Below are 114,196 nucleotides of genomic sequence, written 5' to 3'. Positions count from 1 at the left end.
ACTACAACAACATCGCGCAGATGAGCCCGGAAGAACTGGCGCGGCGCCGCGCCGAGTTCGACAAGCAGAAAGAGATCGCGCGCGGCAACCGGGCGGCGTGATTTTGGCCACGGCCGCAAGGGTCGTCATTGCGAGCGAAGCGAAGCAATCCATAGCGCGGCACAAAGGAAGAATGGATTGCTTCGTCGCTTCACCCCTCGCAATGACGCCCGCAGGAGGAAACTGAATTGACCCGACCGTTCGAAGGCGTGAAGGTTCTCGACTTCACGCAAGTACTGGCTGGCCCCTATGCGAGCTACCAGCTCGCGCTGCTCGGCGCCGACGTCATCAAGGTGGAGCGTCGCGAAGGCGAGGACATGCGCCGCACGCCGCTAAGCCGCGAATGGGCCGAGCGCGGCCTCGCGCCGGGCTGGCAAGCCGTCAACGGCAACAAGCGCAGCCTGACGCTCGATCTGCAGAAGCCGGAGGCGATCGCCATCGTCAAGCAGCTCGCCGCTCAGGCTGACGTAGTGATGGAGAATTTCCGCCCCGGCGTGATGGACAAGCTCGGCATCGGCTATGCCGCGCTGTCGGCGATCAATCCGCGGCTGATCTATTGTGCGATTTCGGGTTTTGGCCAGACCGGCCCGGAACGATCCGGCGCCGGCTATGACGGCAAGATCCAGGCGCTGTCGGGCATCATGTCGATCACCGGCCACGCCGAGACCGGGCCGACGCGCGCGGGCTTTGCGGTCTGCGACGTCCTGTCGGGGGCCACCGCTGCCTTCGGCGTGTCGAGCGCGCTGTTCCAGCGCACGCATACCGGCAAGGGCCAGTTGGTCGACGTCTCCATGCTGGAGGCGACGTTGGCGTTCCTGTCCGGGCAAGTCGCGGACTACTCGGTTGCCGGCCATCGCCAGCAGCTTTCCGGCAATCAGGCCGTGAGCCGCCGGCCGACCGCCAACCTCTTCAAGGCCGGTGACGGTTATCTGCTGCTCGCGGTGAACAGCGAGAAACAATACATCGCCCTGATGACCGCACTCGGCCGCGCCGATGCGCTGGAGGACCCCCGCTTCGTCGACTGGTTCGCCCGGCAGGAAAACGAGAAGGCTTTGCGGGCCATCATCGAGGAGGCGCTGTCGAAGAAGGACCCGCGCGAGTGGGAGAAGGTCCTGGAGGCCGCGGGCGCGCCCTGCGCCAGCATCTGGAAGGTCGAGGAAGTGATCGATCACCCGCAGATATCAGCGCGCGGCGCGATTCAGGAGATCGATACGCCCCATGGCCGCCTGCGCTTTGCCGGCAGCGGGTTCCAGCTCGCCCATGGCGGCGGCAGGCTCGACCGCATGGCGCCCGCGCTCAGCGCCCATACCGAGGAGGTGCTGGCCTCGCTCGGCTACGACGCGAAGGCGATCGCGGAACTGCGGGCACGCGAGGTCATCTAGCGGTAGCCGGGGCAGGGGCATCTCACACCCTGTCCCGTTTTGGTGCGCCGGCGCATGGCGACCCTGCGCCAAGGTACTGTAATCGCCGCTTTAATCGATCCGGTTCACCGTCTAAAAGACGCCTTTCCCGCTTCCCAATAAGGACAGATCATGCCCGCCTACCGCTCCCGAACCACGACCCACGGCCGCAACATGGCGGGCGCCCGCGGCCTCTGGCGCGCCACCGGCATGAAGAACGAGGATTTTGGCAAGCCGATCATTGCCGTGGTCAATTCGTTCACCCAGTTCGTCCCCGGCCACGTGCATCTGAAAGATCTCGGCCAGCTTGTCGCGCGCGAGATCGAGAAGGCGGGAGGAGTCGCCAAGGAGTTCAATACCATCGCGGTCGATGACGGCATCGCCATGGGCCATGACGGCATGCTCTACAGCCTGCCGTCGCGCGAGATCATCGCCGACAGCGTCGAATACATGGTCAACGCGCATTGCGCCGACGCCATGGTCTGCATCTCGAACTGCGACAAGATCACCCCCGGCATGCTGATGGCGGCGCTGCGGATCAACATCCCGACCGTGTTCGTCTCGGGCGGGCCGATGGAATCCGGCAAGGTCAACATCAAGGGCAAGATCCGCGCGGTCGACCTGATCGACGCCATGGTTGCCGCCGCCGACAGCAATGTCAGTGACGCTGAGGTCGAAGTGATCGAGCGCTCGGCCTGTCCGACCTGCGGTTCGTGCTCCGGCATGTTCACGGCCAATTCGATGAACTGCCTCACCGAGGCGTTGGGGCTGGCGCTGCCGGGCAACGGCTCGGTGCTGGCGACGCACGCCGACCGCAAGGGCCTGTTCGTCGAGGCCGGGCATCTGATCGTCGATCTGGCGCGACGTTATTACGAGCAGGACGACGAGACCGCGTTGCCGCGCAACATCGCAAACTTCAAGGCATTCGAGAACGCGATGACGCTCGATATCGCCATGGGCGGATCGACCAACACGGTGCTGCATTTGCTGGCGGCGGCGTATGAAGGCCAGGTGCCGTTCACGATGCAGGATATCGATCGCCTCTCGCGGCGGGTGCCTGTGCTCTGCAAGGTGGCGCCGTCGGTCGCCGACGTGCATCTGGAAGACGTCCATCGCGCCGGTGGCGTGATGGCCATCCTCGGCGAACTCGATCGTGCCGGCCTGCTCAATCGCGGCCTGCCGATGGTTCACTCCAAGACACTGGAGGATGCGCTCAGCCGCTGGGATATCAAGCAGACCAAGAGCGAGAGCGTCCGCAAATTCTTCATGGCCGCCCCGGGCAACGTGCCGACCCAGGTCGCGTTCAGCCAGGAGCGCCGGTTCGAGGAGCTCGACACTGATCGCGCGACAGGCTGTGTCCGCGACGCCGAGCATGCCTATTCGAAGGACGGCGGTCTCGCCGTGCTGTCCGGTAACATCGCGCTCGATGGCTGCATCGTGAAGACCGCCGGCGTCGATGAGAGCATTTTGAAGTTCGAGGGGCCGGCACGGGTCTTCGAAAGCCAGGACGCCGCCGTCGAAGGCATCCTGGGCAACAAGATCAAGGCCGGCGACGTCGTCGTGGTCCGCTATGAAGGCCCGCGCGGTGGTCCCGGCATGCAGGAGATGCTCTATCCGACCAGCTACCTCAAATCGAAGGGCCTCGGAAAAGTCTGCGCGCTGGTCACCGATGGCCGCTTCTCCGGCGGCTCGTCAGGCCTGTCGATCGGGCATCTTTCGCCGGAAGCCGCCGAAGGCGGGTTGATCGGGCTGGTGGAAGAGGGTGACCTGATCAAGATCGACATCCCGACGCGTTCGATCAGCCTCGCGGTCGATGACGCCACGCTCGCCAAACGCCGCGAAGCCATGCTGGCCCGCGGCGCGGACGCCTGGAAGCCCGCCAGGAAGCGCAGCCGCAAGGTGACGATGGCGCTGAAGGCGTATGCGGCGCTGACGACCAGCGCGGCGCGCGGCGCGGTGCGCGTCGTTCCGGAGTAACGCTGCATAGCGCCTTGTTAGTGCGCCAATGCGACCTCTGCCGATGACTGCTCGCGCCGCACGTCAATGCGCAAGCTCATGACGACGGCGGCGCCAACGACGGCGCATCCGGCGAGCAGGAGCAGGCCGACCGTGAAGTTGCCCGTCAAATCCTTTAGATAGCCCATCGCAAAGGGACCGGCGAAGCCCGAGAGGTTGCCGAGCGAGTTGATTGCCGCGATGCCCGCAGCGGCCGAGGCTCCAGTAAGCATGCTCGCCGGCAGCGGCCAGAACATCGGCGGCACCGAAGAAACGCCGATCTGCGCGAAGCAGAGCAAAGCCATGACGATGATGGGATTGGAAACCAGTCCGGACAACCCGATCCCGATCGCCGCCATCAGCAGCGCTGCGGCGACGTGACCCTTTCGTTCCATGGTGCGGTCTGAATGGCGGCCGAGCAATACCATGCCGATGCCACCGAAAACAAAGGGCAGCGCAGCCAGCAATCCGGTCTGGGTATCGCTCACCCCGAAGTTCTTGATGATGGTCGGCAGGAAGAAGGCAACTCCGTAGCTCGCCGCATTCAAACAGAAGTAGACCAGTGCGCACAGCAGGATGCGGATATCGGTGAGTGATTGAAACAGAGAAAGGTGTTCGACTTTCTCCTTGTTGCTCTTCTCGGTTGCCTGCACGTTCTCCAGCCACGCAATCTCATCTTGTTGCAGCCAGTTGGCCTGGCGCGGAAAATCGGTGAGATAGAAGAACACGCCGAGCCCGACCAGAATCGATGGCAGCGCCTCAAGAACGAAAAGCCATTGCCAGCCTTCGAGGCCCCAGCCGGTCAGATTCAGCAACATTCCGGAAATCGGGGATCCAACAATGGACGAAATCGGGATTGCCAGCATGAAGTAGCTGACCACCCGCGCGCGATATACTGCAGGGAACCACAGGGTCAGATAAAAGATGATGCCGGGAAAGAAGCCCGCCTCGCATGCGCCGAGCAACAACCGAAGGGTATAGAAAACTGCTTCGTTCGAAACGCCGGTGGCTGCCGAAATCGACGGGATAAAGGCGAATGCGGCCGAGACGATCCCCCAGGAGATCATGATCCGGGCAATCCAGACCCGCGCACCGACCCGCTCCAGAAAGAGGTTCGAAGGCACCTCAAAAAGGAAATAGGCAATGAAGAAAAGTCCGGCGCCCAGTCCGAAGGCGGCCTCGCTGAAGCCAAGCGCCTGGTTCATATGCAGCTTGGCGAAGCTGACATTGACGCGATCCAGATACGCAACGAAATAGCACAGGATCAGAAACGGTATCAGCCGCCGCATCACCTTGCCGATGGCACGCCGTTCGACGTCTTCCATGGCGCGCTCCTCTCGTCTTGTACCGTTTGGCATATCCCGGAAAGTTTGCGCGGGTTTACATGGCACCCGTGGCCTGTCTAAACGCAAAGCCCAGATGGCGGTTCCCGATGCCGCTGCCAAAAAGCCGTATGGTGCGTTGCGGTTGAAGGCGGCGGCTACGTCAGCACCTTGACGCCGCCGAGCGCGGTCACCCGGCCGCGCTTGAGCATAACGATCTGCGTCGCCAGTTGACGCAGCTCGGCGGCGTCGTGGCTGACATAGACCATCGGAATACCTTCGTCGCGCAGCCGCACCAGGTAGGGCAGGATCTCCTCCTTGCGGCCTTCGTCGAGCGACCCCAGCGGCTCGTCCAGCAGCAGCAAACGCGGTTTCGACAGCAGCGCCCGGCCGAGGGCGACGCGCTGGCGCTCGCCGCCGGAGAGTTTTCCGGGCCGGCGGTCGAGCAGATGGCCGATGTCGAGCAGGTCGGTGACGCGCGCGTGCTGCGCCGGATCCACCGTGAGCCCGTTCATGCGCCGGCCATAGTCGAGGTTTTGCCGCACGTCGAAATGCGGAAACAGCCGCGCGTCCTGGAACACGTATCCGATGCGCCGACGATGCGGCGGCACATGAATGCCCTTCGACGTGTCGTCCAGCGTTTCGTCGTCGAGCGCGATGACGCCACGGTCCGGCCGCAGCAGGCCGGCGATCATGTTGATCAGCGAGGTCTTGCCGGCGCCGGACGCGCCGAACAGGCCGGTGACGCGGCCCTGGCTTTCGAACGAAGCTTCCAGCGAGAACTCGCCGAGCTGCTTGGTGACGTCGACGCGCAGCATGGTCAGTTCCCGTGCAGGCGTTTGGTGGCGCGCCGCGCGAACCATTCGGACGCGATCAGGGCGCCCATCGCGATCACGATGGAGATCAGCACCAGCCTTGCCGCCGCAGTGTCGCCGTCAGGGGTCTGGATCAGCGAATAGATCGCGGACGAGATGGTCTGGGTCTCGCCGGGAATGTTGGAGACGAAGGTGATGGTGGCGCCGAATTCGCCGATCGCCTTGGCAAAGCCGAGCACCATGCCGGCGAGCACGCCAGGCAACGCCAGCGGCAGGGTTACCGTCGCAAACACCTGCCACGGTGCGGCACCGAGCGTGCTCGACGCCTGTTCCAGCCGGCGGTCGATCGCCTCGATCGACAGCCGGATCGGCCGCACCAGGAGCGGAAACGACATGATGCCACAGGCGAGCGCGGCGCCGGTCCAGCGAAACGCGAACACGATGCCGAGGTTATCGGCGAGCCACGCGCCGACCAGGCCGCGGCGGCCGAAGGTCAGCAGCAGCAGATAACCCGTGACGACGGGGGGCAGTACCAGCGGCAGATGAACCAGCGCATCGAGGATGGACTTGCCCCAGAATTCACGCCGCGCCAGCAGCCACGCCAGTGCGATGCCGAACGGCGTCGCCACCAGCGTTGCAACGACGGCCACCCGCAGCGAAAGCAGGATGGCCGTCCATTCGGCAGGTGAAATCTCGAACATCAGGTGGAAGGGCTGACCAGGAACTTGAAGCCGTATTTTTCAAGGATGTTCTTCGCCGCGGTCGAGCGCAGGAAGGCGAGATAGTCCGTCGTCTCCGGTTTTGCGGTGGTCGTCGCCGCGACGGGATAGATGATCGCCGGATGGGAATCGGCCGGGAAGGTGCCGACGACCTTGACGCCCGGTTCGACCTTGGCGTCGGTCGAATAGACGATGCCGAGAACGGCCTCGCCGCGCGCCACCAGCGTCAGCGCGGCGCGCACGCTCTCGGCCATCGCGAATTTCGGCTCGGCTGCCTGCCACGCGCCAAGCTTCTCCAGCGCCGCCTTGGCATACTTGCCAACCGGCACCGACTTGACGTCGCCGGTCGCGATTTTGCCGTCGCCCGCGAGCTTGGCGAGGTCGAAACCGGCGCCGATGTTCACATTGTCGACCTTGGAATCCTTCGGCGCGATCAGCACGATGCTGTTGCCCAGCAGGTTGATGCGGGTGGGTTCATTGATGTTCTTCTTGCCAATCGCGTAATCCATCCAGTCGGTGTCGGCTGAGATGAAAACGTCGGCCGGCGCGCCCTGTTCGATCTGCTTTGCGAGCGCAGAACTGGCGGCGTAGCTGACGGTGATCTTGACCCCGGTCTTCGCGGTGTAGGCGGCGTCGATTTCGTCTAGCGCATTCTTCATCGAGGCGGCGGCGAAGACCGTCAGGGACTTGTCCTGCGCGGCGGCAGGTGAATGGGTGGCTCCCAGCAGGATGACGAAGGCGGCAAAAATTCCGGTAAGTCGAGACATGATAGCGCGCTCCGTGCGTGCTTGCCGGCGCGCGGTTCGCGCGCCGCAATCAGGCGTGGTTGAATTAAAGGAAGCGATCGGCGGAAGCGCTGTTCCGGCAATTCCGACGGCTTACGGCCAGCCAGAATATCGCCAATGGCCGACAATAGCAGGCTGGCGGTCGGGGTCAAAGTGGCCTTCGTCCAGATGCCAGCCGCTATTCCGTCGGCAGGATGGCAATCGAAACTGAATCCTCTTTCGTTCCGCTGACCTGCAGCACGAATGGGCTCGCCGAAAGCTCGTACTTCATGGTCTTGCGGATGCCGTCGCAGTCGGTAGCGCCGCTGAACGCCTTTGGTTTGAGGGAATGGCCGTCCTGCACGACATCGACCCATCCGCCCGCGGACAGGCTGATGGAGTAGAGACCGGCCTTGGGGGCAGTCTTGATGCTGGCGAAGCCGGCAAAAGTGCCGTCCTTGGGTGCGCGTTCGGGCGGCGTCGGCAGTTTGGCCTCCGCCGGGCTGCGCAGGGCGAGGGTCACGGCCTGCGGGGGCAGGGCCGCGAGCTCCGAGCCTGACGCCAGCTTGAGGCGATCTGGCGCCATCAGTGCCGCGCGCTCGCGCTCGATTCCCCATTTGAACTTGTCGCAGCCGCTCGGTTCTTCTGCCGCCCAGGCGGGCGCGGCGCCGAGCAACGCCAGCGCAACGAGAAGTGACGTGCGCATGTCAGTCGACCGCAATCATGACGTCGGAAGCTTTCACCACGACAGTCGCCTTGCCGCCGGCCTTGATGCCGAGGTCGTCGACCGCCTCGTTGGTGATGGAGGAGGTGATGATCTGGCCGCCTCCGATATCGACGCGGACATGGGACGTGGTTGCGCCCTTCTTCACTTCGACGACGGTACCCTTGATCTGGTTGCGTGCACTGATGCGCATGGCGGTCCTCACAATGTCAGGCGCACACGGGTCTGCCGTGCGCTGCTGGCTTCTGTATTCAATGGGAATTTTGGACCATCGTCCGTGTTGTGCCGCGCGCTTACGGCGCTGCGGTACCGCATGTTAGCGCATTTCGTCGGAGCGAGGAAAGCCCCAGCGGTAGGACGCTATTGTTTCGTATCCGGTGCGTTCAGCACCGCCTTGCAGGCCGGCGGCAGCCCCGCCATCGTCATCGGCGGCTTCGGCTTCGGCGGTACCGCGGGCGGCTTCGGATGCAGGACCGCATCGCTGAACCAGTAGGCGAGATCGCCGGTGCTGCAGCCTTCGCCTTCGTTCGGTTCGGGCTGGCTCTCGCACTCGCCGGCGCCGGGCGGGCATTTGATGCGGATGTGGAAGTGATAGTCGTGGCCGTACATCGGCCGCACCTTGTGGAGCCAGTAGCGGTCGCCTTTGGCCTCACGGCACAGTGCCTTCTTGATCGCGGCATTGACGAAGATGCGCTGCACGGTGGGCTCCAGCGCGGCGGCGCGGATGACGGCGAGATGCGTCGGCGTCCAGGCGTGCGGATCGATGTCGAGCCGGTCGGTGCGCACCATCATCACGGCCGACGTCTCCTCGCGCTCGTTGCGCGATAGTTGCCGGTTCGGCATCGGGGTCAGCCAGATGTCGGCGTCGAGCCCCACTTGATGGCTGGCGTGTCCGGTGAACATCGGCCCGCCGCGCGGCTGGGACATGTCGCCGACCAGGATGCCCGGCCAGCCAGCATCCTTGCGTGCTTTGGCAGCGAGCCGCTTGACCAGCGCGACCAGGTCGGGATGTCCCCAGTAACGATTGCGCGACAGCCGCATCACCTGCCAATTGTCGCCGTTGATCGGGAGCCCTTCCGCACCCGCGATGCAGCCATGGGCGTAGAAGCCGTGCACGCGCGTCGGCATCGCCGCCGGCAGTACCTTGCGGCCGAACAGCTCCTTGGCCGCGACCTTGGGATCGTTGGGATTGGCGAGCGGCGGCAGCGGCTTTGGATTGACCGTGCCCTTGTCCTGCGCCCAAGCGCCCGCGGCGTTGACGGCGGCCATTAAGGTGATCATCGGAATCAGAATCAGGCGGGGTGTCATCGGATCACTCTGTTCGCGCAAACGTAGCATGAAATCGGCGGCAAGGGGACCAGCACTGCGAACACCATCGCCTGATCCCGCGGCAACAGCCGCGCAACACTCGCATCGAGATCGCGGCTACTGCAGCTCGATATTGGCCGACTTGATCACCGCGGCCCACCGGTCGACTTCCTCGCGCATGTATTTGGACGTTTTGTCGACCGGGCCGCCGAAAATCCCGGCGGATAGCTTCTTGAGCTGGTCCTGCACCTCGGGCTGACGCAATGCCTCGTTCACATCGGCATTGATCTTGTCGATGATGCTTTTCGGCGTTTTGGGCGGCGCCACGATGCCGTACCAGGCGGCGGCTTCGAAACCCGGCAGCGTTTCGGCCATCGTCGGTACGTTCGGCAGCGCCGGCAGACGATCGGACGAGGCGACCGCGAGCAGTTTCAGCTTGCCGGCCTGAACCAGCGCCAGCGAGACGCCGAGATTGTCGAACATGACGTCGACGTCGCCGGCGACGAGGCCCTGCAGCGCCGGTGCCGAGCCGCGATACGGAATGTGCCGCAGCTTCACCTTTGCCATCAGTTGAAACAGCTCCGAGGTCAAATGCGAGGTCGTGCCGTTGCCTTGCGTGGCGCAAATGGTTCTGTCGGAATTGCCCTTCAGGAATTCGATCAGCTCGGGCACGCTCGATGCCTTGATGTTATCAGGATTGACGATCAGCGCATTCGGCACATGGGCCATGACGATGACAGGCTCGAACTTCGTCGGATCGAAGCCGAGCTTGGGGTACAGGTTGTGATTGATCACAAGCGGCGGCGGCGCTGACGAGAGCAGGGTGTAGCCGTCGGGCGCCGAATGGTAGACCTGCTCGGCGCCGATGTTTCCGGCAGCGCCGGTGCGGTTCTCGATGACGACCGGCTGGCTCCATTTGCGTGACAGCCAGTCGCCGACAATCCGCGGAATCGCGTCGGCCGTTCCTCCGGCCGGAAATGGAACGACGATTTTGACGGGGCGGTCCGGGTAGTCACCGGCCAGCGCCGGGGTGTGACCATGCGCGGCGAAGGCCAGGAGCAGCGTCAGGACGGCCAATTTACGGCGGACGGGAAGCAGAGCTGGCGCAGAGCCGGGCATTCAAACTCCTCCCGCTGCCGTGTACTCCGTCCAGTCCAGGCTGGCGGCGCTTGGTGTTCGCAGCAAGGAAGGATAGCTTGAACGCGCAAGCTTCCGAAGCAATTTTTGCGTGGGACGATGACGCAGCCGCAGCTCACTGTCGTGATCATTGGAGGCGGAATTGGCGGGCTGTTCGCCGCGAACGCGCTGATCGCCTGTGGCTTCGATGTTTCCGTTTATGAGCAGGCACCTGCGCTCGGAGAAGTCGGAGCGGGGGTATTCCTGACGCCGAACAGCGTGCGGCAATTGCAGCGGGTAGGCCTCGGACATCAGGTCGACCGATGGGGTGCCAGGGTCGGTCACGGTTCTCACTATTTTCGCCACGACGGCGTGCCAATCGCTCCGGTCCAGGTGACGGACTCCGCAGGCTGGAACGCCACCTTCGGCATGCATCGCGCCGACCTCGTCGAGATGCTGGCGAGCGCATTGCCATCAGGTGTGGTGCGCACGGGGCATCGCGGCACGGGCTTTGAGCAGGCCGGCGAGCTCGCGCGTGTGTCATTCGCCAACGGCGCGGTGGCCGAAGGCGACGTCGTCATCGCGGCGGATGGCATCCACTCGGAGCTCCGGCACTATGCCGCGCCGCCGTCGCGGCCGATCTTCCACGGGTCCGTTGCCTATCGCGGCGTGCTGCCGCATCGGCGCATTCCACATTGGCCGACCGATTGCTGGCAGATGTGGCTCGGCAAGGGAAAACATTTCCTCAGCTTTCCGCTACGATCGGGCGAACTGATCAACTATGTCGGCTTCGTGCCGGCCGATGCGGAAATGAAGGAATCATGGTCGGCGCCGGGAGATCCCGACGTGCTGCGCCGCGAGTTCGAAGGCTGGGATCCGCGCATCGGGACACTGCTGAGCCAGGTTGAAAAGACGTTCCGCTGGGCGTTGTACGACCGCGAGCCGCTGCCGGCCTGGACGCGCGGCCGCTTGACGCTGCTCGGCGATGCCGCTCACCCGATGCTGCCGCATCTCGGGCAGGGCGCCAACCAGTCGATCGAGGACGGCATGGCGCTGGCGACAATTCTGGCGCGTACCGGGCGCGCCAGTGTGCCGGCGGCGCTGCTGGCGTATGAGCGGCTGCGGCGCGAGCGGGTGGCGGCGGTCCAGCGCGGCGCGCGCGAGAACGGCATGCGCTACGATTCGTCCTACGCCGATCTCGGCGTTCGCGATGCCGAGATCGCAGCGCATGCGGCATTCCGCAGACGGCTTTACGATCACGATGTCGTGCCGGAAGCGCAAGCCGCGGCAGCTGCCTTGAGTTGAACGAGTGTTATATCACCACCGTCGTTAACCGGGCGGTAACCCTGCCGACCGTTGGCCTGTGTTCATGTGCGCGCCCCAAAATTCGCGCATTCCTTGTACATGCGGCACAGATGCGGCGATTTTGCCAAGTGAATTTGCGACTCTCCACCGATCCGGCCGATCGACGGTACACGCAACGCGTGCGGTATCCGCTCTTCTCAGGTGGCGTACGATCACGCACGAGGCGAGTTTCATCGACAAGAGATACTATTTTTTCAGACAACTTATCCGAAAACTTTGCACGCATAGTGCGAGCAGGGCGTAGCAATGCCGAAGAAGAAGCCAAGAACGACCAGGAAACCGAAGCAGGCGGCGATGGTCCGCTTTCCCGGCCGGCCGGCAAAGCCCGAGGTGAAGCTGCCTACCAGCCGCCGGCATGCAGTCGGCGAGATCGCGCGCAAGCACGCCGAGGTCGACGCCGCCCTTGCTGAGGCGCGCAAATCTCACGAGCGCTTGCGGGAGGCGATCGACATCCTGCCGCAGGGCGTCGTGTTTCTCGATGCCGAAGGCCGTTACATTCTCTGGAACAAGAAATATGCGGAGATGTACCGCCGCAGTTCGGACCTGTTCAAGCCGGGCGCACGGCTGGAGGATACCATCCGCGTCGGCGTTGCCCGCGGCGATTATCCGGAGGCCATCGGGCGCGAGGAAGAATGGATCGCCGCGCGGCTCGAGAAGCTGTACCAGCCCGGCGAGCGGCATGAGCAGACGCTGGCCGACGGCCGCGTCATCCTGGTCGATGAACGCCTGACCGAGGATGGCGGCATCATCGGCCTGCGCGTCGATATCACCGAGTTGAAACAACGGGAGGCCTCGTTCCGGCTGCTGTTCGACAGCAATCCGGTTCCGATGATCGTCTGCGCGCTGGGTGACGAAAAAATTCTCGCCGTCAACGACGCTGCGGTCCAGCACTATGGTTACAGCCGCAGCGAATTCGAGAAGCTGACGATCCGCGCCCTGCAGGCCTTCGACGCCGAACTGCCGTGGACCGGCGACGAGCGCGCGGCGCGCACCTGGAAGCATGTCCGGGCCGACGGTACGCTGATCGATCTGGCGATCTATTCGCGCCAGCTCGTCTACGGCGATCGGCCTGCGATCCTGCTGGCGCTGATGGACACCACCGAACGCAAGCGCGCCGAGGCGCGGCTGACTTTCATGGCCCAGCATGACGGCCTGACCGGGCTGCCGAACCGCAATTTGCTGCGCCAGCAGATGGACGACATCCTGCTGCGCACACGCCGCAACGCCGAGCAGGTGGCGGTGCTCGTGCTCGGCCTCGACCATTTCAAGGCGGTCAACGATACGCTCGGCCATGGCATTGGCGACAAGCTGCTGCGCGGCGTCGGCAAGCGACTGCGATCGATGCTGCGCGAGGACGATGCGCTGGCCCGGCTCAACTCCGACGAATTCGCCATCGTCCAGAGCGGGGTGACGCGGCCTGAGGATGCGGCGTTCCTGGCGCGGCGCCTGCAGGACGCCATCGGCGATCCCTTCCTTCTGGACGGGCATTCCGTCGTGATCGGCGCCAGCATCGGCATTGCGATGTCGCCCGGCGACGGCGATGAATCCGAAAAGCTGTTGAAGAACGCCGACCTCGCATTGTCGCGCGCCAAGAACGATTCGCGAGGCACGTTCTCGTTCTTCGAGGCCGGAATGGATGCGCGGGCGCAGACCCGCCGCAAGATCGAAACCGAGTTGCGCGAGGCCGTCCAGGGCGATGCGCTACGGCCCTATTACCAGCCGCTGGTCGATCTTTCGAACGGGCGCATCACCGGCTTCGAAGCGCTGGTGCGCTGGCCGCATCCCGAGCGCGGCATGATCTCGCCGGCCGAATTCATCCCCGTGGCGGAGGAGACCGGACTGATCAACGCCGTCGGCGGCTTGATGCTGCGCCGCGCCTGCACGGATGCGGCGCAATGGCCCGACGACGTCCACGTCGCGGTCAATCTTTCACCGCTGCAGTTCCGCCTTGGCAATCTGCTGTCGCTGGTGACGGATACGCTGAAGCAGTCCGGCCTGCCGGCGAAGCGCCTGGAACTCGAGATCACGGAGACGCTGCTTCTGGAAAAGAGCAGCGAGGTGCTGGCGACGCTGCATGCGCTGCGCGCGCTCGGTGTGCGCATCTCGATGGACGATTTCGGCACCGGCTATTCCAGCCTGAGCTATCTGCGCAGTTTTCCGTTCGACAAGATCAAGATCGACCAGTCCTTCGTGCGCGACCTCACCGCCAATCCCGACGCGCAGGCGATCGTGCGTTCGATCATCAGCCTCGGCAAGGGCCTGGGCGTCACGATCACGGCGGAGGGCGTCGAGACCGAGGCTGAAGTAAACTGTTTGCGCAAAGAGGGATGCCACGAGGCGCAGGGCTTTCTGTTCAGCCGCGCGCGGCCCAATGCGGATATCGTGGGCCTGTTGAAGACACAGGGCAACTGGAGCTCGCCGACGGGTGCGGCGCTGGTGGCGTGAGACTGGCGCAATTTTCGCAATGACGGTGGAGGTTATTCGGCCCGTCCCGTCTTCCGCTTCCTCGCATGATATGTCAGCGCCAGCGCGATGCAGTGGCGCAGCGCAGCCTCGGGCAGCTTGTCGCCGGCGTCGAGCAGAATGCTGCGGTTGCCGCCATAACGCAGTTCCGGATAAAGCTCGCGAAAAGTCTCGACCAGATCGGTCTGGCAGTGGAAATACACCGCGTACCGGCCGGCTTCCGCCTTCACCTGGTCGATCCGGATCGTGCTGCCGCTCTTGCTCTCGGTCGTGAGGTAGCTCGGCTGCCCCCATTTCAGGGCTTCGTGGAGGGCGCCGACGCCCTTGGTCGCCTTTGCGGTGTCGAAGATCAGCCGGCGCAGCGCCAGCAATTTTGCCTTCACGGGATTCGGATAGGCGCTAAAAACCGCGTTCACTGCGGAGTCCGAATTGCCTGTGCGTTTCTTCGCGGCGCTTTTCTCGACCGGCTTCCGCATCGCTGTCCGCATTCCCCGCAATTTCCGTTGCGGCGGATAGAGTAGAGCAGGTGCCCGCCCGGCGGAAGCCGGGCATGCACCGCAAATCCATGCCTACGCGGCGTCGCGCAGGCCTGCCAGGAACGTGTCGACGCTCTTGTAGAGCGCATCGGCTTGCTGGCTGAGCTGCTCGGTCGCGGTCGCCACATTGTCGGCCAGGGCGCGGGACTGGTCGGCGGACTGGCTGGCGCCGGTCACGTTGAGCGAGACTTCGCCGGTGCCGGTGGCCGCCTGCTGGACGCTGCGGGCGATTTCCCGGGTTGCCGAATCCTGCTCTTCCACGGCTGCGGCGATGGTGGTGGCGATGCCGCTGATTTCGCGGATGGTATCGCTGATGCCGCCAATCGCCGTCACGCAGTCACCGGTGGCGGACTGGATCGCAGCTACCTGCCCGGCGATTTCCTCGGTCGCCTTTGCGGTCTGGCTGGCGAGCCCCTTGACCTCCGATGCGACGACCGCAAACCCGCGGCCCGCCTCGCCGGCACGCGCGGCCTCGATGGTCGCGTTCAGCGCCAGCAAATTGGTCTGGCTTGCAATCGCTCCGATCAGGCGAAGCACATCGCCGATCCTTTCCGCCGCCGAGGCCAGACTGCTCACCATTTCGGTGGTCTGTCCGGCCTTGACCACGGCGTTTTCGGCGACCTGGCTGGAATGGGTGACCTGGCGGCCGATCTCAGCCACCGAAGACGCCAGTTGTTCGGTCGCGGCGGCAACCGCGTTGACGCTGCCGGACGCCTCGTCGGACGCGGCCGCCGCGGCGGCGGCCCGTTCCGAGGTGCCGTTCACGCTGGTCGCGATCTCGCCGGCCACGCGCTGCATGTCGGTGGTTGCCCGTGCAACCGCAGCGACGACGCTCTTGACGTCGGCCTCGAAGCGGTCGGCCATCTGGCGCTGCAGGGCCTTCTTCTCAAGTTCGGTCTGATGCTTGGTAGCCTCCTGCGCCTCGCGCATGCTGCGCGATTCGATCATGCTGCGGCGGAACACGTCGACCGCACCCGCCATGGTGCCGAGTTCGTCGCGGCGCTCGCTGCCGGGGATCGTGACGTCGATTTCGCCACCGGAAAGGCGGTTCATCACCGCGGTGATGGCGGCCAACGGGCGCGACAGGCCGCGACCGAGCAGGAACGCCAGCACGATCGCGCCGGCCAGGATGGCGATCGTGCCGAGGATCAGGTTGCGCTGCGAACTCGCCGCTGCCGCCTCGTACTCGGTCGTATCCTTGATGATTTCGAGAATGCCGACCGGCTGGCCGGCGTAATTCCTGATCTGTCCGAGATAGAGCGCGGCGGGCCGGCCGCCGATAGTGGCGTCGCGGCGCAACGGCTGGCCGTCGAACACGCCCTTCAACTCGCCTGATGTCGCCACCGCTTCGTCGCCGAAGGTCGAGGACAGCTTCTTGAAGTCCTTGCCGTCGAACGAATAGACCGCAAGGTCGATGCCGAAGCGCTTCTTGGCGCGTTCGACGAATTCCTTGCCGAAGGCGGCGCCGACGTCGGTCGTCGCCACGCTCTTTCCGTCGCGCATGATCGGCGTTATGCCGAAAATGCTGAGCGCCTCGCGGCCGGGTTCGACACCGACGATCTGCCTGCCGGTCCTGTTTGCCTCGACCACGGTGCTGCGGCGTGACGAGATATCTTCACCGAAGACCTTCGGCGCATGGAGCCGGTAGACCACCGTGGCCGGCGGCTTTTCGAAGGTGATCAGTGGGATGCCCTGGGCCGTCAACGCCTTCATGGCATCGCCGAGCAGCGCTGCCAGCGCGTCGCGGTCATCCCTGGCGACGGCGTCGACGACCGGCGGCAGCGCAGCAACCACCGAACTGACCGCCAGCGCGGCGCGGCCTTCATAGTCGATGGCGGCGATCACGCTGTCATATTGCAGCTTGAGTTGCTGATCGAGCGCGAGCTGCGTCAGCGAGCGTTGCTGGACGATCGAGAAGGTTCCGAGAATGCCGCAGGCGACGGCCACCGTCAGCGAAATGGCGAGGATCAGCCGAACGGCGATCGAACGAATTTTAAACATGAAAGGTACGGAAGCTCCAAGGGAGAGTCTCCCTCAGGCATTTCATGAATTGTTTAACAACCGGGGTCGCCGGCCGGTCCGTAGAACTACGGATTAAGAATTCATTACCGCATCGTCGGCGGTGTATCGAGATTGGCTGACAGGATCGCCTTGCCGGCATCCTCATAATGGGCGTCGCGGCCCTGGATCTGCTGCGCGATCGTGTGCATGTCGCGAAAACGGCGCTCGAAGCCCCTGGCGTTGAACACCGCCGTGGCGCCGGCCATGTGATAGGCGGTGTCGACCACGGCGGCCGATTGATGGATGGTCCAGGTGGTGGCGATGCGAAGGGCGATGCGATGCGCTTCGGTGGTGGCCTCGCCGCGCGCCAGATCGCGCCAGACTTCGGCCGCGGTCGCGTAAAGATAGGCGCGCGCGGCACGCAGGCTCGCCTCGGTGCGGCCGATTACACCCTGCACGGCATTGTTGTCGCGCATCGCCTTCTGCGCCTGGGGCGTCTTGGCGCGGGCAAGGTCGATCGCCGCGTCGAGCGTGGCGCGGGCGACGCCGAGCGAGGTTGCCGCAAAGCCCATTCCGAACACCATGTTGGTGGAGAGCTTGTACAGCGGCCCGCTTTCGCGCCGGGCCTGGGGCTCGTCGCGAAGCGCTGCAAATTTCTCCGGGATGAACAAATTATCGACCGAATAGGAATCGGTGCCGGTACCCCTCAAGCCGATCACGTCCCAGACGTCGTACATCGTGGCGCTGGTCACCGGAAACAGGATGGTGCGAATCTCCGGCGAACCATCCGGCTTGCGCCGCGGCGTGCCATCGGCCTCGACGACGCGGACATGGGCGCCCAGCCAGCTTGCCTGCCGCGAGCCGGAGGCGAAATCCCAGCGCGCGCTGGCCTTGTAGCCGCCAGGAACCGCCTGCACTTCATGGTTGATCGCGCCCCAGGCCAGAATGCCGGGCGCGACGTTGAAGATTTCGTTGGCGGCGTCGGGATCGAGATAAGCCGCGGTCATGGCGCAGACGCTGCACTGGCCAAGGCACCACGCGGTCGAGGCGTCTGCCTTGGCGATCTCCTCCTGCATCCGCATGAACGCTTCCAGCGAAGCCTCGATGCCGCCAAAACTCTGCGGCAACAGCGCGCGGTAAAGCCCGTTGTCGATCAGCGCCTGGGTCACCGCCGGCGTCAGCCGCCGCGTCCGCTCGATCTCGTCGGCGTCGCGCACGATCAAGGGCGCCAGCGCTTTCGCACGCTCCACCAGGTCGAGGCCGGGATGCCTGTTCATGCGCTTCCTCGCATTCTCTTGTTTTTTTGCGCGAGCGGAATGGTGGCCTATCCACGGCCGTCGATCAAGGCGGCGAGGGGACGCCTTGCTGCTTCACGCCGTCGCCCGCCCCAGATCGAGCGACGGTTGCGACGGCCGTCTGGCCGACGGGAAGCTCAGCGCCACGGCGACGGCCGCCAAGCCGATGGCGAAGGACCCGACGTAGAGCCAGCTATAGGCGTGGAAGGTGTCGAACACCCATCCGCCGGCGAGCGGGCCGAGCGCCATGCCGAGGCTGGCGAAGGCGGAGACGGCGCCGAACATGCTGCCCATGATGCGCACGCCGAAATATTCGCGCACCAGCACCGCGTAGAGCGGCATCACGCCGCCATAGGCAAGGCCGAAGATCACCGACAGCGCATAGAACTCGCCGAGCTGGCCGACCGCGAGATAGGTCGCGACCGACATGGCCTGCACGAACAGGCCGCCGACCAGAACATGCTTGGCGCCGAAGCGATCGGCCAGGACGCCCAGCAGCAGCCGGCCGCCGAGCCCGGAGAATCCGGCGAGGCTGTAGACGGTGACCGCGGTCAAAGGCGCGATGCCGCAGATCATGGCGTAGCTCACCATGTGGAAGATCGGCCCGGAATGCGCGGCGCAGCAGGCGAAATGCGCCAGCGCCAGCGTGATGAATTGCGGGGTTCTGAGCGCCTGTGCGACGGTCCACTGCACTTCAGGTGCGCTGGTTCCATTTGCGGCAGCAGGTGTCGACGGCTCTGGCGGCTGTCGCACCAGAAACGAGGCCGGTATTAAAAGCGCTAATGCGACAATGCCGATCACCAGCATCGCCGTGCGCCAGTCATAGGTCGTGATCAGCCAGCTCGCGAACGGGGCAACCGTCAGCGGTGACACCCCCATGCCGGCCGATACCAGCGCAACCGCAAGGCTGCGATGGTGTTCGATCCAGGCGCTCGCCGCGGCCACCATCGGCGCATAGAAACTGCCGGCCGCAACGCCAATCAAGATGCCGAACGTCAACTGGAACTGCCACAGGCTGGTGGCCTGGCTCGCCCCGATCAACCCGGCGCCGAGCAGCAGCGTGCCTGATAATACGACGATGCGGGTGCCGAACCGGTCGGACAGCGCACCCCAGAAAAATGCCGCCAGTCCCATCGCGAGAAAGTCGATCGTGGCCGCCGCCGAGACGCCGCTGCGCGACCAGCCCATGTCTTGTGAAATCGGCTGCAGGAACACCGCCAGCGACAGCATCGACCCGAACGCGACGCAGGTCATCAGCGCGCCCACGCCGACCACGACCCAGCCGTAGGAAAAACCGGAGGTCTTGCTCATGCGCTTCCCCGCTCTTTTTGTAGTTGTGATTTGAGCAGGAGGATGGTGGCTCATCGACCCTCGCGGAGCAAGGCGGGGAGGGGAATACCTCTCATTCTCCGGCGCGGGGACCGCAACTTTCGGCTAAATTGGCCGTATTTCGCGTCGTAATCCCCCGGGAGTACACGCCATGGCGCAACAGGGCTTTCTGCTCATTGCCGATATTACCGGCTACACCATGTTTCTCACGCGCTCGGAGCTCGAGCATGCGCAAGGAATTCTCGATGCGCTGTTCAAGAGCATTTTTGCCGAGATCAAGGCGCCAATCATCCTGTCCAACCTGCAGGGCGACGCGGCGCTGACCTATTTGCCCGACGCCAATCTGCCGCAGCGCCAATTTCCGCTCGATGCGATCGAGCGCATCTATTGCAGTTTTGCCAATACGCTCGGCGCCATGCGCCTGAATACGACGTGCACCTGCAACGCGTGCCGCAACATGAACCTGCTCGACCTGAAGTTCTTCCTGCATCACGGCACCTATGCCACGCAGGAGATGGCGGGACGCACCGAATTGCAGGGAGCGGAGGTGATCCGCCTGCACCGACTGATGAAGAATTCAGTGACGGCGGCGACCGGTATCAAGGCCTACGCGCTGGTGACGGAGCAGGCGGCAGACGCAATCGGCCTGCCGGATTTCTTCGCAGGCTCGATCCGTCACGTCGAGAACCTTGACGAGTTCGGCGAGACGGTTTGTTACGTTTACGATCTGGCCCCAATCTTTGCGCTATGGCGCGCGACGCGCCGCGTTGTGGTGCAGCACGACGAGCCCCTGGCTTTCGAATCGATGGAATGTGACCTGCCGGTGCCGCCGGCGATTGCCTGGGCCTATGTCACCGACATCGAGAAAAAGATCCGCTGGCAGCACGGCATCGACGGCATGACGATGACCGGACTTGCCGGGGGGCGGATCGGGCTGGGGGCCACGCAGCATTGCGCCCATGGCAAGGAATCGACGGTGCACGATATCGTCGACTGGCGGCCGTTCGACTACGTCACCTGGCATATCCGGCTTCCGATGGGCGCTGTTGTGAGGCAGATGGCGGAACTCACGCCGCTCAAAAACGGCGGCACACATCTGTCGTTGCGCTGCGCGAAGCCCGAAGGCCCCAATCTCGTGGCGACCGCGGTGGTGCGGACGATCACCCGGCTCGCTATGGCGAAGAAGCTGGTCAGCGACCAGCGGGCTTCGAAGGTCGCGCTGGAGCGGATGGTAGCGGAGGAGACCGCGACGTTCACTTAAGCCTCCCGCCCGTTTCAATCCGCCTCAGCTATCCACCTTCAGCGCGGCAATGAACGCTTCCTGCGGGATGTCGACCTTGCCGAACTGCCGCATCCTAGTGGGTGCCGAAGTTGATGTCTGCTTTGCTACCAAAGCGACGTGGTTGCTGCTTAGCAGCGATATGGCGCGATGGGCAAAGGGCGGACATTCGCAGCATCGCTGCGCGGCTGATGAACGAAAATGGATACGTGGACCAACTTTTCACTTAGAAATTGTCAATGCCTTTACGAATGCCTTGATAGCTACTTGGCTGCTCCAGCAAAAAGTTGGTCGCAGCCTTGAATTGATGTCAAAATGAAAGCGCTAGGATTGCTCTTTCTAATTTCCGCGGGCTTGATCGCGACGGGGGCGCGTTGCATCGATCAGGGCGCGTTCTTTATTCCTATTCCAGCCGCGTTTGCGCCTGCTACCAAGTTTGGTTGCCCAGATGTTGGAACGATTTTCACCTATAACGTTCCGGCATGGAATACCAATCGTCCCAACCGGATGGTCGCCATCGAACAAGATCAATTCAATTGCCGGATTAGGTCGGACGCTCAAGGAATCTACGACTGGTTCGGCGGCCTTGGTGCGCACCTCGACGACTACGATGTCGCCGAAAAACAATTGATCAGCGATCTATGGCCACTTCGCAGCGGCTCCATCGTGAGAACCAGCAAGTATGATCTTCCTCCATCCAGATACGGCGAAATAGATTACGTCGTTTCCTATGGACTCGCTCGCGTTCCGGCAGGTCTGTTTTGGGCCTACAAAATCAGGAAGGATTATTACTGGCAGAACAAGCTCTATCGCACCACCACGCTTTGGTGGTCTCCATCATTGAAGTGGACAATACTGCAATGGCCTGAGGAGCCCGGCAAGGTTTCGCAAGTCGGGGGATTTAATTGGGAGCTGTTGTCGGTATCCTCTGAATAAGACCAACTCGCGGGGCGAAGCGGGATTGCGTCTGTTTCGATGGTTCGGAACGGGCCCCACCGATCACACGCCCAGGCGATGATGGCATCGTGCCGGTGATTTGCCCGACACGTCAAATGACTTCGTAAAATACGAAGGGCGTCGCGCCGGCCGCCGGCTACTTTGCATGGGGTTGTTTTCGATATTTTTGTTGTCCGGTCGCGGACGCCTCAGGCCGGACCTGATCTCATCATGCTTTGGCGGTTTGAGCGCTAGCCTCAGCTATCGACCTTCAGCGCGGCAATGAACGCTTCCTGCGGGATGTCGACCTTGCCGAACTGCCGCATCTTCTTCTTGCCTTCCTTCTGCTTCTCCAGAAGTTTTCGTTTGCGCGTAATGTCGCCGCCGTAGCACTTCGCGGTGACGTCCTTGCGCAGCGCGCGGACGGTTTCGCGGGCGATCACCTTGCCGCCGATCGCGGCCTGGATCGGGATCTGGAACATGTGCGGCGGGATCAGTTCCTTCATCTTCTCGACCATGGCGCGGCCGCGGCCTTCCGCGCGGGTCCGGTGCACCAGCATCGACAGCGCATCGACCGGCTCGTTGTTGACGAGGATCTGCATCTTGACGAGATCCGCCACCTTGTAGTCGGTCAAATGATAGTCGAACGAGGCATAGCCCTTGGAGACCGATTTCAGCCGGTCGTAGAAATCGAACACGACTTCGTTGAGCGGCAGGTCGTACTTCACCATCGCGCGGGAGCCGACGTAAGTGAGCTCCTTCTGCGAACCGCGGCGGTCCTGGCACAGCTTTAATACGCTGCCGAGATATTCGTCGGGCGTGAGGATCGTGGCTTCGATCCACGGCTCTTCGATGTCGGCGATCTTGACGACATCAGGCATGTCGACGGGATTGTGGATCGAGATCTCCTGGCCGTCGGTCAGGTGCATCTTGTAGATCACGCTCGGCGCGGTCGCGATCAGATTGAGGTCGAACTCGCGCGACAGCCGCTCCTGGATGATTTCGAGATGCAAGAGGCCGAGGAAGCCGCAGCGGAAGCCGAAACCAAGGGCTGCCGAGGTTTCCATCTCGTAGGAGAAGCTTGCGTCGTTGAGGCGCAATTTGCCCATGGCTCCGCGCAGCGTCTCGAAATCGTTGGCGTCGGCCGGGAACAGGCCGCAGAACACCACCGGGATTGCCGGTTTGAAGCCTGGCAGCATCTCGCTGATCGGCTTGCGATCGTCGGTGATAGTGTCGCCGACGCGGGTGTCGGCGACTTCCTTGATCGCTGCGGTGATGAATCCGATCTCGCCGGGACCGAGCTCGTCGACCTGCTCCATCTTCGGTGTGAAGAAGCCGACGCGTTCGACATCATAGGCTGCGTTGGTGCCCATCATGCGGATGCGCTGGCCCTTTTTCATGGTGCCGTCGACCACGCGAATGAGCACGACGACGCCGAGATAGACGTCGTACCAGCTATCCACCAGCAGTGCCTTCAGCGTCGCATCGCGGTCGCCCTTCGGCGGCGGCAGGCGGGTGACGATGGCTTCCAGAACGTCGGGAACGCCAAGGCCGGTCTTGGCCGAGATCATCACCGCATCGGAAGCATCGATGCCGATCACGTCCTCGATCTGCTGCCGTATCTTCTCGGGTTCGGCCGCGGGCAGGTCGACCTTGTTGAGGACCGGCACGATTTCGAGATTGTTGTCGAGCGCCTGATAGACGTTGGCAAGCGTCTGCGCTTCCACACCCTGGCTGGCGTCGACCACCAGCAACGCCCCCTCGCAGGCCGCCAGCGACCGCGAGACTTCGTAGGCGAAGTCGACATGGCCGGGCGTGTCCATCAGGTTGAAGATGTAATCCTTGCCGTCCTTGGCGCGGTAGTTCAGCCGCACCGTCTGCGCCTTGATGGTGATACCGCGCTCGCGCTCGATATCCATCGAATCGAGCACCTGCTCCTTGCCCGCCATTTCGCGGTCCGTCAGCCCGCCCGTCATCTGGATCAGGCGGTCGGCCAGCGTCGATTTGCCATGGTCGATATGGGCGACGATGGAGAAGTTGCGGATGTTGGAAATGGGGGCAGTTGTCATGGGGCGCGGGATAGCATTCACATCCCCGTGCGGCAACCATATTGCTGTTTTTTAAGGGGGTTTCTTCACGCCAAGCTGATTCCACTTGAGCCCAAAACGCGCTACGCACGGGGCCATGTCGAGTACCTCCATTTCGTCAGCTGTTGCGCGCTCAAAACGCATTCCCTCCATCCGGCGGCTGGCGGCGCGGCTGGCCTCGCTCGCCAGCGATCCCAAGGCCAGCCTGTGGCTGGTCACCGGCTTTGCGGCGGTTCATGCGGTCCTGTGGACGCTGATTCTGGTCAATCTGAAGACCGGGCAGGACGTCCATATGGACGTCGCCGAAGCCTACGCCTGGGGGCAGAAGTTCCTGCTCGGCTATGGCAAGCACCCGCCGCTGTCGGGATGGCTCGCCGGCGTCTGGTTCATGCTCTTTCCGGTCACCGACTGGGCGACCTATGCGCTGGCGATGGCGACGCTGGCTTGCGGGCTGGTGGTCTGCTGGCTGGTGGCGCTGCGCGTGGTCGATCGCCGCCGCGCGTTCTTCGTCGTGGTGATGCTGGCGCTCTATCCGATCTTCAACTTCAAGGGCTTCAAGTACAATCCGGATCTCCTGCAACTTGTCACGCTGCCGCTCGTCGTGCTGGCCTATCTCGACGCGTTCGAGAAGCGCAGCATCAAATCCGGCGTGTGGCTCGGGCTCGCCGGTGCGCTGGCGCTGATGACCAAATACTGGGTGCTGACCATGATCGGCGCCATCGGCCTTGCCGCGCTGATCCATCCTGCGCGCCTGCAATTCCTGCGCTCGCCGGCGCCGTGGGTCGCGATTGCCACGCTTGTGGTGGCGATGCTGCCGCATCTGATGTGGCTGAAGCAGGTGGACTTCGTCCCGCTCACCTATGCCGGCGGTACCTACGCCCTCACTGACCGCGCGCAGATCGAAGATCTCGCACTCGGCTATGTCTTGCATAATCTCGCGCTGCTGGCCTTGCCGGTGGTGCTCGGCGCGATCGCGCTTGGCTGGCGGCCGTTCCGCTTGACGCCGTTCCCAGCCCTGGCGCGCGGCGCCAATGCGAGCGTGAACACGTCCCAGGCGCTCAATATCTGGATCATCCAGGCGGTGGTGGCGATCGGGCCGCCGCTCGGCGCCTTGATATTCCACGTCTACATCAAGACCGACTGGGGCATCCCGCTGTTCTTCCTGGTGCCGCTCGCGCTGATCGCGATCCCTGCGGTGCGGGTCCGGAAAGTCGCGTTGTTGAACCTGACGGCGACCTGGTTGGTGATTTCGCTCGTCGTGCTGGCGGTCTCGCCAAAGATCGTCGCCTATGAAATGGGTGAAAAGCGCACGGCGGGTGCGACCTACCGGGCGCGTTCCGAACTCGCCCGCGCACTGACGGAAGCTTGGCACACGCGGTTTTATTCGCGCTGGCCGGTGGTCGCGGCCTATACCGATACCGGCCAGCCCGTCACCTTCTACAGCCCCGATCATCCAGCGCCGCTGACCCCTGACGAACCATGGTCGTCGGGCCTGACCTCGCTCGACGACGCGAAGCGATCGGGCTTCATCGGCATCTGCGAAGTCGGCGACTGGAAGCTGGAGAAATGCGAGGCGTGGATGAAGACCCATGCGGCCAATGCCGAGCGCATGGTAATGACCACGCGGCGATACTTTCTGGGGATGCCCGGCCCTGCGACGGCCTGGAACATCTTCATCGTGCCGCCGGTCAAATAGAAGCGGCTAACCAAGAAAATCAAAAGGGGGGTGACGCATGGATATCGACCTGAAGGATAAGACAGCGCTCGTCACCGGTTCGACGCGCGGCATCGGGCTTGCGACCGCCATCGGGCTTGCGCAAATGGGCGCGGAGGTGATCGTCAACGGGCGCGACAAGGCGGCGGTTGGCGAGGCCGTGGCAAAAGTCCAACAGGCCGCGCCGTCGGCCAAAGTGCACGCGGCGACGTTCGATCTCGGCCATGCGGCGGGCTGTGCCGCGCTGGTGAAGCAGTTCCCTGACGTCGACATCCTCGTCAACAATCTCGGCATCTACGAGCCGAAGGGTTTCTTCGACATCGAGGACGCCGATTGGACAAAAATGTTCGAGGTCAACGTCATGAGCGGGGTCCGGCTGACGCGGCATTATTTGAAGCGGATGCTGGATAACAAGGACTGGGGCCGCGTCGTGTTCGTCTCCAGCGAGTCCGGCGTCTTCATTCCGAAGGAGATGGTGCATTACGGCTTCTCGAAGTCGGCGCAACTCGTCATCGCGCGCGGCGCGGCGGAGACGACCAAAGGCACCAACGTGACAGTCAATTCGGTGATGCCCGGTCCGACCTGGGTCGAGATGGCGCCGGTCCGTCTGGCCGCGCGCGCCGAGGCTGCCGGAACCACTGTCGACGATCTCGTCCAGCGCACCTTCACCGAACGCCGCCCGGCATCGCTGCTGCAGCGCTACGCCATGCCGGAAGAGGTCGCCAACCTGATCTGCTACGTCTGCTCCAAAGCCTCCAGCGCCACCAACGGCGCCGCGCTCCGCGTCGACGGCGGGATTGTTACGAACCCGTTTTGAGTCTCAGACCTCATCCTGAGGAGCCGCGTAGCGGCGTCTCGAAGGATGAATGGCACCAGCCGGGCCACATGGTTCGAGACGCCGCTTCGCGGCTCCTCACCATGAGGTCGCTACGGTCGCGAACGCGAGCGACTCACACGCCTTCTTCGTTGAACTTGTCGGCGACCAGGGCTGCGATGGCGTCGATCGCGGCCTGGGCTTCGGGGCCGGTCGCCGAAACCACGACCGAGGTTCCCGGTCCTGCCGCCAGCATCATCAGACCCATGATCGAGGTGCCGCCGACGGTCTCGCTGCCGCGGGTCACCCAGACCTCGGCATTGAAGCGTTCGACCATCTGGACGAACTTGGCCGAGGCCCGCGCATGCAGTCCGCGCTTGTTGATGATCAGAAGTTCCCGCGAGATGGCGCCTGCAGGCACGCTCGGCCCGAGTTCCTTTTCGGGCGCGGCTTCGTCGCTCATTTGCCGGCGAGCACGCGGCTGGCGATGGTGACGTATTTGCGGCCGGCTTCCTGGGCCATGGCGATGGCGTCGGGAAGCGAGCGCTCTTCGCGCACCTTGGCAAGCTTGACCAGCATGGGAAGGTTGATGCCTGCGAGCACTTCCACCTTTGGACGGCTCATGCAGGAAATCGCAAGGTTGGAAGGTGTGCCGCCGAACATGTCGGTGAGAATAGCGACACCATCGCCACTGTCGACGCGATTCACCGCTTCGATGATATCGCTTCGACACAGATCGGAGTCGTCCTCGGCCCCAATCGTGATGGCTTCAATTTGTTTTTGCGGACCCATGACATGTTCGAGCGCCGCCTTGAACTCGTCGGCAAGGCGCCCATGGGTCACAAGCACTAGACCAATCATCGGAAACTCCTCGCGGGTGCTTTTTGGTGCACCGCACGAACGCGCCACTTTGACCATCCAGAGGCCCCGCGCAAGAGGGCATCTTGGCTATTGTTCCATCACTTGGCGGTAAACAGTGAGGCCAGTGCCCGTTTAATCGGAGGCGATATTGGGGCTTATATGGTTACCAATCCCCTTCGAACAATCATCCAAAGGTTGGACGGAATCTGAACTAGCGGTTGTTGTCAGCGCAGCTGCAATCAGCGGGAGGGGCGCATAACCAATTCCAATAGGGATTCGCGGTAACAAGACACCATTTAGCTCGATAGTGAGCGCTTCTGGCGGCGGCAGCCGCTCCGCATCGTTGGCCGCGAGATCGACCACAATGCCGACAATAGCCTTAATGGCGAAGTCGCAACGGCGGATGCCGAGGCCCCGAACCTCGATCAAGCCGGCCAGTTCCCGGGTCGGTCGAACCCACAATTGTCCGTCGACTGTGTCGAGATGGACACGGTCATCGCCGACCAGAACGGCCGGCGGAAGCTGTCCGGCGCGTCCGGCGAGAATCAGATCGAAGGCCAGCCGGGACTTGCCCGCGCCTGACGGCCCGCGGATCAGCACCGCGCGGTCGCCCACCAGCACGGCGGAGGCGTGCACGCTCGCCCCCTGCGTCATCATGGCGCGGGCAGCCGGACCACGAACCGCGCACCGACCACGGTCGGCTTGCCGTCGGCATCGGCCGGGCCGTGGCGATTTTCCGCCCAGATCCGCCCGTTATGCGCTTCGATGATCTGCTTGGAGATCGACAGGCCCAGGCCCGAGTTCTGGCCAAAGCCCTGATGCGGCCGGTCGGTATAGAAGCGCTCGAAGATGCGCTCCAGCGCATCCTCGCCGATGCCCGGCCCGTCGTCATCGACGACGATTTCGACTTCCGAGCGCACACGGCGGCAGGTGACGCGCACCTTGCCGCCGGGCGTGGAGAACGACTGCGCGTTGGACAGCAGGTTGGAGACCACCTGCCCCAGCCGCGAATCATGGCCCGGCACCGAGAATGTCTCGCGACCCTCGAAGCGCGTCTCGACCGCGACATCGTGGCCGAGCCTGGTTTCGTTGGCGACCGAGGTCAGCGTCGTCAGCAGCCGCCGCAGATCGACCGGCGCCATGTCCTGGCGCTGCAATTCGGCATCGAGGCGGCTGGCGTCGGAAATATCCGAGATCAGCCGGTCGAGCCGCTTGACGTCATGCTCGATCACCTCGAGCAGGCGCGCGCGGCTGGTGTCGTTGCGCGCCAATGGCAGCGTTTCCACCGCCGACCGCAGCGAGGTCAGCGGGTTCTTCAATTCATGGGCGACGTCGGCGGCGAACATCTCGATCGCCTCGATGCGGCTGTAGAGCGCATTCGTCATGTCGCGCAGCGCGCCGGACAGATGGCCGATCTCGTCGCGGCGGCGGGTGAAATCCGGAATCTCGACGCGGGTCTGGATGCGCCGGCGGACGCGCTCGGCGCCGTCGGCCAGCCGCCGCACCGGACCCGCGATCGTGCTCGCCAGCAACAGCGACAGCACGATCATGACCGCGGAGGCGACGCCGCCGACCTTCAGAATCGCGAGCCGCTCGGCGGTCACCATCTGGTCGATGTCGTCGCCCTGCGTCGAAAGCATCAGCGCGCCATGCACGGCGCGGAACCGTTGCACGGGGACTGCGACCGAGACGATCACCTCGCCGCGGTCGTTGACCCGCACCATGCTGCTCTTGACGCCGTCGAGTGCCTGCACGATTTCCTGGTAGCCCTTGCCGTTCTCGGGGCCGAGTTCGCGATAGAGCGGCAGGTCGCCGCGATTGAGCCAGGTGCGGACCGAGATCGTGGCACGCTCGACGAAGCCCGGCTTCTCCGTCGAAGGCGGCGGCAGTTCGAAACGCAACACATCGCCGCGACCGTAAAGACTACGGCTGTCGAGGATCATGCCGCCGTCGCCGCCATAGATGCGCGCGCGGGTCTTGGTCGGCGAGATCAGCCGCCGCAGCACCGGCGCGACCCGCTCCGGATTGATCGGAAAATCAAGGCCTGACGATTCGTCCGGCGCGCCGTAGCTTTCGCCGGGCTTGAGGTCGAGCAGGCGGTCCGGATCGATGGTGATGGTGTTGGTTTCGACGGTGGCGGAGGCGGCAATCGCGCCGGCGATGATTTCCGCCTGTACCAGAAGGCTCTGCGCGCGCGCGTCGATCAGGCCGGCGCGGAACTGCGAGAGATAGAGAATGCTCGCCACCAGGGCCACGAGGCCCGCCAGATTGAGCGAAACGATTCGGCGCGTGAGGCTGGAGAAGGAGAGCGCGAAGAAGAATTGCCCGGCCCGGCGCAACCAGCCGAGCGGCCGCCGCCAGCCTTTTTCGCCCGCATTATCGTCGGCAACGCGATCCCGATCGGGGAGCTCAGAAGCATCCTCGTGGTTCAGGCTGGGATCGGGCTGCGTTCGATCTAGCAATGGTCGAGCTGCCGGTTGTGATGCGCCGTTTTGTAATTCTTACGCTTCTACGTCGAGCGGGCGGATGTGTCGGTCGGCACTTCCGCCCGGGGAACGCAGATCAGGCTTCCTTGAAACGATAGCCGACGCCGTACAGCGTCTCGATCATCTCGAAATCGTCGTCGACCACCTTGAACTTCTTGCGCAGGCGCTTGATGTGGCTGTCGATGGTGCGGTCGTCGACATAGACCTGATCGTCATAGGCCGCGTCCATCAGCGCGTTGCGGCTTTTCACCACACCCGGCCGGGTCGCCAGCGCCTGCAGGATCAGGAATTCGGTCACGGTGAGCGTCACCGGCTCATTCTTCCAGGTGCAGGTATGACGCTCCGGATCCATCCGCAGCAGGCCGCGGTCGAGAGCGCGCGCATCCGGCTCCTTCGGCACGGCGGTCGGATCCTTGGGCTGGCCGCGGCGGAGCACGGCCTTGACGCGTTCGACCAGAAGGCGCTGCGAGAACGGCTTGCGGATGAAATCGTCGGCACCCATCTTAAGGCCGAACAATTCGTCGATCTCTTCGTCCTTGGAAGTCAGGAAGATTACCGGCAGATCGGACTTCTGCCGCAGCCGACGTAGCGTTTCCATGCCGTCCATGCGCGGCATCTTGATGTCGAGGATCGCGAGGTCCGGCGGCGAAGTGCGGAAGCCGTCGAGCGCCGAAGCACCATCCGTGTAAGTCATGATGCGATAGCCTTCGGCTTCGAGCGCGATCGACACGGAAGTGAGAATGTTGCGGTCATCATCGACCAGGGCGATTGTGGGCATGAGCCTGCTTTCGAATAAGAGAGTGGCTTAAACGGCGGGCAATCGAGCCAGACGCCGCATAAATGGGCTTCGTACACGGTCAACGAGCAATGCAAGCTGGGCTGAAGTGTGACCGAGTTCCGCAAAACGCTCCGGCGGAGATGTGCCGCATCCCATATAGCACCCTGTCTGGCCAAAAAAAGGCCCTTTTTGCAATAACATGGCCGGAAAAGAACCATGCAGCCGACGACAGATTTTGATGCTTCCAAACTCACCCGTTCGCTGCTGCGCCGCAGCCGGCAGGGCGCGCTGGCTACCCTTCTGCCCGAAAGCGGCGATCCCTATTGCTCGTTGGTTAACGTCGCCAGCCATTTCGACGCATCCCCGATTCTGCTGATTTCCCGGCTCGCGCTGCATACAAAAAATATTCTCGGCGATAGCCGCGTATCGCTGATGCTGGACGAGCGCGCCGCCGGCGATCCCCTGGAGGGCGCGCGAATCATGCTGGCGGGCCGGGCCGAGGAGGCCACAGGGGAGGCCGCGAGAATCCTGCGCCGGCGCTACCTCAACGCCCATCCATCCGCGGAAGCCTTTGTGGATTTCAAGGATTTTTCGTTCTTTCGGATCGCCCCGTCGGGGCTGCATCTGGTCGCCGGTTTTGGCCGCATCATCGACCTCAAGCCGGAGCAGTTTCTGACCGGAATCGGCGATGCCGCCGAATTGCTGGAAGCCGAGCAGGGCGCGGTCGAGCATATGAATGAGGATCACCGCGAGGCGATGAACCTTTATGCGACCCAACTGCTGGGCGCCGAGCCCGCCGATTGGCGCTGCACCGGCTGCGACCCCGACGGTATGGACATGCAGGCCGGGAGCGCGACGCTGCGGCTCGATTTCCCGGAACGGGTCACCGGCGCCATGGCGTTGCGCAAGATGCTGGTGCGGCTGGCGGGCGAGGCGCGGGCCAAGGGCCAACAAGGCTAACAAGGGTTAACGCTGCTGTTACCGAGCGCGGATTTGAACGGGCGCGGGCGTTTGCGCGACCTAAGGCAAACCCGCGAAGGTGACCAGCGAAAGCCCGCATGAAATCCCGCCATCGATTGATATTTTCAGTGTGCCTCGCGCTGTTGTCGGGCACATGCCTCTCCGCGCCATCGCTGGCGCAAAAAGGCGAAGTCGCAGCCCTCAGCGCCAAAATCAACGAGCTTGGCCGCGCCGGGAAATATGCTGAAGCTACAGCCCTGGCGCAGGGACAGGTGGAAAGCCTCGAAAAAAGATTCGGTCCCGCGCATCGCGACGTTGGCGCTGCGCTGAACAATCTGGCGCAGGCCTACGGCAATCAGGGCAGGGATAGCGAGGCGGAGCCGCTGTTCAAGCGATCCATCGCGATCCTGGAGAAGTCGGCGGGTCTCGACTCGCCCGAGATCGCGGCCGTGTTGAACAATCTGGCGGCGCTGTACCAGCGGCAGCAGCGCTATGCCGACGCCGAGCCCCTGTTCAGGCGCGCGCTTTCCGTGCGCGAAAAATCACTGGGCAGCGGTCATCCGGACCTCGGGCAATCGCTGAACAATCTGGCGACGCATTACGAGAAGCTCGGCCGCCACAGCGATTCCGAGCCGTTGTTCAAGCGGGCGCTGGCGATCTACGAAAAGGCGGCAGGCCCTGAGCATCCCGCGGTGGCGACGCTTCTGAACAATCTCGGCCAGGTCGGGAAGGTTCAGCGCCGCTATGCCGAGGCCGAGCCGCTGATCAGGCGGTCGCTGGCGATCCGGGAAAAAGTGCTGGGCCGCGAGCATCCCGATGTCGCGCGCTCGCTGAACACTCTCGCCGATCTCTATGAACGGCAGGGCCGTTACGCCGAGGCACAGCCGCTGTTCGAGCGGGCGCTGGCGATCCGCGAGCGCGCCGTTGGCCCCGACCATCCGGATACGGCGACGTCGACGAACAATCTGGCGGCATTCTATCAGGCGTCGGGCCGCCCCGGCGACGCGCTGCCGCTGGTGCAGCGGCTGATCGCGAACGGACGTGCGCAGCCCCGCGCCGCCCTCCCGGTGCTGGCGGATGCCGAGCGCCAGCAACTGATGCCGCGGGAAAAAGCGGTCAACGATATGCTCAACGTGATCCAGCGCGGCACCCAGTCCTCGGTTGCCTCCGCCGTGAACAAGCTGGCGGTGCGGCTGGCTGCGGGTAGCGATCGCCTGGCCGAACTGGTGCGCCGCGATCAGGATCTCGCCACGGAGGCGGAAGCGCTGGACAAGTCGATCGTGGCGGCGGTCTCGAAGGAGCGCTCTAAGCGCGACGCGGCCGCCGAGCAGCGCGCCCGCGCCCGGCTTGCCGCTATCGCGACCGAGCGGGTGTCATTGCAAAAGACCTTGTCCGCCGAATTTTCCGACTACGCCGCGTTGTCGAATCCGTTGCCGCTAACGGTGAAGGAGCTTCAGCCGCTGTTGTCGGGTGACGAGGCGATGGTGCTGTTTGCGGTCACCGAGGTGGAAAGCTATGTGATCGCGATGACCCGCGAGAGCTTTGACTGGAAGCCGATCCCGCGGGGCGCGGAAACATTGTCGCAGAAGATCGCCGCGTTCCGTCGCGGGCTCGATCTCGGCAAGGCGAGCGATGCTTCCGGAAAGTCCGGTCTGTTCGATCTGGCGCTCGCCCATGAACTGCATGAGACGCTGCTTGCGCCGGTAGATGCGTTGATCAAGGACAAGCCGTCGCTTCTGGTCGTGGCGTCGGGCGCGCTGACGGCGCTGCCGTTCCATTTGCTGGTGACCGAAAAGCCGGGGGCGGCGATCCCGGAAAAATTCGAGGGCTATCGCGACGCGGCGTGGCTGTTGAAGCGTCAGGCGGTGTCGGTATTGCCGTCGGCCGCGAGCCTCAAAGCGCTGCGGGTGTTTGCAGCGCGAAGTGAGCACAGCACAAAGCCGATGACGGGCTTTGGCGATCCCATTTTCAATCCCGCGGTGAGGCCCGGTGACGGCACCCGTCCCACCCGGACCGCCGCGCGCAGCCTTGCGACCGGCGCGTACACGGATTTCTGGCAGGGCGCCGGCGTCGACCGCGCGCGGCTTTCAGACGCGCTCGCGCCATTGCCCGACACCGCCGACGAACTCAACGCGATTGCCAAGAACCTCGGCGTCGCGGCTGCCGATATTCACCTCGGCGAGGACGCCAGCGAAACCACGCTCAAGCGCACGCCGCTCGCCGATTACGGCATCGTCTATTTCGCCACCCATGGTCTCGTCGCCGGTGACGTGAAAGGCCTTGCCGAGCCGTCGCTGGTGCTGAGCATTCCAAAGCAGCCGTCGGAATTCGATGACGGCCTGCTCACGGCGAGCGAAGTCGCGCAGTTGAAGCTCAACGCCGATTGGGTGGTGCTATCAGCCTGCAACACGATTGCCGGCGACAAGCCCGGCGCCGAAGCGCTCTCGGGCCTTGCGCGATCGTTCTTCTATGCCGGTGCGCGGGCGCTGCTGGTGTCGCATTGGGCGGTCAATTCGGAGGCTGCGACGCGGCTCTCGATATCGACCTTCGATCGCCTGAAGGCCGATCCCAAGCTCGGCCGTGCCGAGGCGCTGCGGCAAGCCATGCTGGCCTATCTCAACGATGCGTCCTCGCCGCGCAATGCCTATCCGGCGTATTGGGGGCCGTTTGCGCTGATCGGAGAGGGCGCTACGAGGTAATTATGGGGTAATTATTTTTCGATTGTGCGGCGCAACAATCAACGTTGCGGCGGATGGTCGCGCAACCACGACGGCAAACCAACGAAAAGCGCCGCAGCAAGCGATTGATGCAAATCAACCGCGCTTGCTCGAATAAACCAAATCGCATGGATCGGCTTGGCAAGCCCAGCGTTCATCAGTATTAGGTCGCCGGACCGGGGCCGGAAGGCTATATTCAGGGGTCACCGCGACAGAGCGCGTCAAGCGACATGCGCGCGATTCGAGTAACGCGGGTTCGAGGAGGATTCTTCGTGCGAGAGACGGGTCTACGCAACGGTGCCTTCGGCGCCGACAAATTCGGCTTAAAAAATCTCAAGACGGTGCACTGGAATCTCGGTGCGCCGCAGCTCTATCAATATTCCCTTGCGGCGGGCGAGGCCGTGCTGTCGGCCGACGGCGCGCTGTGCGCGGACACCGGTGAGTTCACCGGCCGCAGCCCGAAGGACAAGTTCACGGTTCGCGATGCGACCACCGACAAGAACATGTGGTGGGCCGGCAACCAGTCGATCACATCAGATCAGTTCTCCGCGCTCTATGCCGACTTCCTCAAGCACGCCGAAGGAATGACGCTGTTCGCGCAGGATCTCTACGGCGGCGCCGATCCGAGCTTCCAGATCAAGACCCGCGTCTTCACCGAACTCGCCTGGCACTCGCTGTTCATCCGCACGCTCTTGATCCGCCCCGAGGCGTCGGCGCTCAAGGATTTCATGCCTGAGCTCACGATCATCGACCTGCCGAGCTTCCGCGCCGATCCAAAACGTCACGGTGTGCGTTCGGAGAACGTCGTCGCGATCGATTTCGCCCGCAAGATCGTCCTGATCGGCGGGTCTTATTATGCCGGCGAGATGAAGAAGTCGGTCTTCACCACGCTGAACTATTATCTGCCCGCCAGGGGCGTGATGCCGATGCACTGCTCGGCCAATGTCGGGCCCAAGGGCGACACCGCGATCTTCTTCGGCCTGTCCGGCACCGGCAAGACCACGCTGTCGGCTGATCCGAACCGTACGCTGATCGGCGACGACGAGCATGGCTGGGGCAATGACGGCGTCTTCAATTTCGAGGGCGGCTGCTACGCCAAGTGTATCAAACTGTCGAAGGAAGCCGAGCCGCAGATCTTCGCGGCGAGCAACCGCTTCGGCGCCGTGCTGGAGAACGTGGTGCTCGATGAAGACACCCGCGCGCCTGACTTCGACGACGGTTCCAAAACCGAAAATACCCGTTCGGCCTATCCGCTCGACTTCATCCCGAACGCCTCGCGCACCGGTCGCGCCGGCCAGCCCAAGAACGTGGTGATGCTGGCCGCCGACGCCTTCGGCGTCTTGCCGCCGATTGCAAAGCTCTCGCCGGCGCAGGCGATGTATCACTTCCTGTCCGGCTACACCGCCAAGGTCGCCGGCACCGAACGCGGTCTCGGCAACGAGCCCCAGCCGGAATTCTCCACCTGCTTCGGCTCGCCGTTCCTGCCGCTCGATCCTTCGGTCTACGGCAACATGCTTCGTGAGCTGATCGCCAAGCACAATGTCGATTGCTGGCTGGTCAACACCGGATGGACCGGCGGCAAATTCGGCACCGGCAGCCGGATGCCGATCAAGGTCACGCGCGCATTGCTCACCGCGGCGCTCGACGGTTCCTTGCGCAATGTCGAATTCCGCACCGACAAGTACTTTGGCTTCGCGGTGCCGACTGCGCTGCCGGGCGTGCCGAGCGAGATCCTCGATCCCGTCAACACCTGGAAGGACAAGGCTGAGTTCGACAAGACCGCCCGTGCGCTGGTCGGCATGTTCCAGAAGAACTTTGCCAAGTTCGAAGCCCAGGTCGATGCCGATGTTCGCGCCGCTGCGCCGGACCTCAAGCTCGCGGCGGAGTAGAGTTCAGCAATAGCGAGTGCATTTAGAAAGGGCGGCTTCATGAGCCGCCCTTTTCGTTTACGTGAAGCTGCTCACGCTCCGATCGCATGCATCCATTTCGGATCGTGGCGATCGACCGGCTTCATCTTGCGGATATGGCCGTCGAGTTCGATGTGCAGTTCGGTGAAGGCCGCATCGCGTTTGCCCAGCACCTCAAAGTGCTTCGGCTTGCGGCGCGGCTCGCCGAGCGTCGCGAATCCAGCAGCTCTGGCAGCGTTCAACGCCACCTTTGGATCGGCGTTGCCGAGATGGTCGTGGTGTTTTTCCTTGGGCGCGATTGTCACCGTGCGACCGTCGCGGGTGAAGAGCGTGACCTTCAGCTCCGACGGCTTCTGTTCGCCCGACAGTTCGACGCTGTCGCCGAGGCGCAGCTCAATCTGTTCCAGTCCTCTCGGTGTGATGTCGGCGAGTACCGGCTCGCGATCCGTCTGCACGACGAAGCGATGGCCGAAAATGTGTGTAACCTTGCCTGCGACCGTGACGGTCTGATGATCTGGCATGGAATGCTGTCCTTTCGAGAGTGATTTCAGAGTTTGGATTCGTTACCGCGCGGGCGGCGGCGGAGGGGCGTCGCCGTCCGGGCCGACGCGATCGGCCGCGGGCGGTGGTGGCGGCGGGCCGCGATCGGCGCGCGGTCCATCCTTCGGTCCCTTGGGCCCCTTCGGTCCTTCCTTGGGTCCACCTTTGGGGCCGTGCCCAAACGCCTCGTTACGGCCGTCGGGATGCGCGATCAGTTGTGCGCGGATGATGCCGCCGTCGAATCGTCCCTGGACGGTCACCGCTTCACCTTTGGTCACGATCCTGCGGTCTTCGCCGCGCGGACCGGTATCGACCAGCGCGCGGCCGGAAGCGTCCTGGATGACGAACTTGTTGCCGAAGACGTCGGTCACTTCGCCCTTGACCGCGACAGGAGTGTCTTCGCGCATGTCACCGATCGCAGCCGGCTGCAGCAACATCACGCGCGGCGGATCCCAGTTCTGCGCCAGCCTGGTGCCGCCGGCGCCGAGCGCTGCGCCCGCGGCCAGAATCGCAATCGCGCCGCCGATGCCCAGCGCCCGGGTGGATATTCGCCGGCGCTCGGGCGGCGGCAGTGCGTTGGGTTGGTTGTTGTCAATCGTTTCGGACATCGTTGGTCTCCCTTTTCAGTCGATGCCTGCAATCTAGCGATGCCACCCGTCGCCACGCTGAACCGATCCGTTCAGGCTGAGTTAAGCTAGGTTCCTTACTCACGGCACATGGGAAATCCCGGGAAAGCGCCATGAAAGTCCTGCTGGTGGAGGACGACGGACCGCTCGCGCAGGAGATCGCGGGCGCATTGCGGCGCGAGAATTTTGCCGTCGATATCGCGGCTGACGGCGAGAATGGCCATCACCTCGGCGATACCGAGGCTTACGATGTGGCCGTGCTCGATCTCGGGCTGCCGAAGATGCCGGGCGTAGCGGTGCTGCGGGCCTGGCGCAAGAGCGGGCGTCAGTTGCCCGTACTGATACTGACCGCGCGCGACGGCTGGACCGAGAAAGTCGATGGCTTCAAGGCCGGGGCCGACGATTATCTGACCAAGCCGTTCCGGATCGAGGAACTGATCATGCGCCTGCGGGCGCTGGTGCGGCGCGCGGCCGGCCACGCCGCGCCAGGCGTCACATGTGGGCCGCTCTCGCTCGACGCGCCGACCGGCGTGTTCGAGTTGAACGGATTGCCGCTCAAGCTCACCGCGCTGGAATGGCGCGTGCTGCAATGCCTGATCCTTCGCAAGGACGTGGTGGTCGATCGCCTCGAACTGATGGAAAAAGTATACGAAGGCGATGCCGGCACCGACTCCAACTCGCTGGAAGTGATCGTGGCCCGGCTGCGCCGCAAGATCGGGCATGATCTGATCGAGACAGTGCGTGGCCGTGGCTATCGCCTGGCGTCAGGCGGCGGCTGATGTTTCGCCATGCTTCCCTCAGCCGGCGGCTGCTGCTGGCGGCGATGGCGTTCATCGCAGTCGCGATCGTGGTCGCCGCCGTTGCCGTCGGCTTTGCGCTGCATCGCTTCGTGCAGGGCCAGATCGACCAACGGCTCGACACCCAGGTGACGTTCCTGTCGTCCCTGTTGCGCGCCGGCGATGACGGCAGATTGTCGTTGATGGGCAGCGCCGATGGGCCGCCGTTCGAGCGTCGGCGACGCGGCTGGTATTGGCAGGTGACGGGTCCAAAAAATACGCTGCGCTCGCAGTCGCTGGATGGCGCCGATCTCGACGTACCCGATGCCGCGGAGATGGCCGCCCGGCCGCCGCCACCGCCACGCGGCGATCGCCCGCCGAAAGACGGCCGTCCGAAGGATCGCCCGAAGGCGGCCGACGGCCCGGGACCGGACGACGATCAGCTGCATTACCGCATCCAGCAGATCACGATATCGGGGACGCCGGTCACTATCGTGGTCTCGGCACCGCGCGGTGCGGTGTGGGGGCCCCTGCGCGAGGCGATGACGACGCTCGCGATTTCCCTCGGTGCGCTCGGGATCGCGCTGGTGCTGGCGATCATGCTGCAGGTGAGGCTCGGCCTGCGGCCGCTGGAACGCTTGCGGCAGTCGGTGGCTGACGTGCGCGCCGGGCGCCGCGAGCGGGTGCCGTCGCGCCAGCCGCTCGAAGTTCAGCCGCTGGTGAACGAACTCAATGGCCTCCTGGACCAGAACGCCGCCAACCTCGATCGCGCGCGACGCCACGTCGCCAATCTGGCCCATGGTCTGAAAACCCCCTTGGCGACACTGGCGATCTCGCTCTCCAATCCGGACCGGACCAAGCCGGACCAGCTTGTCCCGATGGTCGATCTGATGGAGCGCCGCATCCGGCACCACCTCGGCCGTGCCCGCGCCGCGGTGTTGAGTGGTCCGGTGCGCACACAAACCATGGTCGCGCCCCGGATTCGCGATCTCGGCGACGTCCTCACCAAGGTTCATGCCGAACGGAAGATCGCACTGATGATCGCGATATCGGATGACGTGGTCGTGGCCTGCGAGCCGCAGGATTTCGACGAGATGGCGGGCAATCTGATGGAGAACGCGTTCAAATGGGCGAGTGGACAGGTCGCCATTCGCGCGATGCCGGATCTGGCCATGACGCGGCTGGTCATCGAGGACGACGGTTCCGGATTGCGGCCGGAACAGATCGAAAAAGTCTTGCGACCCGGCGAGCGCCTGGACGAAAGCGCGCCGGGCTTTGGCTTCGGTCTGTCGATTACGCGTGAGCTTGCCGAGCTCTATGGCGGCAGCGTCGAGTTCGGAACCTCAACGCTCGGCGGCCTGCTGGTGTCACTGCGTTTGCCCAGGACGGTCTAGGAAAATCGTGAAATCCGCCAAGGCGGACCGTGAATGGCCGCCTTGTGCGTATCGTCATGACCCTCGATCAGCGGTAGGATGTGATCTTACGAGCGTACCAGCCGGAGATTGAGATGGATGATCGAGCCGTGCGGGCGGCGTTGCAGCGCCACTGGGATGCTTCGGACGCCAACGATTTCGACGCCGAACATGAAATCTACCGCGAGGATGCGGTGCTTGATTATCCGCAATCGGGCGAGCGGATCCGCGGCCGGCACAACATTCAACAGAGCCGATTCCTCCAGCCAAACAAGAAGCGTTTTACGGTCCGGCGAATTATCGGCAGCGGCGATCTCTGGGTCACCGAATTCGTGCTTACCTATGACGGCATACCGTCTTACGCGGTGAGCATCATGGAGTTCCGCGAAGGACTGGTCGCCAACGAAACGCAATATTTCGCCGATCGGTTTGACCCTGCACCCTCGCGTGCGCATCTTGTGGAGCGCGCAGGCGGAAACACGCCCGTCTGAATGCGCCGCCGAAGCAGAGCCTCGACCAGCATTAGTCTCCGCTCCAGGGGTTGCCCGGCAACACCGCGTTGCTCGGCGTGCGGCGGTCGGTGATCTGCAGGCCGAACAGGCTGCTGACCAGTTCGACGGCAACGCGCGCGGTGCGGCCGCGTTCGTCGAGAAACGGGTTGAGCTCGACGATATCGACCGACCGCACCAGATCCGAATCGTGCAGCAACTCCATGATGAGATGCGCCTCGCGATAGGTCGCGCCGCCCGGCACCGTGGTGCCGACGCCGGGCGCGACGGTGGGATCGAGAAAATCGACATCGAAGCTGACGTGCAGCACGCCATTCCGCGCCCGCACACGCTCGATGATCTTTCGTATCAATACGCCGACACCGAATTCGTCGATGACGCGCATGTCGGCGATCGAAACGCGTCGCTCGAACACCAATTGCTTCTCCAGCGGATCGATCGAGCGAATGCCGAACAGGTCGAGCTGGTCGGGGCCGATCGAGGCGCGGGGGTGGTTGCCGAGCAGCCCGTCGAGGCCGCTTTCGCCGCACAGAAAGGCCGCCGACATGCCGTGCATGTTGCCGGTCTCCGTCGTCTGCGGCGTGTTGTAGTCGGCATGGGCGTCGAGCCACAGCACGAACAGCGGTCGGCCTTGCTCCTGCCAATAGCGCGCAACGCCGTTCACCGATCCCATCGAGAGCGAATGATCGCCGCCCATGAAGATCGGAACGGCGCCGGAGCTTGCCAGCGAATAGGAACGCTCGCTGAGCTCGCGGATCCAGCCCTTGATGGTGTCGTAATATTTGGCATTCGCCGGCGGCGGGCCGTCGGCAGGAGCAATTTCAGGCCTGGCCATGTTGCCGTGATCCTCGACGGCAAAGCCGAGCTGATCGAGGATGCGGCCAATGCCCGCGGTGCGCAGCGCGTCCGGCCCCATCAAGGTTCCGAGCTGCGAAGCCCCGATCTCGATGGGGACGCCGAGCAGGGCGATGCGGGCTGTGTTGGCTTCAGACATGAGGCCGCCTTTTGAAGAATCGTAGGGTGGGCAAAGCTTAGCGTGCCCACCATTCCAGGCAACGGTTGGATAGATGCTGGGCACGGCGCAGACGCGCCTTTGCCCACCCTACGCCACTACGCCTTGAAATAGGCGATCTGCGTCGTCGTCGCGAGCAACCGTCCCGACGGCGACCACAACTCGCCGTTCTGGTCGCCATAGCTCCTGTGGCAGATCTTGGCATCCGCCACGGCCAACACGCGCGTGATGTCCTCGGCCGCGAGTTCATCCGATGACGTGTGGAAGTAGGTCGTTAGCGAAACCGTGCCGAACGGGACCAATTCCCGGCGCGCCAGAAACACCCGGCCAAAGAACGCATCTGACATCGACATCAGCGACGGCATGTCGATCCTGCGCGGCACGTGGTCGCCGATCCACTGCTTGGAGTACGCGTCGAGCGGCGCCGCCGCCGGCGAGCCGTAGAAGCTCGGTTCACCCTCGACGAAGCGGAAATCATACTGGTGGGTCCACGTCATCGGCGTGTTCGGAAACCTGCGCGACTGTTCGAATGGTACAGCGCCGGGAAATTTTGCCTGCTGGTGCGACCAGGACGGGCGGCGCTCGGCGAATACCGCGGTCGCCAGCGTCGCGACGTCACCGCCGCCCTGCGTCATCTCCACGCACCAATGCTGGCTCGAGCGGTTGGCCTTGACCAGGCGCACGTCGAGATCGAAGGCGCCTTCGGCGATCGGCGCGCAGAAATTCACGGTTAGCGACAGCGGATCGCCCGAGCGCTGCGGATGGTCGATCAGCGCGCGCAGGATGGTGGCGGCCGTGCAGCCGCCGAACGGCCCGACAAACGCCCAGTAGTCCGGGCTGGTCTTGCCCTGCCAGCAGCTATCGCCGGCGGTGATCTGCGTGGCGTCGTCGAAAAGATGCGAGGCTTTGGTCAGCATAATGATCCATCAAACCTTTATAGGCGTCCCGTCCCAAAGCCGAAATTCAATCGTCTCTTCGGCCTGACCGTATTTTCTGCAATCTTGGAGGGCTCCCTCAGGGTCGTCCGTGACCCAGACACTTGTCAGTTCGCCCGAAATCCGCGTCAAAGCAATCACACTGACGTTGCCGATCAAATCAGCCAGGAAGCGTTCGACGGCAGGGACCTCATCCTGTCCTGACAATTCCGCGAGAATGCTTCCATGCGTATGCCAGGGAAATCCGTCGAAGCCGATCGTCCAATCACCATCGGGGCAGGTGACCAGGAATTTCAGCTGCCCATCTGGACTGACATACTCACCGATCGGCACGTCTATCTCCGGCCTTTGAACTGCGTACATGCAGTAACATTGCCGACGCCGCGAATTCAATGACGCCTGAGGTAATGGGTTCCTCGACCCGAAATTACCGCGTCGCCCCGCGCTGGGTGCCGGCCTCCGGCACCGGCGCGGCCGCGCGCACCGGCACGTTCCAGATCTCCTCGGCATATTCCCGGATGGTGCGGTCGGAGGAGAACCACGGCATCCGCGCCACGTTGAGGATCGAGGCGCGAGTCCAGGCCGGCACCACCTGCCAGCGGGCGTCGATGCCGCGTTGCGCTTCATAGTAAGAATCGAAATCGGCCGAGACCATGTAGTGGTCGAGATAGCGCAGCGCGTGGCCGATGGACGCAAAGCGGGCGGGATCGTCGGGCGAGAACGCGCCGCTCTCGATGGCAGCAATCGCCCGCGCCAGCCGCGGCGAGCGGCTGATCACGTCGGTCGCATCCAGGCCCTGCTTGCGCCGGACCATGACGTCGCCGGCCTCCATGCCGAAGATCGCGATGTTCTCCGCGCCGACATGGTCGCGGATTTCGATGTTGGCGCCGTCAAGCGTGCCGATGGTCAAGGCGCCGTTGAGCGCCAGCTTCATGTTGCCGGTGCCGGAGGCCTCCATGCCGGCGGTGGAGATTTGCTCGGAGAGATCGGCGGCCGGAATGATCACCTCGGCAAGGCTGACATTGTAGTCGGCCAGGAAGATGACCTTGAGCCTTCCTGCGACGTCAGGGTCGTTGTTGACGATTTCGGCGACATCGTTGATCAGCTTGATGATCAGTTTTGCGTAGCGATAGCTCGCCGCAGCCTTGCCGGCAAAGATCTTGACCCGCGGCACCCAGTCGCGCTGCGGCTCGTCCTTGATCGCCTGATACAGCGCGACGGTCTCGACGACGTTGAGCAATTGCCGCTTGTATTCGTGGATGCGCTTGATCTGTATATCGAACAGCGCCGACGGATCGGCCTTGATGCCGAGCCGCTCGTTGATCAGCCGCGCCAGCGCAACCTTGTTCTGATGCTTGATCTCGCGAAAACGCTGCTGGAATGCGTTGTCGCTGGCGCGGGCCTCGAGCCGCTCAAACAGGGAGAAGTCATCGAGCACGGCCTCGCCGCAGACCTCGCGCATCAGGCCGGTCAGCTTCGGGTTGGCGAGCATCAGCCAGCGGCGGAAGGTGATGCCGTTGGTCTTGTTGGTGATGCGGCCGGGATAGAGATGGTTGAGATCGTGGAACACGGTCTCCTTCATCAGGTCGGAATGCATCGCCGAGACGCCGTTGATGCGGTGCGAGCCGACGAAAGCGAGTTGTCCCATCCGCACCCGGCGGCCGGACGTCTCGTCGATCAGCGACACCGAGGCGCGGTAGTCGATGTCGCCCGGGCAACGCTGATCAGCCAGCGCCAGATGCGCGACATTGATGCGGTAGATGATTTCGAGATGCCGCGGCAGCAGCCGCTCGAACAGTTCGGTCGGCCAGGTCTCCAGCGCCTCGGGCAGCAGCGTGTGGTTGGTGTAGGACAGCGTCGCGACCGTGATCTTCCACGCTTCGTCCCAGCGGAAATTGTGCAGGTCGACCAGGATGCGCATCAGCTCGGCGACGGCCAGGCTCGGATGGGTGTCGTTGAGCTGCACCGCGACCTTGGAGGGGAGGTTGCGCAACTGCCCGTCGGAGCCAAGATGCCGCTTGATCAGGTCCTGCAGCGAGGCGGAAACGAAAAAATATTCCTGCCGCAGCCGCAGCTCGCGCCCCGCGGGACTCTCGTCGTTCGGATAGAGGAATTTGCAGATCGATTCCGCGCGCGCCTCCTCGGCGACGGCGCCGAGGTAATCGCCGGTGTTGAAGACGTCGAGCCGCAGCGGGTCGGGCGAGCGCGCCGACCACAGCCGCAGCGCGTTGACGTGCTGGCCGCGCCAGCCGACGATCGGGGTGTCGTAGGCGACAGCCTGCACGGTTTCTGCCGGACGCCAGGTGGCGCGGTCGCGGCCGCGGTCGTCGACGTGGTCGACGAAGCCGCCGAAATGGATGTGGTAGACGACCTCGGCCCGCTGGAATTCCCAGGGGTTGCCAAAACTCAGCCATTCGTCCGGATACTCGTGCTGCCAGCCCTGCGAAATGATCTGGCGGAACAGGCCGAAATCGTAGCGGATGCCGTAGCCGATGGCGGGAATGGCAAGCGTCGCCATGCTCTCCATGAAGCACGCCGCGAGCCGCCCCAAGCCGCCATTGCCGAGCGCCGCGTCCGGCTCGCACTTGCGCAGGTCGTCAAGCCCGACGCCGAGATCGCCGAGCGCGGCCTCGAACACCGGCAGCAGGCCCATATTGTTCAGCGCGTCGGTGAACAGGCGGCCGATCAGGAATTCGAGCGAGAGGTAATAGACCCGTTTGCTGCCGGCGTCGTAGCTCTCCTTTTCGGCCGTCAGCCAGCGGTGCACGATGCGGTCGCGCAGCGCCAGCGCCGCCGCCTTGTACCAGTCGCGCCTGGTCGCCATACCGGCATCCTTGCCGATCGCAAGCCGGAGCTTGGCGAGGATCGCACCCTTGATCTCGGCCAGCGCCAGTTCATCGATCGGCTGGCCAAGCGCCGGATAGTTGGCCGGATGGTTTCCTGGGATTTGTTCCTGCAACGCGTCGATTTCCTGCGATGGAGACTCACAACGAAGATACGCGCCTTGCCCGTCAATCGGAAACGCCTGACTATGTTGTGCACTGCGCTGGTATGATTTTATGCAAGGACCGGGCCGATTTCGCGGCACCGGCGGCCGGTTTTTCGTGATATAATCGAGGTGCAAAAGGCTGTGGGATCGCCGGAAACGCTTGCCGCCAGAACGGGAGGCTTGCCATGAGATTGACGATCGAGATCGCCGCCGCAGCACTGCTGGTAGTCTGCATCAGTGCGACCAGCGCAGCCTTTGCCGCCGGCAGGAGCGCCGACGGCCTGAGCTGTTCGTTCAGCGTCCCGCAAGGCGCTTCACCGGCCGCGCGCTGTGCGGCGATCAAGCGGCAGTGCGGCGGAAAGTTCTACGCCAATTATTGCGGCGACAAGCTGTTGTCGGCGATGTGAAGGATTGAGGTTCTCGTTCACATTCGCAGGCCGTGCCAGACTTGGCCTTCCTCTTCAAAGCCGGGGTAACTGAGGTAGAACTGCTGCAGCAGCTTGGCGTGTATGGCTAGCGATATCTCGTCGAGAGACGCGGAAAGCAAGACCTGATCGTCGCTGTGGAGGCTGGATACGATCGCATGCGCCCGCTCGATCGCGTCAGCCGCTTCCAGTATCAGCAAGCGGATTTGGGTGGCCTTTATCGCGTCCATCGTTCGATCGTTTGCGGCAAAATCGCCGAGAAGCAACCTTTGATAGCCGAAATCTTGAGATGCGCCTAGAACAAATTAAGAACAATTTAGCAAGTGTTTGATATATCATTGTGATTCGGCGCACCGCCGACACAACATTTATGGTCTATCCGAGTTTGTGAGGACTACATGTCCACCATCGCCTTCGATCAGTTCGCTCTCACCCGCATCGCCGACTTCGCGCGCTCGCTGTCGCGCCTGCATCAGGCCTCGCGCCGCCGGCTCGTCGACGACGACGCCATCGACCGCGAGTTCAATGCGGTCTGCATGTCGGTGTGGGGCTACACCACGGACGATTTCAGCGACGAGCTGTTTTCGGTCGAGGACCACGCCTTTCTCGACGCGCTCGATGAAGCGCAGGCGCGAATTTTCGCCGCTCAAGCGGGCTACGATCTCGTCGACGATCAGGGCATGCTGACCGACTGGTGGGGCTATTGCTGGATGATCCTGGCCGAAAAGCGCGGCTTGCTGACGCCGGAAAACCGCGCCGCGGCGCGTGCGGCGATCGAGGAAAAATATCTGTCGGCGCCCAACGTGATCGGCGTCATCGTCGGGCGGTGAAGCGCTGGCGTCGATCCGGGCTACGCTTTGGCGGCGGGCTGTTGCGGTAAAGAATTTGGCCTTATCGCGCTTCCGCGCGTTTCGCCGGCTTCGGCGCAACCGTCTTCGGTATCGATGCGGTCGGCAGTTCGACGTCGCGGCTCGCCTCGGGAAGCGGCGCATTGGCCGCGACCATCTCCGCGCTGACCGGCGCGACCTTCATTTCGCCGAGCCGGGCGCGGACATCGGCCGTGAGGCCGGGATAGGCGGCGACGGGGGTGAATTCCGCCGTCTGGTCGGCGCCTAGGCGAACGCCGGTGTAGGCCACCAAGCCGTCGGTGGTAGCGACAACGTCGCCGGAGCGCAGCGAGGTGTCGAGCGTGAGATCGACCGGCGCGAGCCCGGACGGGCTTCGGCCGTTGCAGGTGCAATCGGCGCGCAGCGCCTTGCGATAGGCGAAGGCGTTTTCGCTGTCGGCATAGCGCTCGCCATTGCCAGCGGCAGCGCTATCGATGTTGCTGCCGTAAAACACCTTGGTGGCGCTCGCCGGGCAGAAGGCCTGGCAGGTCTGAACCGGCGAGGCGTTGCCGCGCATGGTCAGCGGAAAATATTTGCCGTCGCAGCTTCGCACGCAGAAGGCAGGTCCGGAGCCTGCGACACGCGGCGCCGGCGCAGGTTGGGCTGGTTGATTGGTGCCGAACGGATCGGCGAAGAAGTTCGCCGGCGAGGGGCCTTGCCGCCCCTGCTGTTTCTGGATGCCGCCGAACAGGAAATCGAACAGACCCTCGGCGGAGACGCTGCCGGGCACAAGCACAAGCGCGCCAGCAATGGTCGCGGCGGTCACAAATGTCGCGCGGCGCCGCACGCGCGAAAAAGCAAACTCTGTACGCAACGCCAACTCCACCCAACAAACGCGCTGAAGCGCGACAGACTTCAGTCGGGAGTAACCTTAACGATGGATGGTAAAGGAGTGGTATTCGGGGACAAGGGGAGGGAGAAAAAGAAAAGAGGTTCCTCTGCCTGCAAACGGGAAGAGGAACAGAAGAAGCAACTTCACCCCTTCAGAAATTCACCCGCCTTGTAGAGCGAGCGAAACTCCAGCCCGGCCTCGGCGAAGGTTTCGGTCGCGCCTTCTTCGCGATCGACCATGGTCAGCACCAGCACGATCTCGCCGCCGGCCTCGCGCACGGCCTCGACGGCCTTCAGCGCCGAGCCGCCGGTGGTGGTGACGTCCTCGACGATGACGATGCGCTTGCCCTGCAGGGTTTCGCCCTTGGCGAGCCCCTCCACCGCGAGGCGGGCGCCGTGCTCCTTTGGCTTCTTGCGCACGAAGAACGCCGCGATCGGGTGCCCCTTGAGCCAGGAGAGCTGCGCGATCGCGCCGGCCAGCGGGACTGCGCCCATTTCCAGTCCGCCGACGAAATCGAGATTGTCGTCCTTCAGCGCCTCATAGGTCAGTTCGGCCAGCAGCGCCGCGCCTTCGGGGTCGAGCATGGTCGGCTTGAGGTTGAAGTAGAAGTCGCTCTTGCGGCCCGAGGCCAGCGTGATCTCGCCGCGGCCGAACGAGCGCTTGCGGATGATCTCGGCGAGGCGGGCGCGGGAGGCGGATTTGGACAAGGCGGTTTCCCCGGGGTTTCAGGCGGGGCGCAATCTATCGGCGCTTCCCCGGACATTCCAGCGCCGATCTCGTGTCGTCAACAGTGGCGCATGCGTCCTGCTTTCGCAGGGGCGCCCCGTGGAAAGCGCGGGTTGTACGGCCCGGAGGTTCCGGGGTACGGAGACCCCAGCCTTTGTTGGGAAAACCGTAAATGACAATCGAACTGCACACCTGGAATACGCCGAACGGCCGCAAGATCTCGGTCGCGCTGGAGGAAATGGGGCTGCCCTACAAGGTGGTCCCGGTGAACATCACCAAGGGCGAGCAGATGGCGCCCGGTTTCCTCAAGCTCAGCCCCAACAACAAGATTCCCGCGATCCTCGATCCCGACGGCCCCGGCGGCAAGCCGGTCGGCATCTTTGAATCCGGTGCGATCCTGCTTTATCTCGGCGAGAAGACCGGCAAGTTCCTGCCGAAACCGCTTGCTGAGCGTATCCCGGTCTATGAATGGCTGATGTGGCAGATGGGCGGTTTTGGGCCGATGCCCGGCCAGGTGCACCATTTCATCGCGCTGGAGAACGAAACCGACCGCGCCTACGGCCTGAAGCGCTACATGGCCGAGACCCGCCGGCTCTACGGCGTGCTGGACCGTCGGCTGGAGGGCCGCGAATTCGTCGCCGACGCCCTGTCGGTCGCCGACTTCGCCATCCTCGGCTGGGCCTGGCGCCACCCGCGCCACAAGGTCGAGCTGAAGGATTTTCCGAACGTCGAGCGCTGGTACAACGCGCTGATGGCCCGCCCGGCGACCAGGCGCGGCATGGAAGCGAAGCTCGATTGAACTCTCGATCCCACCCACTGCTGTCGTCGCCCGGCTTGACCGGGCGATCCAGTACGCCGCTGCCTTTCTAGTTAAGCGACGCAGTCAGTTGCGGCCACGTAGTGTGGATCAAGGCGACTGCTCTGGAATACTGGGTCGCCCGGTCAAGCCGGGCGACGACAGATGGGGTCACGCCCGCTTCGCCTCGAACGCCATCTTCACAGCAAGCCCCGCCAGCACCGTGCCCATCAGCCAGCGCTGCAGCAATAGCCAGCTCGGCCGCGTGCCGAGAAACCGCGCGATTGATCCCGCGGCAAGCGCGATCATCGCATTGATGCCGACGCTGATGACGATCTGGATCGCACCCAGCGCCAGCGACTGCGTCAGCACGCTGCCGACGGCCGGATCGATGAACTGCGGCAGCAGCGCCAGATACAGCATCGCAATCTTCGGATTCAGGAGATTGGTGACGAACCCCATCGCGAACAATTTGCGCGGGCCGTCGACTTGCAGCTTTTTCACCTGAAACGGCAAGCGCCCGTTCGGCTTGACCGCCTGCCACGCCAGCCACAGCAGATAGGCGGCGCCGGAAAAGCGCAGCGCGTCGTAGGCGTAGGGCACAGCGAACAACAGCGCCGTGATGCCGAACGCCGCGCACAGCATGTAGAACACGAACCCGAGCGCGACACCGCCGAGCGATACGATTCCCGCCGCCGGGCCTTGCGTGATCGAGCGCGATATCAGGTAGATCATGTTCGGCCCGGGCGTCAGCACGATGCCGAGCGAGACCAGGGCGAAACCGAGCAGCGTTGCAATGTGAGGCATGGGACACTCGCGGGAGGAATGCGCGTTTTCTAACGCGCGTCGAACCGCGGTGTCATTTCGAATATTGCTCCGAGGACATTTCTGCTGGCGATGACAGTATCTTTAATGCGCCTCGTCCCAATTGTTTGCCGCCCGCGCGTCGACCTGCAGCGGCAGCGACAGCAGCACCGCGGGGAACGGCGCGTCCTGCATGACGTGCTGCACCACCGGCAGCGTCGCCGCCACCTCGTTGTCGGGTACCTCGAAGATCAGTTCGTCGTGCACCTGCAGCAGCATCTGCGCGGAAAGCTTCTTCTCGGCCAGCGCGTCTTCCATCCGCACCATGGCGCGGCGGATGATGTCGGCGGCGGTGCCTTGCAGGCGCGCGTTGATCGCGGCGCGCTCGTTGAAGGAGCGGACCGAGGCGTTGGAGGCCTTGATGTCGGGGTAGTGGCATTTCCGGCCGAACAGCGTCGTGACATAGCCGTTGGTGCGGCAGAAATCCCGCGTCTCGTCCATATAGGCGCGGATGCCCGGGAAGCGCTCGAAATATTTCTTGATGTAGGCGGAGGCTTCCTCGCGGGCGATGCCGAGCTGGTTGGCGAGGCCGAACGCCGAGATGCCGTAGATGATGCCGAAATTGATCGCCTTCGCCCGGCGGCGCACTTCGCCCGGCATGTCCTTGATGGGAACGCCGAACATTTCGGACGCCGTCATGGCATGAATGTCGAGCCCGTCGCGGAACGCCTGCTTGAGCACGGGGATGTCGGCGATCTCGGCCAGCAGCCGCAGCTCGATCTGCGAATAATCCGCCGACACCAGCTTGTGGCCGGGCGTCGCGATAAAGGCGCGGCGGATTTTTCGGCCGTCCTCGGTCCGCACCGGAATGTTCTGCAGGTTCGGCTCGTTGGACGACAGCCGTCCCGTGGTGGTCGCGGCCAGCGCGTAAGTGGTGTGAACGCGGTGGGTCTGCGGGTGGACATATTCCGGCAGCGCGTCGGTGTAGGTCGATTTCAGTTTCGACACCTGGCGCCATTCCAAAATCTTCTTCGGGAACTCATGGCCCTGTTCGGCAAGCTCGTCGAGAATTTGCGCCGAGGTGGACCACGCGCCGGTCTTGGTCTTGGTGCCGCCGGTTAATCCCATCTTGCCGAAGATGATGTCGCCGATCTGCTTGGGGCTGCCGACATTGATCGGCTCGCCCGCGATCTCCTGAAGCTCGGCCTCGACGCGCGCCGCGGTCTGGGCGAAATCGCCCGACAGCCGCGACAACACCTGTCGATCGATCGAGATGCCGCGCCGTTCCATCCGCGCCAGCACGCTGACCAGCGGCCGCTCCAGGGTCTCGTAGACGGTCGTCATGTGCTCGGCGGCGAGCCGCGGCTTCAGCACGCGATGCAGCCTTAGGATCACGTCGGCGCTTTCGGCCGAATAGGCGGTCGCCTTGTCGATCGCGACCTGATCGAAGGTCAGCTTGTTCTTGCCGCTTCCGACCAGTTCGCCATGGTTGACCACAGCGTGGGCGAACCAGCGTTCGGCGAGCGACTCCAGCGCATGCGAATTCCGTCCGGCATCGAGCGCATACGACATCAACTGCGCATCGTCGGTATTGCGCAGGGTGATGCCGTGCTGCGCCAGCATCACGGCATTGTACTTGATGTTGAAGCCGATCTTGAGAACGCCTGAGGATTCCAATAGCGGTTTCAATGCCGCCAGCGCGTCGCCGGCCTTGATCTGGTCGGGCGCGAGCCCGGCGTCGAACAGGCCCGCACCGTCGCCGGATTGCCGGTGGGCGAGCGGCACGTAACAGGCGTCGTTCGGCGCCAGCGCCAGCGCAATGCCGCAGATGTCGGCCTGCATCGGATCGTCGGAATTCGCCTTGGCGTCGATCGCGAAAGTGCCGGCGTCGTAAGCGCGCGCGATCCACGCCTTGAGTTCACTTGGGTTGCGGATGGTCTGATACCTGCTGCGGTCGACCGGCAGCTTTCGCGCGGCTTCGGCGCGGGCGGCGGCGAGCGAGACCGGCGCTCCCTTGTGGCTGGCAGCCTTGTCCTGCTTGTCGGCGCCTTTGCTCTGTGCCGCTCCACCCTTGCTTGAGGGCGCGGAAGAAGAGTCGGGGGCATCGAACAGCGTCGCTCCCTCGGAATAGCCTTCCGGCTTCCTGCCTGATGGCGGCACGGCGAAAACGCTCGCGCCGCTCTTGTTGCCCGCATCGGCCTCCACGTCGGCCGGATCGATCTGCGAATATTCGGCGACGCGGCGGGTGAGGGTGGAGAATTCCATCGCCTTGAGGAAGGCGATCAGCTTGCGTGCGTCAGGCTCGTGCACGGCGAGGTCGTCCAGCGGCACTTCGAGGTCGACCTTGTCGTCGAGCAGCACCAGCTGCCGCGAGATCCGCGCCTTCTCGGCGTGCTCGATCAGGGCCTCGCGCCGCTTCGGCTGCTTGATCTCGCCAGCGCGGAACAGCAACTGCTCGAGGTCGCCATATTCAATGATCAGTTGCGCCGCGGTCTTGACGCCGATGCCGGGCACGCCGGGAACATTATCGGTGGAATCGCCAGCCAAGGCCTGCACCTCGACGACTTTCTCCGGCGGCACGCCGAATTTTTCGATCACTTCGGGAATGCCGATGCGGCGGTCCTTCATGGTGTCGTACATCACGACCTTGTCGGTCACGAGCTGCATCAGATCCTTGTCGGAGGAGACGATGGTGGCGGTCGCGCCGCGCTCGCCCGCGAGCCGCGCATAGGTCGCGATCAGATCGTCAGCCTCGAAGCCGACTTGCTCCAGGCAGGGCAGGTCGAACGCGCGCACCGCCTCGCGGATCAGCGCAAATTGCGGGATCAGATCGTCAGGCGCCGGTGGCCGGTGCGCCTTGTAATCGGGATAGAGCTTGTTGCGGAACGTGATCTCGGATTTGTCGAAGATAATCGCCAGATGCGTCGGCCGGTTATCCTCGGGCATATCGCGGAGCAGCTTCCACAGCATGTTGCAGAAACCGAGCACGGCATTGACCTGCAGCCCGTCCGATTTGCGGTTCAGCGGCGGCAGCGCGTGATAGGCGCGGAAAATGTAGGAGGAACCGTCGACCAGGAAGACATGGTCGCCCTTGGCGGGGGCTTTGGCGGCAACAGGTTTGGCGGCGGCTTTGGGGGCTGTTTTCGGCATGGCCGAAATTTAGGGATTTTTGCGCGGATTGACAGCCTTGGGAGGTGGATTTTGAGCCCAATACACACCCCTGTCGTCGCCCGCCCACATCCGTCATCACCCGCGAAAGCGGGTGATCCAGTACGCCGAGGCGGTCGTGTTCAACCGAGGAAGCCCGGCGTACTGGGTCGCCCGGTCCCAGTGCGCAATTGCGCACAAGGCCGGGCGATGACAGCCGGTATATGGAGCAATCTACTCCGCTGGCTGCAGCGTGGGCGCGGCCTTTTTAGGCGCGATCCAGAAGGCGGCCGGTCGCTCGAACAGGAAGTCCGCGCGCAGCAACAGCGCCAGCCGCCAGATCGCAATCGCGCCGGCAACCCCCGCAACGGTCACGATCAGCGAGATGGTTCCGATGTCCGTGATCAGGCCGGTCTTCAGCAAGAGCGTTCGGGTCACCGCCATCGGCAGGAAGAAGGCGAGATAGATGACGATGGAATGCTCGCCGCAATAGCGCAGGAAGTTCAGCCACTGCATGCGCGCCAGCAGCGTGCCCATCACGATGATGGCGCACGCTCCCGCAAACCCAAGCGCCAGCGAGATGAGCGGCCAATGGCTGAAGCCCGACATCACGAGGCCGCCATTGACCAGCGTCCACAGCGCCAATCCAACCAGCGCCAGCGCAGGTCTTGCCCGCGAACGATCCGACAGCGCGAACACGTAGGAAGCAAACAGGTAGCCGGAATAGAAGTAGACGAAGCGCGCGCAGAATTCGTCGATCACCGTCCAGCCGGTCACGACATGCGCCGTCTCCAGCGCCGCGGCGACGACCCAGACCGCCGCGGCGGGGATGCCGCGTGACAGTTTTGTGACGACGAAGAACATCGGCAGCAGATAAATGAACCACAGCGTGCCGAACGGCTCGATGAAGGATTCCAGATACAGCAAGCCGACGTGGCGCCAGCCTTGTTCGGCGGCGAAGCCCGGCGCCTTGAAGCCGAACTGGATCGTCATCCACAGCACGTAGAAGTAGGCGAAGTGGACGACCTTGCGGTCGAGATAGGTGCGCCAGTCGCGGTCGATCACGACAGCAAGAAAAAGCCCTGAAATCAGGAAGAAATCCGGCATCCGAAACGGCTGCGCGAACATCACGAACGCATGCATGAAACCGGTGTCGCCGGCCGCCTTTTCCACGCCGAGCACCGAATGCATCATCACCACCATGACGATGCAGATGCCTTTGGCGTAATCCACCCAGTCGATGCGGGTGGAACGCTCGGATCCGGCGGATGTGCCGTTTGAAGTCATCGGTGTCCCTTTTCGGCGCGACATGGCCGCATCTTCGGCCCGATACGTTGCTTTCTCCTTTATTCATACAAATGACATGCCGGCTTACCCCGATTTTTCAGGTTTCCCCTTGGGCGAAAAATGCTCTAAGACGCCCACGAGTCGGGGTCAGCGTTAACCATTACAAGCGGGTAGATTCATGCGAATCGCCATGATTGGCACGGGCTATGTGGGACTGGTATCCGGCGCCTGCTTCGCCGATTTCGGCCACCAGGTCACCTGCGTGGACAAGGACGCCGGCAAGATCGCAGCCCTGCGCAGAGGCGAGATCCCGATTTTCGAACCCGGGCTCGACGCGCTGGTGGCGTCCAACGTCAAGGCCAAGCGGCTGGATTTCACCACCGACCTGACCGCGCCGGTCGCGGAAGCCGACGCCGTGTTTATCGCGGTCGGCACGCCGTCGCGGCGCGGCGATGGCCACGCCGACCTGTCTTACGTCTACAGCGCCGCGCGCGAGATCGCAGCTGCGCTGTCCGGCTTCACGGTGGTCATCACCAAATCGACGGTGCCGGTCGGCACCGGCGACGAGGTCGAGCGGCTGATCCGCGAAGCCAATCCGTCGGCCGATGTGGTGGTTGCGTCCAATCCGGAATTCCTGCGCGAGGGCGCCGCGATCCGCGATTTCAAATTTCCGGACCGCGTCGTGGTCGGCACTTCGGACGAGCGCGGCCGCAAGGTGCTCGGCGACATCTACCGCCCGCTGTCGCTCAACCAGGCGCCGCTGATGTACACCGCGCGGCGCACCGCGGAACTGATCAAATACGCCGCCAACGCGTTCCTCGCCACCAAGATCACCTTCATCAACGAGATGGCGGATCTCGCCGAAAAAGTCGGCGCCGACGTCCAGGAAGTCGCGCGCGGCATCGGGCTCGACAACCGCATCGGCACGAAGTTTCTGCATGCCGGCCCGGGCTTTGGCGGCTCGTGTTTTCCCAAGGACATCCGTGCGCTGGTCAAGGTCGCGCAGGACCATGACGTCCAATTGCGCATCGTGGAGGCCGTGCTCGGCGTCAACGACAACCGCAAGCGCGCGATGGCGCGAAAGGTTTCCAACGCGGCGGGCGGCAGCTTGCGCGGCAAGACCGTCGCGGTGCTCGGCCTCACCTTCAAACCCGACACGGACGACATGCGTGAGGCGCCGTCGATCCCGCTGGTCACCGGCCTGCTCGACATGGGCGCCAAGGTCCGCGCGCATGACCCGGTCGGCATGGAGCAGGCGCGCAAGGAATTACCCGATATCGAATATTGCGACGACCCCTATGAGTGTGTGAAGGGGGCGGACGCCATGGTGATCGTTACCGAATGGGTGCAATACCGCGCGCTGGACCTGGACCGGATCAAGGGCGCCATGGCGCAGCCCGTCGTGGTCGATTTGCGCAACATCTATCGCGCGGATGACATGGCCGCCCACGGCTTCACCTATGACAGCGTCGGGCGGGCGGCTGAGCCGCAAATATAGGCGCACGATGGCAGTTTCCGTCATGGCCGGGCAGTAGCGCGAAGCGCGTCTCCGCGCTCGATGTCCCGGCCATCCACGTTTTTGGCACCGGATCGGCAGAAGGGAAGCCAGGGAATTCATCAATGAACGCTCGGGATGAGATTCGACGTGAACTGGATGGTTCTCTTACGTCTCTCATCAATTCAATTTCGTCAGCGGAGATCGACCAGAAAAATCGCGAGCTGTTGGCCGAATTCGTTGAAAATTTCGAGTATGGCGTTGCTTTGGAATGGTTGCATTCATTGATCGTCGACCGAAAGATCCAACTTTCGCCCGGGCAAGATCAGGAAATGCGAAGACTTGCGCAACGCATGAAGATAGACCTGCGTTAGTACCGCAAGAGCATTGAAGACGTGGATGCCCGGGACACCTAGCGCGAAGACGCGCTTCGCGCTACTGCCCGGGGCATGACGAGTTGGTGAGACCTTGCCCCGCACCTTCGATACCCCTCTTCCGATCGACGCGGTGCTCGATGAACTCGGGCGCACGCTGACGGCAAATAATGCCGCCGTGCTGGTGGCGCCTCCCGGCGCCGGCAAGACCACGCGGGTGCCGCTGGCGCTGCTCGATGCGCCCTGGCTGAATGGTAAAAAGATCATCATGCTGGAGCCGCGGCGAATCGCGGCCCGCGCCAGCGCCGATCGCATGGCGCGGACGCTCGGCGAGCGCGCTGGCGAGACCGTCGGCTATCGCGTCCGCTTCGGCTCAAAAATATCGCGCGCGACGCGGATCGAGGTCGTTACCGAAGGCATTTTCTCGCGGCAGATTCTCGACGATCCCGAACTATCAGGCGTCGCCGCCGTGCTGTTCGATGAGTTTCACGAGCGTTCTCTCGATGCCGATCTGGGCTTGGCGCTGGCCCGCGATGCGCAGACCGGGTTGCGCGAGGATCTACGCATCCTGGTGATGTCGGCGACGCTCGACGGCGCGAGGGTCGGCAAATTGCTCGGCGATGCGCCGGTGATTGCGAGCGAAGGCCGCGCCTTTCCGGTCGAGACGCGTTATCTCGGCCGCAAGATGGATGCGCCGATCGAACGGCAGATGGCGGATGCGATCGCAGCCGCGCTGCGCGCCGATCCCGGCTCGGTGCTGGCGTTCCTGCCGGGCGCCGCCGAAATCCGCCGCACGCAGAATTTTCTCTCTGAGCGGGTTCACGATGCGAGCGTCGAGATCGTGCCGTTGTTCGGGGCGCTCGATGCCGCCGTACAGGACCGCGCCATTGCGCCGGCGCCGAAGGGCCAACGCAAGGTCGTGCTGGCAACGTCTATCGCCGAAACCTCGCTGACCATCGAGGGCGTTCGCATTGTCGTCGATTGCGGCCTGGCGCGGGTGCCGCGCTACGAGCCCGACATCGGCCTGACCCGCCTGGAGACCGTGCGCGCCTCGCGCGCCGCGGTCGATCAGCGCCGCGGCCGTGCCGGCCGCACCGAGCCTGGCGTCTGCTACCGGCTGTGGGACGAGCCCCAGACCGCCTCGCTCGCCGCCTACACCCAACCCGAAATCCTCTCTGCTGACCTTTCCTCGCTGGTGCTCGATCTCGCGCAATGGGGCGTCCGCGATCCCGCCACGCTGGCATTTCTGGATCCGCCGCCGGCGCCCGCGCTGAAGGAAGCCAACAGCCTGCTTGGCGAACTCGGCGCGCTCGATACCGATGGCCGCATCACCCCGGAGGGCCAAAGCCTGCGCGCGTTGGCGCTGCCGCCACGGCTGGCGCGGATGATCGTGGATTCGCATCGGCTGGGCGCGGACGACGAGGCGGCCGACATCGCCGCCATCCTGACCGAACGCGGCCTCGGCGGCGACAGCGTCGATCTCGATTACAGGCTCGACCAGTTCCGCCGCGACCGCTCGCCTCGCGCTTCCAGCGCCCGCAGTCTGGCGCAGCGCTGGGCACAGCAGGTGGCGACAACGGAAGGGCAGCCCGCTGAGGATGTCTCGCCCTCTACCGGCATCATGCTGGCGCTGGCCTTCCCCGATCGCGTCGCGCGCAATCGCGGAAATGGCAGCTTCGTGCTCGCCAACGGGCGAGGGGCGGCCGTCGAGCAAACCTCGTCGCTGGCGCGCGCACCCTATATCGCCGTCGCCGAACTGACCGGCACCGCCGCCCAGGGGCGCATTCTGCTGGCGGCGCCGATCACGCAGGAAGATATCGAAACGCGCTTCGCCGACCAGATCGAAAACACGGAAGAGATTTCGTTCGATCGTGGCGCGATGGCGCTGCGCGGGCGCCGCAAGCGGACGCTGCACGCGATCACGCTGTCGGAAGCGCCGGTGGCGCTGTCGCCCTCGGCAGAGACCGCGCGCATCTTCGCCGCAGGTTTGATTGCCGCAGGATTCGACAAGCTGCCGTGGTCGAAATCCCTGAAGCAATGGCGCGACCGCGTGATGTTCCTGCGCAAGGCGGAGGGCGACAGCTGGCCCGATCTGTCCGACGCCGCGCTCGCCGCCGATGGCGAGAACTGGCTGGTGCCTGTTCTCTCCTACAAGACCTCGCTGAAGGAGCTTTCCCCCGGCGATCTCTCCGACGCGCTGATGGCGCTATTGCCGTGGGAGTTGCGCGCGCGGCTGGAGCGCGAAGCGCCGACGCATTTCGAGGCGCCGACCGGCACCATGCTCGCGATCGATTACGAGGCCGAGCAGGGGCCGACGATTGCCGTGCGCCTGCAGGAGCTGTTCGGGCTCAACACACATCCCTCGATCGCCAAGGGCGCGGTGCCGCTGGTGCTGGAATTGCTGTCCCCGGCGCAACGCCCGGTGCAGGTGACGCGCGACCTTCCCGGCTTCTGGCGCGGCAGCTATGCGGCCGTGCGCTCCGACCTGCGCGGCCGCTATCCGCGCCACCCCTGGCCGGAAGACCCGGCCACCGCGCTGCCGACCCGGCGGGTCAAGCCGCGCGGCACTTGATGATAATTCGTTAACCCTTCGCTCATCCTTTTCGCCGAAATGACGGCCTTCGACTCCGCGGGTTAGTCGCGGTTTGGCGGATGGCGTGGTGAAATCGGCGGTCTTAGGAACCGCCGTGAGTGGTGTGATGCGTAACCTTCTGATGTTTGCCGCAGCGATAGCTGGTGCCGGCGTCTTCATGGCCCAGATGGCGGACCGGATATCGCCGACCCCGGCGCTCGCCAAGGGTTCTGACAACGGATCTAGCCGCAGTTCCGCGGCGGATCAATTCTTTCCCAAGACGACCGTCTCTCCAACCGGCGGAACCCGCGTCAGCCTTCCCAGCGATTTCCGTGGCCACTTCCAGGCGATCGGCCGGATCGAGGGCCAGCATATCAATTTCATGGTCGACACCGGCGCTTCCGTGGTCGCCCTGAATGAAAAGTCCGCGGCGAAGTTCGGCCTTCGCCCGTTGCGCGGCGACTACAACGCCACCGTCGCCACAGCCAACGGCACCATCAAGGCGGCACGCGCGCGAATTCCCGTGATGGACGTCGGTGGTCTGGTGGTGCGCGACGTCGACGCCATGGTGCTGCCCGACGAGGCGCTGTCGGAAAACCTGCTCGGCCTGTCATTCCTGTCGAAGCTGAAGCGCTTCGAATACGCCGACGGCAGGCTCGTGCTGGAGCAGTAAGGTTTACCGGTTACCAATCTGCCTTAATTTGCCGCCGCAAGCCGCCAATCCCGCCTATCGCCCCGCCCGCGTATTCGCTAAGGCTGCGGTGTTCTCTGAAGCATTTTCATGACAAGGCAGCCCATGTTCCCCAAGCCCAAATCCGCGCTGATTCCGAATACCTATGCATTCGAATCCGCACCCATGGTGAAGGCAACCGGCTTTCGCGAATACGACGCGCGCTGGCTGTTCGAGAAGGAAATCAACCTGATGGGTATTCAGGCGCTGGGCATGGGGCTCGGCGCGCTGATCGGGGAGCTCGGCGTCAAACGGGAAATCGTCACCGGGCACGATTTTCGCGGCTATTCGGCCTCGATCAAATACGCGCTGATTTCCGGGCTGATGGCGGCGGGCTGCAAGGTGCACGACATCGGGCTGGCGGTGACGCCGATGGCCTATTTCGCGCAGTTCGATCTCGACGTGCCCTGCGTCGCGATGGTGACGGCGTCGCATAACGACAATGGCTGGACCGGCGTCAAGATGGGCGCCAACCGCCCGCTCACCTTCGGACCCGACGAGATGACGCGGCTGAAGGAAATCGTGCTCAACGCCGAGTTCGACAACAAGGCCGGCGGCTCCTATCAATTCCACGAAAATTTCCCGGCGCGCTACATCGCCGATCTCACCAGCCGGCCGAAGCTCAAGCGCAAGCTGAAAGTGGTGGTCGCCTGCGGCAACGGCACGGCAGGCGCCTTCGCGCCGCAGGTGATGGAGGCGATCGGCTGTGAGGTGATCCCGCTCGACACCGAACTCGATCATACGTTTCCGAAATACAATCCGAATCCCGAAGACATGGAGATGCTGCACGCGATCCGCGATGCGGTGCTTCAGCACAAGGCCGATGTGGGCCTGGGCTTCGACGGCGACGGCGATCGCTGCGGCGTGGTCGACAACACCGGCGAGGAAATCTTCGCCGACAAGGTCGGCGTGATGCTGGCGCGGGACATGTCGGCGATCCACAAGGATGCGCAGTTCGTCGTCGACGTGAAATCCACCGGCCTGTTCGTGACGGACCCGGTGCTGCAAAAGCAGGGCGCGCGGGTTGCCTACTGGAAGACCGGCCATTCCTACATGAAGCGCCGCACCAACGAGATGGGCGCGCTGGCGGGCTTTGAGAAATCCGGCCACTTCTTCTTCAACAAGCCGTTCGGCCGCGGCTATGACGACGGCCTGGTCTCGGCGATTGCGATCTGCGAGATGCTCGACCGCGCATCTGACAAGTCGATGGCGGACCTGAAAAACGCGCTGCCGAAAACCTGGTCGTCGCCGACGATGTCGCCGCATTGCGCCGACGAAACCAAATACGGCGTCGCCGACGCCGTGGTGAAGCACTTTGAGGCGCTGCAGAAAAAGGGCGACAAGGTCGCGGGCCAGAAGATTCGCGATCTCGTCACCGTCAACGGTGTGCGCGTGACCGTCGAGGACGGCAGCTGGGGCCTGGTGCGGGCCTCATCGAATAAGCCCGAACTGGTCGTGGTGGTCGAGAGCCCAGTGAGCGAGCAGCGCATGCGCGACATGTTCGAGGCGATGGATTCCGTGCTGCGGACGCATCCAGAGGTCGGCGCGTATAATCAGAAGATTTGAGGGCGCGCGTCGCCCCGCGTACTAGGTCGTCATCCCCGCGAAAGCGGGGATCCAGTACGCCGCGGCTTCTCGGTCGAAAACGGACGTCTCTGGAATACTGGGTCGCCCGGTCAAGCCGGGCGATGACAGCTTCGCAAGCGGCGACGGCGCCCTTACGCCGCCGGCACCGGCAGCGCGGTCACCGACTTTATCTTCTCCATCGCAAAGCGCGAGGTGACGTTCTTCAGCGGCACGGCGCTGATCAGCTTCTTGTAGAACACGTCATAGCTTGCCATGTCGGCGACCACGACGCGCAGCATGTAATCGACGTCGCCGGCCATCCGGTAGAACTCCATCACCTCCGGCATGGCGCTGACGGCGCTGGCGAAGGTCTTCAGCCAGGCTTCGGAATGATCGGAGCTCTCGACCGAGACGAACACGGAAATGCCGAGGCCGATCTTGTTCTGGTCGACCAGCGCGACCCGGCGCAGGATCACACCGTCGGCCTCCAGCCGCTGGATCCGCTTCCAGCACGGCGTCGATGACAACCCGACCCGGTCCCCGATCTCGGCGACCGACAGGGAAGCGTCCTCCTGCAGCACGGTCAGGATTTTGCGGTCGATGGCGTCCAGGCGGCGGTTGGCTTCAGGGAGCTGAATGGCTAGGTCGGTCATGAGAAAAATGTTCCATACAGAAGGTTTGATACCCTCATATATAGAAAATTCTTCTATAGCAAGCCCTGCTAGTGCCCGGTCGACGCCCGGTCTGCAGTCTGGCCGTGGCTCAAAAGCTCTTCAACTTCAGTACGTTGCGGGGCCGCGAAAGCGCCCCCGAAGCGGGTGCATTTCAGCGCTGCGGCGGCCGAGGCGAATCGCAGCGCCTGCCGCAATCCCTGCTTCTCGGTAATCGCCAGCGCGAAGGCGCCGTGGAACACGTCCCCGGCGCCGAGGGTGTCCACCGTATGAACCGGGAAGGCCGGGGTTTCCTGGATCTCCCCGTTCTCGTCGAGCCAGATCGTGCCCCTCGGGCCCCGGGTCCCCGCCAGGAACGACGGCGTCAGTTTTGCAATCTTCTTCAGCGCCTGGGCATCGTCGGTGACGTCAGCGGTCTCCTGCAGCGGCTCGCTGGAGAATATCAGGTGGGAGGAGGCGTTCAGCAGGCCCTCGCGCAGCGACATCGCGCGATCGACATCGACGATCACGGGAATGCCGCGCCGGATAGCTTCGGCGCAAAGCTCGGTGCAGAATTCGGCGCAGCGGCTCTCGGTGAGGATGGCAGCGCAGTCGTCCAGCAGCGTGTCGAAGTCGGGCAATTTCACGTGCCACAGTTCCGGATCGCGGAAGGTCACGATGGTGCGCTCGCCGGAAGGATCGATCATCACCGCGGAGATCGGGGTCACCAGGCCCGGCATGTGGATGAGATGTTTCGTCTCGATGCCCTCATGCGCCATCTGATCGAAGATGAAGCGGCTCGATGCTTCCTTGGCATCGCCCATCGGACCGCAGATCGAGGCGCGGCCACCCAGCCGAACGATACCGATCGCGCCGTTGAGCGCGTTGCCGCCGCAGATTTCGTCGAATGCGGTGGCGTTCTCCTTGGAGCCGCGCCCGGGAACACCCGGCGTATGAAAGGTGAGGTCGCGCACCGGCATACCGATGCAGAGAATCCGCGGCGGAATTTTGGGGGCTTTGTCTTGAAAGTTCATCCGGGAATCCGTCATGTCGGTTCCGCCTCTAGCCGGAACCAATGTCCGGAGTTAATCGACTGGTCCAGGGACGGTTCCCGCTATGCGCTCGCTTCGTTTCCCCCATGCACCCAGCGTCCGATCAGATGGTGCGCAATTGCGAACGGATGCGCGGCAAATAAGCCGTCAGGATGTTCGCGCCGGTGCATCAGGGCGACCTCGGCGCGATCGAACCAGCGCGCGTCCTCGAGCTCGGTGCGATCAACGACAATATCTTCGTTGAGTGCGCGCGCGGCGCATCCGATCATCAGCGATGACGGATAGGGCCATGGCTGCGTCATGTAATAGCTCACGTCGGTGCAGCGGATGCCGGATTCCTCGAAAATCTCGCGGCGGACCGCGTCTTCGATGGTCTCCGCCGCTTCGACAAAGCCGGCCAGACACGACCACATCCCGGGCATGAACTGCTTCTGCCGGCCGAGCAGACATCGATCGCCGTGTGTAACGAGCATGATCACGACCGGATCGGTCCGCGGAAAATGCTCGGCCTTGCAGCTCGGGCACTCGCGCTTCCAGCCACCCTCCTTCATCCCGGTGCGGGTACCGCAATTGGCGCAGAAGCCGTGGCGCTGATGCCAGGTCACCATCGACTTGGCCATGGCGATGGCGGAGAGCTGTTCCGGCGGTGCCGTGCCCTGCATCGCCATGCCGCGCAGCTCGGTCACGGCGACGTCGTCGCGCGTGATCAGCTTCTCGACGGCCGTGGCCGAAATGCCCATGCCGAAAACCGGCGCGCCGTCACGCAGCCCCAAAAAGATCGTGCCGGGATTGGCGCCGAGCTTCACCGCCTCTTCGACGCCGAGCAGCACGCGCGGCCCGTCGGCCTCCTGCTTCACCAGAAGCGAGTCGCGGTAGATTACATAGGCGCCGGCGTTGCGCTGGCCCTCCAGCGCGAACAGTTTTTCGTCATTGGTACGCAGATGCGCGGCGCGATCGAGAATATGCGTAACGAAAGCGGGCTTCCCGAGCGGATATTTGTCGAATGCGGACATCTGTTCAACCCAACCAGATCTTGCGGCGAAGCGCGTTGATGAAATTCTGTACTTCCTCGGCGTCATGCGCCAGCGGCGGCATCACGCCCCAGACCGGGCGCGGCCAGGCCACGTCGGTGGCGCGCCGCGCGATGACGTGGACATGCAGCTGCGGCACCAGATTGCCCAGCGCCGCGACGTTCAGCTTGTCGCATTTGGTGACTTCTTTCAGGGCGCGCGAAACGCGCGAGATTTCGGTCATCAGCTGCGCCTGCGCGACCTCGTCGAGGTCGATGATTTCCACCGCACCTTCGCGGCGCGGGACCAGCAACAGCCACGGGTAATGCGCATCCTTGATGACCAGCACCTTGCACAGCGGCAGGTCGCCGATGTCGATGGTGTCCTTTTTGAGCTGGGAGTGCAGCGACCAGGCGGAGGCGTCAGAGGGCATACGTGTTCTCTATTCCTAAAGGAGCCTTGCAGAGAGTAGCGCCGCAAACAACTCCCCGTCATGCCCGGGCAGACGCGCGTTTTCGCGCCAAGTGACCCGGGCATCCACGTCTTTTTTTGTGCGCGGCTGAAAAAGCAAGACGTGGAGGGCCAGGTCAAGCCCGGCCATGACGAAACAGGGGTAGTTCCGGCCCTTGCCACCCGCCAAGCCCGCTTGCTTTCCGGCCCTTTTGGCCCCAAATAAGGACCGGGAGATTGGCGGTGGACGAGCCACTCGCCAACCGGGTCAGGTCCGGAAGGAAGCAGCCCTAACGAGGTCCGGATCGGGTCGCTCGTCAGTCTCCTACCTGCTTTTCGAGCGAATCGCGCAGGGAAACGGCTTGTCCGTCCCCTGCGCTCGATTTCGTTCCTTTCCGCAAGCCGGCCCCGAGAGACAATCAATTGCGGATCGATCGATGAGTGATGCTGGCGCTCCCCCCGACAAGTCCGACGGTGCCGGCCAGGGCGGTTTTGCTCTTGGCCAAGACGAGACCGCCAAGCCCTACCGGGTGCTGGCGCGAAAATACCGGCCGTCCAGTTTTGACGACCTGATCGGCCAGGAGGCCATGGTCCGCACCGTCTCGAACGCGTTCGAAACGGGCCGGATTCCGCAGGCCTGGATCCTGACCGGGGTCCGCGGCGTCGGCAAAACCACCACGGCGCGGATTCTCGCCCGCGCGCTCAATTACGAGAAGCCTGATGGTTCGGTGAAGGGGCCGACCATCCACATGCCTGACCTCGGCGTGCACTGCCAGTCGATCATGGAAAGCCGGCACATGGACGTGCTGGAAATGGACGCCGCCTCCCATACCGGTGTCGACGACGTCCGCCAGATCAATGACAGCGTGCGCTATGCGCCGGCGAGCGCCCGCTACAAGGTCTACATCATCGACGAAGTCCACATGCTGTCGACGGCGGCCTTCAACGCCTTCCTGAAGACGCTGGAGGAGCCGCCGGAGCACGCCAAATTCGTCTTCGCCACCACTGAAATCCGAAAAGTTCCCGTCACCGTGCTGTCGCGCTGCCAGCGTTTTGATCTGCGCCGGGTCGAGGCCGATGTGCTGATGGGGCATCTCTCCAACATCGCGAAAAAGGAAGGCGTCGAGGTCGAGCCCGAGGCGCTCGGCATCATCGCGCGCGCCGCGGAAGGCTCGGTGCGCGATTCGCTCTCCTTGTTCGACCAGGCGATCGCGCATGCGGCGGGCCTGGTCCGTGCCGACGCCGTGCGGCAGATGCTGGGGCTTGCCGACCGCACCCGGGTGATCGACCTGTTCGAGCATCTGGCGCGCGGCGATATCGCCAGCGCCTTCGGCGAATTCCGCGCGCAATATGACGTCGGCGCCGATCCGGTCGTGGTGCTGTCGGATCTTGCCGAATTCGTCAATTTCGTCACCCGCGTGAAGGCCGTCCCCGCTACCGCCGATAATGTCGCGTTCGGCGAGACCGAGCGTGTCCGCGCCCGCGAATTTGCCGCCAAATTGTCGATGCGGGTGCTGTCGCGGATGTGGCAGATGCTGCTCAAGGGCATCGCGGAAGTTCAGACCGCGACCCGGCCGGCGGCAGCCGCGGAAATGGTGCTGGTACGCATCGCCTATGTCGCCGACCTGCCGACGCCGGACGAAGCGATAAGGATGCTCGACCAGAACGGTGGTGGCGCGCAAATCGCCTCCGGCGGCGCGGCGCCGTCACGGGCAGCGCCCACCGCGCCGGTATCTTCGATGTCTGCGCCGTCGCCGATGCGGACGCCCTCATCGCCCCGCTCTGGCGCTGAAGCGTCGGCGCGGCCGCAAATGGTGGCGCCGTCGGCCCAAACCGAGTCCGCGCCTGTGCTGCGGCTTGCCACTTTTCCGCAGCTCGTTGCGCTCGCCGGCGAGAAGCGCGATATCCTGACCAAGCAGGCGCTGGAATCCGATATGCGCCTGGTCCGCTTCGAGGACGGGCGGCTGGAAGTGGCGCTGGAGCGCAATGCGGCCCGCGGGCTGGTCAACGACCTCTCCCGCAAGCTGGAGGCTTGGACCGGGCGGCGCTGGACCGTGATCGTCTCCAACGAGGCCGGCCAGCCGACGCTGCGCTCGCAGAATGAGCAGGCGCGGAACGAGCACGCCCGCGCCGCGGAGGCCGATCCGCGGGTGCAGGAGGTGCTGGCGCGATTTCCCGGCACCAAAGTGGTTGAAGTGCGCCGGCTTGCCGCCGAGCCGCCGGAATCCAATATTAACGCTGAAGAGCTGAACGAGAGTTCCGACGGCGACGACGACTGATCGAACTCTCAAGAGGACGAACGATGGCTGACTTTCTCGGCATGATGAAGCAGGCAGCGCAGCTGCAATCCAAGATGCAGGCGATGCAGGAAGAACTCGGCAGTCTCGAGGTCGAGGGCATCTCCGGCGGCGGACTGGTCGCCGTGCGCATGACCGCGAAAATGGAAGTGAAGGGCGTCAGGATCGATCCTTCACTGATGAAGGCCGAGGAGCGCGAGGTGCTCGAAGATCTGCTGGTGACCGCGCATAACGACGCGCGGCGCAAGGCGGAAACCGCGGCAATGGAAAAAATGCAGGCGCTGACCGGCGGGCTCGGCCTGCCGCCCGGACTTGGCCTCACCTGAAATGGCAGCAAGTGTTGCCGGCCCCGAAATCGAACGTCTGATCCAGCTCCTGGCGCGGCTGCCGGGGCTGGGGCCGCGCTCGGCGCGGCGCGCGGCGTTGCACCTGATCAAGAAGCGCGAGGCGCTGATGACGCCGCTCGCCGGCGCGCTGCAGGTGGCGATCGACAAGATCCAGGTCTGCAAGACCTGCGGCAATATCGACACGCAAAATCCCTGCACGGTGTGCACCGACCCAAGGCGCGATCCCTCGACCATCGTCGTGGTCGCCGACGTCGCCGATCTCTGGGCGCTGGAACGCGCGAATGCGACCAGCGGCCGCTATCACGTGCTCGGCGCCACATTGTCGCCACTCGACGGCGTCGGCCCGCAGGATCTGACCATCGACGCGCTGGTGGCGCGCGCGCACGAATCACAAGTCGGCGAAATCGTTCTGGCGCTGAATGCTACGGTTGATGGCCAGACTACCGCCCATTACATCACCGATCTTCTGCAGGACGCCAACGTCAAGGTGACCCGGCTTGCCCACGGCGTACCGGTCGGGGGCGAACTTGATTATCTCGACGAAGGTACGTTATCGGCTGCCATGCGGCAGCGAACGCTGTTCTAACCCACACATACGGAACTGACCGACATGACGAAACGACGATTCGGCAAACGCTCCCGCTTTGCGGTCATCATCATGGCCGCGGCTCTGGCTGCACCTTCCGCATGGGCGCAGCAGGCCGAGCCGGCGCCGAAGCCCGGCAAGCCGATCAATGCCGGGGACGTCCTGTCCGGCGAACTCAACGCCATGAAGGGCAGCAAGAGGGGCAAGCGCCCCGCCACCTACCAGATCACCAGCGAGCCGCGCCGGCTGCCGGCGCCGAGCGGGCTGTGCAATCTCGAAACGGGACCTGAGACGTTCCAGCTCGTCACCAGCAGCGAGGCCCAGGCCGCGCAGCTGAAAAACTTCATCGGCAAGGCAATTTCCGTCAAGGTCGACGAAGTCGCCTGCGCGCAGGATGCCGGGCAAATGAGCGAGGCCGTCATTACCAAATGGAGCGTGGTGACCAAGCATTAGGATTCTTTCACGCGGATCGGGCGCTGGATTATTCGTAGCCCGGATGGAGCGAAGCGAAATCCGGGATTTCTTCGCCGCGGTCGGACCTGCCCCGGATTTCGCTTCGCTCCATCCGGGCTACAAGTGACTAAACCTTCACCGGCCCCAGCGCCTCGAAATGGCCGCGGCGGTGCAGCCAGGCGAGCAGGATCAGGCTCGGGATTGCGACCAGGACGCAGATCGCAAAGAACATCGGCCAACCCACGGCCTTCGCCACATAGCCTGCGCCCGACGACAGGTAAGTCCGCCCCACCGCGGCCAGCGCCGTCAGCAGCGCGTATTGCGTGGCGGTATGTAGCGGATTGCGGCACAGCGCCGACAGATAGGCGACGAAGATCACGGTGCCGATGGCGCTGGTGAAATTCTCCGCGGTGATCGCGAACGCCAAGGCCCACTGATTGACGCCGACAAAAGCGAGCCAGGAGAACGACAGGTTGGCGACCGCCTGCAGCACGCCGCCGATCCACAAGCTCGTCGTCAGCGAATAGCGCCGCGCCACGAACCCGCCCGCAAAACCGCCGATCAGCGTCGCGGCGAGGCCGACGCCCTTGACGATTGCGGCATAGTCGTTGCGGGTGAAGCCGAGGTCGATTACGAACGGCGCGGTCATGGTGCCGGAAAACGCGTCGGTGAACTTGAACAGCACCACGAAGGCGAGTACGGCGAAGGCGTCGCGGCGGGTCAGGAATTCGGAGAACGCGCCTATCGCGGCATGCAGCACGCGGGTAAACGCGCTTTCGCTGCGCGTCGCAGCCTCTGCGCGCGCGGATTGCTCGGGCTCGGTGGCTACGAGGGCCGTGATCGTGCCGATCAGCACCAACGCGGCCATCACCACATAGCCCCACATCCACGCCGCGCCGCGCGTGATGCCGGTGCCCTCGAAGCCGCTGACGATGAACAGGGCGCCCGCGGTAGAGATCAGCATGCCGATCCGATAGGCCGCGACATAGGACGCCATGCCGGCGGCCTGCTCGCTCTCGGGCAGGCTCTCGACGCGAAACGCGTCGACCACGATGTCCTGCGTCGAGGACATGGTCGCCACCAGCAGCGCGCCGAGCGCGACAAACAGCGGCGAACGCGCCGGGTCGGTCAGCGCCAGCAGCAGGATCGATCCGATCAACAGCAGTTGCGAAAACACCAGCCAGCCGCGGCGGCGGCCGAGCGCGCGGGTGAAGAACGGCACATGCAGCGCATCGACCAGTGGCGCCCAGATAAATTTCAACGTGTAGGGCGTGCCGACCAGCGCAAACAGCCCGATGGTACCGAGATCGACGCCGGACTCGCGCATCCAGACCAGCAGGGTCGACCCCGACAGCGCTAGCGGCAGCCCCGAGGAGAACCCGAGCAGCAGCACGATCAGCACGCGCCGCTGGAGGTAGACGGCGAGGCTCTCGCGCCAGGTGGGCGCGGCGGCAACTTTCTCAGGTGAAACGGAGGCGGATTCTGGTGCTGTCATGGAGGGGTGTTAGCAGATTCTGCAACAAAAAGACTGTCATCGCCCGGCTTGACCGGGCGACCCAGTATCCCAGAGGCCTATCCGCCGCCCCCGGCAATCTCAGGGTAAAGATCAATCCAGTCCGGATATTGTTTCTCGATCAGAGATATTTTCCAGGCTCGCGGCCATTTCTTGAGCCGTTTTTCGCGCTGGATCGCATGTTCAATCTGATCGAAGACTTCGAAATAGATTAGCCGAGTCACTTCGTGCTTCTTGGTGAAACTCTCGGCGACCTTCAATTTATGCTCTCCAACGCGGCGGACCAGATCGTTCGTCACGCCAATGTAGAGCGTGCCACCATGCGGCTGGCCAGAATGTAGACGTAGTAGCTGCGTGCTCCCATCTGCCGCCTCTGGGATACTGGGTCGCCCGGTCAAGCCGGGCGATGACAGCCTAATATGTGGCTGCCGCGTCGCATCCTACTCCCCTGCCTGCAGCTTGCGCGGCAGGGGGAACAGCTCGGGCGTTTCGCTCTTGACGAAGCGAGGCACTTCCACCGGCGCGTCGGTCTTGCTGAAATCGAGTTCCTCAATCCGGCCCGCCCGCTTCTCGATCTTGTCCGCAGAAATCAATATCTGCCGGACGTCCTCATTGACGTCGCCAAAGTGTTTTTGCAGCTTCAGCACGCGTTCGCGCAGGCGGCCGAGGTCGTCGCCGAGGTTGAGCACCTCGGTGCGGATCTGGTCGGCGGCATCGCGCATCCGCGCGTCTTTCAAGATCTGTTGCATCACCTGGATCGCCAGCATCAGCAACGAAGGCGACACCAGCACGACGCGGGCGCGGTAGGCCTTCTGGATCACGTCGTCGAAACCGTCGTGGATTTCGGCATAGACCGATTCCGACGGCACGAACATCAGCGCCGTATCCTGGGTCTCGCCGGTGATCAGATATTTCTCGGCGATGTCGTTGACATGCTTCATCACGTCGTTGCGCAGGCGTTGGGTAGCGAATTTGCGCTCCTCATCGCTGCGCGCATCATGCAGCGCGGTCATCGCTTCCAGCGGAAATTTTGCGTCGATGCACAGCGGCCGCTGGTCGGGCAGGAACACCACGCAATCCGGCCGCTTGCCTGATGAGAGCGTGTACTGGAATTCGTAAGCGCCCTGCGGCATGCCGTCCTGCACGATCGCTTCCATCCGCGCCTGGCCGAACGCGCCGCGCGACTGCTTGTTGGCGAGCACGTCGCGCAGCGTCGTCACCTGCGAGGTCAGGTCGGTGAGATTTTTGTGCGCGTTGTCGATGATGCCGAGCCGCTCATGCAGCACGCGCAGGCTGTCCATGGTGTGGCGCGTGGTCGCTTCCATCGATTGCCCGACGCGGTGGGTCACCGAATCCAGCCGCTCGTTGACCGCGCGCGTCATCTCGGACTGGCGACCCACCAGCGCCTGCGCCATGGCGTCGACCCGGCCGGTGGACTCGCTCTGTGCCCGCAGCATTTCGCTCAGGCGCTCCTCCAGCTCGTCGGCGCGAATAGCCTGCGCCATCGCCAGTTCCGCGCCACGGCGGCCGGAGCGGGCGATGACGATGGCGATCGCCAGCAGCAGCACCAATGCGAGCGCGCCGAATCCGATCAGCGCCTCGCCCACGTGAATCGGCAGGTCGCCGACAATCAAAAGAATTTCGTTCATGCGCGACTTGTAGCCCGATTCGGCGGCTTTCGCGAACGAAGAGGGAACATTTATGGTAAATGAAGGCTTAATATTCGTGGTTAACGCAGTCTTAAAAATCATGGTTAAGGCAGCCTTAACGGGCGCGTCGGCGGATTGACCCCGGCAAATCAGCAGCTTAAATCGCGCGCTATGGCCCTTAGAGAAATCATCATCCTGCCGGACAAGCAGCTCCGGCTGGTTTCCAAACCCGTCGAGAAGGTGACGACGGAGATCCGCAAGCTTGCCGACGACATGTTCGAGACCATGTACGACGCGCCCGGCATTGGGCTGGCGGCGATCCAGGTCGCGCAACCCGTGCGGCTGATCACCATGGACCTCGCCAAGAAGGACGAGAACGGCGAAACCAAGCCGCGCCCGCGGGTGTTCATCAATCCGGAAATCGTCTCCTCATCGGAGGAATTTTCGGTCTACGAGGAGGGCTGTCTCTCGATCCCCGAATATTACGAGGAAGTCGAGCGCCCGGCGCAGGTCCGCATCCGCTTCACCGATCTCGACGGCAAGGTGCACGAGGAGGACGCCGACGGCCTGTTCGCCACCTGCATCCAGCACGAAATCGACCACCTCAACGGCGTGCTGTTCGTGGACTATCTGTCAAAACTGAAGCGCGACCGCGTGCTGAAGAAGTTTACCAAAGCCGCCAAGCGCGCGGTGGAGTAATTCGTGATTCTCCCAGCCGTCATGGCCGGGCTTGTCCCGGCCATCCACGTCCTTTGCGCCAGGAAGAACGTGGATGCCCGGGACGAGCCCGGGCATGACGGATAGACCTAGCTCACAACGGGTTCGTCCGCCTCATGCCTCTCCGCCTGATCTTCATGGGCACGCCCGACTTCGCGGTGCCGACGCTGCTCGAACTCGTGGCCCATGGCCATGAGGTCGTGGCCGTCTACACCCGCGCCCCGAAGCCGGCCGGGCGCGGCATGAAGTTGCAGCCGACGCCAGTTGAACAGGAGGCGCGGCGGCTGGGGATTCCCGTGCTGACGCCAACGACGCTGAAGACGCCGGAAGCGCTTGAGGAATTCCGCGCGCACAATGCCGATGCGGCCGTCGTCGTCGCCTACGGCATGATCCTGCCGCAGGCCATTCTGGACGCGCCGCCGCTCGGCTGCTTCAATTTGCACGGCTCGCTGCTGCCGCGCTGGCGCGGTGCCGCCCCGATCAACCGCGCCATCATGGCCGGCGACACCGAGAGCGGCGTGATGGTGATGAAGATGGATGTCGGTCTCGACACCGGCGACGTCGCGATGGCGGAGCGGCTACAGATCACGGACACCATGACCGCCGCCGACCTGCATGACGCGCTGGCGCCGCTCGGCGCCGACCTGATGGTGCGTGCGATGGGTGCGCTGGCCCGCGGCGGATTGCAACTCACCAAGCAAAGCGAGCAAGGCGTGACCTACGCCGCCAAGATCGACAAGGCCGAGGCGCGGATCGACTGGCATCGCCCGGCGCGCGAGGTGCTGCGGCATATTCACGGGCTGTCGCCGTTCCCCGGCGCCTGGTGTGAAATCGCGAGCGATAGCGAACCGGCCCGCATCAAGATTTTGCGCGGCGAACCGGCGAAGGGTTCCGGCGCGCCGGGCGAGGTGCTCGACGATCGCCTGACGATTGCCTGCGGTGACGGCGCGATCCGCATCCTTGAACTACAGCGCGCCGGCAAGGCGCCGATGAAGTCGGCGGATTTTCTGCGCGGCACGCCGCTCAAGCCGCCGGCGCGGCTCGGCTGATGCCCCGCTACAAACTCCTCATCGAATATGACGGCACGCCGTTCTCCGGGTGGCAGATCCAGGACAACGCGCCAACCGTGCAGGGGGCGCTGGAAACCGCGGTAAAGGCGATCTGCGGCGAACAGGTTCGCGTGCATGGCTCGGGCCGCACCGATGCCGGCGTGCACGCGCTGGGGCAGGTCGCCCATTGCGATATCGAAAAACCGTTTCCGCCGGGCCGCCTGCGCGACGGGCTGAACGCGCATCTGCGCCCGCATCCGATCGGCGTACTCTCGGCGGAAATCGTCGCCGATGATTTCGAAGCGCGCTTCTCGGCGAAGAAGCGGCACTACCGCTACCGCATCACCAATTCCAGGGCCAATCTCGCGCTCGATATCAAGCGCAGCTGGCGCGTGCCACGGCATCTCGATACGGACGCGATGCACATCGCAGCCCAACGCCTGCTCGGCAAGCACGATTTCACGACCTTTCGCGACACCGAATGCCAGGCAAAATCCCCTGAGAAGACGCTCGATCAGCTCGACGTCGTCAGGGAGGGTGACGCGGTTTCGATCCTGACGTCCGCGCGCTCGTTCCTGCACAGCCAGGTGCGCTCGATGGTGGGCTCGCTGGTGTGGGTCGGCGAAGGCCGCTGGAGCGCCGGCGATCTCGCCGCCGCACTCGCCGCCCGCAACCGCGCCGCCTGCGGCCCGGTGGCACCGCCGGACGGATTGTACCTGGTGCGGGTAGAGTATTAGGGCGGGCGAACACTACGCCGTCATACCCCGCGAAGGCGGGGTATCCAGTAAGCCGGCGCGCTACGCGAAATACCTATCCAAGACCCCGCGATAAATCCGCGTCAGCTTCTCCAGATCGGACACCGGCGTGCGTTCGTCGATCTGGTGCATGGTCTGGCCGACCAGGCCGAACTCGATCACCGGGCAATAGCTCGAAATGAAGCGCGCATCCGAGGTGCCGCCGGAGGTCGAGAGCTCCGGCTTGCGGTCCGTCACCTCCTCGATCGCGCTGACGGCGAGGTCGGTGAAGGTACCAGGCTTTGTGACGAACACGTTGGAGTTGGAATATTCCCACACGATGCGCGCGCGGATGCGGTTGCCGCAGGCTTTCGTCAGCCGTTCCTCGACCAGCATGCGCAGCGTTTCCTGGGTGTGGTTGTCGTTGAAGCGGATGTTGAATTTTGCGCGCGCCTGTCCGGGGATCACATTGCCAGCGGTGTTGCCGACGTCGACGGAGGTGAATTCGAGATTGGAAGCCTGGAACTGCGCGCTGCCATGATCGAGGGGCTCGTCCGAGAGCGCCACGATCAGCCGCGAAATATCCGGTACCGGGTTGGCGGCGCGGTGCGGATAGGCGACGTGGCCCTGCACGCCGTCGACATAGAGCGTACCGGATTGCGAGCCGCGGCGGCCGATCTTGATGCAGTCGCCGAGCACCTCGACATTCGAGGGCTCGCCGAGCACGCAATGGTCGAATTTCTCGCCGCGCTCGGCGCACCACTTCAGAAGCTTGATGGTGCCGTTGACCGAAATGTCCTCTTCGTCGCCGGTGATCAGGAACGAGATCGAACCTTTTGGCTTGCCGCTGACGTCAGCGAGATATTGCAGTACCGCGGCGACGCTGCAGGCGATGCCGCCCTTCATGTCGACCGCGCCGCGGCCATAGAGAAAACCGTCCTTCACTTCGCCGGAGAACGCGCCGAGCGTCCATGCGGCTTCATCGCCGGGCGGCACCACGTCGGTATGTCCGGCAAAGGTGATGTGCGGCGCAGCGTCGCCGATACGGGCGTAGAGGTTGTCGATGTCGGCCGTGCCCGGCTCGCCAAAGGTGATGCGATGCACCTCGAAGCCGGCGTCCTTCAGGAGACGTTCGAGGACGCCGAGTGCACCGGCATCGGCGGGGGTGACAGAGGGGCAGCGGACGAGGTCGCGGGCAATGGAAACGGCATCATTCATGCCCCGGCTTAACACGCCAAACCGGCGGCGGGCTAGTGCCGCCGATTTGAAGTCCCTACAGCGCAAGCTGCGAGTTCGGTTAGGGACTTCAAATCGACAAGCGGCACTAGAACCCTGAATCTGCTAATGCCCATCACTTTCCGAAGTTCGCGAAAGGTAGTCGCCGCGAGGGAACGCGAACTTCGGAACGTGGGCATTAGCCTTGTGCGGCACCATTTCGATCTCGCTCTGCTGGTCCCAGGGCGGCCGCGTATCCGGCGCCGGCTTAGGCGTCAGCGGGTCGGCGCCAAAGCGGTTGGTTTTGCGAGAGCCCCTCAGGCAGTACATTTCGACGAAGCCCCACAGGCAGAGAACGGCTGCGGCAGCGGCGAGCGGGAGGTCGGCGTAGGAATCGGGGAGCCGATCTGCAAACTGATTGTGGAGGCCGGGCATCGCGAAGAACGGCACCATCCACCAGCCGCTCTTGTCGCGGTCATGCAGCCGCTTGATCGAGAGCGCAAACCAGACCCACATCAGCAGCGACGTGCCGACCAGCTTGATCAGGAGTCGGGGCAGGTCGGCCCAGGTCAGGGACCGATACGCGTCGGGATCCACCAGCTTGAAGAGGTCGCTGGCGCCGAGATGGAAGGGTGCGGCGTTGCCGAACAGGCCGTGGATCGCAAGGATCACCAGCCCCACGGTCATCATCAAGCCAAACAGCACCGGTATCGCGAGCCAAAATCTGGCGCGGTCGATGCGGCCATCAAAGCGGAACAGGTACCAGGTCCAGTCCATGCCCAAACCTCCGGAGGCCGGCGGAATACCGCCCACCGGTACATTGGTCGCGCGGGAAAGTCCCCGGTTCGATCCTAATCCCGCAGCAGCTCGTTGATGCTGGTCTTGGAGCGGGTGCGCTCGTCGACGCGCTTCATGATCACGGCGCAGGCGGTCGACGGGCCGGGCTGGCCGTTCTGCAGCGGCTTGCCGGGCAGGGCGCCGGGAACCACCACCGAATATTCCGGAACCTCGCCGATAAACGTCTCGCCGGTCACGCGGTCGACGATCTTGGTGGAGGCGCCGAGGAACACCCCCATCGCCAGAACAGCGCCCTTGCGGACGATCACGCCTTCGGCGACTTCCGAGCGCGCGCCGATGAAGCAGTCGTCCTCGATGATCACGGGCTCGGCCTGCAGCGGCTCCAGCACGCCGCCGATGCCGACACCGCCGGAAATATGCACGCGCTTGCCGATCTGCGCGCAGGAGCCGACGGTGGACCAAGTGTCGATCATGGTTGCTTCATCGACATAGGCGCCGAGATTGACGAAGGACGGCATCAGCACGACGTTGCGCGCGATAAAGGCGGAGCGGCGCACGATCGCGCCGGGAACGGCGCGGAATCCTGCGTCGCGAAAACGGTTCTCGCCCCAGCCCTCGAACTTCGACGGCACCTTGTCCCACCATGACGCCTTGCCGGGTCCGCCGGGAATAGCACTCATGTCGTTGAGGCGGAACGACAGCAGCACGGCCTTCTTCAGCCACTGATTGACCTTCCACTTGCCGTCGGCCCCGCGCTCGGCGACGCGCGTCTCGCCCTTGTCGAGCAGCTCAAGCGCGCTATCGACGGCCTCGCGAACCTCGCCCTTGGTCGAAGTCGAAATGCCGTCGCGGGCATCGAAGGCGGCGTTGACGGTGGATTCGAGCGCGGACTGGGACATCGGGGATTCCTCAGGGATTTCGGGCGAAGTTGGGAGGCTTTTTCCGGATTTGGGGAGGGAGAGTCAAGGCGGGTTCGCTGTCATCACCCGCGAAGGCGGGTGATCCAGTATTCCAGAGAAACCGGATTTTAGCCGAGAAGCCGCAGGGTACTGGATACCCCGCCTTCGCGGGGTATGACGCTGGAGATTGGGGCTACTTCCCGCTCAACCGCTGCAAAAACCCGGTCAGATCATCCGTGACATGATCGACATAAGCCGCATCCCGGCCTTCCAGCTCCCAGTCCTCGCGCACCACCTCCTTGGCGCCGTCGGGCACGACAAGCACCGTGGTCATGCCGAGCTGGTGCGGCACCACGAGGTTGCGGGCGAGATCCTCGAACATCGCGGACTTCGCCGGATCGACGCCGTGGACGCGCAGAAATTTGTCGTAGGTCTGCGGCGCCGGCTTCGGCTCCAGTTCGGCGGCGATGATGTCGAACACCGCCTCGAAATGTTGGGTTATGCCGAGCCGTGCCAGCACCGCGCCGGCATGGTCGGTCGAGCCATTGGTCAGGATCAGCTTGCGTCCGGGAAGTTTCGCGATCGCAGTCCCCATCGCGGGGTTCGGCTCCAGCGGTGAGTGATCGATCTTGTGCACATAGGCCAGATAATCGTCGGCGTGCACGCCGTGCTCGGTCATCATGCCGCGCATGCTGGTGCCGTAGCGGCGGTAATAATCCTTCTGAATCACGCGGGCTTCTTCCGCGGAGATTTTTAAGTAAGCGCTGATGAACTCGCCGATCCGTGCGTCGACCTGCTGCCACAGATTGACGTGGTGCGGGTATAGCGTGTTGTCGAGATCGAACACCCAGGTGTCGATATGGCTGAAGGGGCGGGGGGAATTCATTGCATATCCTCGCTGTCATGCCCCGCGAAGGCGGGGCATCCAGTACGCCGCGGCCATCGAGATGAGCAACAGGCGTCACGGAATACTGGATCACCCGCCTGCGCGGGTGATGACGGAAAGAGTTTGAGGCAGGAGCGCGTATCCATCACGGCATCGCGAATCGAATTGTCTTGCCGCCGCTGCTCATATCCACCGGCGCAAAGCCGATCGGCGCAAGCCCGCGGGTGCCGCAATCACCCTGTTCCGATATCTCGAACTTGCTCTCGCGCGTGCAGAGCTCCTTTGCCCCGCCCCAGTTCAAGGGTTTGTCCCTGTACTTGAGGGCGCGGTTTTCGCCGTCGACGGCCTCGGCAAAGCTGTAGACCTGCTTGGGCTGGCCGGTCACGTCGGGATGCAGGCACTTGCCGGGATCGATGCGGTACCAGCCGCGGCTGGTCACCGCCTTGCCGTCGTCGGTGGCGACCGCGGCCATGATCTTGTGCGGCGTGTCATTGCACCAGGTCAGTCCCGAGGAGGAAGGCTTCTGCACGGCCTCGATCATGGTGGTGAAGAAATTTTGCGACTGCACGATGTCGGCGGCGAGCCCGCGGCTCTTCAGGAACGCCGCGAGGGCGCCTTGCGTCTTCGGCCCGTCGACGCCATCGATCGGCGCGGCGTCATAGCCCGCGATGACAAGCAGCCGCTGGATGCCGGCGAGCCGCGCCTGCTCGTCGTCATATTCGGAATCCTCGGCGAGATAGGCGACCAGGTTGCCGTCGTCGGTCCGCGTCGGCGTGATCTGGGTGAAGGGCGCTGGCGTCTGGTTGCCGCGGCATTGGCGGGCTGCGGCGATGACGAAATTCTCCGGCGCAATGCACAGCGTGTCGCTGCCGTTCTGCGGAATCGGTGAAGCACCGTAGACGCCGAGCGCGCGCGCATTCAGCAAGATGCGGTCGGCGGTCAGCGCGCCCTGCAGCACCACGCGGCAGGCAGCGGGATCGATCCGGAACCAGCCGCGCGTCGCGGTTGCCGACTTGTCGTCGATGCCGATCGCGGCCTCGACCACATAGCTCATGCGGTTGCAGAGTTTCAGGTCCGCAAACGCGGGCAAGGAGGAAACGAACAGCGAGATCGCCGCGGCCGGCAGGGCCAGGATCGTGCGTCTCCCATACCGCCGCATTCTTGCGCGGAGCGCGAGCGCAGGGGTCGGGGAGATCGCGCGGGTCACTTGTGAATCAGCGTGCCGGTGCCCTGGTTGGTGAACAATTCGAGCAAGACCGCGTGCTGCGTCTTGCCGTCGATGATGACGACGCCCTGCACGCCCTGTTCCAGCGCGTAGATGCAGGTCTCGACCTTGGGGATCATGCCACCGGAAATCGTGCCGTCGGCGATCAGCTTTCGCGCATCCTTCACGGATAATTCCGGAATCAGCTTCTTCGACTTGTCGAGCACGCCGGGAACGTCGGTCAAGAGCAACAGCCGCTTGGCCTTCAGCGCGCCGGCCACGGCACCGGCGAAGGTGTCGGCGTTGACGTTGAGCGTCTGGCCGTCATGCGAGGTCGCCAGCGGCGCCAGCACCGGGATCAGCTCGTAGCCGATCAACTGGTTCAATAGCGTCAGATCCACCTTGTCGGGATCGCCGACGAAGCCGAGATCGACGGCCTTTTCGATGTTCGAGTCAGGATCGACCATGGTGCGCGTCGTCTTCGACGCCTTCACCATGTTGCCGTCCTTGCCGCTCAAGCCCACCGCCTTGCCGCCGGCTTCGTTGATGTAGCCGACCAGCTGCTTGTTGACCGAGCCTGCCAGCACCATCTCGACGATCTCGATGGTGGCGGCATCGGTGATGCGCAGGCCGGCTGCGAATTCGGACTGGATGCCGAGCCGCTTGAGCATGGTCGCGATCTGCGGCCCGCCGCCATGCACGACCACCGGATTGATCGCGGTCTGCTCCAACAGCACGATGTCGCGGGCAAAGGCTTTGGCGGTTTCCTCGGCGCCCATGGCATGGCCGCCATATTTGATGACGATGGTTTCCTCGTCATACTGCTGCATATGCGGCAGCGCTTCCGACAGGATGCGGGCCTGATCGAGCGGGCTGATGTCTTGCGATGATGTCATGAAGCGGGTCTCGCCATTCCGGATGTCGGGCCGGGTTCTATCTGATTGGCGGGCAGGGCGCAAAGTGGGGGAATTGCGGGTCTGTGGCCTCTTTCTCCCCTCTCCCCTTGTGGGAGGAGGGAAGAGTCACCCCCGCTTTGGCCAGGCCGCCGCCACAGCCAACGCCAGCCAGCTCACAATCAACAGCGTCCCTCCTGTCGGCGCGGCCATCGGAAATAGTCCGTGGCCGGCATAGTGCCGCAGCGTCAGGTCGCCGGCGAACAGGCCTGCCGCAATCACGAAGCCGAAAGCGGCTGCAATACCGATTTTCGTGTGCACGATCCCGCGCTCCGCCAACGCGATGGCACCTAATACCGCAGTGGCATGAAACAGCAGCATCGATGACGCCGAGGCCAGCCGCGACGCATCGGCGCCATGGGCAGAGGCGGCCGCCAGCATGACGCCGTCGGCGCCCATGACGGCGGCCAGCACGATCAGGACGCGGTACGTGCGGCTCATCAGGCGCGCTCGTGCAACAGGCGTACCATCGCGGCGCGCAATTCCGGCATGCCGGCGCCGGAGCGCGAGGATGTCACCAGGACTTCCGGAAACGCCGCCGGATGTTTGGCGAGCGCGGCCGTGGTTTGCTCGATGTTTTTCTCCAGCTCAGCCGCCTTCACCTGGTCCGCCTTGGTCAGCACCACCTGGTAGCTCACGGCGGACTTGTCCAGCGTCTTCAGCACGTCCTGGTCGACATCCTTGATGCCGTGGCGCGCATCGATCAGCACATAGACCCGCGCCAGCGTGGCGCGTCCCTGCAGGAACTGATGGATCAGCTTGGTCCATGACGCGACCTGGGTCTTGGGCGCCGAGGCGTAGCCATAGCCGGGCATGTCGACCAGCCGCAGTCCTGCATTGTCCGGGCCGTCGAAGAAGATCAGTTCCTGGGTGCGGCCCGGCGTATGCGAGGTGCGGGCCAGCGCGTTGCGGCCGGTGAGCGCATTGATCAGGCTCGATTTGCCGACATTGGAGCGGCCGGCGAATGCCACTTCCACGCCCGCCATCGGCGGCAGCGTTTCGATCGAGGGCGAAGCCCAGATGAACTGCCAGTCGCCGGCGAAGAGTTTTCGGCCCTCTTCGATCAGCCTCGCATCGATGTCAGCGTTCATGCGCCGACGCTTAGCAAAGCGTGGCGGACGGCGAAAGGTGAATATGCCCGCCGATACCGGCAGGAGCGGGAGGGTTTTGCGATTTCGACGCCGGAGACCGGTCCGCCTACCCGGTCACAGACCGGCGGGCGGACACCTGGGAATCAGAACCGGCAGTGCAGCGCCCACTGTTTGTTTGGACTTGTTGCCGGGTTGCTACTGTCCGGGTTGGCGCGGCTTGAATTCGCAGGCGCCTATCTTGAACGCATGAGAACCGGCACACACGCGAGGATAGAGACAGGGCTGGACGTATCCCGCTTCATGTTGAACCATGGCATGGCCGGCGCGACTCCCGTGATGCGCCTGCAGGTGGACCGAGCCAACAGAGGGCCGTTCGGTGAGTGTGACGAACGATGCAACGGTGACGCCGCGCCAGAGGTTCACGCTCGCGTCCGACGATCTGCCCGCGCATCTCGACGACCGGGCGCGGCTGGCGGCGTGGCAGGACCGCTTTGTCGCGCATAGTTGCAAGCTCGATATTTCGCCGGTGGCCGATCAGCGCTTTTCGATACGCGCCGATCTCGCCCGATTCCAGGAGATCGGCGCGCTCAGGTTCGAGGGCACGGTCGACCGGTTTGAGCGGCCGTCCCATTATGCCGCGATCGACGGCAGCGACGATCTCATCCTGTGCCTGAACCAGGGCAGGTCCGTCACCTCATTCACGCAGTCCGGCCGCGACGCGCCCCTGCAGTCCGGCGACGTGCTGCTCGCGACCAACACCATGGGCGGTCGCATGCGAAGCCAGTCGGGTAATCCGTGGTCATCGCTGTTCATTCCGCGCCAACGCATCGGCGCGCTGGTCGCCAACGTGGACGATCTCTTGATGAAGCCGCTGGACGCCGGGGTCGCGCCGGTACGTTTCCTTGGCCGCTATCTCGATTTGCTGTTCGCGCCGGACGATTTCCAGGACGAGCCCGCGCTGCTGGCCCATATCGGCACCACCATCACGGATCTGATCGCGCTCGCCTTCGGCGTGGGGCGCGATGCCCGCGAACTGGCGCGCATGCGCGGCCTGCGCGCTGCGCGCGCGCTCGAGATTTTGCGGCGCATCGGCGCCGGATTCAGCCGGCCATCGTTCGGGCCCGCGGAGGTGGCGCGCGCGATGGGCCTGTCGTCGCGCTACGTCAACGAATTGATGCAGGAGACCGGCGTCAGCTTTGCCGACCGCGTGATGGAATTGCGCTTGCAGAAGGCGCGCGGGCTGCTGGCCGCACCGCCGCGCACAGCCATGCGGGTGAGCGACATCGCCTATGCCTGCGGCTTCAACGAAGTGTCCTATTTCAACCGCTGCTTCCGGCGGCGGTTCGGCGCTTCGCCGACGCAGATGCGGGAAGGCTGAGCGCCGGCATGCGCATATGACCGCTCTGCGTCATGGCCGGGCTTTGTCCCGGCCATCCACGCTTTGTTTCCGTCATCAGCGCAGTAAAGACGTGAATGCCCGGCACAAGGCCGGGCATGACGGGTTGGAGATATCGGGACAGCTGTCGACGGTGTTGCCGCCGTCACGTCTTCTCGACGGCCTTCTTGGGCGCGAACGTCGCCTTGATGTTGTCGAACAGCTCCACCTTCACGCCGTTCTTACGCATGATGTAGCTCTGCTGCAGCACCGAGAGCAGGTTGTTCCAGGCCCAGTAGATCACCAGACCCGCCGGGAAGCCCGCCAGCATGAACGTGAAGATCAGCGGCATCCAGTCGAAGATCATCTTCTGGGTCGGATCCGGCGGCGTTGGGTTCAGCTTCATCTGGAACCACATCGTGATGCCCATGATGATCGGCCAGACGCCGAGCGCGAGATAGGCGCCGAGCACCGGTACATGCGTCGGGTCGAAAGGCAGCAGTCCGAACAGATTGAAGATCGTGGTCGGATCGGGCGCCGAGAGGTCCTTGATCCAGCCATAGAACGGCGCGTGGCGCATTTCGATGGTGACGAACAGCACCTTGTAGAGCGAGAAGAATACCGGGATCTGGAGGGCTACCGGAAGACAACCCGCGATCGGATTGATCTTCTCCTTGCGGTAGATCTCCATCATCTCCTGCTGCTGCTTCTGGCGGTCGTCGGGGTAACGCTCCTTCAGCGCGGCCAGCTGCGGCTGCACCGACTTCATCTTCGCCATCGAGGCGTAGGACTTGTTGGCGAGCGGGAAGAACAGCAGCTTGACCAGCACGGTCACCAGCAGAATGGAGACACCGAAATTGCCGACCAGGTGGTAGAAGTAGTCGAGCGCCAAAAACATCGGCTTGGTGATGAAGTAGAACCAGCCCCAGTCGATCAAGAGATCGAAATGGTTGAGGTCGAGCTGCTTGTTGTAGCCGCCGTGCCCGGCGAGCGGGAAATTGATGCCGACGACGCCGGCTTCCTTGGCCCCCGCAAACAACCGCGCATTGGCGCTGCCGGTGCCGCCGATCGCAATGGTCTGCGGATCCTGCAGGTAGTCGGTCTGATAACGAATCTTGGAGCCAGGTTCCTTGGCGGGGGGTTCGGCGAGGAAGCGGGCCTTGAGGCGCGCTGTCGTCTCGGGCAACAGCGCCGCAGCCCAATATTTGTCGGTGATGCCGAGCCAGCCATTCGTCACATTGAACTCAAAGCCCCGCGCGCCATTGCCCAGCACGGGCGCCTCGGCGACGGATTTGTAGCCGTGCTCCTGCAGGCCCTTTTCGCCGAGATAGCCGATCAGGCCTTCATGCAGGATGTAGTAGCCCGAGACCTCCGGCGTGCCGTGGCGGGAGATCAGGGCGAACGGATAGAGCGTGACGGGCGCACTGCCGACGTTGGTGACGTCGTCCTTGACGGTGAACAGATAGCGGTCGTCGATCGTAATGGTGCGACGGAAGGTGAGGCCTTCGCCATTGTCGTATTTCAGCGTCACCGGGTTGCTCGGCGACAGCGCGCCCGAGCCCTCCTGCTGCCACACCGTGTCGCGGTCGGGAAGCCGCGCCGTCGAGCCGGAGGCCGCCACCCAGCCGAACTCGGCATAATAGGGATGAGCCGTGTTCGAAGGCGAGAACAGCACGATCGCGGGCGACTTCGGATCGACGGTGTCGCGGAATTTCTCCAGCGACAGGTCGTCGATGCGTGCGCCCTTCAGCGCGATGCTGCCGGAAACCCGCGGCGTCTCAATCTTGATGCGGGGCGAGGCCGCGATCGCGGCGTCGCGGCTGACGACGGGCGCCGGCGCGCCTAGCTGGCCGGCGGGCGTGGTGGCGGATGGAGCCGAGCCCGGTTGTGGCGTGGTCGACCCCGGCGCCGTCGATCCCGGCGCTGTCTGCGGCGACGGCTTGTTGAGCTCGGTCTGGGCCTGGGTTTGCGCGCGCTGCCGCTCCATCTGCGGCATGTTGTAGAAATACTGCCATGCGATCAGCACAAGGCCGGACAGAATGACGGCGAGGATGGTGTTGCGGTTGTCGGTCATCGTTCTGGGGTCTCGCCATTCAATTCGGACTGCGGGTCGCGCCGCTGTGGTTTCGGCTGCCGGTCGAGGCGATGCAGCGCCGAACGGAGATCTTCGAGCATGGTTGCGAAGTCGCGGGTGAGCGCGGCCCGGCGGCCGACCAGGACATAATCATGGTGTGGTCGCATGGATATGACGTCCAGCCGCTTCACGAGTTCGCGAAGCCGGCGCCGGATGCGGTTGCGTTCGGTGGCGGTACCGTTCTTTTTGGTAACGGTGAAACCGATCCGGATCGGGCGATCATCGTCGCGGAGGCGGCCCTGCACCACGAAGGCAGCGCTGTTCGCCCGCGTGCCATTGGCAACGGCGAGAAAGTCCGCCCGCTGCCTCAGCCGATCCATGAATGAAATCTCCGGAAGATCCGGCTCAGGCGCTCAGACGCTTGCGGCCACGCGCACGGCGGGCGGCGAGAACCTTGCGGCCGCCGGCAGTGGCGAGACGGGCGCGGAAGCCGTGACGGCGCTTGCGCACCAGTTTGCTGGGTTGATAAGTCCGCTTCACGGGTAGTTCTCCGCTGACCGGGCAATTTGCCTGTTGAATTGAGATCAAGTCCGATGATGCGGGCCGGCCCGAAAAAGGGCCATTTACGGCCCAAACGAGCCGCCCCCGGGTGGAACCGGGCCATCGCGGACAGTTGGCGCGGCTTATACGGGAGCGACCTGTTTTCGTCAATGTCGGGGGTTGCCGGACCAGCCGTTCTTTGAAACGTCGCAATTGGGGCGAATATATCTGTTTTCGCGGGGTTTTTAGGGGCGAGACGGTGGCGTGCCCGGACCCTTGGAACATCGGGACATTAGCGATCGGTAATTTGACCGGTCGGGGGCGCAGAACGCATCCTCGGAATCAGTGTACGGGTCAGGACCAGCGCCGGTCTTATGACCCGGCAAGGCTCCAGACATGGGGCTCCAAACACAGAGATATCAAGGCGGATATTCGTGTCAGTGACCGACGAGCAGCCGACCCTTCAAGCGCCGCGGCCCTCGGGCCCGCGGCGGCTCGGCTTGTCCGGCAAGCTTTTGCTGCTGACGATCCCGCTCGTGATGATCGCCCTCCTGATGATCTACGTGCCTTCGATCGCGAATTTCTGGACCAACCGGCTGAACGACCGCCTCGCGGCGGCCAACACGGCCGCCCTGGTGCTGGATGCCGCGCCGCTCGGCATGGTGCCGGATTCGCTGTCGCGGCAGATCTTGATCAGTGTCGGGGCACGCGCGGTCGCCATCAAGATGGGACAGCAGCGCCGGCTGCTCGCCAGCGCTGACTTGCCGGCGGCGATCGACCGCGACATCGACATGCGGACGCTCACGGTGTGGTCCGCGATCGTCGAGTCCTTTGAGATCATGCTGGAGACCGGCAACCAGACCATCCGCGTGGTCGGGCCCGCGCCCGGAGCTGCGCAATTCATCGAGGTGGTGATCGATGAAAAGCCGTTGCGGCTGGCAATGTACCGGTTTTCCCGCAACCTGCTGGTGGTTGCGCTGGGAATCGCAATGCTCGCCGCGGGGCTGGTCTACCTCGCGCTGCATTTTCTGTTCGTGCGGCCGATGCGGCGGTTGACCGCCAATCTCGTCGGCTTCCACGAAAACCCGGAAAGCGCGGCGCGCATCATCGTGCCGAGCCATCGCGGCGACGAGATCGGCGTTGCCGAGCGCGAATTGTCCGACATGCAGCGTGACCTGGTCTCGATGCTCTCGCAGAAGAGCCGGCTCGCCGCGCTCGGGCTTGCGGTGTCGAAGATCAACCACGATCTGCGCAATCTTCTGGCGTCCTCGCAATTGCTGTCGGACCAGCTCGCCAGCGTGCCGGATCCAAGGGTGCAGCGCTTTGCGCCGAAACTGATGCGCTCGCTGGAGCGCGCCATCGATTTCTGCCAGTCGACTCTTTCCTATGGCCGCGCACAGGAAGCCGAGCCCGACCGCCGCATGATCCTGGTCGAGCCCGTGGTATCGGAGGTGCGCGAATCCGCAGGGCTGGCCGCCGACGCCTCGGTCACCTGGATCAGCGCGATCGAGCGCTCGCTCTCGATTGATGCCGACCCCGACCAGCTGTTTCGCGTGCTGCTCAACCTGGTGCGCAACGCCGCCCAGGCACTGGAAAGCGCCAAGGGGGATAGCGCCGCCTTGCAGATCCGCATCACCGGCCGCCGCGAAGGCTCGGTCGCGATCATCGAGGTTTCCGACACCGGCCCCGGCGTGCCGGCGAAGGCGCGCGAGCATTTGTTCGAGGCGTTCCAGACCTCCGGCCGCCCCGGCGGCAGCGGGCTGGGCTTAGCCATTGCGGCCGAACTGGTGCGCGCCCATGGCGGCGACATCCACCTGGTCGAAGGCACCATCGGCGCCACCTTCCGGATTTCGATCCCGGACCGCCCGGTGGAATTGCAGACCGTCCGCAACGAGCGGGCGCGGGCTTAAAGGGCCTACCAGATCGCGCGAAGCCGACGGGCCATCCGGCCTCGTGCAAATCACTGCAGCTTGACGCCCCCGGCTTTGCCGACCTGCGCCCACTTCTCCATCTCGGCCTTCACATGGGCCGAAAACTGTTCGCCCGTGCTGCCGACCGTGGTCGCGCCCTGAAGGGCGAGCTTGTCCTTGACCTCGGTCGAATTCAGCGCCTCGAGCGCCGCTGAAGAGATCCTGGCGGCGACGTCGGCTGGGAGGCCGCTCGGCGCCACGAGCCCATACCAGTTGTTGGCGAGCACCTGCGGCATGCCGAGCTCGGCCGTCGTCGGCACGTCGGGCGCGCTCGGGGCACGTTTGGCGCTGCCGATGGCGAGCGCCCGGAGTTTACCCGCCGTCACGTTGCCGAGCAGCACGGGAATATCGGCGAACATCATGTTGACGTGACCGCCGAGCAGGTCGTTCACGGCGGGTGCCGCGCCGCGATACGGCACGTGCTCGATGTTGATGCCTGCCGACACCTTGAGCAATTCCCCCGCCATGTGCGGCACGCCGCCGATGCCGGTCGAGGCGAAATTGAGCTTGCCCGGTTTGGATTTGGCGAGCGCGATGAGTTCGCCGAACGTCTTGACCGGGACGTTGTCGGCGACGACAAGCAATTCGGGAACCTCGACGACCTGCGTCAGCAGTTTCAAGTCCTTGTGCACGTCGTACGGCATCGCCTCGGAAAGCACCGGTGTGATCGCGAGCGGACCAGCGCTCGAAATGCCGAGGGTGTAGCCGTCGGGCTCTGCTTTCGCGACCGCGCCTATTCCCGTTACGCCGCCCGCGCCGCCACGGTTCTCGAGGATGATCGGCTGGCCCAGCAGAGGGGCCATCTTCTCCGTCAGCACACGGGCGATGGTGTCGGCCGGACCGCCGGCCGGAAACGGTACGATCAGCTTGATCGGCTTGTTGGGATAGGACTGGGCTTGCGCCAATTGCGGCAAGACGACAAGCGCGGCCACGATCATCCCGCGAACGAGACTTCGCATCATTACTTTTCCTCCCATGGGCGAGGCGCTTGCTGCGCCTCTTTTTTCTTGGTGCGTTACAGCTTCGCGATCCACGCCACGATAGCGTCGACGACGGCGCCGGGCTGTTCCGGGATCAGCGCGTGGCTGGCATTGGGAATGACGACGACGGACGCGCGATCGCCGAACTCCTCGCGGCTTTCGTTCCACTTCTCTTTCGGCTTGAACGGGTCCCCGTCGGGCACCAGATCGAGCATCGGTACCGTGCCTGCCTGCCAGTATTCAGCCTGTTTGGTCGCGGCTACCGCCACGCTCTGCGCCTTGTTTGCCGCGGGCGCCCAGCCGTGCAGCCACACGGTGGCGTCATGGGCTGGAAGGAAGAAGCCCTTGCGCAAGGCCGCGAGGCGCTGTTCGTCCGGCAGGCTCGTATCGCCGGCTTGCTGCACGACGGCCCGCAGTTCTTCCGGGTACGCTTTGGCGGCCGCCGCCATCAGAACGACGCCGCGTACGAGCGCGGGATGGTCAGTGGCCGTCATGCGCGCCACCCAGTTGCCGAAGGCATGACCGGCGATCACGGCCGGGCCTGCGTTCTCGCGGGCGATGACATGCGCGACGTCGCGGGCGAGATCCTGCATGCGGATGCCTTCGAGCGGGCCCGTGCTCTTGCCGGCGCCACGCGGCTGCGGCCGCAGCACGCGATAGCCGGCCTGTGCAAGCCGGGACGCGACATCGTCGAAATCCTCGGAGTCGCGGCCGCGCGATGGCAGCATGACGATCAGCGGCCCGCGGCCTTCGGCGATCAGATCGATTTCGACGTTGTCATAGCGCACGATTTCGCGGCTGCGCGTCGCTTCGGCAGAGGCAGCCGGACCATGCGGCTGCATCACCGACCACATCGCGGCCACGGCAACGATACCCCGGATTCCGCGCCGACATGCTTGAACATAAAGTTCATACTTATGACCTATTTGCTCTGCGCCGGTCATTTGACGTCCATGTCCACCCGCACGACGTCGCCGCGGTATATGCCCTTTGACACCAGCACGAGCCGCCCCCGCTGATCCACCGCCGAACGATCGACGAAACAGATCGGCGCATTCAGCGGCAATCCCAGCAGTTCCGAGACTTCCAGATCCGAACTGCCGATCGTCATGGTCTGACGTGCGCTTTCGATGTGCACGCCGGGAATGCTCGCGGCGAGGCGCATCGCGGTCAGCGTTGTGATGGCGCGCTTCGGCAGGCGGCTCGCCAGCGCGGCGTCGATATAGACCTCGGCGATAAGGAACGCCCGCCCGTCACGGACGTGGCGGCGCCGCAGCCGCCGATAGGTCCGCGATATCGTGCCGATATCGTGCGGCCAGCGCTCGGGCGCAGGAACCAGCGTGTCCTCGAGCACCTCGATCGTCGCGCCGTCGCGGGTGTTCAACATGCCGCGGAGGTCGGTCGTCACATCGAGCCAGACATGCGCCCGGGCCTTGTCCGTGACGAACGTGCCCTTGGCGCGATAGCGCGAGACGAGGCCCTCGTCTTCGAGCAGGCCGAGCGCCTGGCGGATCGTCGCACGCGCGACGCCGCATTCGGCCATCAGCTGTTCGATGGTTGGGATCTGGCCGCCGGCGGGCCACTGGCCGGACATGATGCGGCTGCGGAACAAGGTCGCGAGCTGGATGTAGCGCGCCACGGCACTACGGCTCAAAGGTACTCCGGCGTCGGTCAGGCTTGCCACGTTTTCTCCCGGCTGGCAGTTCGAATTGACAAAAGTCCGTATATATGACCTTTACCGCGATGGGAAGGCCCTTGAAGCGGCCTGCACTATTCTCGACGGGCGAAGCATGAAGCTGCATTGGTCTCCACGGTCGCCGTTCGTGCGAAAGGTAATGGTCGCCGCGCACGAACTCGGCCTCGCCGAAAAAATCGAATGCGTGCGCAGTGTCGCGGCGATGAGTAAACCCAACCCCGCGATCATGCTGGACAATCCGCTGAGCAAGATCCCGGCGCTGGTTCTCGGGGACGGCACGGTGCTGTTCGATTCGGCCGTCATCGTCGAATATCTCGATAGCCTCGCCGGAGGCGGGCGGCTGCTCGCGCCGGCGGGCCGGCTGCGCTGGCTGGTGCTGAGCCGTCAGGCGCTTGCCGACGGCCTGCTCGATCTGCTCGTGCTCTGGCGCAACGAGCGCGACAAACCGGCCGGCCGGCAGACGCACGCGTGGCTCGACGCCTTCGCCATCAAGGCCGCCGCCACGCTCGACCGCCTGGAGGCGGAGGCGGGCGCACTGGAGAGCGAGCCGTTCGGGATCGGGCACATCGCGGTCGGCTGTGCGTTCTCCTATCTGGATTTTCGCTTTGCCGATCTCGCGTGGCGCGAGGGCCGGCCCCGGCTGGCCGCGTGGCAGGCCACGTTTGCGGCGCGCCCGTCGGCCAAAGCGACGGAGATCGTCGATGGCTGAGGCGGCGCATCCCCGCAACGGTCCATTGAAGCACATCCGCGTGCTCGACCTCGGGCGCATCATGGCAGCGCCGTGGGCGACGCAGATTCTCGCCGACCTCGGCGCCGACGTCATCAAGATCGAGCGGCCGTGCGCGGGCGACGATACGCGCGCCTGGGGTCCGCCATTTCTCCGGGATCAGGACGGCAACGCCACCGGGGAGAGCGGCTATTTTCTTTCGGTCAATCGCGGCAAGCGATCCGTCGCCGTCGACATCGCGACCGTCGAGGGCCAGCAACTGATCCGTGCCATGGCGCAGGAATGCGATGTCGTGATCGAGAATTTCAAGGTCGGCGCGCTTGCGAAGTACGGTCTCGATGCGGCGTCGCTGCGCAGGCTGAAGCCGTCGCTGGTCTACTGCTCGGTCACCGGTTTCGGCCAGGACGGTCCGAGAAGCCAGAACGCCGCGTACGACTTCGCCATCCAGGCCATGGGCGGCCTGATGAGCGTGACCGGCGAGCGCGATGGCGAGCCCGGCGGCGGTCCGCAGAAGGTCGGCATTCCCGTTGTCGATATGATGACGGGCATGTACGCGACGGTGGCCATTCTCGCCGCACTGGCGCGGCGCGCCGAGACCGGGCAGGGCGAGACCATCGACCTTGCCATGCTCGATGTCGCGGCGGCGTTCCTCGCCAACCAGGCGATGAACCATCTCGTCTCCGGCAAAACGCCGCAGCGCGGCGGCAACCGTCATCCCAACATCCAGCCGCAAGACGTGTTTGCCGCGTCCGACGGACATTTCGTGCTCGCGGTCGGCAATGACGGCCAGTTCGCAAGGCTGTGCGAGGTGATCGGCGACGCCAGTCTCGCGCGCGCCCCGCGCTTCGCGACCAATGCCGCCCGCGTCCGTGCCAATGCCGACCTGACGGCGCTGCTGTCCGCCGCCTTCGCCTCGTGGAAGCGGGACGCACTCGTGGCCGCGCTGGACGCCGCCGGCGTGCCGGCCGCGCCGATCAACACGATCTCTCAAGTCTTCGCCGATCCCCAACTGCAACATCGCGAGATGTTGCGATACCTGCCGCATCCGCTCGCCGGCCGCGTCCCCCAGGTCGTCAGCCCGATCAGACTCGCCGATGCGCCGCTGCGCTTCGACCGGGCGCCGCCGCTGCTCGGTCAACATACGCAGGAAGTGCTGCGCGAACTCGGATTGCTCGCGGAAGGCGCATCGTGACCGGCGTCGAGGACCAGCGTCCGCGCATTCCACTGCTCGACGTCGAAGACATGAACGCCGAGCAGCGCCGTCTCCACGATTCCGTCGTGTCGGGTCCGCGCGGGCAGATGATCGGTCCGCTGCGTGCGGCGATCCACAGCCCGGAGCTGGCGTCGGCATGGTCGACGCTTGGCGAGTTTCTGCGCTATCGCACCTGTTTGCCGTCTCGCCTCAACGAACTCGCGATCATCGTGACCGGACGGCGCTGGACGGCGCAGGTCGAGTGGTGGGTGCATGCGCGCGCCGCGGTAGTGGCGGGCGTGGGGCAGGAGATCGTCGATGCCATCGCGGCGCTCGAAAGCCCTGATTTCGACGATGAGGCGGAGTTCGAGGTTTACGATTTCACGCGCGCATTGCAGCAGACGGGTCGCGTGCCGGCTGAAACCTACGCCGCCGTACTGGGCCGCTGGGGCGCGCGCGGTGTGGTCGAATTGACGGCGGTGATCGGCTATTACACGATGGTGGCGCAGACATTGAATGCGCACCAGTTGCCGTTGCCTGAGGGCACGACGGGTCTGGCGCCCGAGACCATCCTGGTCACTCTGCCGCCGGGGCGCCACGGGAGTGCGTCGTGAAAGCGGCCGACTTTGCGACCGTGCCGGCGCCGGGCGCGGGCGCGCCGGCATGGACGCTGCCGCTCGACGCGTGCGATGCGCATTTTCACGTGTTCGGCCCGCACGATCGCTTTCGTCCAGTGGCCACGCCGCTTTACGCGCTTCCCGATGCGACGCCGCAGGTCGCGGCCACCCTGCGCAAGACACTTGGCCTGACGCGCGGCGTGCTGGTTCAGCCGGCGCCCTACGGCAGCAATCCCGATGCCATGCTGAGCGCCATCGCGACCGCGCCCGGCACGCTCCGCGGCATTGCGGTCGCAGATCCCGGCATCGACACCGGCACACTCCAGCGCTGGCGCGCCGCGGGCATCGTCGGGCTCCGCTTCGTCGAGATGCGCGCACCGGATGGTAGCCGCTATCCCGGCAGCGTCGGCTTCGATGCCATCGCGGTGCTGGCGCCGCGCATGCGGGCGGCTGGCCTTCACGCCCAGCTATGGGCCAGGGCGGGTGATCTCGCGGAATGGCTGCCGCATTTGCTGCGCTCGAAGGTGCCGCTCGTGCTGGACCACATGGCGTGTCCTGATCCGCTGCATGGGCCGAATGCCGCTGCCTTCAAATCCATTCGTGCGCGCCTCGCCGACAGTGACGTCTGGGCCAAGCTGACGATTTGCCGTGTGTCGCAACGTCCCGGGCATGACGATGCGCGCGCCTTCCACGACGCCCTGATCGCCGCCGCGCCGGAGCGTGTTGTGTGGGGGTCTGACTGGCCCTATGTGCGCATGAACCCGGCGCCGGATGCCGGTCAGATGCTCGATCTGCTGCGCTCCTGGGTGCCTGATCCGGCGCAGCGCGCCCGCATTCTCGTCGACAATCCCGCTCGCCTCTACGGCTTCGAAAGGACTGCCCCATGAAAGGTCTCGAAACGCTCGAACGCTTCCGCATCGAGGTCACCGATCACGTCGCGACGCTGACGATCACGGCGCCGCCGGTGAACTCGCAGGATCGTAAATTTCGCGAAGAGATCGTCAGGATTTTCGATGTGCTCGGCGCCGAGACCGACGTGCGCGCCATCGTGCTGACCGGCGACGGCAAGATCTTTTCGGCGGGCGCGGATCTGTCGGAGCGCCCCGCGCTGCTGCAGGAGCCGGGCGGCTATTCGCGTCACAACCGTCTCGTGCGCGCCTCGTTCGATTGCGTGATGGAATGCCCGAAGCCGGTGATCGCGGCCGTCAACGGCGCGGCGATCGGCGCCGGGTGCGTGCTCGCCCTCGTCTCCGACATCCTCGTGGTCGCCGAGGAAGCCTACATGTCCATGACCGAGGTCGATTACGGGCTTGCGGGCGGCGTCCGCCACGTCTTGCGCTCGTTCAGCCCGTCGGATGCGCGCCTGATGATCTATACGGCCAGGCGCATGTCGGGCGCCGACCTCTACCGCATGAACGTCGCGTCCGTCTGCGTGCCGCGCGAGCGTGTCGTTGCCGAGGCGCAGGCGATCGGCAAGACGATCGCAGAGAAGGTGCCGCTCGCGGTCGTTGCGGCCAAGCGTTCGTTCGGATTGACCGAGGAACTGCCGCTGCGCGACGGCTATCGCTACGAGCAGAGCCAGACGGCTGCGCTGGCCGAAACCGAGGACACCAGGGAAGCGCTCGCCGCGTTCCGCGAGAAGCGCAAGCCGGTGTTCAAGGGGCGGTGAGCCTCCCCGGGGTGCTCATGGGCCACGGTCGCTACCGGGCTTGCGTCGGCGGCAATCCGGGCAGGGCCACGCCGCCGAGACATTCATGCCCGCGATCGGCTGGAAATCCCGCGCAGCGCGCGGTGCGCCCCGGTTGGGGCACCGCGAAGGGCCGTGTACTTAATTGCCTGTAATTGCATATAAATTTCGGGAGCGCCCCAACAAGCGTCCGGAACCGGCATCAAACTGCCGGCCTCCAATTCGGCCGGCAAATCGCACCAAGCGGACCTTGCCAAGCGAGGCCGGAGCGGGTAGCTAAAGCGCTCTTTCGCGACCGTCCGACCTTATTCGGACGCATCCGGGCCCCTTAAGCCCAAATGCACAAGCGAAAACGCGCCCGTAGCTCAGCTGGATAGAGCACCAGACTACGAATCTGGGGGTCAGGAGTTCGAATCTCTTCGGGCGCGCCATTTCCGCTTCGTTTGCGATGCCGCCAATCAATCGCGGCCATTGCACCGCGTCCCGTGGCTTACGGGATCCTTGCTACAACGTCTGGCCGGTTTTTCTCGAGCCAGGCGACGGCCTCGGGTCCTTCGACGACGCACTCGAAGGTTTCCCAGGTTGGGTCCTCTAGGGATTCCGATTTCAGTCGCTTCGCCGCATACTCAACGAGGTCATGCAAGCGTTCGTATCCTCGTCGGTGCTCGAGGGAATCTGCAATCGCTGTGCTGGCCCATCCTCGCCGGGCCAAATTGATGATGCTCGGAGCGTCAGCCTCGCTGAACCAGGGTGTGGCATCGAACTCGATGCAGCGGACATTATCGGCGGTATGGCAAGTAGCGTGGATCATTGGATTCCTCCGTTCGCCGGCTGACAATCTGCGCTAGCATTGCGCGTTACAGCGTTTTCAAGCGAAGTGGACGCCGGTTCGCGTTAAGAAAACGCGTCAGAACAAGAATCTAGAGCCCGGTTCTAGTTCTTTCAGAATCGAAAATGCTCTAGAGTTTCACATCGCTGCCTCGCGCACGCCCTCAGGCTTTGACCAAGTCCCCCAGCAGGTTCGCCGCCACCGTCAGCTTGGCGAGCGTCAAGCCACTGGCACCAATCTCCTCGACCGAGCGGCGGATACGCGTCGCTTCGGGATGAGCCGCGATCCAGGTCTCGACGGCCTGCTGGCCGGACTGTCCGGTTGCCAGCATATCCGCGGCCAATCTTCTTTCGGCGACAGCGATCTGCTCAACGGCGCGATCGATGGCCATACGTTCGAAGTAATCGTTTGCCGGCACGCTGCGCGCGGCGGCGATAATGCGGTCGAGACGGAAGTTGGCCTCGGCGGCGAAGAAGGTCGCCGCCGCATCGCCGATGGCGCGCGTGGTGCGCTCCGCAACTGTCACGATGTCAGGTGCCGAGACCAGAGCGTCGAGATCGGCGAGTTCGCCGGCGAGGCCGGTCGGGACACCGGCATCGGTCAGGTCCTGCCGACGCTTGGCACGTGCGGCCTGCAAGTCCGGCGGTAACGCTGTGTCGAGCCCGCCGACGATCTGGCGGATAGCCGGGCCGAAGCGCGCGACGACGGCCTCCAGCCCATCCTTGAAATCGACGTTGCGCACGTACCAGACCATGCGGGAGAGCAGGAGGTCCTGCACAGCAGCGTAGAGGGACAGCTGCACCTGTCCGTCGATGCGGGTATCGAGTGCATCGATCGCGTCATTGAGCCACTTCAGTCCGTAGCATTCGTCGACCGCCACGTAGGCCATCACAATGGTCGCGATATCGGCGTCCGTCTCGTCGATCAGGCGCACGACACAGGCGGGGCCGCCGCGGTTGATCACCGCATTGGCGAGGCCAGTCGCGATGATCTCCCGCCGCAGGCGATGGAATTCGACCGCTGTCGGGAATTTGTCCTGAACCTCGCGCGGAAAATATTGGGATAGTTCGCGGGCAAGATAGGGATCATCGGGCACGCTGGTGGCGAGCAGGTCATCGTAGAGGGTCAGCTTGGCGTAGGCGAGCAACACGGCAAGCTCGGGCCGCATCAGGAACTGGCCGCGCCGTGTGCGCTCGGTGAGCGTTGCGTCGTCGGGCAAGAACTCCACCGTGCGACTGAGCAAGCCGCGCTGCTCCAGCGACTGCATCAGGCGGGTGAGGAAGCCGGTCTCGGCCGCGCCCTTGCGCTCGGCGAGCGAGAGCGCCAGCGTCTGCAGATAGTTGTTGCGCAGCACCAGCACGCCGACCTCGTCGGTCATCGCGGCAAGCAGGCTGTTGCGGTCGGCGGGGCTGAGGCGCCCCTCGCGCTCGAGGCGCGCCATCGCGATCTTGATATTGACCTCGACGTCGGACGTGTTCACGCCGGCCGAATTGTCGATGGCGTCGGTGTTGAGCTTGACGCCCTTCTGCGCCGCTTCAATGCGGCCGCGCTGGGTGACGCCGAGATTGGCACCTTCGCCGATCACCCGGGCGCGCACGTCGCCGCCCGTGATGCGGATCGTATCGTTGGCGCGGTCGCCGGCCTGATCGTCGCTTTCAGAGGAGGAGCGGACATAGGTGCCGATACCGCCAAACCACAAGAGGTCCGCACGTGCCTTCAGGATCGCCGTCATCACCTCGAAAGGCGTGGCTTGCGCCTTGTCGAGATCGAGCAGGGTGCGCGCTTCCGGAGCGAGCGGGATCGCCTTGAGCTGGCGCGAGAACACGCCGCCACCTTCCGAGATCAGCGACTTGTTGTAGTCTTGCCAGCTCGATCGCGGCAGGTCGAACAGGCGCTTGCGCTCAGCGAAGCTGATCGAAGGATCGGGCGAGGGGTCGATGAATATGTCGCGATGATCGAAAGCTGCCACAAGCTTTGTCGCCGGTGAGAGCAGCATGCCATTGCCGAAAACGTCGCCGGACATGTCACCGACGCCGACCGCGGTGAACGGCATGGTCTGAATGTCGGTGCCGAGCTCGCGGAAGTGGCGCTTGACCGCCTCCCAGGCGCCGCGCGCCGTGATCCCCATCTTCTTGTGGTCGTAGCCCTGGCTGCCACCGGAAGCGAAGGCATCGCCGAGCCAATGGTTCTTCTCGATCGAGATCGCGTTGGCGACGTCGGAGAAGGTGGCGGTGCCCTTGTCGGCGGCAACGACGAGGTAGGGGTCGTCGCCGTCATGGCGCACGGTGGATTCGGGCGGCACGACGATGTCGCCGTCGAGATTGTCGGTGAGTTCGAGCAGCGAGCGAACGAAGATGCGATAGGCTTCGGTGCCTTCCGCGAGCCAGGCTTCGCGATTGGCGGGCGGCGGCAGCCGCTTGGGCACGAAGCCGCCCTTGGCGCCGACGGGCACGATCACGGCGTTCTTGACCTGCTGCGCCTTCACGAGGCCCAAGATCTCGGTGCGGAAATCCTGCGGCCGGTCGGACCAGCGCAAGCCACCGCGAGCAACCTTGCCGAAGCGCAGGTGAATACCTTCGACGCGAGGTGAATAGACGAAGATCTCGTAGAGAGGTCGTGGAGCCGGCAGGTCGTCGATCCGGCGCGCGTCGAACTTGAAGGAGATCACCGGACGTGGATGTCCATTTTCGCCAATCTGCCACAGATTGGTGCGGATGGTTGCCTGCACGAGATTGGTGAAGCGGCGCAGGATGCGGTCTTCATCGAGTGAGGCGACGGATTTGAGCTGCTCCTCGATCTCGGCAAGCAGGGCTGTCTCGCGCGCCGAGCGCTCGGCCTCCGTTGAGGCGAGGGCTGGATCGAGGCGGGTCTGGAACAGCGCGACGAGGTTGGCCGTGATCGCGGCGTTCTTGCGCAAGGTCTCCCACATATAGTCCTGGGTGAAGGGAGCGCGGATCTGGTGCAAATAGCGAGACAACGCCCGGATGGCCGAGACTTCCCGCCAGCCCAGGGCCGTGCGCAGGATCAGGGCATTGTACCCGTCGGATTCGGCGCGGTCGGTGACCACCGCCATGATCGAGGCTTCCAGGCGATGGCTGAATTCCGGGTTGATCTCGATTGGCTGGCCGTCGCTGGTCTCGATCGTCATGTCGTGCAGCCAGACCGGCGCCGGCCTGGTACCGGGCACGATCTGATAGGTGCGTTCGTTGACCACGCGCAGGCCATGATTTTCGATAACCGGCACGCGGTAGGACAGCGATAGCGGTGCGGCGTCCGAGAACACCTTCAGGCCGAAGCGCCTTGGAGCGTCCTCGCTTTCGTCGCGGTGAACCGAAATCGTCACCGGTCGGGCCGGCGTGAGCTTTTCGACGGTCGCAATATCGGCGATCGCCTGTTCCGCCGTGAAGACCTCGGTATAGCCCCCGCTAAAGGCCTGGGCGTATCGGTTGGTGAGCATGCGCGCCCGCATGCCATCGGTCGACGCAGTGAGCGTGGCCTTCAGCCTGTCGGCCCAGGTTGCGGCAATGGCGCTGATCCCGGCTTCGAGCGCGGCGCGCTCGACGACGGGAGTTTTGCCTTCATAGCGCCCGATGATGTAGTGGACGCGCGCAAGCGCCCCTTCAGGGAATGATACGTAAGAGGCGGACAGGACCCCCTTGTAGGCCTGCGCCAGGAAGGCGCCGACGCGCGTGCGGACGTTGGTGTCGTATTTCTCGCGCGGAATGAAGGTGAGGATGGAGACGAAGCGATCGAATTTGTCCACCCGCGCGAGCGCCCGGACTCGGGGGCGCTCGTAGAGGATCAGAACCTCTATGACGAAATTGTTGAGAGTGTCGACGTCGACCTGGAACAGTTCGTCACGCGGATATTCTTCGAGAATATGCATGAGCGCTTTGCCGGAATGGCCGCTCGGGTCAAAGCCCGCACGCTGGAGGACCCCCGACACCTTGTGGCGGACATAAGGGATCTGTCGTACCGAGCGGGTATAGGCGCCTGAGGTGAAAAGGCCGACGACGCGCAACTCGCCCTCGAGCCGGCCGTCGGGGGTATAGAGCTTGATGCCCACATAATCCATCCGGATGCGGCGATGGACGCGGCTGGAGACATTGGCCTTGATGACGATCAGCAGGGTCGGCTCGCGCATGAAGGCGCGAATTTCCGGCGTCATCACTACCATTTCGCTGCCGCGGCGCAGGACCTTCACGTCGGGATCGCGCAGGATGCCGAGGCCGTCGTCGGTTGTGACGTCGGACGCATCGCTGTCGGGCGAGAAGCGATATTCGCGCACGCCGAGGAAGGTGAAATTGTCCGCGCAGAGCCATTGCAGGAACTGGTTGGCTTCGGCGACCTCGTCGATCGGCAGCGGCGGTGGATTGGAAGAGAAAGTCTTGATCGCTTCCTCGACGCGGTCGCGCATGGCGCGCCAGTCGGTGACGCAGGCGCGGACGTCGTTCAACGTCCTGGTGAGGCCGTCGATCAGCTTCTGGCGATCGGCATCGGCGTCCAGGCGGTTGATGTGGAGGTGAATCAGGCTTTCGCGCGTGCCCTTTGCGCCCTCGGGCAGTGCTTCGCCGTAGAAGCGCAGCAGCTTGCCCTGGTCATCGCGCTCCACGGCGATGATCGGGTGAGCGACAAGGGTGACTTCGATGCCCTGCTCGGCGAGCTCCGCCATGGTGGAATCGAACAGGAAAGGCATGTTGTCGTTGAGAATTTCGAGCACGGAAATCTCGCGCCCGTTGGGCAACGTCGGGTTGGCGACGCGGATATCGGCGCGGCCTGCCGTGCGCCGCTGCACGTGTTCCCAGGCTTGCTCCGCCAGGAGGGCAAGCGAGGCGGCATCGTAATTGGCGAGGTCCTCAATGTTGGTGTAGCCGAACAAAGGCTCGGCAAAGGCCCGGGGGCTCTTGCCCGGCTGCACGTTGCCCGCTGCATCCCGGATCAGAGTTGCCCGGGCTTTGTCATCACGCGCCATAATGTCCTCCATTTGCCGCGCCGTCCGACCACAGCCGCGATCATCAGCTAGATTCTGGAGTGCATCTCTTCGAGCGCCATTGCCTTGACCGCGTACGCAAAATCCTCGGTCTCGAAACTTCGACAGCTCCCGACGACAATACTACGATCCCGGAGCGAAAGGGGCACGCTGTCGTGAAGCGTGCTGAAATTCCCTACGGCAGCGCGTGAGGCCGAAGTCGGCGCCCACGGCGGTCGAACCATTGAGGGCGGAAGAAATCACAAGCAATTTCAATTGTGTATGAATGGCGCGCCATTCGGTATCAAACTGAGAACGCCAAAACCCACCGTTTTTGCGCCTGAAACGGCGGCGATCGCGCGCAGCCGTTCGCTTTTCAAGTCCATGATGCGAATTCTTTCGCGTCCACCTCCACACGCCCGGCGATCCTTGTCGCTTTGCTGACATTCGGGGGCGCGATCCTGGGTTTGATCGTGGGCGCGGTAACCGCCTATCGCGCGGCCGGTCGCGTGGCTTGAGCATCCCCAAAGACTGCTCCATATGAAGTCCTGGGAAAGTGTTTGGAAACGTGATGTCGGATGACCAAGCGGATGTCGTGGTGCTCGGCGCGGGCATCGTCGGCGTATCAACGGCCTATGCCGCGCGAGAACGCGGGATGTCGGTCGTTCTCGTCGACCGGCGCGAGCCGGGCAGCGAGACCTCCTACGGCAATGCCGGCATCATCAGCAGCGGCTCGATATCGCCGCTCAACAATCCGTCGCTGTGGAAGGCGCTGCCGAAATATTTGACCAACCGCCACGCCGCATTGCGCTGGAATCCGGTCTGGGCAATTCAAAACGCGGGATGGGTCGCGCGCTTTCTGGCCGATTCGGCTGCGTCGCGTTTCAGGCCGCGGGCGACCGCGCTGCATGGGTTGATCGGTGCATCGGCAAAACTGCACCGGGAATGGATCGTGAAAGCGGAAGCCGGGCATCGCATTCGCGAAACCGGCTGGCTCAAGGCGTGGCGGAGCGATGCGGCCGCGTCGGCGAAGCAGGAGCAGGCCCTCCTGGCCGAATACGGCATCGCCAGCGAATTGCTCGATCGCCAGGCCATCTCTGCGCTCGAGCCTGATATCGTGCCGGTCTACAAAGTGGGGTTGCTGCACACGGAGACCGCCTCGGTCGACTCACCGGGTGCGGTGGTCAAGGCCTATGCGCGGATGTTCGCTGGTGTCGGCGGCGATGTCAGGCAGGCGGACGTCAAGGCGATCGTGCCTGACGGCGATCGCTGGCGCGTGGTACTGGCCGATGGCGAGATTTCGGCGCGCCATGTCGTGGTCGCGCTGGGACCATGGTCAGCAGATATCTTGCGGCCGCTCGGCTACCGCGTTCCGCTCGCCTTCGAGCGTGGCTACCATCGCGAATTCAGGCCGAACCCGGCACGTCCGTTGCGGCGTCCGATCTATGACATCGACGGCAGCTTTATCATGACCCCGATGGAGCAGGGCATCCGCGTCACCTCGGGCGTCGAACTGACCGGCCGCGATGCACCTTCCTCGTTCGCGCAGCTCGATCAGGTGGTTCCGCTGGCGCGCAGCGTGGCCGAATTCGGCGACGCCGTCGGCGAAACCTGGCGAGGGTCGCGGCCGACACTGCCCGACAGCCTGCCGATGATCGGCCCAGTGCCCCGACATGCCGGCCTGTGGCTTGCTTTCGGAAACCAGCATATCGGCTTCACGACGGGGCCTGCGACGGGAGCCGCCATTGCCGCGATGATCGATGGTGCGCCCGCGCCCTACGACGTCACGCCGTTCGCGCCGGGCCGTTACGTTTCATGACCTGCGCACCGCAAACAGCATTGTTGCGGTAGGCCGGAGCTTGTTGGCGCAGATCGCTCGAAAAATGAGCGGTGGCCTTTCGGAAAGGCCACGCGGGGGAGGGCGCCGGAGCATGCGAGGTCTTGCGCGGCGGATCCTGATGCCGAATTTGGTCCGGGAATGGCCATGTTCCTCAATCAAGGAGGGGGGGAGAGATTGCATTCAGCGTTGGCACACACATTGCAATCATCGCAACAGGCCGATGCGCGGCGGGAAATCGTTGCAATCGTCCCTTGCATGGGGTGACAGTTTGGTGACACTTGTGATCGCTTCGCCGACCCGGAAATGCGCCTGCGCGCCGGTCGGCGCTGGAGTTTTGTAGATGTTGCGTCTAATTGCCCGGCGTCTTGTCATCGGGGTGCTGGTCGCGCTCACCGTGATGACGCTCGCATTCCTGCTGACGCGGCTGTCTGGCGACCTCGCCATTTCGATCGCCGGCCCGTCGGCAACGCAGGCCGACGTCGAAATCGTCCGCAAGGCCTACGGCCTCGATCGTCCGCTCTATGTCCAGTTCTTCGCCTGGACCGGCCGCGCCCTGGTCGGCGATTTCGGCCAGAGCTATTTCTTCAAGGATAGCGTGGCGAACCTGATCCAGAAGCGGCTGCCGATCACGGTCACGCTCGGCTTGGTCGGCCTCAGCCTCGCCCTGATCATCTCGCTGCCGCTCGGCATCCTGGCGGCGTTGCGCGAGAACACCTGGATCGATCGCAGCGTCACCCTGTTCACGATGGTGGGGCAGGCGGTGCCGAGCTTCTGGCTCGCATTGATCCTGATGATCGTGCTCGGCCTGCAGCTCGGCGTGCTGCCGATCTCGGGCACCGGCACCTGGCAGCATTTCGTGATGCCGGGGATCGTGCTCGCCTTCACGGCGATCCCGGCGCTGACGCGGCTGACGCGCTCGGGGATGATCGAGGCGATGGCTTCGGATTACATCCGCACCGCGCGGGCAAAAGGCCTGTCGCGGGCGCGCATCATCTTCAAGCACGCGCTGCGCAACGCCGCCATTCCGGTGGTGTCGATTGCCGCGGTCCAGCTCGGCTTCATGCTGGGCGGCTCGATCGTCATCGAGACGGTGTTCGCGCTGCATGGCGTCGGCTATCTCGGCTGGGAGAGCATCGCCAAGAATGATTTCCCCGTGGTGCAGGCAGTGGTGCTGGTGCTGGCCGTGTTCTATATCGGCCTCACGCTGCTGGCCGACATCCTCAATGCGCTGCTCGATCCGAGGCTGCGCACGGGATGAGCGAGCCGATTGCCATTCAGGCGCCCCAGCCTTCGAGTGCGTCGCGCATCGGCACCGCCGGCTTTGCGATCGGGATCGCTATCGTCGCGCTGGTCGTGGTGGCCGCGGTCGTCGGCAACGCGCTGGTGCCGCAGGATCCGTTCACGCAGGATCTCGGCAACCGTCTCAAGCCGCCGTTCTGGATGGAGGGCAGCCAGGCCGGTCACCTGCTCGGCACCGACCAGCTCGGACGGGACTATCTGGCGCGGCTGGTCTATGGCGCGCGCATTTCGCTGCTGATCGGCATCATGACGGTGATCACGTCAGGGTTGATCGGCATTACGCTCGGCGTGCTCGGCGGATTCTTCGGCGGCCGCGTCGACGATGTCGTGCTGTTCGCCATCACGACGCGGTTGTCCATACCCGTCGTGCTGGTCGCGCTCGCGGTGGTCGGGCTGATGGGATCGGGCCTCGGGCTCGTCGTCGCGACCCTTGGGCTGTTGTTATGGGATCGCTTCGCCGTGGTGGCGCGCGCGACCACCATGCAGGTCCGCAACCATGACTATGTCAGCGCCGCCTGGTGCGCCGGCGCATCGACGCCGCATATCCTGATCAGGGAGATCCTGCCGAACATCGCGAGCCATCTCGCGGTAGTGGCAACGCTGGAGATGGCGCTGGCGATCCTGCTCGAAGCCGCCTTGTCGTTTCTCGGTCTCGGCGTGCCGCCGCCGCTGCCGTCCTGGGGGTTGATGATCGCCGAGGGCAAGGATTACATGTTCTTTTCGCCCTGGGTGATCATGATCCCCGGCGTCGCGCTGTTTGTTCTGGTGCTCGGCATCAATCTGGTTGGCGACGGACTGCGCAATTTGCTCGGCGCGGAGCGGCTGCGATGAGCGCATTGTTGGAGGTCGAGGAGCTTCAGGTCACGTTCGGCGGCCGCACGGCGGCGGTGCGCGGCGCCTCGTTCCGGGTCGAGAAGGGCGAGACCCATTGCCTGGTCGGCGAATCCGGCTGCGGCAAGTCGGTCACCGCACTGGCTGTCATGAGTCTGCTCGCGCGCGGCGGCCAGCGTTCGGCGAAACGGATGAGCTTTGCCGGCACCGACCTGACGTCGCTGTCGGACCGCGAGATGGCGCGCCTGCGCGGCAATCGCATGGCGATGATCTTCCAGGAGCCGATGACCAGCCTCAACCCGGCGTTTACGATCGGCTCGCAGATGGCGGAGGTGCTGACGCGCCACAAGGGCGGCTCGCGCGCCGCGGCGCTCGACCGCGCCGCCGAACTGATGGGCCGCGTCGGCATCACCGCGCCGGGCATGCGGCTCGGTCAGTTCCCGCACCAGCTCTCGGGCGGCTTGCGCCAGCGCGTGATGATCGCGATGGCGCTGATGTGCGATCCCGAACTATTGATCGCCGACGAGCCGACCACCGCGCTCGACGTCACCGTGCAGGCGCAGATCCTGCGGCTGCTCGCCAACCTCAAGCGCGAGTTTGGCCTCTCGATCCTGCTGATTACCCACGACCTCGGCATCGTCGCGCGTGTCGCCGACCACGTGTCGGTCATGTACGCCGGCGAGGTGGTCGAGCGCGCGACGACCGCGGAATTGTTCCGCGCACCGCAACACCCCTATACGCGGGGGCTGTTGTCCTGCGTGCCGGTGCCGGGCCGCGTGCAGCGTGACAAGCCGCTCGGCTCGATCCCGGGCGTCGTGCCGGCAATTGGCGCCGGCTTTGCCGGCTGCGCCTTTCGCTCGCGCTGCGCCCATGCCGACAAGACTTGCGAGCATGAAATTCCGCGGCGGCCGGCAGGCGACGCGCACGAATATCTTTGCCGGCTCGAGCCGCACTGGGCGGAGCTGCAACCCGCATGACCGCCGCGATCGAGGTTGAAAACCTGCGGTGCGAATTCCGCGTCCACACCGGGTTGATGTCGGCGGAAAAGCGCGTGGTCGCGGTCGACGACGTCACCTTCAGCGTCCCGGCCGGCAGCGTGCTCGGCATTGTCGGCGAGTCCGGCTGCGGCAAATCCACGCTCGCGCGCATGATTCTCGGATTGCTCAAGCCGACGGCGGGGACCGTGCTGGTGGACGGCAAGCGCCTGTTCGACCTCGACCGCAAGGCGCGCGCCCGGCTGATCCAGCCGGTGTTCCAGGATCCGTTCGCTTCCCTCAATCCGCGCCGCCGCATCAAGGACATCGTGGCCTTGCCGCTGGCAGCCCAGGGCACCTTCTCGCGTGGCGAGATCGAGCGCCGGGTCGCTGGCATTCTCGAGCGCGTGGGGCTGTCGGCCGCGATGGGCGAGCGCATGCCGGCGCAACTGTCCGGCGGGCAACGCCAGCGCGCGGCGATTGCACGCGCGCTGGTGCTGGAGCCCAGGATCGTGATCTGCGACGAGCCGACCAGCGCGCTCGACGTTTCGGTGCAGGCGCAGATTCTCAATCTGCTCGCCGACCTGCGCCGCGACCTCGGACTGACCTATCTCTTCATCAGCCACAATCTTGCCGTCGTGGAACACGTGGCGAGCGAAGTCGCGGTGATGTATCTCGGCCGGATCGTCGAGCGCAACGAAACCGATGCGCTGTTTCGCGAGCCCGGCCATCCCTATACTCAGGCGCTGCTGGAAAGCGTGCTGACCCCGGAGCCGGGCAAGGGCGTGCCCGACATCGGCCTCGGCGACGCCATGCCGGATCCGGCCAATATTCCGCCGGGCTGCCGGTTCAACCCGCGCTGCCGCATCGCGGTCGAGCGTTGCCGCCATGAGGCACCAACGCGCATGGTCCGGCCTCCCCAGGGGATGGTAGAGTGTCATCTGGCATAGGGCGTGCTTCACGCCACTTCACAAAACACGGATAATTGGAGGGCGATATGCGGATGCAAAACAAGCTCGGTGCGGCCATTCTGGCGGCGGTTCTGCTCGGCGCCGGTGCGGTGCCCGCGACGGCTCAGAAATCCGCTGACACCTTGCGGATCGTGATGCGCGATGCGCTTCCCAACATCGATCCCTTTTTCAACAATCTTCGCACCGGCGTGGTGATGCACCATCAGGGCTGGGACGCGCTGGTCTATCGCAATCCGGATACCTTCAAGCTCGAGCCGCTGCTCGCAACGGAGTGGAAGCTGCCGGATGCGACCACCATCGAGTTCACGCTGCGCCCGGGCGTCAAATTCCACGACGGTAGCCCGTTCACGGCCGACGACGTGGTTTACACCATCAATCTTGTCGCCGATCCGGCGAGCCGCGTGTCGACGCCATCGAACTACAACTGGATCGACAAGGCGGAGAAGACCGGCGATCTTTCGGTGCGCGTCACGCTGAAGCGGCCGAACCCGGCGGCGCTGGAATATTTCGCGCTGGTGCTGCCGATCTATCCCAAGGCCTATCGCGAGAAGGTCGGCGCCGAAGGCTACGCCAAGGCGCCGGTCGGCGCGGGTCCCTACAAGATGACCAAGGTCGAGCCCGGCGTCTCCATCGACTTCGAGCGCTTCGAGGATTACTGGGCGGGCAGCCCCAAGGGCAAGCCTGCGATCAAGAAGATGAGCGTGCGCTTCGTGCCGGACGCCACGACTGAAATGACGGAGTTGCTCGCCGGCCGTGCCGACTGGATCTGGAACATGAACCCGGACCAGCTCGAGCCCGTGAACCGGATGCCGCATCTGCAGGCGGTGCGCAAGGAATCGATGCGGATCGGTTTTCTCTCGCTCGACGCCGGCGGCCGCACCGGCGCCGACAATCCCCTGACCAAGCTCAAGGTGCGTCAGGCGATCTGGCACGCGATCGATCGCAAGGCGATCGCCGAAAAGCTCGTCACCGGCGGCAGCCGCGTTCCTGCAGCGCCGTGTTTCCCGTCGCAGTTCGGCTGCGATGCCGAAGCCGCAGTAACCTACGACTACGATCCGGCCAAGGCAAAGCAGCTTCTCACTGAAGCCGGTTATCCCGATGGCTTCGATGTCGAGCTTGCCAGTTACGTGCTGCCGCAATGGGGCTCGTCGGTCCAGAACTACCTGCATGCGATCGGCATCCGCGCCAAGCTCAACCAGCTGCAGACGGCAGCCCTGATCCAGCGCGCCAAGGCAGGCGAATTGCGGACGTATCTCGGAAGCTGGGGCAGCTATTCGATCAACGACGTCTCGGCGATCCTGCCGAACTACTTCGACGGCGGCGCCGATGACTATGCGCGCGATCCCGAGGTGCAGAAATGGCTGCTGCAAGGCGGATCATCCATCAACCCCGAGGTTCGCAAGGAGGCCTATTCGGCGGCGATCAAGAAGATCACCGAGCAGGCCTACTGGGCGCCGCTGCACACCTATGTGACGACCTATGGGCACTCCAAGCAGCTCGATTTCACGCCGTATCCGGATGAGCTGCCGCGCTTCTACCTGGCGAAGTGGAAGTAAAGCCGGACCTCACTTGCGGTCGTTCGTCATATGCACTGCGCGGGGCTTAGGCCCCGCGGAACTAACGTCACGACAGAAATCTCCGCCAGCGATCGCGATTTGCGTCACAGGAGCAGGACTATTTTTGCGTGACCAGCCGGGCGCTGGCGATCCGGTATGCCGGAAATTCCCGAATATTTAATCTTTCGGCTGCACAGTAGCTTTTTTGGATACTGTCTCCTTTAATTTCCCCGGAGCTTTTCGCGATGGTCGAAACCCGGATTGCGCCACGTGTCCGTGTCATGAAGGCCGCCAAAATCGAGTATGGCGGCGACAAGTATGCTTGCATCGTTCGCGATCTATCCGCCACGGGTGCGGCGCTGGATTTTCCGGACCTGATCCGTATTCCCAATGAATTCACATTGATCCTACCTGAGGACGGACTGAAGCTGCTTTGCCATGTCGTTTGGCGCAGGGAGTACAGGATCGGCGTAGCATTCGACTAGCGGCGTAAGAACTTCGTAGGGTGGGCAAAGCCAACGGGTCGCGCGAATGCGCGCCCGATGATAGGCTCCGCGTGCCCACCATGCAGTATGACGACGACGGATGGATGGTGGGCACGGCGCGTTGCGCCTTTGCCCACCCCACGATTCTTACGGAAGCCCGTCAGTCGCCGAACCGCTCGATGACATCCGCGAGCGGAATATGTCCGACGCAAGCGCCGATTCCCGAACCAATGTCTCCGTTTTCCAACGCCGTTGCATGGATGACGGCGGGGTCGGCCTCGATGCGCCGGCGCACGGCGGCGAGTTTGGGCCAGCGTGAGGGATCGGCGACCTCGTGGAAATCGAGCCATCGCGCGACGCCGATGAGAAGGCCGTCGGCCAGCGTCGGGCGCTCACCCACGAGAAAGGGCTGATCCCCGACCATGGCCTCGAGCCTGTCATGCCGCTCGATCACCCGCGCGGCACCGAACTCGCGCAGCGAGGCCTGCAATTGCGGGTTCGGTTCCGCCATCTCCATCGCGACCCATAGCGGTGAGAACGCGCCGGTGAAGCCCGTGTTAACGAAGCCCATCAGCTGGTGCATCCGGTCTGCTTCCGGCGACAGCGGTGCAAAACTGATGCGCCGTTCGCTGTCTCTTGCCTCGAGCCAGGCGGCGATCGCCATCGTCTCGGTCAGCACCCGCCCTGCATCCGTAATCAAGACCGGCGTTTCATGCCGGGCGTTGATGCGGGCATAGGAAGGGTCGCGCATGTCGCCAAGCATGTCGACGCGGCAAAGCGAATAGGGTTTGCCAAGCCATTCGAGGGCGGCGACAAGCCCCATCGAGCTTCCGGCGGGGAAGCCATAGAGAAGAATCGGTTCCATTGCTATGTTCTCCGTGATTTCTGCTGATCACGCTGCGCAGCGTGACTGGAATCTACGGATCGCCCTGCCCAAGTAAATGACGCACCTTTTTGTAACCACGAGTGATCGGATGAAAGATCTCGTCTCCCGCTGTCCCATCGAGGAAGTGATGCAGGTCATCAGCGGCCGCTGGCCCGGCCTGTTGATCTACTATCTGAAGCAGGGCACCAAACGCTTCAGCGACCTGCGCAGGGACAACCCCACGATCTCGCACAAGATGCCCACCTTGGAGCTTCGCAAGCTGGAGGACGCCGGCATTGTCGCGCGCAGTGAATTCGAGGGATATCCGTTGCGCGTGGAATACGATCTGACGCCGGCCGGCCTCAAGCTCGTGCCGCTGCTCGATGCGCTGGGTAGCTGGTGGGATGTGACGGAAGCTGGCCGCAGTCGGGGCAGCACGTTGCCGGTCCAGGTGACGGAATAACGCCGGGGCGGAGCGTCACCCCTCCGGCAAGCCCGCCGCGACCATCAACTGCATGAGCCGTTCGGCTGCCTCGCGATAGACCGGGCTGGAATTCTTCCACGGTGGCGGCACATTTTGATAGGTCGAGCCCGGCCGCAATTCCATACCCTTTTGCATCGCCGCCTTGGCTTCCTCGGTCTTGCCTAATTGCTGATAGGCCGCCGCCAGCGTCATGTGTGTGCGTCCGCTGGCGGATGTGATCGCGATCGACTTCTGCAGCCACGGTATCGCGTCTTCGGCGCGGCCCATCAGCATATTGGCCCAGCCGGCGCCGATCATCCAGGTCCAGCGCGAGACCTGCGGGGTGTCGAAGCGGTCCGCCTGCTTGAATGTCGCCAGCGCATCCTCGAAGCGTCCCGTTCGTATTTGCGCAAGGCCGATATGATACAGCGCGATCCCGTTCCACGGATCGAAGCTCAGGGCTCGCGCGCAGGCCACGAAACTCGAGCGGAACTGGTTGGTGGCGCTGAGGAAGCGGCAATAGGCCTCGTGCGCCGGGATATGATTGGGTTTTGCGCGCAGCGTCTGCTGCAGCAGCGCCTCGGCCTTGGTCTCCGCCGCCTCGCGCTCGGCTCCTTTCAACCACGACATCTGCACGCCGCGCATCAGGAGGGCGGCAAGCGCGACCTGTACCTCGACATTGTCGGGATATGTTCGGCGAGCGCATTTTCCAGCATCGCCTGCGCGGCCTGAAAACGTTCCGGCGACGTCTGGTTGATATGGGCGGTCGCCTGTTCGATCACGACCTTGCTGTTCGAAGCGGATCGCGCGTCGGCGTTCAGCAGTTCGTTGATGCGCAGCGCGAGCGCATGACCGACGCCCGCGGCGAGCCGGGACTGCTGCATCTGCAGGTCCGTATCCGCCGGGTTGACCTGATATGACGCGGTCCAAGTCACCTCGCCGGTTGCGGTGTTGGTCATGCGCGTTCGTATCGTCCAGGCCTGCTCGCTCTTCTGCAGTTCGCCCTTCACCACGAAGTCGGCCTTCGGTGCACCCGTTTCCGGTGCCAGCACGCGGATGTTTTCGATCTTCGCCAGCCCGTCGGTGAGGCGGCCGCTCACATCGGCCGCCATCTGGGCGACGAGGGGATCGTTGCTCGCATCCGCGATCGGCATCACGGCGATGCTTGTCGGCCCGCGCGCAAAGATCAGGCCGGGGCGCAGCATCCACACGGCGATCGCCGTGCATAGGATGGCGAGCCCCGCGATAGAAGCGAAGGCGATGCGGTGTCGGCTGAAGTCGAAAAACCGCTTCGCAGGTTCACTGTTCGTTGCGAGCGCCGCCGTCGTGTCTGGTGAGGCCGGCCCGGGCTGGCTGACGGGCGCAATTTCCGGCGCGGCCGGGACGGCGACCTCGGTCACGTCGGCCTCGGTCACGCTGACCTCGGCGACTTGGGCCCCCGTCACCTCGGCCTGGAACAGGTAGCCGCGGCCGGAGATCACCCGGACCACCTGGCGCTTGTCGTCGCCGAGCGCGGTGCGGATCTCGCGGATGCACTGAAACAGGCTGTCCTCGCCGACATGGACGTTCGGCCAGGCGGCTTCCATCAACTGTTGCTTGCTCAAGACGCGACCGGCATTGCCGGCGAGCAGCCGCAGTATCTCCAGGGTCTTGGGCCGGAGCTTGATCGTCTCGCCATCGGGCCGGCGCAGCTCGGCGCGCTCGGAATCGAGCTCAAAACCAGAAAAGCGCAGCACGTCCCCTCCCACCGGCAACTGTCCTCATTTAGTCCCCGGATCGACCGAAAAAATGTGCCCAAACCCACAGGGGCGCCGAATATCAGAAAAATTTCAGAATGTCTCAACAGCCGTTTCAGGACCTTCGGAGCGCGAAATGAGAGGAAAGGGAGAGTTGAAGTGGGGAGTCGTGCCGAACGGGGACTGCGATGCCGGACAGGCGCGCGGACCTCTGCCGGCCGGGGGCAGAAGATGTTCGCGACACGTTATTATTACGTCGGGCTGCGGGGCGTCGGCGGCGTGGAATTGGGGACTGATCTCGTGTCGAACAAGCAAGGGTCGTTGGCCGCCGCGATCGTATTGATGGCTGCTTTGCTGGCCATGCCGGCGCTCGCGCAAAACGGTGGCGTCGGTGGCGAGGGCGACTATCAGTCGACGGGGCAATCTGGCGGCGCCAGTGGGGTTGCAGGGATCAACGGCGGGGTCGGCGGCGACGGTGGCGCGCCGAACCGATCGTGCTCATGCACCGGTGGTGGCGGCGGTGGCGGCGCTGAGGGGGCGGCCGGCGGGGCCGGCGGCCCCGGCGGAGCCAGCTCGCTTCCCGGCGGCGGAGCCGGTGGTAGCGTCGGGCAGGATGGGGCCGCTGGAACGATCAACTTCAATACGGCCAGCGGCGGCGGTGGCGGTGGCGGCGCCGCCAGCGGTCCGAGCGCCGCAAGCCTGAACAATTCCGCGACACTGATTGGCGGCAACGGCGGCAAGGGCGGCAACGGCGGGGTCGTCGCCGACGTCGCAGGTGGCGGCGGTGGTGGCGGTGCAGGTGGCGCCGCGTTCACCATCACCGGGTCGGGAAGCAATACGAACAGCGGCAGCATCACGGGTGGCAACGGCGGCGCGGGCGGCGCTGGCGACGTCGGCGGCAGCGGTGGCGATGGCGGTCACGGCATCGTCGTCACGGCGTCGGGCGTGACCATCAACAATCTGGGCTCGATCTCCGGTGGCGCCGGCGGCGCGGGCGGCGCACAGGTGTCTGACGTTTATTCGAACGGTGGCGACCCGGTTTACGGCGGCACGCGGGGCCGGGCCGGCGCAACAGGCATCGGCGGGGCCGGCATCATCGGCGCCGGCCTGACCATCATCAACAGCGGCACGATCGCAGGCGGCGCCGGATCAGGCGCCGGGGGCAACGCCATCAGCTTCACGGGCGGCGCCAACACGCTGACGTCGGTCGGCGGCACGCTGACCGGTAATCTCGGGCTTGCCAATGGTGTCGGCGCCAGCCTGACCTTCGCGCAGACCAGTGCGGCCGGCGCCTCGGGCGACGTGACCATCTCCGGCATCACCGGCCTCGCGGGCGGCACCACCGACGCCTCGGTGGCCATCAAGCTCGACGGCGGACGCTCGCTCACCATCACCGGCGCGAGCACCTACAGCGGCGGCACCTCTGTGAGCGACGGATCGACGCTCATCATCGGCAACAGCACCTCGCTCGGGAGCGGCACGCTGACGCTGGGCGAGACGCTTGCCGGGGTCACCAGGCTGGTGCTGACCGGCGACGGCCTCGCCATTGCCAACACCATCGTCATCAACAGCGATCCCATCATCACCGTCTCGGCCGGCACCAGCAATACGATCTCGGGTCCGATCAGCGGCGCCGGCGACATCGCGCTCAATGGCGGCGGCACATTGGCGCTGTCTGGCGCCAATACCTATACCGGCGGAACCACGATCTGCGGCACCGCCTGCGGCGCAGCCGGCGGCAGCAGCCTGCTGCAAGTCGGCGTCGGCACGGTGGGAACGCCGGGCGCCATCGTCTCGTCGGCGATCGGCACCGGTACGCTCACCTTCGATGGCGGCACGCTACAGGCAGGCGGCGCCTACACCATCGCCAATGCCGCGCAGATCAATTCCACCGGCGCCACGATAGACGCCAACGGCTTCACCTTCACCTATTCAGGCACCATCGCCGACAGTGCAGGCAATACCGGTAGCCTCGTCATCAAGGATTCGACGGGAACAGGCCACACCGTGATCCTGTCAGGCACCAACGGCTATTCCGGCGGCACCACCGTGATCGGAGCCAAGGTGCGGGCGACCAACAACAGCTCGCTCGGCACCGGCACGATCACCTTGCAGGAAGCCCAGTTGCAGGCCGGCGGTACCATCGACCAGACCTTCGCGAACAATTTCAGGATCAATCAGTCGACGCACGGCAGCGCCCTCGATGCCAACGGCAAGACGCTGACGATGACCGGAAACATTGCCGACGGCAGCGGCTCCGGCGGTCTGACGATCACGGACAGTTCAGCCGCCCGCGGCGGCACGGTGGTGTTGCTCGGCACCAACACCTATAGCGGCGGCACCACGATCTGCTATTGCGCGTCCCTGGTACTTGGCGACACCACCCACACCGCATCCATCGTCGGCCAGGTCAGCAACAACGGACTCCTCTATATCCGGAATGCCGACACCTCAGGGATCACCAGCCTGACCAATAACTACAGCTACACGGAGTTCTCCGGCACGACGACCGCGAGCGCGATGACCATCACCAATAATAATGGCGTCCTCTATTTCCTCGGTGCGAGCAGTGCTGACAACGCCACGATCACGTCGACCGCTTCATCCCAATTGCGGTTTGGCACATACGGAGGCACCGAAACCGCCACCGCAGGCAATGCGAGGATCAACAACTCGGCTGAAATCAGCTTTGCTGGAGCGACCAACGCCGGGACCGCTACCATCGTCAACAGCAACGGCTACACGATGTTTTTCGACCAGACATCCGCGGCTCACGCGACGATCACCAACACCACTGGCTCATCAACCACGTTCAGCAATAGCTCGACCGCCGGCAATGCCATCATCACCAATAACAACAATGGGTATCTCGAGTTTTACGACCACTCGACCGCAGGCAGCGCCGTCATCACCACCAATTCCGGCGGCGTGGTGGACTTCCAGAGCAATGCAACCGGCGGCAACGCTGAGTTTATCACCAACGGAACCGGCTATGTCACCTTCGCATACAGTACCGGCGCGAACGGCGACGGCCGGATCACGGCCGGCTCGATCGCCGGCTCCGGTTTCTACTATATCGGCGGTGGCAACACGCTCGTGGTCGGCGGCAACAACCTCTCGACGACGGTCAGCGGCGTGATCGCCGATAACGACCCGAACGGCGGCGGCTCGATCGGTCCGGGCAAACTGGAGAAGATCGGCACCGGCACGCTGGCTCTGTCGGGCACCAACACCTATACCGGTACCACGACCGTCAGCGGCGGCATCCTGCAGGTCGACGGCTCGATCGCATCCTCGAGCCTGACCACGGTGAATGCCGGCGGCGCGCTGAGCGGTAGCGGCACGGTGGGCAACACCACCATCGCGACCGGCGGCATCTTCCTGCCGGGCAACGGTACGGCGGGTACCTCAATGACGGTCGCAGGCAATCTCGCCTTCCAGTCGGGCGCGCTGTATCTCGTGACGATCAATGCGAATGCCGCGGCGTCGGTCAGCGTCACCGGTACGGCCGCGCTTGGCGGCGTGGTCGGCGTGAGCGTCGCCGCTGGCAGCACGGTGGCGAAGCAATATACCATCTTGTCGGCGGCCGGCGGCCGCAGCGGAACGTTCAGCGGCCTCAATACGCTCGGCGCACCGGCCGGCTTCGTTGCGAGCCTCAGCTACGATACCGGCCATGCCTACCTGAATTTCGCGCTCGACTACATCAGCCGGACGGACCTCAACGCCAACCAGAAGACGGTCGCGGCCACGCTGCAGAACTTCTTCGACGCCAATGGCGGCATCAACGCCGCCTTTGCCGGGCGCTCTGCAAACGGCCTGACCCAGCTTTCGGGCGAGACGGCGACCGGTGCGCAGCAGGCGACGTTCTACGCCATGACGCAATTCATGGGGGTGATGACCGATCCGTGCGGTGCGGGCCGTGAGAGCGGCGTTTCCCGAGCGCTTTCGTTCGCAGAAAGCGGCGAAGGTCGTTCGAGCAGTGCGCGCGTGCGCGAGGCATATGCGACGATGGCGAATTTTGCGCCGCGCTATCAAATGTTCGAACCGGGCTGGAACGTGTGGGCGGGCGGCTTCGGCGGATCGCAGACCACGGACGGCAGCACCGCGTCCGGATCGCACGGCGCGACGAGCCGTCTGTTTGGGACCGCCGCCGGGGCGGATTACTGGTTCTCGGCACATACGCTCGCCGGCTTTGCGCTGGCCGGCGGCGGGACCAATTTTTCCGTCGTCAATGGCGGTACGGGACGATCCGACCTGTTCCAGGCCGGGGCGTTCGTGCGCCACCACAATGGTCCCGCTTACTTCTCCGCCGCGCTGGCCTATGGCTGGCAGGACATCACCACCGACCGCACTGTGATGATCGCGGGCATCGACCGGTTGCAGGCGCGCTTCCAGGCCAACACCTTCGCGGGCCGCGTCGAAGGCGGCTACCGGTTTGCAACACCCTGGATGGCCGTCACGCCTTACGCCGCCGGGCAGGTGACAACATTCCAGCTTCCGGCCTATGCGGAGAGCGTGCTCTCCGGGGCCAACACCTTCGCCCTGAGCTACGGCGCGAAAACCGTCACCGCCTCGCGCAGCGAATTGGGTTTGCGCACCGACAAATCATGGGCCGTGAACGACGCGATCCTGACGCTGCGCGGCCGCGCCGCATGGGCGCATGATTTCAACCCCGATCGCGCAGCCGCGGCGACCTTCCAGACCCTGCCGGGCGCGAGTTTTGTGGTCAACGGCGCCGCGCAGGCGCGGGATTCTGCCCTCACCACCGCCTCGGCGGAGATGAAATGGCGCAACGGC

At 64.2% G+C, this 114,196-nt stretch carries 101 protein-coding genes, 1 tRNA gene, 1 other RNA gene and 1 pseudogene (2 of these 104 cut by a window edge); 49 read left to right on the top strand and 55 right to left on the bottom strand.

Features of this window, described 5'->3' with window-relative positions; genetic code table 11:
• From ACVWVY_RS03655 to ilvD, 3 genes are all read left to right on the top strand, one after another.
• On the top strand, positions 1–101 hold the 3' end of the coding sequence (locus ACVWVY_RS03655) for a glycine reductase (RefSeq protein ID WP_456625096.1). It extends 829 nt beyond the left edge of the window; only the last 101 of its 930 coding nucleotides appear in the window; its start codon lies off the left edge, out of view; the stop codon is at positions 99–101.
• A 126-nt stretch (positions 102–227) separates the two neighbouring features.
• Entirely contained in the window at positions 228–1,421 is a 1,194-nt protein-coding gene (locus ACVWVY_RS03650; RefSeq protein ID WP_456625095.1) for a CaiB/BaiF CoA transferase family protein, read from the top strand.
• A 150-nt stretch (positions 1,422–1,571) separates the two neighbouring features.
• Positions 1,572–3,416 (top strand): dihydroxy-acid dehydratase, encoded by a 1,845-nt coding sequence (gene ilvD, locus ACVWVY_RS03645; RefSeq protein WP_456625094.1) that lies wholly within the window; start codon positions 1,572–1,574, stop codon positions 3,414–3,416.
• Between the two features lie 17 nt (positions 3,417–3,433).
• Here ilvD and ACVWVY_RS03640 read toward each other — a convergent pair whose 3' ends face one another.
• The 8 genes from ACVWVY_RS03640 to ACVWVY_RS03605 form a co-directional block, all read right to left on the bottom strand.
• Complete coding sequence (locus ACVWVY_RS03640; RefSeq protein WP_456632088.1) at positions 3,434–4,759, bottom strand: MFS transporter; 1,326 nt, start codon at positions 4,757–4,759, stop codon at positions 3,434–3,436.
• Positions 4,760–4,914: 155 nt separating this feature from the next.
• On the bottom strand, positions 4,915–5,574 hold the full coding sequence (gene modC / locus ACVWVY_RS03635; protein WP_456625093.1) for a molybdenum ABC transporter ATP-binding protein: 660 nt from the start codon (positions 5,572–5,574) through the stop codon (positions 4,915–4,917).
• A 2-nt stretch (positions 5,575–5,576) separates the two neighbouring features.
• On the bottom strand, positions 5,577–6,272 hold the full coding sequence (gene modB, locus ACVWVY_RS03630; protein ID WP_456625092.1) for a molybdate ABC transporter permease subunit: 696 nt from the start codon (positions 6,270–6,272) through the stop codon (positions 5,577–5,579).
• Positions 6,272–7,057, bottom strand: coding sequence for a molybdate ABC transporter substrate-binding protein (modA, locus tag ACVWVY_RS03625; RefSeq protein ID WP_456625091.1), 786 nt, complete (start codon positions 7,055–7,057; stop codon positions 6,272–6,274). The genes modB and modA overlap by 1 nt, the downstream gene beginning before the upstream one ends.
• Positions 7,058–7,253: 196 nt before the next feature.
• Complete coding sequence (locus tag ACVWVY_RS03620; RefSeq protein WP_456625090.1) at positions 7,254–7,760, bottom strand: hypothetical protein; 507 nt, start codon at positions 7,758–7,760, stop codon at positions 7,254–7,256.
• 1 nt (position 7,761) lies between these two features.
• Complete coding sequence (locus ACVWVY_RS03615) at positions 7,762–7,971, bottom strand: TOBE domain-containing protein (RefSeq protein WP_334392169.1); 210 nt, start codon at positions 7,969–7,971, stop codon at positions 7,762–7,764.
• A gap of 167 nt (positions 7,972–8,138) precedes the next feature.
• Positions 8,139–9,086 (bottom strand): penicillin-insensitive murein endopeptidase, encoded by a 948-nt coding sequence (gene mepA / locus ACVWVY_RS03610; protein WP_456625089.1) that lies wholly within the window; start codon positions 9,084–9,086, stop codon positions 8,139–8,141.
• Positions 9,087–9,203: 117 nt separating this feature from the next.
• Positions 9,204–10,205, bottom strand: a complete 1,002-nt coding sequence (locus ACVWVY_RS03605) for a Bug family tripartite tricarboxylate transporter substrate binding protein (RefSeq protein WP_456625088.1) — start codon at positions 10,203–10,205, stop codon at positions 9,204–9,206.
• Positions 10,206–10,322: 117 nt separating this feature from the next.
• Between ACVWVY_RS03605 and ACVWVY_RS03600 the strand changes: the two genes are divergently transcribed.
• Together ACVWVY_RS03600 and ACVWVY_RS03595 are read left to right on the top strand one after the other, a co-directional pair.
• Positions 10,323–11,507: an FAD-dependent monooxygenase gene (locus tag ACVWVY_RS03600; RefSeq protein ID WP_456625087.1), complete on the top strand. Its 1,185-nt coding sequence runs from the start codon at positions 10,323–10,325 to the stop codon at positions 11,505–11,507.
• 306 nt (positions 11,508–11,813) lie between these two features.
• The gene (locus ACVWVY_RS03595) at positions 11,814–14,012 is read left to right on the top strand and encodes a putative bifunctional diguanylate cyclase/phosphodiesterase (protein WP_456625086.1); all 2,199 of its coding nucleotides are present in this window, start codon (positions 11,814–11,816) and stop codon (positions 14,010–14,012) included.
• 32 nt (positions 14,013–14,044) lie between these two features.
• On the opposite strand, the gene ACVWVY_RS03590 is transcribed toward ACVWVY_RS03595, so the two are convergent.
• The 4 genes from ACVWVY_RS03590 to ACVWVY_RS03575 form a co-directional block, all read right to left on the bottom strand.
• Complete coding sequence (locus tag ACVWVY_RS03590) at positions 14,045–14,446, bottom strand: DUF1801 domain-containing protein (RefSeq protein WP_456625085.1); 402 nt, start codon at positions 14,444–14,446, stop codon at positions 14,045–14,047.
• A 153-nt stretch (positions 14,447–14,599) separates the two neighbouring features.
• Positions 14,600–16,567: a methyl-accepting chemotaxis protein gene (locus tag ACVWVY_RS03585; protein ID WP_456625084.1), complete on the bottom strand. Its 1,968-nt coding sequence runs from the start codon at positions 16,565–16,567 to the stop codon at positions 14,600–14,602.
• A 104-nt stretch (positions 16,568–16,671) separates the two neighbouring features.
• A complete protein-coding gene (locus tag ACVWVY_RS03580; RefSeq protein ID WP_456625083.1) occupies positions 16,672–17,844 on the bottom strand; it encodes an acyl-CoA dehydrogenase family protein in 1,173 nt (390 codons plus the stop codon).
• 93 nt (positions 17,845–17,937) lie between these two features.
• Positions 17,938–19,173, bottom strand: coding sequence for an MFS transporter (locus ACVWVY_RS03575; RefSeq protein WP_456625082.1), 1,236 nt, complete (start codon positions 19,171–19,173; stop codon positions 17,938–17,940).
• A gap of 169 nt (positions 19,174–19,342) precedes the next feature.
• Here ACVWVY_RS03575 and ACVWVY_RS03570 point away from each other — a divergent pair, with 169 nt between their 5' ends.
• The 3 genes from ACVWVY_RS03570 to ACVWVY_RS03560 all read left to right on the top strand — a co-directional run bounded on the left by ACVWVY_RS03570 (position 19,343) and on the right by ACVWVY_RS03560 (position 21,406).
• Positions 19,343–20,452, top strand: coding sequence for a DUF2652 domain-containing protein (locus ACVWVY_RS03570; RefSeq protein ID WP_456625081.1), 1,110 nt, complete (start codon positions 19,343–19,345; stop codon positions 20,450–20,452).
• Between the two features lie 76 nt (positions 20,453–20,528).
• Positions 20,529–20,789 (top strand): hypothetical protein, encoded by a 261-nt coding sequence (locus ACVWVY_RS03565; protein ID WP_456632485.1) that lies wholly within the window; start codon positions 20,529–20,531, stop codon positions 20,787–20,789.
• Positions 20,786–21,406, top strand: a complete 621-nt coding sequence (locus ACVWVY_RS03560; protein WP_456625080.1) for a hypothetical protein — start codon at positions 20,786–20,788, stop codon at positions 21,404–21,406. The genes ACVWVY_RS03565 and ACVWVY_RS03560 overlap by 4 nt, the downstream gene beginning before the upstream one ends.
• 257 nt (positions 21,407–21,663) lie before the next feature.
• Here ACVWVY_RS03560 and lepA read toward each other — a convergent pair whose 3' ends face one another.
• On the bottom strand, positions 21,664–23,475 hold the full coding sequence (gene lepA / locus ACVWVY_RS03555) for a translation elongation factor 4 (protein ID WP_456625079.1): 1,812 nt from the start codon (positions 23,473–23,475) through the stop codon (positions 21,664–21,666).
• Positions 23,476–23,590: 115 nt separating this feature from the next.
• On the opposite strand from lepA, the gene ACVWVY_RS03550 reads away from it, so the two are divergent.
• Positions 23,591–25,189 carry a glycosyltransferase family 39 protein gene (locus ACVWVY_RS03550; RefSeq protein WP_456625078.1) on the top strand — a complete coding sequence of 533 codons (1,599 nt, stop codon included), beginning with the start codon at positions 23,591–23,593 and terminating at the stop codon, positions 25,187–25,189.
• A gap of 37 nt (positions 25,190–25,226) precedes the next feature.
• Positions 25,227–26,024: an SDR family NAD(P)-dependent oxidoreductase gene (locus tag ACVWVY_RS03545; RefSeq protein WP_456625077.1), complete on the top strand. Its 798-nt coding sequence runs from the start codon at positions 25,227–25,229 to the stop codon at positions 26,022–26,024.
• 133 nt (positions 26,025–26,157) lie between these two features.
• Here ACVWVY_RS03545 and ACVWVY_RS03540 read toward each other — a convergent pair whose 3' ends face one another.
• The 5 genes from ACVWVY_RS03540 to ACVWVY_RS03520 form a co-directional block, all read right to left on the bottom strand.
• Positions 26,158–26,484, bottom strand: a complete 327-nt coding sequence (locus ACVWVY_RS03540; protein ID WP_456625076.1) for an HPr family phosphocarrier protein — start codon at positions 26,482–26,484, stop codon at positions 26,158–26,160.
• On the bottom strand, positions 26,481–26,882 hold the full coding sequence (locus ACVWVY_RS03535) for a PTS sugar transporter subunit IIA (RefSeq protein ID WP_024339151.1): 402 nt from the start codon (positions 26,880–26,882) through the stop codon (positions 26,481–26,483). The genes ACVWVY_RS03540 and ACVWVY_RS03535 overlap by 4 nt, the downstream gene beginning before the upstream one ends.
• 132 nt (positions 26,883–27,014) lie before the next feature.
• Positions 27,015–27,539 (bottom strand): HPr kinase/phosphorylase, encoded by a 525-nt coding sequence (locus ACVWVY_RS03530; protein WP_456625075.1) that lies wholly within the window; start codon positions 27,537–27,539, stop codon positions 27,015–27,017.
• On the bottom strand, positions 27,536–29,344 hold the full coding sequence (locus tag ACVWVY_RS03525) for a stimulus-sensing domain-containing protein (RefSeq protein WP_456625074.1): 1,809 nt from the start codon (positions 29,342–29,344) through the stop codon (positions 27,536–27,538). Before ACVWVY_RS03525 ends, ACVWVY_RS03530 begins: the two co-directional genes overlap by 4 nt.
• 100 nt (positions 29,345–29,444) lie before the next feature.
• Complete coding sequence (locus tag ACVWVY_RS03520; protein ID WP_027541437.1) at positions 29,445–30,146, bottom strand: response regulator transcription factor; 702 nt, start codon at positions 30,144–30,146, stop codon at positions 29,445–29,447.
• A gap of 216 nt (positions 30,147–30,362) precedes the next feature.
• Here ACVWVY_RS03520 and ACVWVY_RS03515 point away from each other — a divergent pair, with 216 nt between their 5' ends.
• The 3 genes from ACVWVY_RS03515 (at position 30,363) to ACVWVY_RS03505 (ending at position 35,712) form a co-directional block, all read left to right on the top strand.
• Complete coding sequence (locus ACVWVY_RS03515; RefSeq protein WP_456625073.1) at positions 30,363–31,106, top strand: HugZ family pyridoxamine 5'-phosphate oxidase; 744 nt, start codon at positions 30,363–30,365, stop codon at positions 31,104–31,106.
• A 98-nt stretch (positions 31,107–31,204) separates the two neighbouring features.
• On the top strand, positions 31,205–33,805 hold the full coding sequence (locus ACVWVY_RS03510; protein WP_456625072.1) for a CHAT domain-containing tetratricopeptide repeat protein: 2,601 nt from the start codon (positions 31,205–31,207) through the stop codon (positions 33,803–33,805).
• Positions 33,806–34,095: 290 nt separating this feature from the next.
• Entirely contained in the window at positions 34,096–35,712 is a 1,617-nt protein-coding gene (locus ACVWVY_RS03505; RefSeq protein ID WP_456625071.1) for a phosphoenolpyruvate carboxykinase, read from the top strand.
• Positions 35,713–35,783: 71 nt separating this feature from the next.
• Here the strand turns inward: ACVWVY_RS03505 and ACVWVY_RS03500 are convergent, their stop codons facing one another.
• On the bottom strand, positions 35,784–36,251 hold the full coding sequence (locus ACVWVY_RS03500) for a hypothetical protein (protein WP_456625070.1): 468 nt from the start codon (positions 36,249–36,251) through the stop codon (positions 35,784–35,786).
• Between the two features lie 42 nt (positions 36,252–36,293).
• Complete coding sequence (locus ACVWVY_RS03495) at positions 36,294–36,878, bottom strand: hypothetical protein (protein ID WP_456625069.1); 585 nt, start codon at positions 36,876–36,878, stop codon at positions 36,294–36,296.
• Positions 36,879–37,009: 131 nt separating this feature from the next.
• On the opposite strand from ACVWVY_RS03495, the gene ACVWVY_RS03490 reads away from it, so the two are divergent.
• The 3 genes from ACVWVY_RS03490 to ACVWVY_RS03480 all read left to right on the top strand — a co-directional run bounded on the left by ACVWVY_RS03490 (position 37,010) and on the right by ACVWVY_RS03480 (position 39,575).
• Entirely contained in the window at positions 37,010–37,675 is a 666-nt protein-coding gene (locus tag ACVWVY_RS03490; protein WP_456625068.1) for a response regulator transcription factor, read from the top strand.
• A complete protein-coding gene (locus tag ACVWVY_RS03485; protein ID WP_456625067.1) occupies positions 37,675–39,066 on the top strand; it encodes a sensor histidine kinase in 1,392 nt (463 codons plus the stop codon). Before ACVWVY_RS03490 ends, ACVWVY_RS03485 begins: the two co-directional genes overlap by 1 nt.
• A 113-nt stretch (positions 39,067–39,179) precedes the next feature.
• Entirely contained in the window at positions 39,180–39,575 is a 396-nt protein-coding gene (locus tag ACVWVY_RS03480) for a nuclear transport factor 2 family protein (RefSeq protein WP_456625066.1), read from the top strand.
• 31 nt (positions 39,576–39,606) lie between these two features.
• On the opposite strand, the gene rocF is transcribed toward ACVWVY_RS03480, so the two are convergent.
• The 4 genes from rocF to ACVWVY_RS03460 all read right to left on the bottom strand — a co-directional run bounded on the left by rocF (position 39,607) and on the right by ACVWVY_RS03460 (position 44,508).
• Complete coding sequence (rocF, locus tag ACVWVY_RS03475) at positions 39,607–40,587, bottom strand: arginase (RefSeq protein ID WP_456625065.1); 981 nt, start codon at positions 40,585–40,587, stop codon at positions 39,607–39,609.
• A 116-nt stretch (positions 40,588–40,703) separates the two neighbouring features.
• Complete coding sequence (locus ACVWVY_RS03470) at positions 40,704–41,522, bottom strand: acyl-CoA thioesterase (RefSeq protein ID WP_456625064.1); 819 nt, start codon at positions 41,520–41,522, stop codon at positions 40,704–40,706.
• Positions 41,523–41,531: 9 nt separating this feature from the next.
• Positions 41,532–41,873: a hypothetical protein gene (locus tag ACVWVY_RS03465; protein ID WP_456625063.1), complete on the bottom strand. Its 342-nt coding sequence runs from the start codon at positions 41,871–41,873 to the stop codon at positions 41,532–41,534.
• A gap of 94 nt (positions 41,874–41,967) precedes the next feature.
• Positions 41,968–44,508, bottom strand: coding sequence for a glycogen/starch/alpha-glucan phosphorylase (locus ACVWVY_RS03460; protein ID WP_456632087.1), 2,541 nt, complete (start codon positions 44,506–44,508; stop codon positions 41,968–41,970).
• Between the two features lie 206 nt (positions 44,509–44,714).
• Between ACVWVY_RS03460 and ACVWVY_RS03455 the strand changes: the two genes are divergently transcribed.
• Positions 44,715–44,936, top strand: a complete 222-nt coding sequence (locus ACVWVY_RS03455) for a hypothetical protein (protein WP_456625062.1) — start codon at positions 44,715–44,717, stop codon at positions 44,934–44,936.
• A 17-nt stretch (positions 44,937–44,953) separates the two neighbouring features.
• On the opposite strand, the gene ACVWVY_RS03450 is transcribed toward ACVWVY_RS03455, so the two are convergent.
• The gene (locus ACVWVY_RS03450; RefSeq protein ID WP_456625061.1) at positions 44,954–45,184 is read right to left on the bottom strand and encodes a hypothetical protein; all 231 of its coding nucleotides are present in this window, start codon (positions 45,182–45,184) and stop codon (positions 44,954–44,956) included.
• A 168-nt stretch (positions 45,185–45,352) separates the two neighbouring features.
• On the opposite strand from ACVWVY_RS03450, the gene ACVWVY_RS03445 reads away from it, so the two are divergent.
• On the top strand, positions 45,353–45,784 hold the full coding sequence (locus ACVWVY_RS03445) for a hypothetical protein (protein ID WP_456625060.1): 432 nt from the start codon (positions 45,353–45,355) through the stop codon (positions 45,782–45,784).
• Between the two features lie 61 nt (positions 45,785–45,845).
• On the opposite strand, the gene ACVWVY_RS03440 is transcribed toward ACVWVY_RS03445, so the two are convergent.
• On the bottom strand, positions 45,846–46,655 hold the full coding sequence (locus ACVWVY_RS03440) for a DUF2865 domain-containing protein (RefSeq protein ID WP_456625059.1): 810 nt from the start codon (positions 46,653–46,655) through the stop codon (positions 45,846–45,848).
• Between the two features lie 161 nt (positions 46,656–46,816).
• Positions 46,817–47,380 carry an orotate phosphoribosyltransferase gene (gene pyrE / locus ACVWVY_RS03435; RefSeq protein WP_456625058.1) on the bottom strand — a complete coding sequence of 188 codons (564 nt, stop codon included), beginning with the start codon at positions 47,378–47,380 and terminating at the stop codon, positions 46,817–46,819.
• A gap of 191 nt (positions 47,381–47,571) precedes the next feature.
• On the opposite strand from pyrE, the gene ACVWVY_RS03430 reads away from it, so the two are divergent.
• A complete protein-coding gene (locus tag ACVWVY_RS03430) occupies positions 47,572–48,198 on the top strand; it encodes a glutathione S-transferase family protein (RefSeq protein WP_456625057.1) in 627 nt (208 codons plus the stop codon).
• 168 nt (positions 48,199–48,366) lie between these two features.
• On the opposite strand, the gene ACVWVY_RS03425 is transcribed toward ACVWVY_RS03430, so the two are convergent.
• From ACVWVY_RS03425 to ACVWVY_RS03415, 3 genes are all read right to left on the bottom strand, one after another.
• Positions 48,367–49,002: a LysE family translocator gene (locus ACVWVY_RS03425; RefSeq protein WP_456625056.1), complete on the bottom strand. Its 636-nt coding sequence runs from the start codon at positions 49,000–49,002 to the stop codon at positions 48,367–48,369.
• A gap of 102 nt (positions 49,003–49,104) precedes the next feature.
• Positions 49,105–52,149: a DNA polymerase I gene (gene polA, locus ACVWVY_RS03420; protein ID WP_456625055.1), complete on the bottom strand. Its 3,045-nt coding sequence runs from the start codon at positions 52,147–52,149 to the stop codon at positions 49,105–49,107.
• A 231-nt stretch (positions 52,150–52,380) separates the two neighbouring features.
• A complete protein-coding gene (locus ACVWVY_RS03415) occupies positions 52,381–53,433 on the bottom strand; it encodes an acyltransferase family protein (RefSeq protein WP_456625054.1) in 1,053 nt (350 codons plus the stop codon).
• A 178-nt stretch (positions 53,434–53,611) separates the two neighbouring features.
• Here ACVWVY_RS03415 and ACVWVY_RS03410 point away from each other — a divergent pair, with 178 nt between their 5' ends.
• The 5 genes from ACVWVY_RS03410 to ACVWVY_RS03390 all read left to right on the top strand — a co-directional run bounded on the left by ACVWVY_RS03410 (position 53,612) and on the right by ACVWVY_RS03390 (position 60,170).
• Positions 53,612–54,931, top strand: a complete 1,320-nt coding sequence (locus ACVWVY_RS03410) for a UDP-glucose dehydrogenase family protein (RefSeq protein WP_456625053.1) — start codon at positions 53,612–53,614, stop codon at positions 54,929–54,931.
• Between the two features lie 122 nt (positions 54,932–55,053).
• Positions 55,054–55,302, top strand: coding sequence for a hypothetical protein (locus ACVWVY_RS03405; protein WP_456625052.1), 249 nt, complete (start codon positions 55,054–55,056; stop codon positions 55,300–55,302).
• Positions 55,303–55,396: 94 nt separating this feature from the next.
• Positions 55,397–57,874, top strand: a complete 2,478-nt coding sequence (gene hrpB, locus ACVWVY_RS03400; protein ID WP_456625051.1) for an ATP-dependent helicase HrpB — start codon at positions 55,397–55,399, stop codon at positions 57,872–57,874.
• A gap of 127 nt (positions 57,875–58,001) precedes the next feature.
• Entirely contained in the window at positions 58,002–58,547 is a 546-nt protein-coding gene (locus ACVWVY_RS03395; RefSeq protein WP_456625050.1) for a TIGR02281 family clan AA aspartic protease, read from the top strand.
• Between the two features lie 123 nt (positions 58,548–58,670).
• Positions 58,671–60,170, top strand: a complete 1,500-nt coding sequence (locus tag ACVWVY_RS03390) for a phosphomannomutase/phosphoglucomutase (RefSeq protein ID WP_456632086.1) — start codon at positions 58,671–58,673, stop codon at positions 60,168–60,170.
• 152 nt (positions 60,171–60,322) lie between these two features.
• Here ACVWVY_RS03390 and ACVWVY_RS03385 read toward each other — a convergent pair whose 3' ends face one another.
• From ACVWVY_RS03385 to ACVWVY_RS03370, 4 genes are all read right to left on the bottom strand, one after another.
• Positions 60,323–60,823: an Lrp/AsnC family transcriptional regulator gene (locus ACVWVY_RS03385; protein ID WP_334486436.1), complete on the bottom strand. Its 501-nt coding sequence runs from the start codon at positions 60,821–60,823 to the stop codon at positions 60,323–60,325.
• A gap of 68 nt (positions 60,824–60,891) precedes the next feature.
• A complete protein-coding gene (locus ACVWVY_RS03380) occupies positions 60,892–61,854 on the bottom strand; it encodes a sugar kinase (protein WP_456625049.1) in 963 nt (320 codons plus the stop codon).
• Positions 61,855–61,934: 80 nt separating this feature from the next.
• Entirely contained in the window at positions 61,935–62,885 is a 951-nt protein-coding gene (nudC, locus tag ACVWVY_RS03375) for an NAD(+) diphosphatase (protein ID WP_456625048.1), read from the bottom strand.
• 4 nt (positions 62,886–62,889) lie between these two features.
• A complete protein-coding gene (locus tag ACVWVY_RS03370; RefSeq protein ID WP_456625047.1) occupies positions 62,890–63,315 on the bottom strand; it encodes an HIT domain-containing protein in 426 nt (141 codons plus the stop codon).
• A gap of 249 nt (positions 63,316–63,564) precedes the next feature.
• Here ACVWVY_RS03370 and ffs point away from each other — a divergent pair.
• From ffs to ACVWVY_RS03345, 5 genes are all read left to right on the top strand, one after another.
• Positions 63,565–63,661: signal recognition particle sRNA small type (ffs, locus tag ACVWVY_RS03365), an RNA gene on the top strand.
• Positions 63,662–63,769: 108 nt separating this feature from the next.
• Complete coding sequence (locus ACVWVY_RS03360) at positions 63,770–65,611, top strand: DNA polymerase III subunit gamma/tau (protein ID WP_456625046.1); 1,842 nt, start codon at positions 63,770–63,772, stop codon at positions 65,609–65,611.
• Between the two features lie 23 nt (positions 65,612–65,634).
• Positions 65,635–65,955, top strand: a complete 321-nt coding sequence (locus ACVWVY_RS03355; protein WP_456625045.1) for a YbaB/EbfC family nucleoid-associated protein — start codon at positions 65,635–65,637, stop codon at positions 65,953–65,955.
• Position 65,956: 1 nt separating this feature from the next.
• The gene (gene recR / locus ACVWVY_RS03350; RefSeq protein WP_456625044.1) at positions 65,957–66,562 is read left to right on the top strand and encodes a recombination mediator RecR; all 606 of its coding nucleotides are present in this window, start codon (positions 65,957–65,959) and stop codon (positions 66,560–66,562) included.
• A 24-nt stretch (positions 66,563–66,586) separates the two neighbouring features.
• Positions 66,587–67,015 (top strand): hypothetical protein, encoded by a 429-nt coding sequence (locus tag ACVWVY_RS03345; RefSeq protein ID WP_456625043.1) that lies wholly within the window; start codon positions 66,587–66,589, stop codon positions 67,013–67,015.
• Positions 67,016–67,142: 127 nt separating this feature from the next.
• Here the strand turns inward: ACVWVY_RS03345 and ACVWVY_RS03340 are convergent, their stop codons facing one another.
• From ACVWVY_RS03340 to ACVWVY_RS03330, 3 genes and pseudogenes are all read right to left on the bottom strand, one after another.
• Positions 67,143–68,510, bottom strand: a complete 1,368-nt coding sequence (locus ACVWVY_RS03340) for an AmpG family muropeptide MFS transporter (RefSeq protein ID WP_456625042.1) — start codon at positions 68,508–68,510, stop codon at positions 67,143–67,145.
• Between the two features lie 77 nt (positions 68,511–68,587).
• A pseudogene (locus ACVWVY_RS03335) lies at positions 68,588–68,892 on the bottom strand (GIY-YIG nuclease family protein).
• 76 nt (positions 68,893–68,968) lie between these two features.
• Complete coding sequence (locus tag ACVWVY_RS03330; RefSeq protein ID WP_456625041.1) at positions 68,969–70,177, bottom strand: DNA recombination protein RmuC; 1,209 nt, start codon at positions 70,175–70,177, stop codon at positions 68,969–68,971.
• 171 nt (positions 70,178–70,348) lie between these two features.
• Here ACVWVY_RS03330 and def point away from each other — a divergent pair, with 171 nt between their 5' ends.
• The 3 genes from def (at position 70,349) to truA (ending at position 72,680) form a co-directional block, all read left to right on the top strand.
• A complete protein-coding gene (def, locus tag ACVWVY_RS03325; RefSeq protein WP_456625040.1) occupies positions 70,349–70,876 on the top strand; it encodes a peptide deformylase in 528 nt (175 codons plus the stop codon).
• A 134-nt stretch (positions 70,877–71,010) separates the two neighbouring features.
• Positions 71,011–71,943, top strand: coding sequence for a methionyl-tRNA formyltransferase (fmt, locus tag ACVWVY_RS03320; protein WP_456625039.1), 933 nt, complete (start codon positions 71,011–71,013; stop codon positions 71,941–71,943).
• Positions 71,943–72,680, top strand: a complete 738-nt coding sequence (gene truA / locus ACVWVY_RS03315) for a tRNA pseudouridine(38-40) synthase TruA (protein WP_456625038.1) — start codon at positions 71,943–71,945, stop codon at positions 72,678–72,680. The genes fmt and truA overlap by 1 nt, the downstream gene beginning before the upstream one ends.
• Before the next feature lie 60 nt (positions 72,681–72,740).
• On the opposite strand, the gene dapE is transcribed toward truA, so the two are convergent.
• The 8 genes from dapE to yihA form a co-directional block, all read right to left on the bottom strand.
• Entirely contained in the window at positions 72,741–73,895 is a 1,155-nt protein-coding gene (dapE, locus tag ACVWVY_RS03310; RefSeq protein WP_456625037.1) for a succinyl-diaminopimelate desuccinylase, read from the bottom strand.
• Between the two features lie 123 nt (positions 73,896–74,018).
• The gene (locus tag ACVWVY_RS03305) at positions 74,019–74,669 is read right to left on the bottom strand and encodes a DUF805 domain-containing protein (protein WP_456625036.1); all 651 of its coding nucleotides are present in this window, start codon (positions 74,667–74,669) and stop codon (positions 74,019–74,021) included.
• 74 nt (positions 74,670–74,743) lie between these two features.
• On the bottom strand, positions 74,744–75,589 hold the full coding sequence (dapD, locus tag ACVWVY_RS03300) for a 2,3,4,5-tetrahydropyridine-2,6-dicarboxylate N-succinyltransferase (RefSeq protein WP_456625035.1): 846 nt from the start codon (positions 75,587–75,589) through the stop codon (positions 74,744–74,746).
• Between the two features lie 193 nt (positions 75,590–75,782).
• Entirely contained in the window at positions 75,783–76,475 is a 693-nt protein-coding gene (locus ACVWVY_RS03295) for a pyrimidine 5'-nucleotidase (protein WP_456625034.1), read from the bottom strand.
• Positions 76,476–76,620: 145 nt separating this feature from the next.
• Positions 76,621–77,607, bottom strand: a complete 987-nt coding sequence (locus ACVWVY_RS03290; protein ID WP_456632085.1) for a DUF1036 domain-containing protein — start codon at positions 77,605–77,607, stop codon at positions 76,621–76,623.
• 71 nt (positions 77,608–77,678) lie between these two features.
• Entirely contained in the window at positions 77,679–78,575 is an 897-nt protein-coding gene (argB, locus tag ACVWVY_RS03285; protein WP_456625033.1) for an acetylglutamate kinase, read from the bottom strand.
• 126 nt (positions 78,576–78,701) lie between these two features.
• Positions 78,702–79,073, bottom strand: coding sequence for a DUF423 domain-containing protein (locus ACVWVY_RS03280; protein ID WP_456625032.1), 372 nt, complete (start codon positions 79,071–79,073; stop codon positions 78,702–78,704).
• Positions 79,073–79,723: a ribosome biogenesis GTP-binding protein YihA/YsxC gene (gene yihA / locus ACVWVY_RS03275; protein WP_456625031.1), complete on the bottom strand. Its 651-nt coding sequence runs from the start codon at positions 79,721–79,723 to the stop codon at positions 79,073–79,075. Before yihA ends, ACVWVY_RS03280 begins: the two co-directional genes overlap by 1 nt.
• Before the next feature lie 376 nt (positions 79,724–80,099).
• Between yihA and ACVWVY_RS03270 the strand changes: the two genes are divergently transcribed.
• The gene (locus ACVWVY_RS03270) at positions 80,100–81,101 is read left to right on the top strand and encodes a helix-turn-helix domain-containing protein (RefSeq protein ID WP_456625030.1); all 1,002 of its coding nucleotides are present in this window, start codon (positions 80,100–80,102) and stop codon (positions 81,099–81,101) included.
• 163 nt (positions 81,102–81,264) lie between these two features.
• Here the strand turns inward: ACVWVY_RS03270 and yidC are convergent, their stop codons facing one another.
• The 3 genes from yidC to rpmH are packed head-to-tail and all read right to left on the bottom strand — an operon-like array spanning position 81,265 to position 83,712.
• Positions 81,265–83,172 (bottom strand): membrane protein insertase YidC, encoded by a 1,908-nt coding sequence (gene yidC, locus ACVWVY_RS03265; protein ID WP_456625029.1) that lies wholly within the window; start codon positions 83,170–83,172, stop codon positions 81,265–81,267.
• On the bottom strand, positions 83,169–83,552 hold the full coding sequence (gene rnpA / locus ACVWVY_RS03260; protein WP_456625028.1) for a ribonuclease P protein component: 384 nt from the start codon (positions 83,550–83,552) through the stop codon (positions 83,169–83,171). The genes yidC and rnpA overlap by 4 nt, the downstream gene beginning before the upstream one ends.
• 25 nt (positions 83,553–83,577) lie before the next feature.
• Positions 83,578–83,712: a 50S ribosomal protein L34 gene (gene rpmH / locus ACVWVY_RS03255; protein WP_008542748.1), complete on the bottom strand. Its 135-nt coding sequence runs from the start codon at positions 83,710–83,712 to the stop codon at positions 83,578–83,580.
• A gap of 434 nt (positions 83,713–84,146) precedes the next feature.
• Between rpmH and ACVWVY_RS03250 the strand changes: the two genes are divergently transcribed.
• Positions 84,147–85,622 carry an ATP-binding protein gene (locus tag ACVWVY_RS03250; protein ID WP_456625027.1) on the top strand — a complete coding sequence of 492 codons (1,476 nt, stop codon included), beginning with the start codon at positions 84,147–84,149 and terminating at the stop codon, positions 85,620–85,622.
• Between the two features lie 50 nt (positions 85,623–85,672).
• Here ACVWVY_RS03250 and ACVWVY_RS03245 read toward each other — a convergent pair whose 3' ends face one another.
• The 3 genes from ACVWVY_RS03245 to ACVWVY_RS03235 all read right to left on the bottom strand — a co-directional run bounded on the left by ACVWVY_RS03245 (position 85,673) and on the right by ACVWVY_RS03235 (position 88,346).
• The gene (locus ACVWVY_RS03245; protein ID WP_456625026.1) at positions 85,673–86,641 is read right to left on the bottom strand and encodes a Bug family tripartite tricarboxylate transporter substrate binding protein; all 969 of its coding nucleotides are present in this window, start codon (positions 86,639–86,641) and stop codon (positions 85,673–85,675) included.
• A 56-nt stretch (positions 86,642–86,697) separates the two neighbouring features.
• Positions 86,698–87,516, bottom strand: a complete 819-nt coding sequence (locus ACVWVY_RS03240) for an alpha/beta fold hydrolase (protein WP_456632084.1) — start codon at positions 87,514–87,516, stop codon at positions 86,698–86,700.
• Positions 87,517–87,602: 86 nt separating this feature from the next.
• The gene (locus tag ACVWVY_RS03235) at positions 87,603–88,346 is read right to left on the bottom strand and encodes a GntR family transcriptional regulator (protein WP_456625025.1); all 744 of its coding nucleotides are present in this window, start codon (positions 88,344–88,346) and stop codon (positions 87,603–87,605) included.
• 106 nt (positions 88,347–88,452) lie between these two features.
• Between ACVWVY_RS03235 and ACVWVY_RS03230 the strand changes: the two genes are divergently transcribed.
• From ACVWVY_RS03230 to ACVWVY_RS03205, 6 genes are all read left to right on the top strand, one after another.
• Positions 88,453–89,067, top strand: coding sequence for a glutathione S-transferase family protein (locus ACVWVY_RS03230; protein WP_456625024.1), 615 nt, complete (start codon positions 88,453–88,455; stop codon positions 89,065–89,067).
• A complete protein-coding gene (locus tag ACVWVY_RS03225; RefSeq protein WP_456625023.1) occupies positions 89,060–90,277 on the top strand; it encodes a CaiB/BaiF CoA transferase family protein in 1,218 nt (405 codons plus the stop codon). Before ACVWVY_RS03230 ends, ACVWVY_RS03225 begins: the two co-directional genes overlap by 8 nt.
• The gene (locus tag ACVWVY_RS03220) at positions 90,274–90,891 is read left to right on the top strand and encodes a carboxymuconolactone decarboxylase family protein (RefSeq protein WP_456625022.1); all 618 of its coding nucleotides are present in this window, start codon (positions 90,274–90,276) and stop codon (positions 90,889–90,891) included. The genes ACVWVY_RS03225 and ACVWVY_RS03220 overlap by 4 nt, the downstream gene beginning before the upstream one ends.
• Positions 90,888–91,781, top strand: coding sequence for an amidohydrolase family protein (locus ACVWVY_RS03215; RefSeq protein WP_456625021.1), 894 nt, complete (start codon positions 90,888–90,890; stop codon positions 91,779–91,781). The genes ACVWVY_RS03220 and ACVWVY_RS03215 overlap by 4 nt, the downstream gene beginning before the upstream one ends.
• Positions 91,778–92,563 (top strand): enoyl-CoA hydratase/isomerase family protein, encoded by a 786-nt coding sequence (locus ACVWVY_RS03210; protein ID WP_456625020.1) that lies wholly within the window; start codon positions 91,778–91,780, stop codon positions 92,561–92,563. The genes ACVWVY_RS03215 and ACVWVY_RS03210 overlap by 4 nt, the downstream gene beginning before the upstream one ends.
• Positions 92,564–92,935: 372 nt before the next feature.
• A tRNA-Arg gene (locus ACVWVY_RS03205) sits at positions 92,936–93,012 on the top strand.
• 561 nt (positions 93,013–93,573) lie between these two features.
• On the opposite strand, the gene ACVWVY_RS03200 is transcribed toward ACVWVY_RS03205, so the two are convergent.
• Positions 93,574–98,394, bottom strand: a complete 4,821-nt coding sequence (locus ACVWVY_RS03200; RefSeq protein WP_456625019.1) for an NAD-glutamate dehydrogenase — start codon at positions 98,392–98,394, stop codon at positions 93,574–93,576.
• 556 nt (positions 98,395–98,950) lie between these two features.
• Between ACVWVY_RS03200 and ACVWVY_RS03195 the strand changes: the two genes are divergently transcribed.
• The 7 genes from ACVWVY_RS03195 (at position 98,951) to ACVWVY_RS03165 (ending at position 106,335) form a co-directional block, all read left to right on the top strand.
• A complete protein-coding gene (locus tag ACVWVY_RS03195; protein ID WP_456625018.1) occupies positions 98,951–100,198 on the top strand; it encodes an NAD(P)/FAD-dependent oxidoreductase in 1,248 nt (415 codons plus the stop codon).
• A gap of 361 nt (positions 100,199–100,559) precedes the next feature.
• Complete coding sequence (locus ACVWVY_RS03190) at positions 100,560–101,477, top strand: ABC transporter permease (RefSeq protein ID WP_456625017.1); 918 nt, start codon at positions 100,560–100,562, stop codon at positions 101,475–101,477.
• A complete protein-coding gene (locus ACVWVY_RS03185; RefSeq protein WP_456625016.1) occupies positions 101,474–102,349 on the top strand; it encodes an ABC transporter permease in 876 nt (291 codons plus the stop codon). The genes ACVWVY_RS03190 and ACVWVY_RS03185 overlap by 4 nt, the downstream gene beginning before the upstream one ends.
• Positions 102,346–103,326, top strand: coding sequence for an ABC transporter ATP-binding protein (locus ACVWVY_RS03180; protein ID WP_456625015.1), 981 nt, complete (start codon positions 102,346–102,348; stop codon positions 103,324–103,326). Before ACVWVY_RS03185 ends, ACVWVY_RS03180 begins: the two co-directional genes overlap by 4 nt.
• Positions 103,323–104,273 carry an ABC transporter ATP-binding protein gene (locus tag ACVWVY_RS03175; RefSeq protein ID WP_456625014.1) on the top strand — a complete coding sequence of 317 codons (951 nt, stop codon included), beginning with the start codon at positions 103,323–103,325 and terminating at the stop codon, positions 104,271–104,273. The genes ACVWVY_RS03180 and ACVWVY_RS03175 overlap by 4 nt, the downstream gene beginning before the upstream one ends.
• Before the next feature lie 47 nt (positions 104,274–104,320).
• On the top strand, positions 104,321–105,850 hold the full coding sequence (locus ACVWVY_RS03170) for an ABC transporter substrate-binding protein (protein ID WP_456625013.1): 1,530 nt from the start codon (positions 104,321–104,323) through the stop codon (positions 105,848–105,850).
• 245 nt (positions 105,851–106,095) lie between these two features.
• Positions 106,096–106,335: a PilZ domain-containing protein gene (locus ACVWVY_RS03165; RefSeq protein ID WP_456625012.1), complete on the top strand. Its 240-nt coding sequence runs from the start codon at positions 106,096–106,098 to the stop codon at positions 106,333–106,335.
• A gap of 160 nt (positions 106,336–106,495) precedes the next feature.
• On the opposite strand, the gene ACVWVY_RS03160 is transcribed toward ACVWVY_RS03165, so the two are convergent.
• Entirely contained in the window at positions 106,496–107,200 is a 705-nt protein-coding gene (locus ACVWVY_RS03160; protein WP_456625011.1) for a glutathione S-transferase family protein, read from the bottom strand.
• A gap of 109 nt (positions 107,201–107,309) precedes the next feature.
• On the opposite strand from ACVWVY_RS03160, the gene ACVWVY_RS03155 reads away from it, so the two are divergent.
• On the top strand, positions 107,310–107,663 hold the full coding sequence (locus ACVWVY_RS03155) for a winged helix-turn-helix transcriptional regulator (RefSeq protein ID WP_456625010.1): 354 nt from the start codon (positions 107,310–107,312) through the stop codon (positions 107,661–107,663).
• A 15-nt stretch (positions 107,664–107,678) separates the two neighbouring features.
• Here the strand turns inward: ACVWVY_RS03155 and ACVWVY_RS03150 are convergent, their stop codons facing one another.
• Both ACVWVY_RS03150 and ACVWVY_RS03145 read right to left on the bottom strand, forming a co-directional pair.
• Positions 107,679–108,293 carry a tetratricopeptide repeat protein gene (locus ACVWVY_RS03150; protein ID WP_456625009.1) on the bottom strand — a complete coding sequence of 205 codons (615 nt, stop codon included), beginning with the start codon at positions 108,291–108,293 and terminating at the stop codon, positions 107,679–107,681.
• A 14-nt stretch (positions 108,294–108,307) separates the two neighbouring features.
• On the bottom strand, positions 108,308–109,399 hold the full coding sequence (locus ACVWVY_RS03145) for a winged helix-turn-helix domain-containing protein (RefSeq protein WP_456625008.1): 1,092 nt from the start codon (positions 109,397–109,399) through the stop codon (positions 108,308–108,310).
• Between the two features lie 231 nt (positions 109,400–109,630).
• Here ACVWVY_RS03145 and ACVWVY_RS03140 point away from each other — a divergent pair, with 231 nt between their 5' ends.
• Positions 109,631–114,196, top strand: partial view of an autotransporter domain-containing protein gene (locus tag ACVWVY_RS03140; RefSeq protein ID WP_456625007.1) — the 5' portion only. Its footprint extends 87 nt past the window's final position; 4,566 of the gene's 4,653 nt are visible here — the first part of the coding sequence; its start codon is at positions 109,631–109,633; its stop codon lies beyond the right edge, outside the window.

The organism is Bradyrhizobium sp. URHC0002, assembly GCF_054059515.1.
Note: the sequence above shows the minus strand (reverse complement) of the source record. Positions and strands in the feature narration are given on the sequence as shown.

Coding starts and splice junctions, on each gene's coding strand:
- ACVWVY_RS03395 (WP_456625050.1), top strand. CDS start 58,002: ATGCGTAACCTTCTGATGTTTGCCGCAGCGATAGCTGGTGCCGGCGTC.
- ACVWVY_RS03445 (WP_456625060.1), top strand. CDS start 45,353: ATGTCCACCATCGCCTTCGATCAGTTCGCTCTCACCCGCATCGCCGAC.
- ACVWVY_RS03340 (WP_456625042.1), bottom strand. CDS start 68,510: ATGACAGCACCAGAATCCGCCTCCGTTTCACCTGAGAAAGTTGCCGCC.
- fmt (WP_456625039.1), top strand. CDS start 71,011: ATGCCTCTCCGCCTGATCTTCATGGGCACGCCCGACTTCGCGGTGCCG.
- ACVWVY_RS03510 (WP_456625072.1), top strand. CDS start 31,205: ATGAAATCCCGCCATCGATTGATATTTTCAGTGTGCCTCGCGCTGTTG.
- modB (WP_456625092.1), bottom strand. CDS start 6,272: ATGTTCGAGATTTCACCTGCCGAATGGACGGCCATCCTGCTTTCGCTG.
- ACVWVY_RS03405 (WP_456625052.1), top strand. CDS start 55,054: ATGAACGCTCGGGATGAGATTCGACGTGAACTGGATGGTTCTCTTACG.
- ilvD (WP_456625094.1), top strand. CDS start 1,572: ATGCCCGCCTACCGCTCCCGAACCACGACCCACGGCCGCAACATGGCG.
- yidC (WP_456625029.1), bottom strand. CDS start 83,172: ATGACCGACAACCGCAACACCATCCTCGCCGTCATTCTGTCCGGCCTT.
- ACVWVY_RS03165 (WP_456625012.1), top strand. CDS start 106,096: ATGGTCGAAACCCGGATTGCGCCACGTGTCCGTGTCATGAAGGCCGCC.
- ACVWVY_RS03545 (WP_456625077.1), top strand. CDS start 25,227: ATGGATATCGACCTGAAGGATAAGACAGCGCTCGTCACCGGTTCGACG.
- ACVWVY_RS03155 (WP_456625010.1), top strand. CDS start 107,310: ATGAAAGATCTCGTCTCCCGCTGTCCCATCGAGGAAGTGATGCAGGTC.
- ACVWVY_RS03470 (WP_456625064.1), bottom strand. CDS start 41,522: ATGCTGACCAAAGCCTCGCATCTTTTCGACGACGCCACGCAGATCACC.
- ACVWVY_RS03150 (WP_456625009.1), bottom strand. CDS start 108,293: ATGTCGTGGTTGAAAGGAGCCGAGCGCGAGGCGGCGGAGACCAAGGCC.
- rocF (WP_456625065.1), bottom strand. CDS start 40,587: ATGTCTGAAGCCAACACAGCCCGCATCGCCCTGCTCGGCGTCCCCATC.
- ACVWVY_RS03450 (WP_456625061.1), bottom strand. CDS start 45,184: ATGGACGCGATAAAGGCCACCCAAATCCGCTTGCTGATACTGGAAGCG.
- ACVWVY_RS03305 (WP_456625036.1), bottom strand. CDS start 74,669: ATGGACTGGACCTGGTACCTGTTCCGCTTTGATGGCCGCATCGACCGC.
- ACVWVY_RS03410 (WP_456625053.1), top strand. CDS start 53,612: ATGCGAATCGCCATGATTGGCACGGGCTATGTGGGACTGGTATCCGGC.
- ACVWVY_RS03595 (WP_456625086.1), top strand. CDS start 11,814: ATGCCGAAGAAGAAGCCAAGAACGACCAGGAAACCGAAGCAGGCGGCG.
- ACVWVY_RS03560 (WP_456625080.1), top strand. CDS start 20,786: ATGAAAGCGCTAGGATTGCTCTTTCTAATTTCCGCGGGCTTGATCGCG.
- ACVWVY_RS03280 (WP_456625032.1), bottom strand. CDS start 79,073: ATGAGCCGCACGTACCGCGTCCTGATCGTGCTGGCCGCCGTCATGGGC.
- ACVWVY_RS03240 (WP_456632084.1), bottom strand. CDS start 87,516: ATGTGGTCGGTGATGCAGCCGCATGGTCCGGCTGCCTCTGCCGAAGCG.
- ACVWVY_RS03575 (WP_456625082.1), bottom strand. CDS start 19,173: ATGAGCAAGACCTCCGGTTTTTCCTACGGCTGGGTCGTGGTCGGCGTG.
- truA (WP_456625038.1), top strand. CDS start 71,943: ATGCCCCGCTACAAACTCCTCATCGAATATGACGGCACGCCGTTCTCC.
- ACVWVY_RS03615 (WP_334392169.1), bottom strand. CDS start 7,971: ATGCGCATCAGTGCACGCAACCAGATCAAGGGTACCGTCGTCGAAGTG.
- ACVWVY_RS03490 (WP_456625068.1), top strand. CDS start 37,010: ATGAAAGTCCTGCTGGTGGAGGACGACGGACCGCTCGCGCAGGAGATC.
- modC (WP_456625093.1), bottom strand. CDS start 5,574: ATGCTGCGCGTCGACGTCACCAAGCAGCTCGGCGAGTTCTCGCTGGAA.
- ACVWVY_RS03530 (WP_456625075.1), bottom strand. CDS start 27,539: ATGATGACGCAGGGGGCGAGCGTGCACGCCTCCGCCGTGCTGGTGGGC.
- ACVWVY_RS03495 (WP_456625069.1), bottom strand. CDS start 36,878: ATGTCCGAAACGATTGACAACAACCAACCCAACGCACTGCCGCCGCCC.
- ACVWVY_RS03540 (WP_456625076.1), bottom strand. CDS start 26,484: ATGAGCGACGAAGCCGCGCCCGAAAAGGAACTCGGGCCGAGCGTGCCT.
- ACVWVY_RS03425 (WP_456625056.1), bottom strand. CDS start 49,002: ATGCCTCACATTGCAACGCTGCTCGGTTTCGCCCTGGTCTCGCTCGGC.
- ACVWVY_RS03455 (WP_456625062.1), top strand. CDS start 44,715: ATGAGATTGACGATCGAGATCGCCGCCGCAGCACTGCTGGTAGTCTGC.
- dapE (WP_456625037.1), bottom strand. CDS start 73,895: ATGAATGATGCCGTTTCCATTGCCCGCGACCTCGTCCGCTGCCCCTCT.
- ACVWVY_RS03570 (WP_456625081.1), top strand. CDS start 19,343: ATGGCGCAACAGGGCTTTCTGCTCATTGCCGATATTACCGGCTACACC.
- ACVWVY_RS03535 (WP_024339151.1), bottom strand. CDS start 26,882: ATGATTGGTCTAGTGCTTGTGACCCATGGGCGCCTTGCCGACGAGTTC.
- ACVWVY_RS03600 (WP_456625087.1), top strand. CDS start 10,323: ATGACGCAGCCGCAGCTCACTGTCGTGATCATTGGAGGCGGAATTGGC.
- ACVWVY_RS03605 (WP_456625088.1), bottom strand. CDS start 10,205: ATGCCCGGCTCTGCGCCAGCTCTGCTTCCCGTCCGCCGTAAATTGGCC.
- def (WP_456625040.1), top strand. CDS start 70,349: ATGGCCCTTAGAGAAATCATCATCCTGCCGGACAAGCAGCTCCGGCTG.
- ACVWVY_RS03370 (WP_456625047.1), bottom strand. CDS start 63,315: ATGCCCTCTGACGCCTCCGCCTGGTCGCTGCACTCCCAGCTCAAAAAG.
- ACVWVY_RS03225 (WP_456625023.1), top strand. CDS start 89,060: ATGGCTGAGGCGGCGCATCCCCGCAACGGTCCATTGAAGCACATCCGC.
- ACVWVY_RS03620 (WP_456625090.1), bottom strand. CDS start 7,760: ATGCGCACGTCACTTCTCGTTGCGCTGGCGTTGCTCGGCGCCGCGCCC.
- ACVWVY_RS03200 (WP_456625019.1), bottom strand. CDS start 98,394: ATGGAGGACATTATGGCGCGTGATGACAAAGCCCGGGCAACTCTGATC.
- ACVWVY_RS03415 (WP_456625054.1), bottom strand. CDS start 53,433: ATGACTTCAAACGGCACATCCGCCGGATCCGAGCGTTCCACCCGCATC.
- ACVWVY_RS03245 (WP_456625026.1), bottom strand. CDS start 86,641: ATGCGAAGTCTCGTTCGCGGGATGATCGTGGCCGCGCTTGTCGTCTTG.
- ACVWVY_RS03430 (WP_456625057.1), top strand. CDS start 47,572: ATGACAATCGAACTGCACACCTGGAATACGCCGAACGGCCGCAAGATC.
- ACVWVY_RS03185 (WP_456625016.1), top strand. CDS start 101,474: ATGAGCGAGCCGATTGCCATTCAGGCGCCCCAGCCTTCGAGTGCGTCG.
- polA (WP_456625055.1), bottom strand. CDS start 52,149: ATGCCGAAAACAGCCCCCAAAGCCGCCGCCAAACCTGTTGCCGCCAAA.
- ACVWVY_RS03585 (WP_456625084.1), bottom strand. CDS start 16,567: ATGTTTAAAATTCGTTCGATCGCCGTTCGGCTGATCCTCGCCATTTCG.
- ACVWVY_RS03330 (WP_456625041.1), bottom strand. CDS start 70,177: ATGAACGAAATTCTTTTGATTGTCGGCGACCTGCCGATTCACGTGGGC.
- argB (WP_456625033.1), bottom strand. CDS start 78,575: ATGACATCATCGCAAGACATCAGCCCGCTCGATCAGGCCCGCATCCTG.
- recR (WP_456625044.1), top strand. CDS start 65,957: ATGGCAGCAAGTGTTGCCGGCCCCGAAATCGAACGTCTGATCCAGCTC.
- ACVWVY_RS03580 (WP_456625083.1), bottom strand. CDS start 17,844: ATGAACAGGCATCCCGGCCTCGACCTGGTGGAGCGTGCGAAAGCGCTG.
- ACVWVY_RS03480 (WP_456625066.1), top strand. CDS start 39,180: ATGGATGATCGAGCCGTGCGGGCGGCGTTGCAGCGCCACTGGGATGCT.
- ACVWVY_RS03210 (WP_456625020.1), top strand. CDS start 91,778: ATGAAAGGTCTCGAAACGCTCGAACGCTTCCGCATCGAGGTCACCGAT.
- mepA (WP_456625089.1), bottom strand. CDS start 9,086: ATGACACCCCGCCTGATTCTGATTCCGATGATCACCTTAATGGCCGCC.
- ACVWVY_RS03295 (WP_456625034.1), bottom strand. CDS start 76,475: ATGAATTCCCCCCGCCCCTTCAGCCATATCGACACCTGGGTGTTCGAT.
- ACVWVY_RS03640 (WP_456632088.1), bottom strand. CDS start 4,759: ATGGAAGACGTCGAACGGCGTGCCATCGGCAAGGTGATGCGGCGGCTG.
- lepA (WP_456625079.1), bottom strand. CDS start 23,475: ATGACAACTGCCCCCATTTCCAACATCCGCAACTTCTCCATCGTCGCC.
- ACVWVY_RS03515 (WP_456625073.1), top strand. CDS start 30,363: ATGCAGCCGACGACAGATTTTGATGCTTCCAAACTCACCCGTTCGCTG.
- ACVWVY_RS03180 (WP_456625015.1), top strand. CDS start 102,346: ATGAGCGCATTGTTGGAGGTCGAGGAGCTTCAGGTCACGTTCGGCGGC.
- ACVWVY_RS03550 (WP_456625078.1), top strand. CDS start 23,591: ATGTCGAGTACCTCCATTTCGTCAGCTGTTGCGCGCTCAAAACGCATT.
- ACVWVY_RS03360 (WP_456625046.1), top strand. CDS start 63,770: ATGAGTGATGCTGGCGCTCCCCCCGACAAGTCCGACGGTGCCGGCCAG.
- dapD (WP_456625035.1), bottom strand. CDS start 75,589: ATGTCCCAGTCCGCGCTCGAATCCACCGTCAACGCCGCCTTCGATGCC.
- modA (WP_456625091.1), bottom strand. CDS start 7,057: ATGTCTCGACTTACCGGAATTTTTGCCGCCTTCGTCATCCTGCTGGGA.
- ACVWVY_RS03385 (WP_334486436.1), bottom strand. CDS start 60,823: ATGACCGACCTAGCCATTCAGCTCCCTGAAGCCAACCGCCGCCTGGAC.
- ACVWVY_RS03500 (WP_456625070.1), bottom strand. CDS start 36,251: ATGCCAGATCATCAGACCGTCACGGTCGCAGGCAAGGTTACACACATT.
- nudC (WP_456625048.1), bottom strand. CDS start 62,885: ATGTCCGCATTCGACAAATATCCGCTCGGGAAGCCCGCTTTCGTTACG.
- ACVWVY_RS03160 (WP_456625011.1), bottom strand. CDS start 107,200: ATGGAACCGATTCTTCTCTATGGCTTCCCCGCCGGAAGCTCGATGGGG.
- ACVWVY_RS03230 (WP_456625024.1), top strand. CDS start 88,453: ATGAAGCTGCATTGGTCTCCACGGTCGCCGTTCGTGCGAAAGGTAATG.
- yihA (WP_456625031.1), bottom strand. CDS start 79,723: ATGAACGCTGACATCGATGCGAGGCTGATCGAAGAGGGCCGAAAACTC.
- ACVWVY_RS03355 (WP_456625045.1), top strand. CDS start 65,635: ATGGCTGACTTTCTCGGCATGATGAAGCAGGCAGCGCAGCTGCAATCC.
- ACVWVY_RS03345 (WP_456625043.1), top strand. CDS start 66,587: ATGACGAAACGACGATTCGGCAAACGCTCCCGCTTTGCGGTCATCATC.
- ACVWVY_RS03485 (WP_456625067.1), top strand. CDS start 37,675: ATGTTTCGCCATGCTTCCCTCAGCCGGCGGCTGCTGCTGGCGGCGATG.
- ACVWVY_RS03170 (WP_456625013.1), top strand. CDS start 104,321: ATGCGGATGCAAAACAAGCTCGGTGCGGCCATTCTGGCGGCGGTTCTG.
- rnpA (WP_456625028.1), bottom strand. CDS start 83,552: ATGGATCGGCTGAGGCAGCGGGCGGACTTTCTCGCCGTTGCCAATGGC.
- ACVWVY_RS03175 (WP_456625014.1), top strand. CDS start 103,323: ATGACCGCCGCGATCGAGGTTGAAAACCTGCGGTGCGAATTCCGCGTC.
- ACVWVY_RS03190 (WP_456625017.1), top strand. CDS start 100,560: ATGTTGCGTCTAATTGCCCGGCGTCTTGTCATCGGGGTGCTGGTCGCG.
- ACVWVY_RS03390 (WP_456632086.1), top strand. CDS start 58,671: ATGTTCCCCAAGCCCAAATCCGCGCTGATTCCGAATACCTATGCATTC.
- ACVWVY_RS03380 (WP_456625049.1), bottom strand. CDS start 61,854: ATGAACTTTCAAGACAAAGCCCCCAAAATTCCGCCGCGGATTCTCTGC.
- ACVWVY_RS03195 (WP_456625018.1), top strand. CDS start 98,951: ATGTCGGATGACCAAGCGGATGTCGTGGTGCTCGGCGCGGGCATCGTC.
- ACVWVY_RS03520 (WP_027541437.1), bottom strand. CDS start 30,146: ATGCCCACAATCGCCCTGGTCGATGATGACCGCAACATTCTCACTTCC.